This is a genomic window from Mycolicibacterium arcueilense (assembly GCF_058536225.1).
Genome location: NZ_JBZTYL010000009.1, coordinates 1 through 111226 on the forward strand (window position 1 = coordinate 1; position 111226 = coordinate 111226).

Annotated in this window: 112 protein-coding genes and 1 pseudogene; 69 read left to right on the plus strand and 44 right to left on the minus strand. The window is 66.7% G+C overall.

What is annotated here, in order from left to right; translation table 11 throughout:
• Positions 1–63 precede the first annotated feature (63 nt).
• Positions 64–894, minus strand: coding sequence for an alpha/beta fold hydrolase (locus AC4LGL_RS14560; RefSeq protein WP_491839377.1), 831 nt, complete (start codon positions 892–894; stop codon positions 64–66).
• 62 nt (positions 895–956) lie between these two features.
• Between AC4LGL_RS14560 and AC4LGL_RS14565 the strand changes: the two genes are divergently transcribed.
• Complete coding sequence (locus AC4LGL_RS14565; RefSeq protein ID WP_491839378.1) at positions 957–1562, plus strand: TetR/AcrR family transcriptional regulator; 606 nt, start codon at positions 957–959, stop codon at positions 1560–1562.
• 190 nt (positions 1563–1752) lie between these two features.
• Here AC4LGL_RS14565 and AC4LGL_RS14570 read toward each other — a convergent pair whose 3' ends face one another.
• Positions 1753–2943 (minus strand): lipid-transfer protein, encoded by a 1191-nt coding sequence (locus AC4LGL_RS14570; RefSeq protein ID WP_418010023.1) that lies wholly within the window; start codon positions 2941–2943, stop codon positions 1753–1755.
• 15 nt (positions 2944–2958) lie between these two features.
• On the minus strand, positions 2959–3342 hold the full coding sequence (locus AC4LGL_RS14575; protein WP_491839379.1) for a hypothetical protein: 384 nt from the start codon (positions 3340–3342) through the stop codon (positions 2959–2961).
• A 75-nt stretch (positions 3343–3417) separates the two neighbouring features.
• Between AC4LGL_RS14575 and AC4LGL_RS14580 the strand changes: the two genes are divergently transcribed.
• A complete protein-coding gene (locus tag AC4LGL_RS14580) occupies positions 3418–3555 on the plus strand; it encodes a hypothetical protein (RefSeq protein WP_088305604.1) in 138 nt (45 codons plus the stop codon).
• A gap of 30 nt (positions 3556–3585) precedes the next feature.
• On the plus strand, positions 3586–4638 hold the full coding sequence (locus AC4LGL_RS14585; RefSeq protein WP_491839380.1) for an NAD(P)H-dependent amine dehydrogenase family protein: 1053 nt from the start codon (positions 3586–3588) through the stop codon (positions 4636–4638).
• A gap of 3 nt (positions 4639–4641) precedes the next feature.
• On the opposite strand, the gene AC4LGL_RS14590 is transcribed toward AC4LGL_RS14585, so the two are convergent.
• Positions 4642–5697: a zinc-binding dehydrogenase gene (locus AC4LGL_RS14590; protein ID WP_491839381.1), complete on the minus strand. Its 1056-nt coding sequence runs from the start codon at positions 5695–5697 to the stop codon at positions 4642–4644.
• A gap of 65 nt (positions 5698–5762) precedes the next feature.
• On the opposite strand from AC4LGL_RS14590, the gene AC4LGL_RS14595 reads away from it, so the two are divergent.
• Together AC4LGL_RS14595 and AC4LGL_RS14600 are read left to right on the plus strand one after the other, a co-directional pair.
• The gene (locus AC4LGL_RS14595; protein ID WP_491839382.1) at positions 5763–6617 is read left to right on the plus strand and encodes a class II glutamine amidotransferase; all 855 of its coding nucleotides are present in this window, start codon (positions 5763–5765) and stop codon (positions 6615–6617) included.
• 35 nt (positions 6618–6652) lie between these two features.
• Positions 6653–7510, plus strand: coding sequence for a patatin-like phospholipase family protein (locus AC4LGL_RS14600; protein WP_491839383.1), 858 nt, complete (start codon positions 6653–6655; stop codon positions 7508–7510).
• A gap of 1 nt (position 7511) precedes the next feature.
• On the opposite strand, the gene AC4LGL_RS14605 is transcribed toward AC4LGL_RS14600, so the two are convergent.
• The gene (locus AC4LGL_RS14605; protein ID WP_491839384.1) at positions 7512–8465 is read right to left on the minus strand and encodes a patatin-like phospholipase family protein; all 954 of its coding nucleotides are present in this window, start codon (positions 8463–8465) and stop codon (positions 7512–7514) included.
• A 305-nt stretch (positions 8466–8770) separates the two neighbouring features.
• Between AC4LGL_RS14605 and AC4LGL_RS14610 the strand changes: the two genes are divergently transcribed.
• Both AC4LGL_RS14610 and AC4LGL_RS14615 read left to right on the plus strand, forming a co-directional pair.
• On the plus strand, positions 8771–9613 hold the full coding sequence (locus AC4LGL_RS14610; RefSeq protein WP_491839385.1) for a Glu/Leu/Phe/Val family dehydrogenase: 843 nt from the start codon (positions 8771–8773) through the stop codon (positions 9611–9613).
• On the plus strand, positions 9580–10059 hold the full coding sequence (locus tag AC4LGL_RS14615; protein ID WP_491839386.1) for a Glu/Leu/Phe/Val family dehydrogenase: 480 nt from the start codon (positions 9580–9582) through the stop codon (positions 10057–10059). The genes AC4LGL_RS14610 and AC4LGL_RS14615 overlap by 34 nt, the downstream gene beginning before the upstream one ends.
• A gap of 6 nt (positions 10060–10065) precedes the next feature.
• Here the strand turns inward: AC4LGL_RS14615 and AC4LGL_RS14620 are convergent, their stop codons facing one another.
• Both AC4LGL_RS14620 and AC4LGL_RS14625 read right to left on the minus strand, forming a co-directional pair.
• Complete coding sequence (locus tag AC4LGL_RS14620; protein ID WP_491839387.1) at positions 10066–11418, minus strand: sulfatase-like hydrolase/transferase; 1353 nt, start codon at positions 11416–11418, stop codon at positions 10066–10068.
• A 9-nt stretch (positions 11419–11427) separates the two neighbouring features.
• Positions 11428–13017 (minus strand): SulP family inorganic anion transporter, encoded by a 1590-nt coding sequence (locus AC4LGL_RS14625; RefSeq protein WP_491839388.1) that lies wholly within the window; start codon positions 13015–13017, stop codon positions 11428–11430.
• Positions 13018–13047: 30 nt separating this feature from the next.
• On the opposite strand from AC4LGL_RS14625, the gene AC4LGL_RS14630 reads away from it, so the two are divergent.
• Complete coding sequence (locus AC4LGL_RS14630; protein ID WP_491839389.1) at positions 13048–14754, plus strand: SulP family inorganic anion transporter; 1707 nt, start codon at positions 13048–13050, stop codon at positions 14752–14754.
• Between the two features lie 6 nt (positions 14755–14760).
• On the opposite strand, the gene lpqV is transcribed toward AC4LGL_RS14630, so the two are convergent.
• Positions 14761–15219 (minus strand): lipoprotein LpqV, encoded by a 459-nt coding sequence (gene lpqV / locus AC4LGL_RS14635; RefSeq protein WP_491839390.1) that lies wholly within the window; start codon positions 15217–15219, stop codon positions 14761–14763.
• A 118-nt stretch (positions 15220–15337) separates the two neighbouring features.
• Between lpqV and AC4LGL_RS14640 the strand changes: the two genes are divergently transcribed.
• Positions 15338–15853, plus strand: a complete 516-nt coding sequence (locus AC4LGL_RS14640) for a cysteine dioxygenase (RefSeq protein WP_055116783.1) — start codon at positions 15338–15340, stop codon at positions 15851–15853.
• Between the two features lie 5 nt (positions 15854–15858).
• Positions 15859–16227, plus strand: a complete 369-nt coding sequence (locus AC4LGL_RS14645) for a rhodanese-like domain-containing protein (protein ID WP_491839391.1) — start codon at positions 15859–15861, stop codon at positions 16225–16227.
• A gap of 11 nt (positions 16228–16238) precedes the next feature.
• Here the strand turns inward: AC4LGL_RS14645 and AC4LGL_RS14650 are convergent, their stop codons facing one another.
• From AC4LGL_RS14650 to AC4LGL_RS14660, 3 genes are read right to left on the minus strand one after another with little or no spacing between them, the layout of a single operon-like run.
• Positions 16239–17939, minus strand: coding sequence for an alpha/beta hydrolase (locus tag AC4LGL_RS14650; RefSeq protein WP_491839392.1), 1701 nt, complete (start codon positions 17937–17939; stop codon positions 16239–16241).
• Between the two features lie 9 nt (positions 17940–17948).
• Entirely contained in the window at positions 17949–18725 is a 777-nt protein-coding gene (locus tag AC4LGL_RS14655) for an enoyl-CoA hydratase (protein ID WP_491839393.1), read from the minus strand.
• A complete protein-coding gene (locus AC4LGL_RS14660; protein WP_491839394.1) occupies positions 18722–19768 on the minus strand; it encodes an enoyl-CoA hydratase/isomerase family protein in 1047 nt (348 codons plus the stop codon). The genes AC4LGL_RS14655 and AC4LGL_RS14660 overlap by 4 nt, the downstream gene beginning before the upstream one ends.
• 175 nt (positions 19769–19943) lie before the next feature.
• On the opposite strand from AC4LGL_RS14660, the gene AC4LGL_RS14665 reads away from it, so the two are divergent.
• Positions 19944–20792, plus strand: coding sequence for a Bax inhibitor-1/YccA family protein (locus tag AC4LGL_RS14665; RefSeq protein WP_418021668.1), 849 nt, complete (start codon positions 19944–19946; stop codon positions 20790–20792).
• Between the two features lie 226 nt (positions 20793–21018).
• Positions 21019–21870: a putative endonuclease domain-containing protein gene (locus AC4LGL_RS14670; protein WP_491839465.1), complete on the plus strand. Its 852-nt coding sequence runs from the start codon at positions 21019–21021 to the stop codon at positions 21868–21870.
• A gap of 53 nt (positions 21871–21923) precedes the next feature.
• On the opposite strand, the gene AC4LGL_RS14675 is transcribed toward AC4LGL_RS14670, so the two are convergent.
• Both AC4LGL_RS14675 and AC4LGL_RS14680 read right to left on the minus strand, forming a co-directional pair.
• Positions 21924–23141 carry an acetyl-CoA C-acetyltransferase gene (locus AC4LGL_RS14675; RefSeq protein WP_055116771.1) on the minus strand — a complete coding sequence of 406 codons (1218 nt, stop codon included), beginning with the start codon at positions 23139–23141 and terminating at the stop codon, positions 21924–21926.
• Between the two features lie 42 nt (positions 23142–23183).
• A complete protein-coding gene (locus tag AC4LGL_RS14680; RefSeq protein WP_491839395.1) occupies positions 23184–24131 on the minus strand; it encodes an SGNH/GDSL hydrolase family protein in 948 nt (315 codons plus the stop codon).
• Between the two features lie 192 nt (positions 24132–24323).
• Between AC4LGL_RS14680 and AC4LGL_RS14685 the strand changes: the two genes are divergently transcribed.
• From AC4LGL_RS14685 to AC4LGL_RS14705, 5 genes are all read left to right on the plus strand, one after another.
• Complete coding sequence (locus AC4LGL_RS14685; protein ID WP_491839396.1) at positions 24324–25361, plus strand: alpha/beta hydrolase; 1038 nt, start codon at positions 24324–24326, stop codon at positions 25359–25361.
• Positions 25362–25390: 29 nt separating this feature from the next.
• Positions 25391–26785 carry a cystathionine beta-synthase gene (locus AC4LGL_RS14690; RefSeq protein WP_491839397.1) on the plus strand — a complete coding sequence of 465 codons (1395 nt, stop codon included), beginning with the start codon at positions 25391–25393 and terminating at the stop codon, positions 26783–26785.
• Between the two features lie 268 nt (positions 26786–27053).
• The gene (locus tag AC4LGL_RS14695) at positions 27054–28172 is read left to right on the plus strand and encodes a DUF2189 domain-containing protein (RefSeq protein ID WP_491839398.1); all 1119 of its coding nucleotides are present in this window, start codon (positions 27054–27056) and stop codon (positions 28170–28172) included.
• Between the two features lie 141 nt (positions 28173–28313).
• Positions 28314–28820 carry an NINE protein gene (locus tag AC4LGL_RS14700; protein ID WP_491839399.1) on the plus strand — a complete coding sequence of 169 codons (507 nt, stop codon included), beginning with the start codon at positions 28314–28316 and terminating at the stop codon, positions 28818–28820.
• Positions 28821–28845: 25 nt separating this feature from the next.
• Positions 28846–30003 (plus strand): cystathionine gamma-synthase, encoded by a 1158-nt coding sequence (locus AC4LGL_RS14705; RefSeq protein WP_055116764.1) that lies wholly within the window; start codon positions 28846–28848, stop codon positions 30001–30003.
• A 9-nt stretch (positions 30004–30012) separates the two neighbouring features.
• On the opposite strand, the gene AC4LGL_RS14710 is transcribed toward AC4LGL_RS14705, so the two are convergent.
• The 3 genes from AC4LGL_RS14710 to AC4LGL_RS14720 all read right to left on the minus strand — a co-directional run bounded on the left by AC4LGL_RS14710 (position 30013) and on the right by AC4LGL_RS14720 (position 31890).
• Positions 30013–30684 (minus strand): GOLPH3/VPS74 family protein, encoded by a 672-nt coding sequence (locus AC4LGL_RS14710; protein ID WP_491839400.1) that lies wholly within the window; start codon positions 30682–30684, stop codon positions 30013–30015.
• A 47-nt stretch (positions 30685–30731) separates the two neighbouring features.
• Positions 30732–31226, minus strand: a complete 495-nt coding sequence (greA, locus tag AC4LGL_RS14715) for a transcription elongation factor GreA (protein ID WP_491839401.1) — start codon at positions 31224–31226, stop codon at positions 30732–30734.
• 241 nt (positions 31227–31467) lie between these two features.
• Positions 31468–31890: a DUF4307 domain-containing protein gene (locus AC4LGL_RS14720; protein WP_055116761.1), complete on the minus strand. Its 423-nt coding sequence runs from the start codon at positions 31888–31890 to the stop codon at positions 31468–31470.
• Between the two features lie 111 nt (positions 31891–32001).
• Between AC4LGL_RS14720 and mca the strand changes: the two genes are divergently transcribed.
• From mca to AC4LGL_RS14740, 4 genes are read left to right on the plus strand one after another with little or no spacing between them, the layout of a single operon-like run.
• Positions 32002–32868 (plus strand): mycothiol conjugate amidase Mca, encoded by an 867-nt coding sequence (gene mca, locus AC4LGL_RS14725; protein WP_491839402.1) that lies wholly within the window; start codon positions 32002–32004, stop codon positions 32866–32868.
• On the plus strand, positions 32865–33170 hold the full coding sequence (locus AC4LGL_RS14730) for a hypothetical protein (protein WP_491839403.1): 306 nt from the start codon (positions 32865–32867) through the stop codon (positions 33168–33170). The genes mca and AC4LGL_RS14730 overlap by 4 nt, the downstream gene beginning before the upstream one ends.
• Positions 33130–35160, plus strand: a complete 2031-nt coding sequence (locus AC4LGL_RS14735; protein ID WP_491839404.1) for a thioredoxin domain-containing protein — start codon at positions 33130–33132, stop codon at positions 35158–35160. The genes AC4LGL_RS14730 and AC4LGL_RS14735 overlap by 41 nt, the downstream gene beginning before the upstream one ends.
• 10 nt (positions 35161–35170) lie before the next feature.
• Positions 35171–35545, plus strand: coding sequence for a nuclear transport factor 2 family protein (locus tag AC4LGL_RS14740; RefSeq protein WP_491839405.1), 375 nt, complete (start codon positions 35171–35173; stop codon positions 35543–35545).
• Positions 35546–35597: 52 nt separating this feature from the next.
• On the opposite strand, the gene trhA is transcribed toward AC4LGL_RS14740, so the two are convergent.
• Entirely contained in the window at positions 35598–36341 is a 744-nt protein-coding gene (gene trhA / locus AC4LGL_RS14745) for a PAQR family membrane homeostasis protein TrhA (RefSeq protein WP_491839406.1), read from the minus strand.
• A 56-nt stretch (positions 36342–36397) separates the two neighbouring features.
• Between trhA and AC4LGL_RS14750 the strand changes: the two genes are divergently transcribed.
• The 6 genes from AC4LGL_RS14750 (at position 36398) to AC4LGL_RS14775 (ending at position 41842) form a co-directional block, all read left to right on the plus strand.
• Positions 36398–37189 (plus strand): (2Z,6E)-farnesyl diphosphate synthase, encoded by a 792-nt coding sequence (locus AC4LGL_RS14750; protein WP_055116753.1) that lies wholly within the window; start codon positions 36398–36400, stop codon positions 37187–37189.
• Positions 37190–37204: 15 nt separating this feature from the next.
• Complete coding sequence (locus tag AC4LGL_RS14755) at positions 37205–38566, plus strand: hypothetical protein (protein WP_491839407.1); 1362 nt, start codon at positions 37205–37207, stop codon at positions 38564–38566.
• 125 nt (positions 38567–38691) lie between these two features.
• A complete protein-coding gene (locus tag AC4LGL_RS14760; protein ID WP_491839466.1) occupies positions 38692–39117 on the plus strand; it encodes a hypothetical protein in 426 nt (141 codons plus the stop codon).
• 117 nt (positions 39118–39234) lie between these two features.
• Positions 39235–39648: a hypothetical protein gene (locus tag AC4LGL_RS14765; RefSeq protein ID WP_491839408.1), complete on the plus strand. Its 414-nt coding sequence runs from the start codon at positions 39235–39237 to the stop codon at positions 39646–39648.
• Between the two features lie 65 nt (positions 39649–39713).
• On the plus strand, positions 39714–40286 hold the full coding sequence (locus AC4LGL_RS14770) for a hypothetical protein (RefSeq protein WP_491839409.1): 573 nt from the start codon (positions 39714–39716) through the stop codon (positions 40284–40286).
• A gap of 98 nt (positions 40287–40384) precedes the next feature.
• Entirely contained in the window at positions 40385–41842 is a 1458-nt protein-coding gene (locus tag AC4LGL_RS14775; protein ID WP_491839410.1) for an NAD(P)/FAD-dependent oxidoreductase, read from the plus strand.
• On the opposite strand, the gene coaA is transcribed toward AC4LGL_RS14775, so the two are convergent.
• On the minus strand, positions 41839–42777 hold the full coding sequence (gene coaA / locus AC4LGL_RS14780; RefSeq protein ID WP_491839411.1) for a type I pantothenate kinase: 939 nt from the start codon (positions 42775–42777) through the stop codon (positions 41839–41841). The two genes, AC4LGL_RS14775 and coaA, sit on opposite strands and share 4 nt — an antisense overlap.
• A 30-nt stretch (positions 42778–42807) precedes the next feature.
• On the opposite strand from coaA, the gene AC4LGL_RS14785 reads away from it, so the two are divergent.
• The 13 genes from AC4LGL_RS14785 (at position 42808) to AC4LGL_RS14845 (ending at position 55220) form a co-directional block, all read left to right on the plus strand.
• The gene (locus tag AC4LGL_RS14785; protein WP_491839412.1) at positions 42808–44049 is read left to right on the plus strand and encodes a DUF885 domain-containing protein; all 1242 of its coding nucleotides are present in this window, start codon (positions 42808–42810) and stop codon (positions 44047–44049) included.
• Positions 44050–44248: 199 nt separating this feature from the next.
• Complete coding sequence (locus tag AC4LGL_RS14790) at positions 44249–44662, plus strand: hypothetical protein (protein ID WP_491839413.1); 414 nt, start codon at positions 44249–44251, stop codon at positions 44660–44662.
• Positions 44663–44965: 303 nt separating this feature from the next.
• The gene (locus tag AC4LGL_RS14795) at positions 44966–45289 is read left to right on the plus strand and encodes a hypothetical protein (RefSeq protein ID WP_491839414.1); all 324 of its coding nucleotides are present in this window, start codon (positions 44966–44968) and stop codon (positions 45287–45289) included.
• Positions 45290–45359: 70 nt separating this feature from the next.
• Positions 45360–45920, plus strand: a complete 561-nt coding sequence (locus AC4LGL_RS14800; protein WP_491839415.1) for a hypothetical protein — start codon at positions 45360–45362, stop codon at positions 45918–45920.
• Between the two features lie 24 nt (positions 45921–45944).
• A complete protein-coding gene (locus AC4LGL_RS14805; protein WP_064882849.1) occupies positions 45945–47408 on the plus strand; it encodes a glycine hydroxymethyltransferase in 1464 nt (487 codons plus the stop codon).
• A 68-nt stretch (positions 47409–47476) separates the two neighbouring features.
• Positions 47477–48304 carry an acyl-ACP desaturase gene (locus AC4LGL_RS14810; protein ID WP_491839416.1) on the plus strand — a complete coding sequence of 276 codons (828 nt, stop codon included), beginning with the start codon at positions 47477–47479 and terminating at the stop codon, positions 48302–48304.
• Positions 48305–48504: 200 nt separating this feature from the next.
• Entirely contained in the window at positions 48505–49818 is a 1314-nt protein-coding gene (phoH2, locus tag AC4LGL_RS14815; protein ID WP_064882852.1) for an RNA 5'-3' helicase PhoH2, read from the plus strand.
• 78 nt (positions 49819–49896) lie between these two features.
• Positions 49897–50781 carry a polysaccharide deacetylase family protein gene (locus tag AC4LGL_RS14820; RefSeq protein WP_491839417.1) on the plus strand — a complete coding sequence of 295 codons (885 nt, stop codon included), beginning with the start codon at positions 49897–49899 and terminating at the stop codon, positions 50779–50781.
• 70 nt (positions 50782–50851) lie between these two features.
• Positions 50852–51832 carry an Acg family FMN-binding oxidoreductase gene (locus AC4LGL_RS14825; protein ID WP_055116711.1) on the plus strand — a complete coding sequence of 327 codons (981 nt, stop codon included), beginning with the start codon at positions 50852–50854 and terminating at the stop codon, positions 51830–51832.
• A 9-nt stretch (positions 51833–51841) separates the two neighbouring features.
• On the plus strand, positions 51842–52288 hold the full coding sequence (locus AC4LGL_RS14830) for a universal stress protein (protein ID WP_157923437.1): 447 nt from the start codon (positions 51842–51844) through the stop codon (positions 52286–52288).
• Positions 52289–52298: 10 nt separating this feature from the next.
• Positions 52299–52940 carry a hypoxia response regulator transcription factor DosR/DevR gene (gene dosR / locus AC4LGL_RS14835; protein ID WP_491839418.1) on the plus strand — a complete coding sequence of 214 codons (642 nt, stop codon included), beginning with the start codon at positions 52299–52301 and terminating at the stop codon, positions 52938–52940.
• 78 nt (positions 52941–53018) lie between these two features.
• On the plus strand, positions 53019–53453 hold the full coding sequence (locus tag AC4LGL_RS14840) for a pyridoxamine 5'-phosphate oxidase family protein (RefSeq protein WP_055116705.1): 435 nt from the start codon (positions 53019–53021) through the stop codon (positions 53451–53453).
• A 42-nt stretch (positions 53454–53495) separates the two neighbouring features.
• The gene (locus AC4LGL_RS14845; RefSeq protein ID WP_491839419.1) at positions 53496–55220 is read left to right on the plus strand and encodes a GAF domain-containing sensor histidine kinase; all 1725 of its coding nucleotides are present in this window, start codon (positions 53496–53498) and stop codon (positions 55218–55220) included.
• 61 nt (positions 55221–55281) lie between these two features.
• Here AC4LGL_RS14845 and AC4LGL_RS14850 read toward each other — a convergent pair whose 3' ends face one another.
• Together AC4LGL_RS14850 and glpX are read right to left on the minus strand one after the other, a co-directional pair.
• Positions 55282–56697, minus strand: coding sequence for a class II fumarate hydratase (locus AC4LGL_RS14850; protein WP_491839420.1), 1416 nt, complete (start codon positions 56695–56697; stop codon positions 55282–55284).
• Positions 56698–56715: 18 nt separating this feature from the next.
• Entirely contained in the window at positions 56716–57744 is a 1029-nt protein-coding gene (gene glpX / locus AC4LGL_RS14855) for a class II fructose-bisphosphatase (protein ID WP_166906048.1), read from the minus strand.
• A 55-nt stretch (positions 57745–57799) separates the two neighbouring features.
• On the opposite strand from glpX, the gene AC4LGL_RS14860 reads away from it, so the two are divergent.
• Together AC4LGL_RS14860 and AC4LGL_RS14865 are read left to right on the plus strand one after the other, a co-directional pair.
• Positions 57800–58438 (plus strand): DUF4245 domain-containing protein, encoded by a 639-nt coding sequence (locus tag AC4LGL_RS14860; protein ID WP_491839421.1) that lies wholly within the window; start codon positions 57800–57802, stop codon positions 58436–58438.
• Positions 58439–58449: 11 nt separating this feature from the next.
• Complete coding sequence (locus AC4LGL_RS14865; RefSeq protein ID WP_491839422.1) at positions 58450–59262, plus strand: dienelactone hydrolase family protein; 813 nt, start codon at positions 58450–58452, stop codon at positions 59260–59262.
• Here AC4LGL_RS14865 and AC4LGL_RS14870 read toward each other — a convergent pair.
• From AC4LGL_RS14870 to AC4LGL_RS14885, 4 genes are all read right to left on the minus strand, one after another.
• Complete coding sequence (locus AC4LGL_RS14870) at positions 59240–60451, minus strand: AI-2E family transporter (RefSeq protein WP_491839423.1); 1212 nt, start codon at positions 60449–60451, stop codon at positions 59240–59242. The genes AC4LGL_RS14865 and AC4LGL_RS14870 overlap by 23 nt on opposite strands.
• 64 nt (positions 60452–60515) lie before the next feature.
• Entirely contained in the window at positions 60516–61361 is an 846-nt protein-coding gene (locus AC4LGL_RS14875) for an SDR family NAD(P)-dependent oxidoreductase (protein WP_491839424.1), read from the minus strand.
• A complete protein-coding gene (locus AC4LGL_RS14880) occupies positions 61358–62131 on the minus strand; it encodes an SDR family NAD(P)-dependent oxidoreductase (RefSeq protein WP_491839425.1) in 774 nt (257 codons plus the stop codon). Before AC4LGL_RS14880 ends, AC4LGL_RS14875 begins: the two co-directional genes overlap by 4 nt.
• The gene (locus AC4LGL_RS14885; protein ID WP_491839426.1) at positions 62128–63219 is read right to left on the minus strand and encodes a cholesterol dehydrogenase/isomerase; all 1092 of its coding nucleotides are present in this window, start codon (positions 63217–63219) and stop codon (positions 62128–62130) included. The genes AC4LGL_RS14880 and AC4LGL_RS14885 overlap by 4 nt, the downstream gene beginning before the upstream one ends.
• A gap of 397 nt (positions 63220–63616) precedes the next feature.
• Here AC4LGL_RS14885 and AC4LGL_RS14890 point away from each other — a divergent pair, with 397 nt between their 5' ends.
• Positions 63617–63892 (plus strand): hypothetical protein, encoded by a 276-nt coding sequence (locus AC4LGL_RS14890; protein ID WP_236732109.1) that lies wholly within the window; start codon positions 63617–63619, stop codon positions 63890–63892.
• Between the two features lie 12 nt (positions 63893–63904).
• Here the strand turns inward: AC4LGL_RS14890 and AC4LGL_RS14895 are convergent, their stop codons facing one another.
• Positions 63905–65104, minus strand: coding sequence for a cytochrome P450 (locus AC4LGL_RS14895; RefSeq protein ID WP_491839427.1), 1200 nt, complete (start codon positions 65102–65104; stop codon positions 63905–63907).
• Between the two features lie 165 nt (positions 65105–65269).
• Between AC4LGL_RS14895 and AC4LGL_RS14900 the strand changes: the two genes are divergently transcribed.
• Positions 65270–65824: a TetR/AcrR family transcriptional regulator gene (locus tag AC4LGL_RS14900; protein WP_491839428.1), complete on the plus strand. Its 555-nt coding sequence runs from the start codon at positions 65270–65272 to the stop codon at positions 65822–65824.
• Here AC4LGL_RS14900 and AC4LGL_RS14905 read toward each other — a convergent pair.
• From AC4LGL_RS14905 to AC4LGL_RS14920, 4 genes and pseudogenes are all read right to left on the minus strand, one after another.
• Positions 65821–66708 (minus strand): annotated as a pseudogene (locus AC4LGL_RS14905) (formylglycine-generating enzyme family protein); the annotation flags it as partial. The gene AC4LGL_RS14900 and the pseudogene AC4LGL_RS14905 overlap by 4 nt on opposite strands.
• Before the next feature lie 75 nt (positions 66709–66783).
• Positions 66784–67677, minus strand: a complete 894-nt coding sequence (locus AC4LGL_RS14910) for an HAD family hydrolase (protein ID WP_491839429.1) — start codon at positions 67675–67677, stop codon at positions 66784–66786.
• Positions 67678–67681: 4 nt separating this feature from the next.
• On the minus strand, positions 67682–69226 hold the full coding sequence (locus tag AC4LGL_RS14915) for an arylsulfatase (RefSeq protein WP_491839430.1): 1545 nt from the start codon (positions 69224–69226) through the stop codon (positions 67682–67684).
• 140 nt (positions 69227–69366) lie between these two features.
• Positions 69367–70917, minus strand: coding sequence for an arylsulfatase (locus AC4LGL_RS14920; RefSeq protein WP_491839431.1), 1551 nt, complete (start codon positions 70915–70917; stop codon positions 69367–69369).
• Positions 70918–71055: 138 nt separating this feature from the next.
• Between AC4LGL_RS14920 and AC4LGL_RS14925 the strand changes: the two genes are divergently transcribed.
• Genes AC4LGL_RS14925 through AC4LGL_RS14940 form a run of 4 tightly spaced genes read left to right on the plus strand, consistent with a single transcriptional unit; the run spans position 71056 to position 73476 of the window.
• Positions 71056–72147 (plus strand): tellurite resistance/C4-dicarboxylate transporter family protein, encoded by a 1092-nt coding sequence (locus AC4LGL_RS14925; protein ID WP_491839432.1) that lies wholly within the window; start codon positions 71056–71058, stop codon positions 72145–72147.
• A gap of 1 nt (position 72148) precedes the next feature.
• A complete protein-coding gene (locus AC4LGL_RS14930) occupies positions 72149–72424 on the plus strand; it encodes a dsRBD fold-containing protein (RefSeq protein ID WP_491839433.1) in 276 nt (91 codons plus the stop codon).
• A gap of 46 nt (positions 72425–72470) precedes the next feature.
• Positions 72471–73154 carry an AzlC family ABC transporter permease gene (locus AC4LGL_RS14935; RefSeq protein ID WP_491839434.1) on the plus strand — a complete coding sequence of 228 codons (684 nt, stop codon included), beginning with the start codon at positions 72471–72473 and terminating at the stop codon, positions 73152–73154.
• Positions 73147–73476 (plus strand): branched-chain amino acid transport AzlD family protein, encoded by a 330-nt coding sequence (locus AC4LGL_RS14940; protein ID WP_491839435.1) that lies wholly within the window; start codon positions 73147–73149, stop codon positions 73474–73476. The genes AC4LGL_RS14935 and AC4LGL_RS14940 overlap by 8 nt, the downstream gene beginning before the upstream one ends.
• Before the next feature lie 19 nt (positions 73477–73495).
• Here AC4LGL_RS14940 and AC4LGL_RS14945 read toward each other — a convergent pair whose 3' ends face one another.
• The 4 genes from AC4LGL_RS14945 to AC4LGL_RS14960 form a co-directional block, all read right to left on the minus strand.
• Positions 73496–74590: a 3-beta-hydroxysteroid dehydrogenase gene (locus tag AC4LGL_RS14945; RefSeq protein WP_491839436.1), complete on the minus strand. Its 1095-nt coding sequence runs from the start codon at positions 74588–74590 to the stop codon at positions 73496–73498.
• A gap of 63 nt (positions 74591–74653) precedes the next feature.
• Positions 74654–74866, minus strand: a complete 213-nt coding sequence (locus tag AC4LGL_RS14950; protein ID WP_055120573.1) for an exodeoxyribonuclease VII small subunit — start codon at positions 74864–74866, stop codon at positions 74654–74656.
• Positions 74867–74910: 44 nt separating this feature from the next.
• Positions 74911–76221 (minus strand): exodeoxyribonuclease VII large subunit, encoded by a 1311-nt coding sequence (gene xseA / locus AC4LGL_RS14955; RefSeq protein WP_491839437.1) that lies wholly within the window; start codon positions 76219–76221, stop codon positions 74911–74913.
• On the minus strand, positions 76218–76799 hold the full coding sequence (locus AC4LGL_RS14960) for a lipid droplet-associated protein (RefSeq protein ID WP_491839438.1): 582 nt from the start codon (positions 76797–76799) through the stop codon (positions 76218–76220). Before AC4LGL_RS14960 ends, xseA begins: the two co-directional genes overlap by 4 nt.
• 62 nt (positions 76800–76861) lie before the next feature.
• Between AC4LGL_RS14960 and AC4LGL_RS14965 the strand changes: the two genes are divergently transcribed.
• Positions 76862–77875 (plus strand): 4-hydroxy-3-methylbut-2-enyl diphosphate reductase, encoded by a 1014-nt coding sequence (locus AC4LGL_RS14965; protein WP_055116664.1) that lies wholly within the window; start codon positions 76862–76864, stop codon positions 77873–77875.
• A 23-nt stretch (positions 77876–77898) separates the two neighbouring features.
• Here the strand turns inward: AC4LGL_RS14965 and AC4LGL_RS14970 are convergent, their stop codons facing one another.
• A complete protein-coding gene (locus AC4LGL_RS14970) occupies positions 77899–79098 on the minus strand; it encodes a DUF6542 domain-containing protein (protein ID WP_491839439.1) in 1200 nt (399 codons plus the stop codon).
• 84 nt (positions 79099–79182) lie between these two features.
• Between AC4LGL_RS14970 and ychF the strand changes: the two genes are divergently transcribed.
• From ychF to AC4LGL_RS14995, 5 genes are all read left to right on the plus strand, one after another.
• Positions 79183–80265 carry a redox-regulated ATPase YchF gene (gene ychF, locus AC4LGL_RS14975; protein WP_491839440.1) on the plus strand — a complete coding sequence of 361 codons (1083 nt, stop codon included), beginning with the start codon at positions 79183–79185 and terminating at the stop codon, positions 80263–80265.
• 37 nt (positions 80266–80302) lie between these two features.
• Positions 80303–80863 carry a hypothetical protein gene (locus AC4LGL_RS14980; RefSeq protein WP_491839441.1) on the plus strand — a complete coding sequence of 187 codons (561 nt, stop codon included), beginning with the start codon at positions 80303–80305 and terminating at the stop codon, positions 80861–80863.
• Positions 80847–81011, plus strand: coding sequence for a DUF2716 domain-containing protein (locus tag AC4LGL_RS14985; protein WP_491839467.1), 165 nt, complete (start codon positions 80847–80849; stop codon positions 81009–81011). Before AC4LGL_RS14980 ends, AC4LGL_RS14985 begins: the two co-directional genes overlap by 17 nt.
• A gap of 134 nt (positions 81012–81145) precedes the next feature.
• The gene (locus AC4LGL_RS14990) at positions 81146–81364 is read left to right on the plus strand and encodes a type II toxin-antitoxin system VapB family antitoxin (protein WP_491839442.1); all 219 of its coding nucleotides are present in this window, start codon (positions 81146–81148) and stop codon (positions 81362–81364) included.
• Positions 81361–81774: a PIN domain-containing protein gene (locus tag AC4LGL_RS14995; RefSeq protein ID WP_491839443.1), complete on the plus strand. Its 414-nt coding sequence runs from the start codon at positions 81361–81363 to the stop codon at positions 81772–81774. Before AC4LGL_RS14990 ends, AC4LGL_RS14995 begins: the two co-directional genes overlap by 4 nt.
• 35 nt (positions 81775–81809) lie before the next feature.
• On the opposite strand, the gene AC4LGL_RS15000 is transcribed toward AC4LGL_RS14995, so the two are convergent.
• The 3 genes from AC4LGL_RS15000 to AC4LGL_RS15010 are packed head-to-tail and all read right to left on the minus strand — an operon-like array spanning position 81810 to position 83275.
• Positions 81810–82193, minus strand: a complete 384-nt coding sequence (locus AC4LGL_RS15000) for a VOC family protein (protein ID WP_491839444.1) — start codon at positions 82191–82193, stop codon at positions 81810–81812.
• 52 nt (positions 82194–82245) lie between these two features.
• Positions 82246–82656, minus strand: coding sequence for an NAD(+)--rifampin ADP-ribosyltransferase (arr, locus tag AC4LGL_RS15005; protein ID WP_491839445.1), 411 nt, complete (start codon positions 82654–82656; stop codon positions 82246–82248).
• Positions 82657–82696: 40 nt separating this feature from the next.
• Positions 82697–83275 carry a P-loop nucleotide/nucleoside kinase family protein gene (locus tag AC4LGL_RS15010; protein ID WP_491839446.1) on the minus strand — a complete coding sequence of 193 codons (579 nt, stop codon included), beginning with the start codon at positions 83273–83275 and terminating at the stop codon, positions 82697–82699.
• 107 nt (positions 83276–83382) lie between these two features.
• Between AC4LGL_RS15010 and AC4LGL_RS15015 the strand changes: the two genes are divergently transcribed.
• Positions 83383–83781, plus strand: coding sequence for a VOC family protein (locus AC4LGL_RS15015; protein WP_491839447.1), 399 nt, complete (start codon positions 83383–83385; stop codon positions 83779–83781).
• Between the two features lie 28 nt (positions 83782–83809).
• Positions 83810–84556 (plus strand): class I SAM-dependent methyltransferase, encoded by a 747-nt coding sequence (locus AC4LGL_RS15020; protein ID WP_491839448.1) that lies wholly within the window; start codon positions 83810–83812, stop codon positions 84554–84556.
• Positions 84557–84581: 25 nt separating this feature from the next.
• Here AC4LGL_RS15020 and AC4LGL_RS15025 read toward each other — a convergent pair whose 3' ends face one another.
• Together AC4LGL_RS15025 and AC4LGL_RS15030 are read right to left on the minus strand one after the other, a co-directional pair.
• Complete coding sequence (locus AC4LGL_RS15025) at positions 84582–86006, minus strand: aldehyde dehydrogenase family protein (protein WP_491839449.1); 1425 nt, start codon at positions 86004–86006, stop codon at positions 84582–84584.
• A gap of 219 nt (positions 86007–86225) precedes the next feature.
• Positions 86226–86906 carry a guanylate cyclase gene (locus AC4LGL_RS15030; RefSeq protein WP_491839468.1) on the minus strand — a complete coding sequence of 227 codons (681 nt, stop codon included), beginning with the start codon at positions 86904–86906 and terminating at the stop codon, positions 86226–86228.
• 41 nt (positions 86907–86947) lie between these two features.
• Here AC4LGL_RS15030 and AC4LGL_RS15035 point away from each other — a divergent pair, with 41 nt between their 5' ends.
• Positions 86948–87118: a hypothetical protein gene (locus AC4LGL_RS15035; protein ID WP_491839450.1), complete on the plus strand. Its 171-nt coding sequence runs from the start codon at positions 86948–86950 to the stop codon at positions 87116–87118.
• Positions 87119–87121: 3 nt separating this feature from the next.
• On the opposite strand, the gene AC4LGL_RS15040 is transcribed toward AC4LGL_RS15035, so the two are convergent.
• Entirely contained in the window at positions 87122–88786 is a 1665-nt protein-coding gene (locus AC4LGL_RS15040; RefSeq protein WP_491839451.1) for an FAD-binding protein, read from the minus strand.
• Between the two features lie 128 nt (positions 88787–88914).
• Between AC4LGL_RS15040 and AC4LGL_RS15045 the strand changes: the two genes are divergently transcribed.
• The 4 genes from AC4LGL_RS15045 to AC4LGL_RS15060 all read left to right on the plus strand — a co-directional run bounded on the left by AC4LGL_RS15045 (position 88915) and on the right by AC4LGL_RS15060 (position 98129).
• Entirely contained in the window at positions 88915–91686 is a 2772-nt protein-coding gene (locus AC4LGL_RS15045) for a helix-turn-helix transcriptional regulator (RefSeq protein WP_491839452.1), read from the plus strand.
• 104 nt (positions 91687–91790) lie between these two features.
• Positions 91791–92423 carry a sigma-70 family RNA polymerase sigma factor gene (locus tag AC4LGL_RS15050; RefSeq protein WP_491839453.1) on the plus strand — a complete coding sequence of 211 codons (633 nt, stop codon included), beginning with the start codon at positions 91791–91793 and terminating at the stop codon, positions 92421–92423.
• On the plus strand, positions 92420–95248 hold the full coding sequence (locus tag AC4LGL_RS15055) for a LuxR C-terminal-related transcriptional regulator (protein ID WP_491839454.1): 2829 nt from the start codon (positions 92420–92422) through the stop codon (positions 95246–95248). The genes AC4LGL_RS15050 and AC4LGL_RS15055 overlap by 4 nt, the downstream gene beginning before the upstream one ends.
• A 40-nt stretch (positions 95249–95288) precedes the next feature.
• A complete protein-coding gene (locus AC4LGL_RS15060; protein ID WP_491839455.1) occupies positions 95289–98129 on the plus strand; it encodes an AAA family ATPase in 2841 nt (946 codons plus the stop codon).
• On the opposite strand, the gene AC4LGL_RS15065 is transcribed toward AC4LGL_RS15060, so the two are convergent.
• Complete coding sequence (locus AC4LGL_RS15065; protein ID WP_491839456.1) at positions 98087–101023, minus strand: aminotransferase; 2937 nt, start codon at positions 101021–101023, stop codon at positions 98087–98089. The genes AC4LGL_RS15060 and AC4LGL_RS15065 overlap by 43 nt on opposite strands.
• Entirely contained in the window at positions 101020–101892 is an 873-nt protein-coding gene (locus tag AC4LGL_RS15070) for an alpha/beta fold hydrolase (RefSeq protein ID WP_436971762.1), read from the minus strand. Before AC4LGL_RS15070 ends, AC4LGL_RS15065 begins: the two co-directional genes overlap by 4 nt.
• Before the next feature lie 99 nt (positions 101893–101991).
• Here AC4LGL_RS15070 and AC4LGL_RS15075 point away from each other — a divergent pair, with 99 nt between their 5' ends.
• The 5 genes from AC4LGL_RS15075 (at position 101992) to AC4LGL_RS15095 (ending at position 106389) form a co-directional block, all read left to right on the plus strand.
• Entirely contained in the window at positions 101992–102633 is a 642-nt protein-coding gene (locus tag AC4LGL_RS15075) for a TetR/AcrR family transcriptional regulator (RefSeq protein ID WP_491839457.1), read from the plus strand.
• A gap of 130 nt (positions 102634–102763) precedes the next feature.
• A complete protein-coding gene (locus tag AC4LGL_RS15080; RefSeq protein ID WP_491839458.1) occupies positions 102764–103441 on the plus strand; it encodes an Rv1363c family protein in 678 nt (225 codons plus the stop codon).
• Positions 103438–104241: an Rv1363c family protein gene (locus tag AC4LGL_RS15085; protein WP_491839459.1), complete on the plus strand. Its 804-nt coding sequence runs from the start codon at positions 103438–103440 to the stop codon at positions 104239–104241. Before AC4LGL_RS15080 ends, AC4LGL_RS15085 begins: the two co-directional genes overlap by 4 nt.
• Positions 104238–105143, plus strand: a complete 906-nt coding sequence (locus AC4LGL_RS15090; RefSeq protein ID WP_491839469.1) for an alpha/beta fold hydrolase — start codon at positions 104238–104240, stop codon at positions 105141–105143. Before AC4LGL_RS15085 ends, AC4LGL_RS15090 begins: the two co-directional genes overlap by 4 nt.
• Before the next feature lie 25 nt (positions 105144–105168).
• Positions 105169–106389, plus strand: a complete 1221-nt coding sequence (locus tag AC4LGL_RS15095; RefSeq protein WP_491839470.1) for a WS/DGAT domain-containing protein — start codon at positions 105169–105171, stop codon at positions 106387–106389.
• A gap of 5 nt (positions 106390–106394) precedes the next feature.
• On the opposite strand, the gene AC4LGL_RS15100 is transcribed toward AC4LGL_RS15095, so the two are convergent.
• On the minus strand, positions 106395–106994 hold the full coding sequence (locus AC4LGL_RS15100; RefSeq protein WP_491839460.1) for a TetR/AcrR family transcriptional regulator: 600 nt from the start codon (positions 106992–106994) through the stop codon (positions 106395–106397).
• A gap of 24 nt (positions 106995–107018) precedes the next feature.
• Here AC4LGL_RS15100 and AC4LGL_RS15105 point away from each other — a divergent pair, with 24 nt between their 5' ends.
• The 3 genes from AC4LGL_RS15105 (at position 107019) to AC4LGL_RS15115 (ending at position 110227) form a co-directional block, all read left to right on the plus strand.
• Entirely contained in the window at positions 107019–107792 is a 774-nt protein-coding gene (locus AC4LGL_RS15105; RefSeq protein ID WP_491839461.1) for an SDR family NAD(P)-dependent oxidoreductase, read from the plus strand.
• A 22-nt stretch (positions 107793–107814) separates the two neighbouring features.
• Complete coding sequence (locus AC4LGL_RS15110; RefSeq protein ID WP_491839462.1) at positions 107815–108336, plus strand: DoxX family protein; 522 nt, start codon at positions 107815–107817, stop codon at positions 108334–108336.
• 136 nt (positions 108337–108472) lie between these two features.
• Complete coding sequence (locus AC4LGL_RS15115; RefSeq protein WP_491839463.1) at positions 108473–110227, plus strand: DUF3556 domain-containing protein; 1755 nt, start codon at positions 108473–108475, stop codon at positions 110225–110227.
• 36 nt (positions 110228–110263) lie between these two features.
• Here AC4LGL_RS15115 and AC4LGL_RS15120 read toward each other — a convergent pair whose 3' ends face one another.
• Positions 110264–111055, minus strand: a complete 792-nt coding sequence (locus AC4LGL_RS15120) for a FadR/GntR family transcriptional regulator (RefSeq protein WP_491839464.1) — start codon at positions 111053–111055, stop codon at positions 110264–110266.
• Positions 111056–111226: the final 171 nt, after the last annotated feature.

Below are 111226 nucleotides of genomic sequence, written 5' to 3' on the forward strand. Positions count from 1 at the left end.
GCTCGGCAATCAGCTTCACCCGATCAGACCACTACCGGTCGTAGGCTCGCTGATCAGTTCCCATTAGGCGCGCACGGCGATGGTCGACAGCAGATCGGCGAGCCGGTCCGGTCGGTCGACCATCGAGAACGTGCGGGCGCCGTCGATGACCTCGAGGCGGGCCCCCGGGATGATCTTGGCGAGGCGTTCACCGTCGCCGAGTTCGAAGAACACGTCGTCGGCCGACCATGCGATGAGCGTCGGCTTGTCGAATTCGGGCAGCCGTGCGGCCACCTCGATGGTGACCTCGGTGCGCAACGAGCGGGTGAACTGCCGGAGGTCCTCGGCGATCGCCGGATTCGACAGCGCGGTACGCACCCACTCGTGGGTGAGCGCGTCGATGTTCGAATGCGCCAGCCCGGCGTATGCCCGCTTGCGCACGGCCGGGATCCGCACGGCCTGGGTGCCGACCCGGAACAGTGCCTTGGATTTCGCCGCCGCAATGAGCGGTTTGAGGATCGGCGGCGGAAAGTGTTCGAACGCATCGCAACTCGTCAGCACGAGGGCGCCGATCCGCTCCGGATGATGCACGGCGACCAGTTGGGTGACCACGCCGCCGGTGTCATTGGCGACCAGTACGACGTCGTCGAGATCCAGTGCGGCCAGGGTGTCGGCGACGATGTTCGCCACACCGCGGATGCTCCGGTCGGCGCCCGGCCGCAGCGGTTCGGGATGCGCGCCGAGCGGCCAGGTCGGGACGATACAGCGGAGGCCCTGCGAGGCCAGGCGTGCGCTCACCTGCCGCCACAGCTGACCGCCCATCATGTACCCGTGCACGAAGACCACCGGCCTACCGTCCTTCGGGCCGAATTCCTCGTAATGGATGGTTCCGGCGTTAATCTCAATGGTCGACATGGATGACTCCCAGCTCGATACACATTTACAAACAGCGTGTCCGTAACTTACCAACAGGGTGTATGGAAAACAAGAGACGTACCCAGGAAGAGCGCTCCGCGGCGACCCGCGAGGCGCTGATCGCTGCCGCCAGGAGACTGTGGGGCGAACGTGGGTATGCCGAGGTGGGCACGCCGGAGATCGCCACTGCCGCCGGGGTTACCCGTGGCGCGATGTACCACCAATTCGCTGACAAGGCAGCACTTTTCCTCGCGGTGGTGGAGGTGGTGGAGCAGGATGTGATGGGTCGGCTGGCAGTCGAGGTGGCCGCATCGGGTGCGACGACGCCGGCCGATGCGATCCGGGCCGCGGTCGACGGCTGGCTGGAGGTGTCCGGTGATCCCGAGGTGCGGCAATTGGTCCTGCTCGACGCCCCGAGTGTGCTCGGTTGGGCAGGCTTCCGCGACGTCGCCCAGCGCTACAGCCTCGGAATGACCGAGCAGCTCCTTGCCGAGGCGATCAAGGCGGGCCAGCTCGCGAAACAGCCGGTGCGGGCGCTGGCTCATGTGCTGATCGGTGCGCTCGACGAGGCGGCCATGGCCATCGCCACCGCTGAGGATCCGAAGAAGGCCCGCCGCGAGATCAGGCAGGTGTTACGCCGCCTGGTCGATGCGATGTTGTCGGGCTAGTTTTCCCCGCGCTGCCGGCTTTGTCACGCCAGAGTGGCTGTCGGCTTCGGGAGCCACTCTGGCGTGACAGAGGGGAGTCGGGCCGCTCTGAATTGTCACGCTAGCGTGACGCTCGAGCTCGAGAGCCACTCCAGCGTGACAAACCGCGACCGGCGCGGAGACCCGGCGCGGGGAAGCGCCCGGGGAAGGGTTAGCGCTCGGCGCGCTGGTAGGCCGTCACGACGGCCGCGCCGCCGAGGCCGATGTTGTGCTGCAGGGCGGCGGTGACGCCGTCGACCTGACGCTTGTCCGCAGTGCCGCGCAACTGCCAGGTCAGCTCGGAGCACTGGGCCAGGCCGGTCGCGCCCAGTGGGTGGCCCTTGGAGATCAGCCCGCCGGACGGGTTGACCACCCAGCGACCGCCGTAGGTGGTGTCGTTGTTGTCGATCAGCCGCGGGGCCTCGCCCTCACCGCACAGGCCCAGGGCTTCGTACAGGAGCAGCTCGTTGGCGGAGAAGCAGTCGTGCAGCTCGATGACCTGGAAGTCCTCGGGTCCGAGGCCGGACTGTGCGTAGACCTGTTGGGCCGCTTGAACGTTCATGTCGTAGCCGATGATGTTGGCGGCGCTGCCATCGAAGGTCGAGGCGAAGTCGGTGGTCATCGCCTGCCCGACGATCTCGACGGCCTGCGAGGCCAGTCCGTGCTTGTCGACGAACGCCTCACTGGCCACGATCGCCGCACCCGACCCGTCAGAGGTGGGGGAGCACTGAAGCTTGGTCAGCGGATCGGAGATCATCTTGGCGCCCAGGATGTCGTCGAGGGTGTATTCGTCCTGGAACTGTGCATACGGGTTGTTCACCGAATGCTTGTGGTTCTTGTAGCCGATCTTCGCGAAATGCTCGGCCGTGGTGCCGTACTTTTTCATGTGCTCGCGGCCGGCCGCGCCGAACATCCACGGTGCGACGGGGAAGGCGAACTCGTCGATCTCGGCCAGCGCCTTGACGTGCTTGCCCAGCGGAGACTCGCGGTCCTGTGCACCCGCCTGAAGTGAACCGGGCTGCATCTTCTCGAAGCCCAGCGCCATGGTGCAATCGGCCAGGCCACCGCGAATCGCCTGTGCGGCAAGGTAAAGCGCGGTCGAGCCAGTGGAACAGTTGTTGTTGACGTTGACGATCGGGATGCCGGTCATGCCGAGCTCGTAGAGCGCGCGCTGGCCCGAGGTGGAGTCACCCGAGCAGTACCCGACGTAGCCCTGCTGCACCTGGTCGTAGGAGATGCCGGCATCCTCGAGCGCCTTCGTGCCCGACTCGCGCGCCATATCGGGGTAATCCCAACCTTCACGCCGGCCGGGCTTCTCGAACTTCGTCATCCCCACACCGACGACAAACACTTTGTTAGCCATGCAACGGAACATACTTCATGGCGAAACGCGGTCAACCGTCTTCAACTGGAGTTGCCGCAGCCGCACCACCAGCGCCGCGCCGGCCAGCACAGAGAACAACCCGAGCTGCCACCAGTTCGCCGGGTTGCCGCCGTCGCGGTCCAGGAAATGATTGACCGCGTGCAGGGTGTTGGCCACCAGGAAACCCGTCAGCACCACGGCGATCACATCGCGCCACCACAGCGCGAACAGCATCGTCACCGCGATCCCGATCTGGAAGACGCCGGCATCGTGCAGGAAGTGGACGTGGTTGGGCCAGTTCGCCCACTGGGCGAACGACGCCGGGTCGATGCGCATCCACACCCCGGTCACCAGCATGCTCAACGCCGCGAGGACCACGACGACCTGAATGAATTTCATCTGCATATCCATCAGACGGCACAGCCCGCCGGGATGTGACAGTCACGTTTGGCCGGGCTGTCTCGTCCACGGAACATGACCTACCTCGCGGACCATTCCCTGCTGCTGACCGTGCCGGCATTTCTCCCCGCGGTCCTGGTGGTGCTCGTCGTCTCGTACGTCGCGCGGCGGGAACGTACTTCCGCTGACGACGAGGGTGGTGTAGACCAGTAGAACGTGTTCTAGTTTCGCCGAGGAGGGGTCTTGACGCTCAAAGTCGTGCAGTGGGCAACCGGTGGCGTCGGCGTGGCCGCCATCAAGGGCGTGCTGGAACACCCTGACCTGAAGTTGGTCGGTTGTTGGGTGCACTCGGACGCCAAGAACGGCAAGGACGTCGGCGAGCTCATCGGCACCGATCCGATCGGGGTCACCGCGACCAACAGCGCCGAAGAGATCCTGGCACTCGACGCGGACGCGGTGATCTACTCGCCGCTGATCCCCAACCCCGACGAGGTCGCCGCGCTGCTGCGTTCGGGCAAGAACGTGATCACCCCGGTCGGCTGGCTGTACCCGAGCGAGAAGCAGGCCGCACCGATGCGGGCCGCGGCACTGGAAGGCAATGCCACGCTGCACGGCACCGGCATCGCGCCCGGCGGGATCAGCGAGAAGTTCCCGCTGGTGTTCTCCGCGATGGCGACCGGAGTGAACTTCGTTCGCGCCGAAGAGTTCTCCGACCTGCGCACCTATGACGCGCCCGACGTGGTGCGCCATGTCATGGGATTCGGCGGTACCCCCGACACTGCTCTGAGCGGGCCGATGCAGAAGATGCTCGACGGCGGCTTCATCCAGGCCGTCAAGATGGTCGTCGACCACATCGGGTTCAAGATCGATCCACGGATCCGCGCCACGCAGGAGATCGCCGTGGCCACCGCACCCATCGACTCGCCGATCGGCGTGATCGAACCCGGCCAGGTGGCCGGCCGCAAGTTCCACTGGGAGGCCCTCGTCGACGGCGAACCCGTCGTGCGGGTCACCGTGAACTGGCTGATGGGGGAGGAAAACCTCGACCCCGCATGGAATTTCGGTCCGGCCGGACAGCGCTACGAGATGGAGGTCCGCGGCAACCCGGACTTCACGGTCATCATCAAGGGGTTCCAGTCCGAGGCCGGTGAGGAGGGCCCCGAGTCCGGGGTCGTCGCGACTGCCGCGCACTGCGTCAACTCGGTGCCTGCGGTGTGTGCCGCCAAACCTGGTTTGGTGACCTACCCGGATCTGCCGCTGATCAGCGGGAAGGCCGCGCCCACGCTCGCCGGCTGAAGCTCAGGGCCGCACCAGGATCCGGATCGGATTGCCCTCCTGGCGCTCCAGCTTGTCGATGCCGAGGGCAATATCCTCCAGCGACACGATCTCGCTGATCGAGCGGGATAGGTCGAGGCGGCCGAGTGACACCAGCGTCGCCAACGTGGAGATGTCGACGTTCTGATAGCCCAGGTGGCCGAGCACCTGTTTCTGGGTCAGGCCGAACAACGACGTCGGACCGATTGTCGGCTCCTGGGCACTCATCCCGACCGCGACCAGTCGACCGCCGACGGTCAGTTGGCTCAGCGCCTGCTCGAACGTCGACTTGAGTCCCACGGCGTCGAACGCCACGTCCAGACCCCGGCCGCCGGTGACGTCGGCGATCTTCTCGCCCAGCCGCTCGTCGGCGGCGTCGAACGCGTAATCGGCGCCGAGTTCCAGCGCGCGCTCCAGCACCTCGGGCTTGATGTCGATGGCCACCACCGGCACCGCGCCCACCAACCGCGCCAGCTGCGCGATGTGCGTACCGACACCACCCAGTCCCCACACCCCGACTGACTCGCCGATCCCGACCTTGCCGGTGCGCACCACCGCGCCATACGGCGTCGACACCGCGTCGGCGAGGATCGCGGCCTGCTCCAGCGGCACGTTGTCCGGAACCCGCGTCAGCCCGACCGCCTGCGCCAGCGTGTATTCGGCCCACGCCCCGTCATAAGCGAAGGCCATCAACCGGATTCGCATGCAATTGGCGATATCGCCGCGCCCGCAGTTCGGACATTCCATGCAGGGCCGGCCCGCCGCCACGATGACGCGGTCGCCCTCGGCCCAACCGGTCACGCCGGGGCCGAGGCGGGCGATGGTGCCCGACGCCTCGTGGCCCTGCGTCACCACCGGGGCCTGCGCGGGGAAGGTGCCGTTGATCAGGCTCAGGTCGGAATGGCAGATCCCGCAGAACGCCACCTTGACCAGAACCTCGCCCGGCCCCGGTTCCGGGATCGGAACATCCTCCACCACAACTCTTTTGGTGTCGGCGTAGAAGCGCTCGGCCCGCATGGTCGGCCCAAGATCGGATGTCATGGCGTCCCCTTCTTCTGCCCGGCTACTATCGGAAATCATGGCACTTCATCGGGTGGGCTGAGGGCATGTGCCGATTGTTCGGTCTGCACGCCGGGCGCCGGCTCGTGCCGGCCACCTTCTGGCTGCTGGACGCGCCAGACAACCTTGCCGAGCAGAGCAGGCGCAACCCCGACGGGACCGGCCTGGGCGTATTCGGGGCCGACGGCATCGCAACCCTGCACAAGGAGCCCGTCGCGGCCTGGCGGGATTCCGAATTCACCACGGAGGCACACGATGTCACCGCTACGACGTTCATCGCGCACGTCCGTTACGCATCGACCGGGGCGCTCGACGTGGCCAATACCCATCCCTTTCTCCAGGATGGCCGGATCTTCGCGCACAACGGCGTCGTCGAGGGCTTGCCGGCCCTCGACGAGCGGTTGAAAGAACTCGGTGCCGCAGACCTGGTCAAGGGCCAGACCGACTCCGAACGCGTCTTCGCGCTCATCACCGCGGCCGTCCGGGCGAATGACGGTGACGTCGGCGCGGGCGTCGTCGAGGCCATCGGGTGGCTGGCCGACAACGTGCCGATCTACGCCGTCAATCTCCTGCTCAGCACGGCCACCGACATGTGGGCCCTGCGCTACCCGGACACCCACGACCTGTACGTGCTCGACCGCAGACACCCGGACAAAAGGCGCCTGCGCCTGCGCAGCCGGCGGATCCGCGCCGAATCCGAGCAACTGACCTCCCAGCCGTCAGTGGTGTTCGCCAGCGAACCGATGGACGGCGAGGACTGGCAGCTCATCACCCCCGGTGAGCTGGTGCACGTCGACGCGGACCTCAAGATCAACCGTCAGCAGGCATTTCCGGGCCCGCCGCGCCACCTGCTGCACCGCGACGACCTGTCCGCGAAGGCGGCCGCGTCGCAGCACGCGTAGCTGCCCCTCGAGGAGCCCTGGCACACTCGACTGTCGTGACTTCCAAACGCGCACTGGTCCTCGCCGGTGGCGGTATCGCAGGCATCGCCTGGGAAACCGGCATCCTGCAGGGCATCGCCGACGAATCCCCCGAAACAGCCGATGCGCTGCTGGCCGCCGACGTGCTGGTCGGAACGTCGGCGGGTTCGACGGTGTCCGCGCAGATCGGCAGCGGGCTGCCTCTGGAGGCGCTTTTCGAGCGCCAGGTCGGCGCCGAATCGGCCGAACTCGATCCCGGCGTGAGCATCGAGACAGTCACCGACCTGTTCGTCAAGGCGGTGTTGACCCCCAACACCACCAAGGCGCAGAAGCTGCAGCAGATCGGCGCCGTGGCACTGAGCGCCGCGACGGTGGATCCGGCGGTGCGGCGCAAGGTCATCGAAGCGCGTCTGCCGTCGCATGACTGGCCCTCTCGGGTGCTGCGGATCTCGGCCGTCGACATCGACACCGGCGAACTGGTGACGCTGGACCGGGACTCGGGTGTGTCGCTGGTCGACGCGGTGGAGGCCAGTTGCGCGGTGCCCGCGGTGTGGCCGATCGTGTCGATCGCCGGCCGCCGGTTCATGGACGGCGGCATCGGCAGTGCGGTCAACATGGTGCTGGCCGCCGACTGCGACACCGTGGTGGCCCTGGTGCCGCAGGGCCGCTCGACACCTTCGCCCTTCGGGACCGGCGCCGCGCAGGAGATTGACGGCTTCGACGGCCGGTCGCTCGGCATCTTCGCCGACGACGAGTCCCTGGTCGCCTTCGGGGAGAACCCGCTGGACCCCGCCTGTCGGGTGCCCTCGGCGCAGGCTGGACGGACACAGGGACGGCGGGTGGCGGCTGAGGTCGCGAAGTTCCTGAAAGGCTGACTCAGACGTCGAGCGCGCGGGCGGCCAGCTGCCGGCCGATGTCGATGACCTCGGCGGCGCGGTGGAAGTCGAGGCTACGACAGACCGTGCGTGGCACCTCGATCAGCAGATCGGGCGGATAGGCCGCGAGCGTGTGGCGTGCCAGCGCGGCCTGCGCGATATCGATGGTGCGGTTCATCACCTCGAAGCTGCCCAGCCGGGGAACCTCGGGCACATCGGGTTCCTCGGGCTCGTCCGGCTCGGTACCGGCTTCCGCCTGTTCCCCTTCCGGTTCAGCCGATGCGCTCGAGCGACTCGGCACCACGGTGTCCATCAATGCCGTGGTGCTTCGCAGCATCCTGTTGAGCCATTCAGTGGTGGACCGGGACTTGGAGCCGGAATCTGGCTCAGGGTCGGGCTCCGCGCCCGCGGACTCGCTGCCGGCGAGGCTGACCGCGATGGTGAGATCGGCGTTGACAGCGGCGATCGGTGCCATCGGTAGCGGGTCGAGGATGCCGCCGTCACCGAGCAGACGACCGTCGAGAACGTGCGGGGCGATCACCCCCGGGATGGCGATCGATGCCCGGATCGCCTCGTCGACCGGGCCTCTCTGCAGCCAAACCGATTTGCCGGCGATCAGATCGGTCGCGACCGATGTATAGGGGATGGGTAGGTCTTCGATGGTCACCTCGCCGAGGATGTCGCGCACGGCGTCGAGGATCTTTCCGGCGCGCAGGATGCCGGCCGCGCTGATCGACGGGTCGAGCAGCCGCAACACCGCTCGCTGTGTCAGAGTCCGTGCCCAGTCGGCGAAATCGTCGAGCTTGCCGGCCGCGTGCAGCCCGCCCACCAGCGCACCCATCGATGACCCGGACACCCCGACGACCTCGTAACCGCGGTCGGACAGTTCGTTGATCACTCCGATGTGCGCATAGCCACGAGCTCCGCCACTACCGAGGGCCAGAGCAACACGCATACCTCCATTCTGAAGCACCTGAGAGGCATGGTCACCAACCCGACCCGGATCGGCGGCCCCGCTACCAAGAGTCTTAGAACATGGTTTGAGACGAGTTCTGGATGCGGCGTGCGCAGGCGATGCCAATTAACATCGATACGAGGACATTTCGGCCCGGCCGCCTGTGCCGTCCGTGTGGTAGGCGGCGATCTACGGCTGCCATGGTTGCACAGTCAGGCATTCAAAAATGTGCAGATCGGCACTGCTGGGCCAGCCCCCGGATGCCTACCGTTCTGGCATCAGGTCAACCGACAACAGGAGAAGGCGTGACGACGATCGAACACACCGCGGCCGACCCCGCCCAGCTGGCCACCCCCGGAAATCCGTTTGACGACGCGCGTGCTCAGTTACACGACGCTGTCACGATCCTCGGCTACGACACCGGGACGTACGAGCTGCTGGCCAACCCGCGGCGTGAGCTCACCGTGGCCGTACCGCTGCATCGGGACTCCGGTGAGATGGAGCTCCTCATCGGACATCGGGTGCAACACAACGTCTCTCGCGGACCGGCGAAAGGCGGATTGCGCTATTCCCCCGATGTGACACTCGACGAAGTCCGGGCCCTGGCGATGTGGATGACGTGGAAGTGTGCGCTGCTCGATGTGCCCTACGGCGGCGCGAAAGGCGGTATCCGCATCGATCCGCGTCAGTACAGCCGCTCGGAACTGGAGCGGGTCACCCGTCGCTACACCAGTGAGATCAGTCCGCTGATCGGGCCGGATCATGACATCCCCGCGCCCGATGTCGGCACCGACGAGCAGACCATGGCCTGGATGATGGACACCTATTCCGTCCAGAAGGGGCACACCGTGCTCGGTGTCAGCACCGGAAAGCCGGTGAGCCTCGGCGGTTCTCTGGGCCGCGCCACGGCGACGTCGCGCGGGGTCGTTCATGTCGCGCTGGCTGCGCTGCGGTCCCGAGGCATCCGCGTCGACGGCGCCACCGCCGCGGTACAGGGCTTCGGGAAGGTCGGCCGGCACGCAGCGCGTTTCCTGGCGGATGCGGGGATGCGCGTGGTCGCCGTATCCGACCAGTACGGCGCCGTCAAGCGGATTCCGGCCTCGACATCGGGACCTTGGCGAGTCATGTCGACGCCACCGGTTCGGTGATCGGCTTTGCGGATGCGGATGCGACCAGCAACGAGGATCTGCTCGGCGCCGACGTCGACCTGCTGGTTCCGGCGGCGATCGAAGGGGTGATCCACGCGGGTAACGCAGCGCAGATCAAGGCCTCCATCGTGGTCGAAGGCGCCAACGGCCCGACGACACCCGAGGCCGACCGCCTACTCAATGAGGCTGGAACACTGGTGGTTCCGGATATCCTGGCCAACGCCGGCGGCGTCATCGTGTCGTATTTTGAGTGGGTGCAAGCCAATCAGGCCTATTGGTGGGGTGCCGACGAAGTCGAGGCCCGGCTGGCCGAACGCATGCTGACCGCTTGGGAGCACGTCAGCGCCCATGCCGAGAAACTGCGCCTACCGCTGCGAGCGGCTGCGACCTGCCTGGCCGTCGAACGCGTTGCCGAGGCCGGACAACTCCGCGGCCTCTACCCGTAGCGGCAATCACGGTGCAGTTGGCACGTAGTCGAGAGCCGCGCCCGCGGGCACCGGCGGCTCGATACGGGTCGACTCGAGATACCGCTCGACAATGTCGTTCAGGTGGTAGGCAGCCCAGGTATGTAGGTGGGGCAGCGGGATCGGCTCGCGCTCATGTGGGTCGGTCAACAGATTCGTCAACCGTGGGGTTGCGAGCGGCGTGGGGGGATCGAATATGTGAGTCTGTGCCACGAGGCTCAGTTTGAAGTTCCGCCACTTCGCGCCGTACAGCGTCGGTCCCATCCAGTACGGGAAACCATCGCGGTTGGAGTGCGGTTGCTGTCCGGTGAGCCAATCGATTTGGTCGACGCCGTCGACGATCCGGTCCGTCGGCTCCGAGGTGCCGGCGGCCCTCACAATGGTGGTGAACCAGTCGCAGACATGCATGATGTCGTCGCTCGCTGTGCCTGCAGGGATCTGACCAGGCCAGCGTGCGATGCACGGGGTGCGTAGGTTCCCTTCTCCGCCTGCGAAATACGATCCTCGCCAGTAGCCTGGGCTCCCTCGCCACAGCAGAGCATCCTCGGGACCATTGTCACCGGCGAAGACCACCAGGGTGTTGTCGTCGACGCCGAGTTCACCGAGTAGATCCAGCAGGCGGCCGAAATCGGAATCGAGCTCGACCAGGGCGTCCGCCCACTCACCGTGACCGGACACACCCTCGAACTCCTTCCGGGGAATCACCGGCAGGTGCATCAACGAGTGATTGAAGTACACAAAGAACGGTTGCCCGTCGTCGACGTTATGACGGATGAACGCTTCGGCACGGTCCAGGTATGTAAGGTCGCAGTCTCGGCGCACATCAAGAGTCAACTGTTCGCCCTCCGTGACGTCGGCGTCACCCGCGGTGATCTCGAGCATCCGACTGACCATGTCGCGCTCGGGGTCGTAGAGCGGGTCGGTCGGCCAGAGCGCCTCGTCATAGGTGCGAGGCGGCCCGACCCATTCCTGAAACCCCTTTTCCGTGGGCCAACGTCCCGGACCTTCGCCGACGTGCCATTTGCCGTAGGCGGCGCAGGCGTAGCCGGCATCGCTCAACACGTCACCGAGCGTGCGTTCCCAGGCGACCAACCCCCAGCCGCCCGCTTTTCCCAGCGGCACGGAATGGGTTCCGGACCGTATCGCGTGGCGACCGGTGAGTAACGCCGACCGCGTCGGCGTGCACTGAGACTCGGGGGCGTAGTTCGTCAAACGGAAGCCCTGTTGGGCGAACGCATCTATGCGTGGCGTCGTGGCACCGCGGAACGGTCCGCCGCTGAAACAGCTCAGCTCACCGAAACCGAGGTTGTCGACGTGGAAGAACACAACATTTGGCGGCATGGAACTCTCCTATCCGGCGTCGTCGACGGTGTCGTGGTAGCGGCCCTGCGCTTCGACGTCCTGCCACCATGGCCAGCGCTTCGCCATCTGGTGCAGGTCATCGCGCAAGCCCACGTAGCGGACCTCCACGCCGACGAGTTCGGTTTCCAGGTCCCGTAATCCGTCCAAGATCGTGGATGTCAGCCACGGCAACCGGGACAGATCGAGCACGATGACATCCGGCCGCAGATCGCACGCGTCGACCTGTGCGACAACCTCATCGATGTTGGCCCGCAAATTGGCTGTGTACAGGCCGAGCTCGAACCGAAGAGTCAGAGGCTCCCCGGAGATCTGTACCACGTGCGCTCGATTGGCCTCCCGCAGTACGAAATACAGGGTGAGCAACACGCCGACGGCGACGGCAGGCAGGAGTCCGACGGTCAGGCCGAACACTCCGACGATCGCGGCCAGGCTGAACTCCAGCTTGTCGAACCGGTATAACCGCTGCAGGGCGCCGATATCGATGAGACCCAGCACGGCGACCAGCACCATCGCTCCGAGCGTGGCCTGCGGCAGCTCCGAGAGCACCGGTGCCAGGAATACTGCGGCCAGCACGGCCAGCCCGGCCGTCACCAGGCCACAGACCTGTGACCTGGCGCCGGTGCGTAGGTTCATCCCGGTCTGGGAGAACCCACCGGCCGGCGGCAGCGTGTGGAAGAACGAACTCACCAGGGCGGCAATACCGTTGGCGGATAGTTCGCGGTCGGCATCGATCTGTGGTTCGTCAGGGCGGCGGACACCGCGGGCAACCGCGACGGTTTCCAGGAAGGCCATCATGGCGATGGCCAGCGCGCCGGGGATCAGGTGCCCGATGTGGTCGAGCGCGGGCAGCGCCGGCATCGGGATACCGTGCGGTACCTCGGGGATCAATGCCACGCCCATCGACGGCAGGCCGCCGAACGCGGCCAGCGCGATTCCGATGGCCACCACGATCAGTGGACCGGGTACCAGCGGCGCGAACTTCCCGATCAACAGCAGCACGGTGATGGTGACGACGGCCAGCAGCACTGTGGGCAGGTTCGCCTGCCCGATCTGGCGCAGCGCCGACCACAGGATGTGGAAGAAGCCGGTGGCGTGCGGATTATCTTCCACACCAATGAGTTTGGGTAGCTGGGCGGCGGCAACCGTCAGGCCGACGCCGGCCTTGAGTCCCAGTAGCGTCGCCTCGTTGACGTTCTCGATGATCGCGCCGAGTCGCAACACCCGCGCGGCCAGCAGGAACACGCCGACCAACAGTGTCAGCGTGATCAGATGCGACGGCGCGTCCGGCGAACCGGCCGCGATCCCCGCGCCGATCATGGTCGACGCGCTCAGCGTGGCGATGGTCGACGTGGTGGTGACGCTCGTGGTCCGCGACCCGCCGATGAACGCGTACACCACCAACGGCAACATGCACGTGTACAGGCCGAACTGCACCGGCATGTGGGCCACGGTGGCGTAGGCCATGGCCTGCGGAATGATCACGGCTCCGGCGGCCAGTCCGGCCACCACGTCGGCGCGCAGCCATTCGCGCTGATACGGAAGGATTCCCGGCACGCGCACATCCGCAGTATCGCCCACGGTGGACTCATTCGTGGGAGGGTTGAACCCGTGGGTGCGCCAACCTTCGCTCGGAAACTGGGCCGTCCCAAGCCCCGTGACGTCATCGCGGGCCTGGTAACAGGTCTGTTCTCCATTCCGGAAGGCATGGCCTACGCCAGCATCGGCGGTTTCAACCCCGTCACCGGCATCTACGCGGGTGTCATGCCCGGCATCGTCGGGTCACTGTTCGCCCGCACGGTGCTGATGGTGACGACGTTGACCAGCGCGATCGCCCTGACGTCGCGCAGCGTCCTCAAAGAGGCCGGGCTCGACCCAGCAGTCCCGGCAAATGTCGCTGCACTGGCCCTCGTGGTCGGCGTCGTGATGCTGCTGTTCGGTCTCCTGCGATTCGGCTCGATCATGAACTTCGTCTCCAACGCCGTGATGACGGGCTTCTCCACCGGAATTGCCCTTCAGATCATCGCCGGCGTCCTCGGCGACTCGACGGGGTACAAGCCGCAGAGCGGCAACACCATCGGCAAGTTCATCGACTCGCTCGCGCACATCGGCCTATGGCACCCGGCGGCGCTTGGCGTAGCGCTGGGCACCGTGGCGGTGTGGGCGGTGTTCCACTTCATCAAGCCGCTCGAATCCTTCGCGACGTTGCTCGCGCTCGTGGTGGTCACCGCGGTGGTGGCCGTCGCGCACATCGACGTCGAAACCGTCGGCGACATCGCGTCGATCGCGAATGCGCTTCCGCCCGTGACCGTTCCGAACTTCGCCGCCATGCCAGAACTGATCGTCGGCGGCGTGGCAGTGGCGCTCGTCGCGCTGGCCCAGGCCGCCGGAATCTCGGCGGCAGTGCCCAACCCGGACGGCAGCCGCACCAACATGAACGGGGACTTCCTGGCCCAGGGCGCGGCGAACGTGGCGGGCGGCATGTTCGGCGCGCTGCCTGCCGGCGGCTCACTCTCGCGCACCGGGGTGGCGACGTCGGCGGGCGCCCAGACCCGGTGGGCCGGCATCTTCGCCGGGTTGTGGCTTGCGGTGCTGGTGCTGGTCGCCGGTTCGGCCGCCGAGATCATCCCGATGCCGGTGATCGGCGGGCTGATCCTGGTGATCGGCGCCGAACTGGTGGTCGGCCGGCTGCCCGACATCAAGCTGGTGCTGCGGGTCGCGCCATTGTCCGCGGTGGCGATGCTGGTGACATTCGCGGCCACCACACAGCTGCCACTGCACACCGCGATCCTGATCGGCGTGATCACCTCGCTGGTGCTCTACTGCGCCAAAGCCGCCGAGAGCGCGCAGCTGATGGCGCTGACCCCGGACCCGGACGGTGGCTGGCAGCAGGCACCGGTCCCCGAGCAGTGCGCGAGCAACGACGTCACCGTGCTGCACTACGCCGGGGTCGGGCTCTTCGCCGAGGTGGCCCGCATCGACGAAACCTGGCCGCGCGCCGAGGGCACCACCAATGCCGTCGTGGTGCTCAGCCTGCGATCGCTGCCCGATGTGCCGTCGTCGGTGACGATCAAGGCACTGCGTCGGTGGGCAGGCCAGCTGACCGCCAACAACGGCAGGCTGATCATCGCCGGCGTCAACCCAGGGACCGCGGAGGTATTGCTGCGCGGTGGGCTGGACGACCTCCTTGGCACCGACGGCGTCGTTCCGGCATCCGACCGGATCTTCGGGGCGCTCGACATCGCCGTCGAGCGCGGCCGGGCCTGGGTGGCTGCCCAGGGTGGTCCGGGGGATTTACCGCAGCGTGATTCGAACTGACGGCGCTTAGCTGCAGAGCTCGTCGGCCGCTGCCTGCGCCGCGACGATCACCGCGGCCTGACGGCCCGGCTCCAGCTCGGGCCACGCCACGTTGTAGGTGCCGGGACCAGGTGCGGCTCCCGGAGCCTGCAGGCTTGCCAGGTAGGGCTCGATCTGTGCCTTGAGGTCCCCGCCCTTGCCCTCCATCCAGATCTTGGCGGCGTGACAGGCCTGGAAATACTCCTCTTCGGTGGACTGGGCGTCGGCGCCGACCGCCGTCGTGACCCCGCCCGGGGACGTCGCGATCTCGCCGGGCTTGACCTTCGGGGCCGCTGCCTCGGTGGTTGCGGTGGCTTGCGACGACGGTGCCGCCGACTCCCCGGACTTGTCCTTGTCGGCCTCTGTCGAGCATCCGATGAGCAGGCTCAGACCGGCGGCTGCGACGGTTCCGGCGGTCAAGCGGGTGGTCCACGTGTAACGGCGCATCCCGCCAATCTATGCAACACTGGCGGCCATGACGGAAGGGACCGGATTCCAGGAGTGTTGTCGGGCTCGCTAGCGCGCCCGTCTGCCCTGTTCCGCCGTCATTCTTGGAGTTTCTCTGATGCTGTCCACGCTCGCGCCCGTTCCTGCCGTCTCGGCGCCCACCCGGCTGCGATTGCCCGACCTGCTGCACACCACCGACCGCGCCGCCGACGATGTGCTGTCCGGCCGCTACGACCGGCTGCTGCGCGGGCTGCCGAAGGACGACCGCTGGTACACCCGCTTGTCCGGTGACGACGAAGTCGAAGTCTGGCTGATCAGCTGGGTGCCCGACAAGTCGACCGAAATGCACGACCACGGTGGCTCACTGGGGGCATTGACCGTGGTGTCCGGTGCGCTGCGCGAAACCCGCTGGGACGGTGAGCTGCTCCGGAAACGACGACTCACGGCCGGCGATCAGGCGGCGTTCCCGCTGGGTTGGGTGCATGACGTGGTGCATGCGCCTGCGGCGATCTCCGGACCGACGCTGAGCGTGCACGCCTACTCGCCGCCGCTCACAGCGATGTCCTACTACGAGGTGACGCCGCAAAACACGTTGCGCCGCAACCGTACCGAGCTCACCGACGCCCCGGAGTGACTGCCATGAGCCGCATCGACACCGTGCTGGAGCAGGCCCGTACCCGCCTGCACCGGCTGCCCGCCGCCGACCTTCCCGAGGCGCTCGACGCCGGTGCCATCCTGGTCGACATCCGTCCGGCCGCCCAGCGTGCCGCCGAGGGGTCGGTACCCGGGGCGCTGATCATCGAACGCAACGTGCTCGAGTGGCGCTGCGACCCGACCAGTGACGCGCGGATCCCGGAGGCCGTCGACGACGACGTCTACTGGGTGATCCTGTGCTCGGAGGGCTACACGTCAAGCCTGGCCGCGGCCGCGCTCGTCGACCTCGGACTGCATCGTTCGACCGACCTCATCGGCGGCTATCACGCATTGGTCGCCGCCGGCCAGGTGTAAACGCCCGGTGCTCAGGCGTTCTCGTTGCTGCTCAGCATGGGCCGCAATTTTGCCGTCATCTCCGGTGTCCACCCCGGGGGCTGCAGGATCGCGGCCCAGGCGTCGGCCACATTCTGGACGTACACGTGCCCGTGCCCGTCGGGAACGTCGACCGCCACTGCCATGTCCGCCGAGACCTGAAGGAACGTCACCACCGGAATCCATTCCATCCGGCGGGACACGTCGTACCCGCGGGGTTCACGCAGCCAGTCCGGCTTGGCGAACAGCAGGTCGGGCGTCCACCACGAGATCGGGTCGGAAGCGTGTTGCAGGTACACCGCGCGGGGATGACCCCACGGTGCGTCGGGCCGGTTCAGATTCTCGGCCTTCGCCACGAACCGGGCGTTCTCGCCGTTGTCGTAGATCGGCAACCATTCCGGTGATCCGGCGTCGCGGTCACGGGTCAGCGTCGTCCAGATCGTGTTCTTGAACGTCGGGCCGGAGAACAACGCGCCGTCGGTGCGGGCTACAAGATTGTTCAGCGAGAGGAACGGTGCCTCACCACCGAACGATCCCAGGCTCTCCCCGAACACCACCAGCTTGGGGCGCTTGTTCTCGGGCATCGCCCGAACCAGGGCGTCGACCGCCTCGAACAACGCCTGCCCGGCCTGCCGCGCGTTCTCCTGGTCGACCAGGAACGACAACCAACTCGGCAGGAACGAGTACTGCATCGACACGATCGCGGTGTTGCCGTTGTACATGTACTCCAGGGCAGAGGCCTCGGCCTCGTTGATCCAGCCCGTGCCCGTCGTGGTCGCCACCGCGACCACGGCGCGGTCCAGGCCGCCGGTGCGCTGCAACTCTCGGGCCGCCAGGGCCGCGGTGGCCTTGATGCCGTCAGCGGAATGCAGACCCGCATAGGCGCGGATCGGTTCGATCGCGGGTTTGCCGGTGAACCGCGAAAGCTGTTGCACCGTAGGGCCGGCCGAGACGAATACCCGGCCCTGATGGCCGAGCGACTCCCAATCGGCCAAGGACTGCGGACCGCCCGAGCGCAGGGGCGACATCGGAGCGGCGAAGTCGGGATCGCTCTCGTCGTTGACGGCCGCGAACGTCCGGTTGATGGTGTCCATCGCCACCCGGGCCACGACACCGTTCAGGAGCGCGATGGTCAGCGCAAGCAGAAACGCCACCACGACGACGGCCGAAACCCGCGGCGGCAGAAAGCGATCCAGCTTGAGGTCCAGGAACCGCACGAGCTTACGGATCAATTGCCCGATCTCGACGAACGCGAACAGGACCACCAGCGACAGCACCGCGGTCAGCGGGTGATCCCAGAACTTCAGCCGGTCCACCCCCATGAAGTCGCGGACCTCGTCCTGCCAGACGTGGAAGTACACGATCATCAGGATCTGCCCGACGACGCCGACGGCGAGCAAGGCCAGCCAGGCCCACTTGGGGGCCTTCGGGCTGGTTTCCTTGGATCGCATGTAGCGGACCAGCCACACCCCGAAGACGCCGAGGCCGTAGCCGGTTGCGCCGGCGCCGCCGCTGACCAGACCTTGGAACAGCGGCCCGCGGGGCAGCAGCGACGGGGTGAGCGAGAACCAGACGAACACCAGGCCCACCGCGGTGCCGAAGAACGTGTAGTGGCGCAGCCACCACACAGGCTTATCTGCGTCCCCTGACTGGACTTCGGGTGCGTCGGCCTCGGGTTCGGCGGTCTCGGTCACCCGTCGACTTTAGCGATGGGTGAAGTTGGCGGCGCGCTTCTCCGAGAACGCTGCCATGCCTTCCTTCTGGTCTGCGGTGGCGAAGGCCGAGTGGAACAGCCTGCGCTCGTAGAGCAGTCCCTCGGCCAGGGAGGACTCGAAGGCCCGGTTGACCGCTTCCTTGGCCATCCGCGACGCCGACAGCGACATGCCGGCGATGGTCGCTGCCACGGCCAGGGCCTCGTCGATCAGCGAGTCCGCGGGCACCAGGCGCGACACCAGGCCGGCGCGTTCGGCTTCCACGGCGTCGATGGTGCGGCCGGTCAGGATCAGGTCCATCGCCTTGGCCTTGCCGATCGCCCGCGTGAGCCGCTGCGAACCACCCATGCCCGGCAGCACGCCCAGCTTGATCTCGGGCTGACCGAACTTCGCCGAATCCGCGGCGATCAGGATGTCGCACATCATCGCCAGCTCGCAGCCGCCGCCCAGCGCGTAGCCGGCGACCGCGGCGATCGTCGGGGTGCGGGTGTCGGCGAACTTCGACCACAGCTCGAAGAAGTCTGCCGAGTACACGTCGGCGAACGACAGCTCGGCCATCTCCTTGATGTCGGCGCCCGCCGCGAACGCCTTCTCGTTGCCGGTGACGATGATGGCGCCGACGCTGGGATCGCGATCGAGTTCGGCTGCGGCCGTGGTTACTTCGGTCATCACCTGGGTGTTGAGCGCGTTGAGCGCCTTCGGCCGGTTCAGCGTGATGGTCGCGACCCGGTCGGTGCGGGTCACCAGGATCGTCTCGAACTCACTCATTGGTTGTCCTCCTGGAAGGTCAGATCGGGATCGGCCGGAACGAAGTACGCGTCGACGTCGGCGGCGGTGACCGCCTCGAGCGAGGCAGGGGACCATTGCGGGTTGCGGTCCTTGTCGACGAGCTGGGCGCGGATGCCCTCGACGAAGTCATGCGATTTCACCGATGCGCACGAGGTTCGGTACTCCTGCTGCAGCACGTCCTCCAGTGTCGCCAGCTTGGCGGCCCGGCGCACCGCTTCCAGCGTCACCGACAGCGCGATGGGGGAGCGGGTGGCGATGAGTTTCGCGGCATCTTCGGCGGCGGTGCCGTGCGTCTGCAGGGCGGCGATGATGTCGGCCACGGTGGCGCCGGCGTAGCACTCGTCGATCCAGCTGCGCTGCTCGACGAGTTGGCTGGCGGGCTGTTCCACGGCGTAGTCGGCGAGGGCCTTCTCCACGCCATCGCTGACCACGGCTGCGGTGAACTCGGCTACCTGGTCGTGCGGCACATAGTGATCGGCGAAGCCCATGGCGATCGCGTCGGCCCCGGAGAACGGGGCTCCGGTTAGCGCGGCGTGCAGTCCGAGTCCTCCGGGGGCGCGGGAGAGCAGGTAGGTACCGCCCACGTCGGGAATGAAGCCGATGCCGACCTCGGGCATCGCCATCTTGGTGGTGTCAGTGGCGACGCGGACGTTGCCGTGGGAGGCGACGCCAACGCCCCCGCCCATCACGATGCCGTCCATCACCGCCACATAAGGCTTCGGGTAACGGCCGATATAGGCGTTGAGCAGGTATTCGTCGTACCAGAACTTTCGTGCGGCCTCGCCGCCCTCACGGGCGCTGTGATAGAGCGCCACCACGTCACCGCCCGCGCACAGGCCGCGTTCGCCGGCGCCGGTCAGCAGAACGGTGTGAACCGCATCGTCGTTCTCCCACGCGTGCAGTGCCTCGGAGATGCCCGCGACCATCGCATCGTTGAGCGAGTTGATCGCCTTGGGCCGGTTCAGCGTGAGGATCCCGACGCCGTTGCGGACACTTACTAGGACGTCCTCGTTTTCTGTCACGAGATGCAATCTAGTTCGGCCCCCCAGTTGTGGTGCGCTACGGGTAGGGTTTGCCCCAAGATCAAACCTGTCAGTTTCCTGGGAGTCATTTCGTCTCCACGGGAACCCGCCCGGAACATTGATCGTTGAGCTACTAGTTCGTACTCGAACACATCTCATCAGAGAGGACCCGACGGTGCGCGAAACCAGCAACCCGGTATTCCGCAGCCTGCCCAAGACGCAGGGCGGATACGCACAATTCGGTACCGGAGCCAGCGGCTTCGGTGCACAGCAGGTGCATGCGCAGCCCTACGCGCAGGAGTACCTGGAGCAGCCGCAGACCGGCGTTTCCCGCCCGCTGACCATCGATGACGTCGTCACCAAGACCGGCATCACGCTGGCCGTCGTGTCGGCTGTCGCGGTGGTGTCGTACTTCCTCGTGGCCGGAAACACGGCCCTGATGATGCCGTTCACCCTGATCGGCGGCCTCGGCGGTCTGGTGATGGTCTTGATCGCCACCTTCGGCCGCAAGCAGGACAACCCGGCCATCGTGCTGACCTACGCCGCGCTGGAGGGCCTGTTCCTCGGCGCAGCGTCGTTCCTGTTCGCCAACCTGGTCTCCAACGGTGGGCCCACCATGATCTTCCAGGCCGTGGTGGCCTCGATCGGTGTGTTCATCGGCATGCTCGTGGTCTACAAGACCGGTGCCATCCGCGTGACGCCCAAGTTCACCCGGATGATCGTCGCCGCGATGTTCGGTGTTCTTGCGCTGATTCTGGTGAACTTCGCGCTCGCGATGTTCGGTGTCGGCGGCGGTGAAGGCCTGGGCCTGCGTTCCGGCGGCGGCCTGTCCATCGCGTTCTCGCTGTTCGTCATCGCCCTGGCGGCGTTCAGCTTCCTGATCGACTTCGACGCGGCCGACCAGATGATCCGCGCCGGTGCTCCGGAGAAGGCCGCATGGGGCATCGCCCTTGGCCTGACCGTCACCCTGGTCTGGCTGTACATCGAGATCCTCCGGTTGCTGTCGTACTTCAACAACGACTAGCAACCCTGCCCCGAGAAAGGCGTCCGCGATTGCGGGCGCCTTTTTCTTTTGCGTGGGTAGGCGCTGACTCTGCGTTGAGGGCGTTGGCTTCTCGCACTTTTGCGCCGTGGACGCAGAGTCGATTCGTGGGTTATCCCCACAGCGAGGTTCATGCACAGGGTCGGGCCATGGCGTGGCCTGGGCTGAGCCGGCTGTCAGCAGCTCAAACCAGCCTGGCGTCATGGACATCGGCAACGAACCCTTCGTCGGCAGCGAGGCTCTGGCAGGCGGCGAACTGAACCGCCATGAATTGCGCCGCTACTACCGGTCGCTGATGCCAAACGTGTACCTGGACAAACGGATCGCTCCGAATCTGCGCCGCCGAACGCAAGCAGCTTGGCTGTGGTCACATCGAGCAGCGGTGGTCGCGGGTCTCTCGGCATCCGCCTGGCATCGGGCCAAGTGGGTCGACGACGACGTTCCAGTCGAGTTGATCTGGTCGAATGCGCGGGCGCCGAAACGGGTGATCACCCGTGCCGACCTGCTGCTGCCGGGGGAGTCGCAACGGCTCGACGGGCTGAATGTGACCACACCGGAGCGGACCGCCTTCGACATCGGCCGGCGCGGGCCCCTGAGGGAGGCGGTGGCTCGGCTCGACGCGCTGGGCAATGCGACGGGGCTGAAAGCAGCTGATGTGTTGGCACTGGCGGATTGTCATGCCCATGTGCGTGGTCTACGTCAGCTCGAGACGGCTCTTGAACTCTATGACCCTGGGGCACAGTCCCCGAAAGAAACCTGGCTTCGACTCATGGTCATCGATGAGGGATATCCGCGACCGCGGACACAGGTGCCGGTACCAGGCCGGAATGGCCAGCCGCGGTACTACCTGGACATGGGTTGGGAGGAGTACATGCTCGCGGTCGAATACGACGGCGTGCAGCGTGCCGATGCGCTGGGCTACGACATCGTCCGTCATGAATACATCAGCCAGGCTGGCTGGACCACGATTCGAGTGGCAGCAGGCCATCGTCGGCCGGAAATCATGTGGCGCCTGCAACGCGCTTGGGATCAGGTTGCGCCGCCATTGGCTCTGCGGTGAGGGCGCGAGCTACTCGCACTTTTGCGCCCTCAGCGCAGAGCCAAAGCTGAAAACTAGGAGAGGCGCTCCACAACCATCGCCATACCCTGGCCGCCACCGACACACATCGACTCGATGCCGAAGGTCTTGTCGTGGGTGGCCAGGTTGTTCAGCAGCGTGGCGGTGATGCGGGCACCGGTCATGCCGAACGGGTGGCCCAGCGCGATCGCGCCGCCCGAGACGTTCAGTTTGTCCTCGTCGATGCCGAGCTCACGAGCCGAACCGAGCACCTGCACGGCGAACGCCTCGTTGATCTCGACCAGGTCGATGTCGGAGATCTTCTTGCCGGCCTTGGCCAGCGCCTTCTTGATGGCCTCGATCGGGCCGAGGCCCATGATCTCCGGCGACAGGCCGGACACCCCGGTGGAGACGATGCGGGCTAGCGGGGTCAGGCCCAGCTCCTTGGCCTTGGTGTCGCTCATGATGACGACTGCGGCGGCGCCGTCGTTCAGCGGACACGCATTGCCCGCGGTGATGGTGCCGTTGGGTCGGAAGACCGGCTTGAGCTGGCTGATCTTCTCGTAGGTGGTGCCGGCGCGCGGGCCGTCATCGGTGGAAACCACGGTGCCGTCGGGGAGCGTCACGGGAACGATCTCCCGCTCGAAGAAGCCGCTCTTGATGGCCTCCTCCGCGCGGTTCTGCGAACGCACGCCCCAGTGATCCTGGTCCTCACGGCTGATGCCGGTGAAGGTGGCGACGTTCTCGGCGGTCTGGCCCATGGCGATGTAGACGTCCGGGATCAGGCCGTCTTCGCGCGGGTCATGCCACTTGATGTCCCCCTCGGCCTGCGTGAGCGTGCGGGCCTGGGCCTCTTCGAACAGTGCGTTCTTCGAGTTCGGGGCGCCGTCGGCGGCACCGACGCCGAAGCGCGACACCGTCTCCACACCCGCGGAGATGAACACGTCACCCTCGCCGGCCTTGATGGCGTGGAAGGCCATCCGGGTGGTCTGCAGCGACGACGAGCAGTACCGGTTGACGGTGGTGCCAGGCAGGAAGTCGTAACCGAGCTCGACGGCCACGGCGCGAGCGATGTTGTAGCCGGCCTCACCGGCGGGCTGGGCGCAGCCCATCATCAGGTCGTCGATGTCGCGGGGGTCCAGCGAGGGCACCTTGTCCAGGACGGCCTTCACCATCTGAGCGGCGAGGTCGTCGGGGCGCATGGTGGCCAGCGACCCCTTGACGGCGCGGCCGATAGGCGAGCGGGCGGTGGCAACGATGACGGCTTCAGGCATGACGGCTCCTGCTAATCGAATGGCTTAGAAACTCAGTTGAAACTAGCCCGCGGGCACCACGATGGGTGCGGGCACCCCGGTTGAGCGGCGCCAAAGCCTGCTGACACCGCCCAGGCGGGTCAACAGTGTCCTCGTGTCGGCGGCTCCCGATTCCAGTGCCTCGTCGCCGTCCCAGTCGCCGAGAGCAGTGCATACCGCCGGCAGCAACTGCTTGGCGGCCAGTGCGTACCCAGCTGCCGACGGATGGAACATGTCGTCGGAGAACAGCAGGTCAGGGGCCTTGTGGAAGTCCCGGGACAGAAGGTCCGAGAACGGCACGGGTATGCCGCCGGCCGCTCGGACGGCGCCGGCCTGGGCGCGGGCCAAGCGCAGGCCGAGGTTGCGGGCGACGGTGCGCAACGGTTGCGGGATGGCGGTGATCACCCCGAAGTCGGGACAGGTGCCGACCACGACTACGGCTCCGGCCGCCTGCAGCCGGCGCACCGCGTCGCCGACCCGGCGGGCCGATGGACCGATGCCGTTGGGCTTGGTGATGTCGTTGGCGCCGATCATGATCACGGCGGCATCCGGCGGTGGGCCCGCCACGAACATGGCATCGATCTGGCCGGACAGCCCCTTCGAGGTGGCGCCGACGATTGCCTTGGTGCTCAAGCGGATCCGCTTGTCGAACTGCTTCGCCACGCCGCGGGCGATCAGCACCCCGGGTACCTCGTCGGCCACCCGGCAGCCGTATCCGGTGGCGGTGGAGTCACCGAAGATCATCAGGTGCAGGTCGAAGGGGACTCCGCGTTCCCACTTCTCGACGGGCCCGCCGCCGGGGAGGTACACGCCGTCGGCGCGGGGTGGGACGTCCCAGGACTTGGGAATGACCTGACGCGCCTTGTTGGCCTGCCCGCTCAACAGGTTGCGTGCTCCGATATAGGCCGATCCCGTAGAAGCCAGCGTCGCCGCAGCGGCGAGGGCGATGGTCGACCGACGCGGTGTGCCCACGAGATCAGTTTAGGCGGACGAGACAGGTTGTCCGCGTGGCGGCGCAGCGTGGCGATCACAGTGCTGTATCAAGTCCGGTATCAATTCAGTTTATTTGACTGTTGAACTGTTTACGGATGTCAAGCTAAGTTACCCGGGTTGTCTGAGTGACGAAGCTCACCTAGCACTACAAAGACGTAGGAAGTGGTGACGATGACTGCACCGAGCAAGGTATCCAGGTCGCATCATGCTGGCATAAGCCCAGCTAGGACCCACCGCGGGCGTAGGTTCCCGGTCAGTGACGGCGCGCCCGTCGAGGTGGTCGAGGACGGACCGAGCCTGGCCGGCCGATTGGCTTCGCTGGCGGCCACGCTGACAATCAAGCCGACCTTGGCGATTGGTAGCCATGTACCGCATTTGCCGTGGCCATTCGGGCTCGTCAATTTCGCCGCCCGACTGATCCGGCCGGTGCCCGGGACCATCAAGGCCACCATCGCGCTGCCGCACTGCACCGCGCAGCTGGTGCGGGCCGACGGCGTACTTCCCGCCGACGGAAAGCGCAGCGTCATCCTGTACCTGCACGGCGGTGCGTTCCTCGCCTGCGGGGCCAACACGCACTCGGGGATCGTCACGGCACTGTCGGAATACGCCGACAGCCCGGTGCTCGTGGTCGATTACCGGATGGTCCCCAAGCACTCGGTGGGCACCGCGATCGAGGACTGTTACGACGCCTATCAGTGGCTGCGGCTACGCGGATACGAGCCGGACCAGATCGTCCTGGCCGGCGACTCGGCGGGCGGCTACCTGTCGCTGGCGCTGGCCGAGCGCCTGGTCGACGAGGGTGAGATGCCTGCCGCGTTGGTGACCATGTCCCCGCTGTTCGAGATCGACAACGAGTCACGGGCCAACCACCCGAACATCCACACCGACGCGATGTTCCCCGCCAAGGCGTTCGACGCCCTCGTGGAGCTCATCGAGCGCGCCGCCGGACGCAAGGGCGAGGAAGTCTACGAACCCCTCGACCACATCGAGCCCGGTCTGCCGCGCACGCTGATCCACGCGTCTGGCTCGGAGGCTCTGCTCAGCGACGCGCGAAAGGCCGCGCACATGCTGGCCGCCGCAGGGGTTCCCGTCGAGCTGCGGATCTGGCCCGGTCAGATGCACGTTTTCCAGCTCGCGTCGCCGATGGTGTCCGAAGCGAAGCGCTCGTTGCGTCAAATCGGCGAATACATTCGAGAGGCCACCTGGTAAGCGTTTCGCGGGCCTGAGACCATTGACGTATGCGCATCGCCAGGCACATCAGTGAGCTCATCGGCAATACCCCGCTGGTACAGCTGAACTCAGTTGTCCCCGAAGGCTCGGGCAAGGTCCTGGCCAAGATCGAGTACCTGAACCCCGGCGGCAGCTCCAAGGACCGCATCGCGGCCAAGATGATCGACGCCGCCGAGGCCAGCGGCGAGCTCAAGCCCGGCGGCACCATCGTCGAACCGACGTCCGGCAACACCGGCGTCGGCCTGGCTCTGGTGGCCCAGACCCGCGGCTACAAGTGCATCTTCGTCTGCCCTGACAAGGTCAGCGAGGACAAGCAGAATGTGTTGCGCGCCTATGGCGCCGAGGTTGTGGTGTGCCCGACGGCGGTGCCGCCGGACCATCCGGACAGCTACTACAGCGTCTCCAACCGCCTCGTCGAGGAGATCGACGGCGCCTGGAAGCCCGACCAGTACTCCAACCCGATGGGGCCGGAGAGCCACTACGAGACGACCGGTCCGGAGATCTGGGCCGACACCGACGGCACCGTGACGCACTTCGTGGCCGGGGTCGGTACCGGCGGCACAATCACCGGCACGGGCCGCTACCTCAAAGAGGTGTCGGACGGCAAGGTTCAGGTGATCGGTGCCGATCCGGAGGGCTCGGTGTACTCCGGCGGGACCGGGCGGCCGTACCTGGTGGAAGGCGTGGGTGAGGACTTCTGGCCGTCCGCCTACGATCCGTCGGTTCCCGACGGGATCATCGCCGTCTCCGACAACGACTCGTTCGACATGACCCGACGGCTGGCCCGCGAAGAGGCGCTGCTGGTCGGTGGATCCTGCGGCATGGCAGTCGTCGCCGCACTCGAGGTGGCCCGCACGGCCGGTCCCGACTCGGTCGTCGTGGTGCTGCTGCCCGACGGCGGACGCGGTTACCTCTCAAAGATTTTCAACGACGCGTGGATGTCTTCGTACGGATTCCTCCGCAACCGGCTCGACGGTTCGATCGAGCAGTCGACGGTCGGCGATGTCCTTCGCGGCAAATCCGGGGCGCTGCCCGACCTGGTGCACACGCACCCCTCGGAGACGGTGCGCGACGCGATCGGCATCCTGCGCGAATACGGCGTCTCGCAGATGCCGGTGGTCGGTGCCGAACCTCCTGTGATGGCGGGCGAGGTGGCCGGCAGCGTGTCCGAGCGGGAACTGCTGTCCGCGGTGTTCGAGGGCCGGGCGAAGCTGGCCGACGCAGTGGCCGACCACATGGGCCCGCCGTTGCCGTTGATCGGTGCGGGGGAGTTGGTCTCCACGGCGGCGAAATCTCTGCGGGACTGCGACGCGGTGATGGTCGTCGAGGAGGGCAAGCCTGTCGGCGTGCTCACTCGCCACGATCTGCTCGGGTTCCTCTCCGAGGGCGGCGGCCGACACTAGTCAGGGCAAAGCGCGTATCTGCGCGTGGAATGCCTTGTCTTCAGCGACTTCTCAGTTAGGGTGGGTTCGCCCCGGGCTAGCAAACTCAGACACCATCACTGCCCGCGGTGGAGACCGGCCCACTGTGCCCGGCGAATACGCTCGTGTTGTCCTGTCAAAGGGCGTTGACGGTGCGTAATCTGCCTGTGGAGCAGTCTGTCTGTATAGGTGCTGGCAGAACGTAGCGTCCGCCCGCGGCGCGCTATCCGAGATGAGGAGAGCTTTCGACGTGACCGATCAACCGCCCCCGCCCGGGAATTACCCGCCGCCGCCGGAGGGGGGCTATCCGCCTCCGCCCCAGCACGGCGGTTTCGCGCCGCCGCCTCCGCCGCAGGGTGGTAGTTATCCACCGCCGCCTCCCCCGCAGGGCGGTGGCTACCCGCCCCCGCCGCCGCCTCATCAGGGTGGCTATCCGCCTCCCCCGCAAAGCGGTGGCTACCCGCCGCCTCCGCCGCAGGGCGGTGGCTATCCACCGCCTCCCGGCGGCTACCCGCCTCCTGGCGGTTACCCATCCCCGGGCGGTTACCCGCCGCCCGGTTACGGTGCTCCCGGCTACCCGCCTGCGGGCGGGCCTGGATTCGGTGGCGCGCCGTACAGCATCGGTGACGCCTTCTCGTGGGCCTGGAACAAGTTCCTCAAGCATCCGGCTGAACTGATCGTGCCGACGCTGCTGTACGGCCTGATTGCAGGCGTCGTCTACGGCATCTTCTACGGCATCGCCTATGCGATCGCGCCGGACTCGACCAGTAGGTACGAGTCCTATCAGGACGGCTTCAGCTACTCGGCTTCGAGCGACTTGGGGACCGGGGGCAGCATCGTCATGTTCATCGGCTCGATCGTGCTGTTGGTGGTCGGTGGCTGGATCGCAGCGGGGTATACCGCCGGAATGCTCGACATCGCCAATGGCCAACCGGTGACGATCGGTTCGTTCTTCAAGCCGCGCAACGTCGGCAACGTCATCCTCGCGACGGTGATCGTCGGTGTGATCTCGTTCCTGGCCAACCTGGTGCTGTTCGCGCCCACGTTCCTGATCGGCGCGTGGATCTTTGTGTTCATGCTGTTGTCGTTCGTCGTATCGGTGGTCCTTGCCACCCTGTTTCTGTTCACCACGGTCGCGGCGGTGGACCGCAATCTCAGCGGCGTCGATGCGGTCAAGGCGAGCTTCGACCTCGCGAAGGCCAATTTCGGCACGGTGCTGCTGACGGCACTCGTCATGGGAGTCATCGCCTTCATCGGCATGATTCCCTGTGGGCTCGGCCTCATCGTGGCGGTGCCGTTGATCCTCCTCATCGAGGTGTACGCCTGGCGTCGGCTCAGCGGTGGCCCGGTGGCACCCCTGACCCCATAGGCAGAACCGACCTCAGCGCCCGCGGCGCGTACGGCAGAAATGCCTGCGCCGTGGGCGCTGTGTTCCGTGACATCATTTCAGCTAGCCTGCCGCCGCCGGATCCACAGCGGAGTTCGGTGTATTCGAGAAAGTCGGGGCCCAATGTCGACACCAAATCAGCCCGGAGACATGTACTCCGGAGACATGTACGGAACGCCGCCCCCGGCGGTGCCGCCGCAATTCCCGCCGCCGCAGGGCGTTCCGCAGTTCGGCGGTTATCCGACTCAAGGCCCACCCGCAGGCTATCCGCCACAGGGTTTCCCGGCCGGCTACCCCGGGCAGCAGCAGCCCTACGGCGGCTATTCCGCCGACCCGTCGGCGCCGTTCGGTCGCGACCCGCAGACCGGGGAGCCGCTGTCAGACAAATCGGCCGTCACCGCCGGTCTGTTGCAGCTGTTTTTCGGCGGCTTCGGTGTCGGGCGTTTCTACATCGGCTCCACCACTATCGGCGCGATCCAACTGGGGCTGACGATTCTCGGCATACTCACGGCGATTCTTTTCGTCGGGGTCTTCCTCCTCGCCGGCGTCGGGATCTGGGCTCTGGTGGATGCGGTCATGATGTTCAGCCGGTCAGTTCCTGACCAGTACGGACGAAAGCTGCGAAACTGAGCGGCCGCGATAGGCTCGACACGTTATGAGTGAACAGCGCAGGTGGCACGGTCTGGCCACAAAAGCCATCCACGCCGGTTACCGACCCGACCCGGGCACCGGAGCCGTCAACACCCCGATCTACGCCAGCTCGACCTTCGCCCAGGACGGCGTCGGCGGGCTGCGCGGCGGATTCGAGTACGCCCGCACCGGCAACCCGACCCGGCAGGCTCTGGAAGCGGCACTGGCGGCCGTCGAGGAAGCCGCCTACGGGCGGGCCTTCGCCTCGGGTATGGCCGCCACGGACTGTGCGCTGCGCGCGGTGCTGCGGCCGGGCGACCACGTGGTGATTCCCGACGATGCCTACGGCGGCACGTTCCGCCTCATCGACAAGGTGTTCTCGCAGTGGAACGTCACTCACACCCCGGTCCCGCTCAGCGATCTGGACGCCGTGCGTTCGGCCCTCACCCCGCGGACCCGGCTGATCTGGGTCGAGACGCCCACCAACCCGCTGCTGAGCGTGGCCGACATCCCGGGGATCGTCCAGATCGCGTCGTCCTCCGGGGTCAAGGTGTTGGTGGACAACACGTTTGCCTCGCCTGCGCTGCAGCAGCCGCTGTTGCTCGGCGCCGACATCGTGCTCCATTCGACCACCAAGTACATCGGTGGGCACTCGGATGTGGTGGGCGGTGCGCTGCTGACCAACGACGAGGAACTCGACGCGGCATTCGCATTCCTGCAGAACGGTGCCGGTGCGGTGCCGGGGCCTTTCGACGCGTACCTGACCATGCGCGGGCTCAAGACGCTGGTGCTGCGCATGCGTCAGCACAGTGAAAACGCTGCGCTGATAGCCGAATTCCTCGACGGGCACCCCGCTGTCGAGACCGTGCTCTACCCAGGTCTGGCCAGTCACCCGAACCACGATGTGGCGGCGCGGCAGATGTCGGGCTTCGGCGGCATGGTGAGCCTGCAGCTCCGGGGTGGGCCCCGGGCGGCACGTGAATTGTGCTCGCGTACTGAGCTTTTCATTCTCGCCGAGTCGCTCGGCGGGGTGGAGTCGTTGATCGAGTACCCAGGGGCCATGACGCATGCGTCGACCGCAGGCTCGCAGCTCGAGGTCCCTGACAACCTGGTGCGGCTGTCGGTGGGTATCGAGCATGCCGCCGACCTGCTGGCCGACCTGGAGCAGGCCCTCGGTAAGTAGCGCCGCGCGCTAGGCCATCAGGGCCGGACGTAACGCCGACGTCGTCACTGCCAGATTCATCTCCGGCAGTGCCGACGCGGTCTCGTCCACCCAGATGCCCGTTGCGATTTCGGTGGACCGGGCATGCACCCAGCGCCAGCCCCGGTCGTTGAGGCTGAGAATCGCGCCCAGGCCGTCGACCGCATGCAACAGGCAGATGATCGCGGCGATCGCGGGTACCGGGTTGTGCCCGTCGAACAACGCCGCCAGCAGCGCTGCCCGGGCCTGGCTGACCCGCTCCCGGCTGGTCAACGGCCAGCAGTACACCGACTTGCCCGGAAAGCCCTTACCGGGCATGCGGACTCGGCGGACCAGCCCGATCCGTTCGAGATGCTGTTCCAGGTTGGCTTGGGAGTGCCTGCTGAGCTTGGCCAGTGCGGTCTCGGCCGGAAGCGGCCGGCGTTGCAGTAGTTCGAACGCCGGATCGCCGACCGGATCGGCGGGCCAGTCACCGGCCAATGCGATCAGGCGGCCGGCCTCGATCGGTTCGCCTGCCATGGCAGGACGGATCCGGCAGGCATACGCCAGATCCAGCAGGACTGCCGCGCTGAGTACTTTCTCCCTGCGATGCCGATCAAGTGCGGGCTGCGCGGCTGCGTTGTCCAGCAACAGCAAGAACAGGTCTTCGGCGATTTGCGCCATTTCCCCGACTGTACTGTTTCCCCGTGTTCCCCCCGCCCCTCGACCCGTCAGTCGTGATAGGGCTCGGCGCTGACCAGGGTGACCTTGACGGTGTTGCCGTTCGGCACGGTGTAGGTGCGCGACTCGCCGACCTTGGCATCGAGCAGTGCACTGCCCAGCGGTGAGTTGGGGGAGTACACCTCGAGCTTGCCGTCGCTGATGCCCTCCTGGCGGGTGGCGATCAGGAACGTCTCGGTGTCCTTCTTGTCGTCGTCGTAGTACACCTTGACGACCGAACCGGGCAGCGCGACACCGGACTGCTTGGGTGCCTCACCGACCTTGGCGTTGTTGAGCAGCTCCTGCAGCTGGCGGATGCGGGCCTCCTGCTGGCCCTGCTCCTCGCGGGCGGCGTGGTAGCCACCGTTCTCGCGCAGGTCGCCCTCTTCGCGACGGTCGTTGATCTCGGCGGCGATCACCGGCCGGTTGGCGATCAGCTGATCCAGCTCCGCCTTCAACCGGTCGAATGCGTCCTGAGTGAGCCAGGTGACCTGTGTATCGGTCATGTTCTTGTGCTCCTTCTGTCTTGCTTGCCCTCGCGGCGCTCTTGCGCCTTCCTCGCGTACGAAGTCCGTCGTTTCCGGGCCGGGGCATGCGCATGTATTGCCGCGGACGTAAGCACCTAACTGAGTGCTAATGCAGCAATACACGGCCCCAGCGAGGAACCGTGTATCGCACAATCGTACCACCGAGTAGCCGACGAATCTTCACGTAATGGCTGTTCGACGTTTGTTGCGAGCGTCAAATTCAGGGCGCTACCAGGTAGGACGGCACATCCGTCCCGCAACCGTAGACGTCGCCCATCACGGGGGGTCGACTCGATTTCACTTCGGCAGTCACCTGCACCACCCGCTGATCGGACGGACCCACCAGGATTTCGCGTCGCCCGGTTTCGCTCCCGTCGATCGAACGGGCCCGGACGATGCAGACCACAGGCGTCGACGGGTCAGGCCGGGTCACCCCGATCGTCACCGAAACGGTCTGGTTGTCGATCAGTTCGTAGGCCGAGAGCTCGCCTTTCACCTCGCCCGTGCCCAACCGCTGGAAGGCCACGACCGCCAGGATCACACCGGCCACGACCACCACGCCGACCAGCGCGAACGTGATCCATCGCCGGGTCCGGCGGGACAATTGGCGGGATCCGTAGCGGGCGGCGGGGCGTTCGATCATCAGAACTGGAACTATAGGGCCAGACGAATCCGTCACCGCAGCCCAGGGAGCGGGCTGAAGGTTTGGGTACAGGGATTAGGTAAGAGGACGCCGTAGTTAGATGAAAGCGAAATGAGCGAACTGCGGTTGATGGCGGTGCATGCCCACCCGGACGACGAGTCCAGCAAGGGTGCGGCTACCACCGCGCGCTATGCAGCCGAAGGTGTGCGCGTCATGGTCGTGACGCTCACCGGCGGCGAGCGCGGAGACATACTCAATCCGGCGATGGACCTCCCCGAGGTACACGGCCGGATCACCGAGGTGCGCCGTGACGAGATGGCCAAGGCCGCCGAGATCCTCGGCGTCGAACACCACTGGCTGGGATTCGTCGACTCGGGCCTGCCCGAGGGCGATCCGTTGCCGCCGCTGCCGGACGACTGTTTCGCGCGTGTGCCGCTGGCCGAGCCGGTCAGCCGCCTGGTCCGGGTGATCCGGGAGTTCCAACCGCACGTGCTGACCACCTATGACGAGAACGGTGGCTACCCCCATCCAGACCACATCCGCTGCCACGAGGTCTCGGTGGCGGCCTATGAGGCGGCCGCCGACTACCGGCTGTACCCGGAGGCCGGGGCTCCGTGGAACGTCTCGAAGCTGTACTACAACCACGGCTTCCTGCGTGAGCGCATGCAGCTGCTGCAGGACGAGTTCGCCAAGTATGGTCGGCAGGGTCCCTTCGGCAAATGGCTGGAACACTGGGACCCGGACCACGACCCGTTCGCCAACCGGGTGACCACCCGTGTTGAATGCTCGGAGTACTTCAGTCAGCGCGACGACGCGCTGCGCGCGCACGCGACCCAGATCGACCCGAAAGGCGATTTCTTCCATGCGCCGATCGAGTGGCAGCAGCGGCTCTGGCCGACTGAGGAGTTCGAGTTGGCGCGGTCGCGTGTGCCGGTGAATCTGCCGGAAGACGACCTGTTCACCGGGATTGAGAAATGATCGACACTTTGACCGCAGTGATCACACTGCTCGCCGACGAGCCGCGAAATACCGGGCCGGAGTTCGGTAAGGCAACTCCGCTCGGCTTGCTCGTCACGGTCGCGCTGCTGATCGGCACCTTCGCGCTGGTGTGGTCGATGAACCGTCACCTGCGCAAGCTGCCCGAGTCCTTCGACCGGGAACATCCCGAGCCCGACCAGGCCGCCGACGAGGGCACTGCCGACGGTGCCGGTGACGGCGAGGCGGTCGAGAACGTCGCCGATGACCATCAGAGTCAGCCCCGTGAGCCGGGTAGCGGGTAACACGCTCGGCGGGTCCACCAGCCCGTACCTTCGCCAGCACGCCGACAACCCGGTGCACTGGCGAGAGTGGACGCCCGAGGCGCTCGCAGAAGCGGCCTCGCGGGACGTCCCCATCCTGCTGTCCATCGGATATGCGGCCTGCCACTGGTGCCATGTGATGGCGCATGAATCGTTCGAAGATGCCGATGTAGCCGCCGTGCTCAACGACGGGTTCGTCTGCATCAAGGTCGACCGCGAGGAACGTCCCGATCTGGACGCGGTCTACATGAACGCGACCGTCGCCTTGACCGGGCAGGGCGGCTGGCCCATGACCTGCTTCCTCACCCCGGACGGTCGGCCGTTCTTCTGCGGCACCTACTACCCGAAGCTCGGATTCCTGCAACTGTTGGACGCCGTCGCCGAAACCTGGCGGGACCGGCGCGACGAGGTCGAGCGCGCCTCCGATCAGATCGCCACCGAACTGCGCTCGATGTCGGCCGGGTTGCCAGGCGGTGGGTCGCCGGTCGGACCCGAATTGTGCAATCACGCGGTGGCCGCCGTGCTGAACGACGAGGACGTGGCGCACGGCGGCTTTGGCGGTGCGCCCAAGTTCCCGCCCGCGGCGTTGTTGGAAGGGTTGCTGCGCCACCACGAACGCACGGGTTCGTTGGCGGCGTTGGCGGCTGTCGAGCGTACGTGTGCGGCCATGGCCCGCGGTGGCATCTACGACCAGCTGGCCGGGGGATTCGCCCGCTACAGTGTCGACCCGCACTGGGTGGTGCCGCACTTCGAGAAGATGCTGTACGACAATGCGCTGCTGTTGCGGGCCTATGCGCATCTGGCCCGGCGGACCGGGGATCCGTTGGCGCGCAGGGTGACTGCGGAGACGGCCGGGTTCCTCATCGCGGACCTGGGTGCCGGTGCCATGTTCACCTCCTCGCTGGACGCCGACGCCGGTGGGCGCGAAGGGCTGACCTATGTGTGGACACCGGCCGAACTGCGCTCCGTCCTGGGTGAGGACGACGGAGCTTGGGCCGCTTCCCTTTTCGGGGTCACCGCGCACGGCACGTTCGAGCACGGTGCTTCGGTGCTGCAACTGCACCGCGATCCCGACGACACTGCCCGCTTCGAGTCGGTGCGCGCGAAGCTGTCGGCGGCCCGCGCCCTGCGGCCCCAGCCGGCCCGCGACGACAAGGTGGTGACCGCCTGGAACGGCCTGGCCATCACCGCGCTGGCAGAAGCCTCGGTGGCGCTCGAAAGTCCCGAACTGCTTTCTGCGGCAGTAGAATGTGGACGCCGGCTGCTGGAGCTGCACGTGGTGGACGGGCGGCTACGCCGGGCCAGTCTGGGTGGCAGGGTCGGCGAGAGTGCGGCGATCCTGGAGGATCACGCGGCGCTGGCCACCGCATTGCTGACGCTGTACCAGCTCACCGGGTTCGGGCTGAACGAGGCCGTGCGGCTCTTGGATGTCGCGCTCGAACATTTCGCGGACCCCGATCAGCCGGGCCGCTGGTTCGACACCGCCGACGACGCCGAGCAACTCATGGTGCGTCCCGCCGACCCGATCGACGGCGCCACACCGTCGGGCGCGTCGCTGATCGCCGAGGCCCTGCAGGCGGCGGGATACCTGACCGGCTCGCAGCGCTATGTCGATGCGGCGCAGGCGACTTTGTCGTCGGCCACGCCGATCCTGGCCCGCGCGGCCCGCTCGGGCGGGCATTGGCTGGCGGTGGCCGAAGCCCAGGTACGCGGGCCGATCCAGATCGCGGTGGCCGGGGATCCGTCGTCGCCTCTGCTGGAGGCTGCGCGCCGGTTGGCGCCCGGTGGGGCGCTGGTTGTCGGCGGTGCTGTCGATTCTTCGGAGCTGCTCAAGGGACGCGACCGGGTGGACGGCGCCGACGCCGCGTACGTGTGCCGCGGGACGGTCTGTGACCTGCCCGTCACGGCGGTCGGCGACCTGGCTGTCTCGCTGGGCGGTCAACCGCCGGACGGCGGAAGTGGCGCCGTGTAGCCTCGCGGCCATGAGCCACGATGCCGCAGCCCTGGAGTCCTTCGTCAAGCGTTACCTCGACACGGTCGCGGGCGGTTCCGCCGCCGAGGTCGCCGCGCTGTACGCCGACGACGCGACGCTGGAGGATCCGGTGGGCAGCGGCGAGGTGCACATCGGGCGTCAGGCGATCGAGGGCTTCTACAAGAACCTGACCGCGGCGGGCGCCGAGATCACGACCGAGCTGCTCAAGTTCCGCCCGGGCGGGCACGAGGCGGCCTTCCTGTTCGCGATCGTCGTCGGGGGAGCGATGCGCATCGAACCCATGGAGGTCATGACGTTCGACGCCGAGGGCAAGATCACCGGCATGAAGGCCTACTGGTCGGCGGCCGACATCACGCAGCTCTGACAGATTTGCGGAGCCCCGCACCGCTTCGGTGGTGCGGGGCTTTTTCGTGGCCTCAGAAGACGGCGAACCACATGGCGATGTAGTGGCAGATCGCCGCTACCGCCGTGCAGGCGTGGAAGAACTCGTGATGGCCGAACGTCGTCGGCCACGGGTTGGGCCACTTGAGCGCGTAGAGCACGCCGCCGATGCTGTAGAGCGCACCGCCGACGATCAGCAGCACCACTGCGGCCACGCCGGCACCGTTCATGATCGGCCCGATGAACCAGGCCGCGACCCAGCCCAACAGGATGTAGAGGGGCACGCCCAGCCAGCGTGGTGCCGACGGCCAGAACATCTTGAGCAGCACACCGGCGATCGCTCCACCCCAGACGATCCAGAACAGCACCATGCCTTTGGATTCGGGCAGGGCCAGCAGTGCGAACGGGGTGTAGCTGCCCGCGATGAAGATGAAGATCATCGAGTGGTCGGCGCGCTTCATCCATTTGCGTGCGCTCGCGGATTTCCAGTTCACCCGGTGATAGGTGCCGCTGACGGTGAACATCGCCACGATAGTGAAGGTGTAGAGCAGGGTCGCAAGGCCCGCGCGGGTGGACTCCACCGACCACGACACCGACACCAGAGCTGCCCCGGCGATGAACGCGACGATGGCCGAGTAGACGTGGATCCAGCCCCGTGCCCGCGGCTTGCCGAGGAACTGGGCGACGCCTTCGGCGACGGCCTCGGGCAGATCTTCTGCGGGCCGGTTCAGGGCGGCCGCAGAGCGGTAGGGCTTGGTGCTACCGGTCGGCGCAGTCATGTCACCTCCATTGAGAACCGTGGTGTACCCCGACGTTCACAGTAGTCTGGACTCTCGTGGACATCATTCCCCCGCGGCTCAAGGAACCGGCCTATCGGCTCTACGAGATGCGGTTGCGTCAGGAACTGGCGCAGTCCAGATCCGAACTGCCCCGCCACATCGCGGTGTTGTGCGACGGCAACCGCCGTTGGGCGCGTGACGCAGGTTACGACGATGTCAGCATCGGCTACCGGATGGGCGCGGCCAAGATCGCCGAGATGTTGCGCTGGTGCCAGGCCGCGGGCATCGAGATGACGACGGTCTACCTATTGTCGACCGAAAACCTGCAGCGCGATCCCGACGAGCTGTCCGCCCTGCTCGAGATCATCACCGACGTGGTCGAGGAGATCTGCGCCCCGACGAACACCTGGACCGTGCGTACCGTCGGTGACCTGGAGTTGTTGGGGGAGGAACCGGCCCGCCGACTGCGTGAGGCCGTCGAATCGACCAACGGCAGGGGCGGCAAGTTCCACGTGAACGTCGCCGTCGCCTACGGCGGCCGCCAGGAGATCGTCGACGCCGTGCGCTCGCTGTTGTCGAAGGAACTGGCCAACGGTGCCACCGCCGAGCAACTCGTCGAAGCCGTCACGGTCGACGGGATCTCGGAGAACCTTTACACCTCAGGCCAACCCGACCCGGACCTCGTCATCCGCACCTCGGGTGAGCAACGGCTCAGCGGATTCCTGTTGTGGCAGAGCGCATATTCGGAGATGTGGTTCACCGAGGCGTACTGGCCCGCCTTCCGGCGCGTCGACTTCCTGCGTGCTCTGCGCGATTACACGGCCAGGCATCGCCGCTTCGGCAAGTAGTGCCAAACTGAACATATGGCTGCGCTGTCGGCAGTGGTCTTCACGCTCAGCTGGTGGCTGGGTCTCTACCTGCTCGCCCGTGATCCGCGTAAGCCCGTCCTCGTCCTCGCGGCGATCGGGCTGACCAGCTTCGCGGTGGTCGTCGCGCTGGACGCGGTCCGGTTGGTCACCGGCTCGGAAGTGCTCAGCCGTATCGAGATTTACCTGGTGGCGCTGCCGGGTATCGCCTGGTTCGCGGTCATGGTGGAACTGGCCCGCCCGGCCGATACCTTCCGGTCCCGTGCCGGTGAGATCGCCGCGATCTTCGCCGTCGCGGTGCTGGCCCTCGCCGGTGCGGGCCTCGCGGGCAGCGTCGACGGGCCGTTGCGGACCGGCCACTGGGTGATGTTCGCGGTGATCTCGCTGTCCTCGCTGGGCGCCATGGTCAAGGCCGTGCTCGGCGGCGCCAAGCCCGGGTCGGTGGTGGGGTTCATCATCGTCGCGACGCTGTTCTTCGCCCTCGGCAACGCGATCCTGGTGATCCCGCTGGGCCTGGTGCCGAGCTGGCTCGCGCTGGCGTCGACCGGATTCGACGTCGCCCTGCTCGGTGTCGCGGTCGCGATCTGGGATGCCTTCGACGAGGGCCAGGCGCTACGCGCGGACATGCGCCGCTCGATCATCGGCACGTTGGTGATCGCGGTCCCGTTCGCCGTCCAGGCCCTGGTCGGCATGGTCGTGCTCGACGCCGGGACCGGCCGCACCGTCATGACCATCCTGCTGTTCACGAGCCTGGCGGTCGCGGTCGCGGTGGAGGTGCTGGCCGATCCGCTGGCCGGGCTGCTCGACCGGCTCGCCTTCTCCCGGTCTCCGGATCTGCGCGCCGATCGTGAAGCGCTGCGCCAGACCGAAGCCGCGCTCCCGCTGCGATCTCCCCACCCGTTGGGCGGTATCGACGACGACGCCTTCGCCCGGCTCACCCGGCGCGCACTCGGCCATTACGGCGATCTGTCCAAGCTGGTCGCCAGCCCGCTGACGTCACTGCCCGCCATCGACGACCGGCTGGCTCAACGCGGGGCACCGGATCAGCCGCTGGAACGCGCCAACGAACTCAAGGCGCTGCTGGCCGATCGCATCGCCGCACTCAAGCCGCGGGGGAGCGGCGACTTCGGCACCACCGAGCAGTGGCGCCACTACAACTCGCTCTACTTCCCGTACGTCGTCGGCGTCCGCGCCTATGCGCAGAACGCCACCGCCGCCGGGCTGGACCCGGTGGCCCGGCAGGCCTGGCAGTGGTTGGTCACCGAAGTGCCGCAGCGGTCCCTGCACAACTGGCAGAACGCGGCGGCCCGCGTGATCGCCGCGGATCTGCGCGGCGATCTGGTCACTGCCAACGACTGACACCTGCACCGCGCTGACCTGGGCTTGGCAGTGCTTGGCAGTGTTTGGCGTCGATCTGGCAGCGGTTGGTGAGCAGTGTCGGAGGTGTTCCACCAATCGACACCCTCATCGCCGAGGAGCCCGAGATGACCGCCACGCTGCACCAACCATTGGCCGACTCCACACCCGGAGCGGTTTCGAAAGATTCCCTTCTGCGATTCGCCTTGCGCGCCGATGCCACCGTCTGCGCCGGCGTCGGCCTGATGGTGTCGATGGCTGCCGATCAGCTGGCCCGCATCGCGGGTCTGTCGGCCACCGCGGGATGGCTCGTCGGCGCCGGCCTGGTCGGCTACGGCGCGCTGCTGTACGTCCTCGCCGCCATCCCGCGCGTCCGGCGGGTGGGCATCGGCGTCCTCGCCGGCAACGTGGCGTTCGCGATCATCACGGTCGTCGCCATCGTGGCGGGCTGGTTGGCGTTGACCGGCACCGGAATCGAACTGGTTCTCGGATTCGTCGGTGCCACCGCAGTACTGGCCTGGCTGCAATACCGCGGAGTGCGCCGTCTGGCGTGACTCCCTCCCGAGCCGGTGCGGGGTGCCTGCCGGAAGAGGTTACGGCGCGTATCCCCGCACCGTGCTCCACCGCTCGAACCGAATGCATCACCAGGAAATCACCAGAGAAGGAGAATCATGTCCGCCATCACCTCCGCCGGATACGCAGGCACCACGAAGGCAACCGATTCGCTGCTGCGGCTGGCCATGCGGCTCGACGCAGTCCTCGTCGGTATCAGCGGGATCGCTCTGCTGGCCGCGGCCGGGTATTTCGCCGATCTCACCGGGCTGCCGAAATCCGTCGAGTACGGCGTCGGCATCTTCTCGGTCGTCTACGGCATCGCGGTGTTCGCCCTGGCCGGCATCGAGCGGGTGCGTCCCGCAGGCATCGGCACCGTGATCGCCAACGCGGCATGCACCGTGATCGCCCTGATCGCCGTGTTCACGATGGCACTGACCACCGCAGGCGTCGTGGTCGTGATCGGCGCCGGCCTCTACACGCTGGCGATGGCCGAACTGCAGTACGTCGGGGTCCGGCGGATCCCGGCCTGACCGTTTGCCGCGGACAGCGTCCAGAGCCCAGGCTCTGGGCGCTGTCTGTGACCGATAATGGCCGGGTGGAATTGCAGTGGGGGACCGAGCACACCGCGCGGCTGCGATCGGTACAGGTCGGCTGGGACGGCACCGAAGTGGGTGCACCGTGTTTCCCGCCGGATTGGGATACCGCACCCGACGACCTCGATCTGCTGCGCATCGCCACCGGGTTCGGTGCCTGTGCCACAGGCGAATACGGATATCAGCGCCCGTCGGCCGACCATGAATACTCGTTCTTCGTCGAACAACTGCCGGAATCGGGCGAGTTCGGTTTCACCGACCAGCACCGCACCCTGCTGGCGCAGATGAGTTGGGAACTGTCCGATCCCTATTTCGGCGAGGAGGTGCCCGGTTGTGATCCCAAGCGGCCGTACGGCGACTTCACCTTCTACCAGTTGGAGATGGCGCTGCACCTCGGGCTGATCCCGCCGAAGAAGCCGGAAGGGGAGGATCCGATGACGCCCGAGCTGGTCACCGCGATGACCGAACTGCACCAACGCATGCAGCCCGCCCTTCAGGTGTTCCTGTACCACTTCTCGATCGCCGACGGCGAGCGGTTCGTAGGCAACGACTGGGGTGGCTGGGAACGCGCCTGAGCGGTCCGGCCGACGAAACTCGGGTAGCGCACTACTCATGGCGTGGCGACCGCATGCGCCCACACTGAGCTCAAACGGCGCTACCCGGGAGATTCGCGATGCCAGAAGATTGTGACGTCTGCATTGTCGGTGCCGGCCTGTGCGGCATGAACGCGCTGTTCGTGGCCAGCACGTACCTCAGACCCGATCAGAAGATCATCCTGATCGACCGTCGTCCCCGGGTCGGTGGAATGTGGGTGGACACGTATCCGTATGTGCGGCTGCACCAACCCCATCCGATGTTCACTGCCGGCAACATCAAATGGACCCTTGACCGTGAGCCCTCCTATCTGGCCACCAAACCCGAGGTGCTCGATCACTTCAGCTACTGCCTGCACCAGATCAGACAACGAGTACGGGTCGAGGAACACTACGGCTGGGATTTCCAGTCCGCGGATACCAGCGATGGTGCCGTACAGGTCTCCTGCCGCGACGGGGACGGAGAACTGCGCACCATCCGGACCGCCCGATTGATCAAGGCCTACGGCGTGCGGGTGATGCCGAACGAAGCGCTTGAGCTGTCCAGTGAGCGGGTGCGGTCGGTGTCGCCGGACTCGTGTGATGTCCGCTCGGGGGAGATCCACGACAGCAATACCCCGGTGTGGGTGATCGGCAGCGGCAAGACCGCCATGGACACCGCGCACGCGCTGATCACGTCGAGCCCGGGACGCGAAGTGAACATGGTGGCGGGCTCGGGCACCTTCTTCGCCAGCCGGGATCGGTTCTTTCCAGCCGGTGCCCGGCGCTGGGCCGGTGGGACCTCGTTGACCAAGATGGCCATCGAGATGACCCGGCTCTTCGATGGCACCAACGAGGACGAGGTTGCGCGCTGGTTCCGCTCGGCCTACGGCACCTGCCCGACACAGCAAGCCGATCATTACGTTGCCGGCGTCCTGTCAGAGGCCGAGAACACCACCATCTCGGCGGGTCTGAACGATGTGGTGATGGACCATCTCGTCGACGTCGTCGACAGCAACGGTACCGCCGATCTGGTGTTCCGCACCGGGGCCAGAAAAGCCGTTACGCCGGGCAGTTGGATCGTGAACTGCACCGGGTATCTCACCAAAGGCGAGCATCCTTACGAGCCGTATGTTTCCGGCGACGGTTCCGTTTTGTCGATCCAACTGCGTTCCGCCACTGTCCATTTGACGTCATTCGCGGCCTACTTCGCGACGCACCTCATGTTTTTGGGCAAGTTGAACACGGTGCCGCTCTATGAGCTCGATCTGCAGGACCTGGCGCAGAAGTCGAAAAAATCGTTGGTGTACGCGATGTTCACCCTGGCCCAGCACAACCTGAGCCTGATTTCGGATGCGGTGCCGGTCAGTGTGTTCCGTGAGTGCGGCCTGGACTTCAACCGCTGGTATCCGATGCCGCGCCAACTCTCGGCCACCGCCCGCTTCATGGCGACCCATCACCGGGACCGTGAGCATCTGCGTCGCACCCTGGACACCGTGCGGGAGCGCTTCGACGTGCGCTGCGGGCCGCTGGTCGCAACGCCGGCCGGGACCGGCTAGAGCTTCCGCAGTCGCAGCCGGTTGATCGAATGGTCGGCGTCCTTGCGCAGCACCAGGGTGGCGCGCGGCCGGGTCGGCAGGATGTTCTCGATCAGGTTGGGCCGGTTGATGGAATGCCAGATGTCGCGGGCCGCGAACACCGCCTGCTCGTCGGTCAGGGTCGAGTAGTGGTGGAAGTGCGATGCCGGGTCGGCGAACGCCGTCGAGCGCATCGTCAGGAACCGCGAGATGTACCACTTCTCGATGTCCTCGATGCGCGCGTCGACGTATACCGAGAAGTCGAACAGGTCCGAGATCATCAGGGCCGGACCGGTCTGCAGGACGTTGAGGCCTTCGAGGATGAGGATGTCCGGATGCCGGACCACCTGCTTCTCACCGGGCACGATGTCGTAGAGCAGGTGTGAGTACACCGGCGCGCAGACCTCGTCGGCGCCGGATTTCACCGCGGTGACGAACCGCATCAAGGCACGTCGATCGTAGCTTTCCGGGAAACCTTTGCGGTGCATGAGGTTCCGCCGGTGAAGCTCTTTGTTCGGGTAGAGGAACCCGTCGGTCGTCACCAGGTCCACGCGGGGGTGGTGACCCCAGCGGGCCAACAGGGCCTGCAGCACACGGGCAGTGGTCGACTTCCCGACCGCGACACTGCCGGCGACGCCGATGACGAACGGCACCGGTCGGTCCGGATTCTGCTGTGGCTCACCGAGGAACTCCGCCGTCGCGGCGAACAGCCGCTGGCGGGCGGCGACCTGAAGATGGATCAACCGGGCCAGCGGCAGGTAGACCTCTTCGACCTCGAGGATGTCGAGTTTCTCGCCCATACCGCGCAGGCGCAGCAGTTCGTCCTCGGTGAGTTTCAGCGGTGTCGACATGCGCAGTGCACGCCATTGACTTCGGTCGAACTCCACATAGGGGCTCGGCTCGCTCGGCCGCGGCATCCGATCAGTCTTACATCTACGGTTGGGGGCATGGCTAACGGGATCGAGAAAAAGACGGGCTCCGGAACCGGCACAGTGACGGACTCGGCCACTCTCATTCGCGAGTATCTGCTCCTCGGACTGCGTTTCGACCGGGTCGAGGAGGGTTACGTCGATTCCTTCACCGGTGACCCCCAGCTGCGTCGTGCGGTCGAGAACGAGCCTGCGCCCGACCCGGCCGACCTCGCTCGTCAGGCGGACCGGCTGCTGGCCCAGATCCCCGACGACCTCGACCGCGACCGCGCCGAATACATTGCCGCGCACCTGAGGGCGCTCAACTGTGCGGGCCGCAAGTTCGCCGGTGAGCAGGTCGGATTCGTCGACGAGGTGCAGGCCTATTTCGACGTACGGATCAGCAAGGGCGATCCGGAGAAATACGGGCAGGCCCACGTCAAACTCGACGAGGCCCTCGGTGGCACCGGCCCACTGGCCGAGCGGATCCAGGCGCATCGCACGGGAGACGAGATCCCTCCGGCGCGGCTGGAGGAGTGCATCCACGCGTTCTCGTCGGCCCTGCGTGACAAGGTGCGCGCCGCGTACCCGTTGCCCGAGGCCGAGACCATCACCTACGAGGTGGTCACCGACAAGCCGTGGTCGGGGTTCAACTACTACCTGGGCGACTACAAGTCCACCGTCGCGGTCAATGCCGATCTGAAACAACAGATGGCCAACCTGCCCCGACTGGTGGCCCACGAGTCCTACCCGGGTCATCACACCGAGCACTGCCGCAAAGAATCAGGACTAGTGGCCGGTCAAAATCAACTCGAACAGACGATCTTCCTCGTCAACACCCCGCAATGCCTGATGGCCGAGGGCCTGGCAGATCTGGCATTGCATGCCATCGTCGGGCCGGGTTGGGGCGCGTGGGCGGCCGATATCTACGCCGACCTGGGCCTTCGGTTCGACGGGGAGCGTGCCGAGTCGATCTCGGAGGCGGTGGCCGGGTTGGCCGACGTGCGCCAGGACGCTGCGCTGATGCTGCACGACGAGCATCGCGACGTCGACGAGGTGGTGGAGTTCCTCAAGCGCTGGCTGCTGGTCGACGACGATCGGGCCAGGCAGTCGCTGCGGTTCCTGTCCTCGCCGCTGTGGCGGGCCTACACCAGCACCTACATCGAGGGGTACAGGTTGCTGCGCGGGTGGCTGGACGACCGGCCCGCCGGCGTGACGTTGACGGAGCGCTTCGGCCGGCTGCTCGATGAGCCGCTGATCCCGTCGACCTTGCGGACTTAGTCTCGCTTGGCAGCAAATTCCTCGGACCGATCTCAATGCCTCGACCGTGGTTCGTGGGGCCTTTGCCGGACGTGTTCTGGATTGCGTTGCCTCGCCGGTATGACGGTGGTCTCAAGTGCTTGATTACCTTAGTTACCAGTCAGTAACATTGTTGCCATAGGGCCTGGTGGCAGTACCGGGTCGGGCAAAGGAAATGACCATGGCAGCAACAAGGGAAAGACTGGACAAGATCAAGCGCACGGCCGGCGTGATCGTGGCGGCCGGCGCGGTGGCGTTTGCCGGAATCCTCGGTTCGGGCGCGGTGGCCAACGCCGCCGGACCCGTCACGAAGGTCGGCAGCGATCCGGTGGCCCCGGTCAGCCCAGGGGGTAAAAAGACTCCCTTCACCAAGGTCGGCAGCGATCCCGTGACATCCGTCATCTCGGGCATTGCCGACGCCGCCACCTCTGGTGGCTCTGGTGTCGAGATCCCGCCCCTCGTCAGCCCGTGGCCCGGCGGCGCGTGGGCCGGTCACGACTGGAGCAAGGGGTACCCGGGTGGCGGCCTCGCCAATGGCAAGGGCGGTGGCGCTGCCATCCACGGCAAGGCCGGCGGCGCCTGGAATCACCGCTGACAACCGCGAAACCAGGCGAACCGATGGGTCCGCCTGGTTTTCTGCGCGGTGCCAGTCATCAGCGCCGTAGCTCGAAATTTGCTGAGGGCAACCTCGGATGTTCCGTGCCTGCGCCCGCTGACGTGTTGTACCTGCGCTGGGTGTGTTCACAAAAGCACAGTTGAATAGACAAATACTGACCTTGATTCGCTGATTTGCAGGCTCTGGGTTCTCGCATCCCGATGCCTTGATCGGGCTCGCGGGCCGGGCGTAAAATATTTGCTGAGCATCGTGCGACGTACCGGGCGGCAGCAAGGGGTCGACATGACTACAACGGGCACGAAATCGAACCGGGTCAAGCGCATGGCCGGTGTAGTCGTGGCCGGATCGATGGCCTTGGCCGGGCTGCTCGCCGGACCTGCGATGGTGGCGAATGCCGATCCCGTCGTGGTGTTGAACGGCGAGACGGTGGCCCCGCCGAAGCCTCCTCCTCTCGTGAGCCCGTGGCCCGGTGGAGCGTGGGCCGGCTGGGACTGGAGCAAGGGGTGGCCCGGCGGCGCCTGGGCCGGTCACGACTGGAGCAAGGGGTGGCCCGGCGGCGGTTATGCGAACGGCAAGGCCGGCGGCGCATGGAACCACACCAAGTAGTGATCTGACCACGGACGCCTCCTTGGATGAGCTGCTCATCGCGCCGGTATTGCGGGCTTAGGCTCGGAGGGTGTCTGAGTTTCGGCTCTATGTCCCCGCGTTGGCCATGCCGCTCAACATGCTCCTGCTGGCGTGGATGGTGATCGGCCGGGGACTGTTTGTACAGCTCGGGTGGATGGTGGTGTTCGGCGTCCTCGCCGCACCGTGGCTGGCACTGTGCCTGGTATTCACGAGCAGGTTGATGCGTAAGCAGCCGGGCGGGGAGCTCACCTCCGGGCAGGCCTGGGCCCAGGTAATCCTGTGGGCGTCGATGTTCGTGTTCGGGCTCGCCTGTGTCGACGGCGGAGACAGCCCCGGCGCATTCCCCTCGGTCCTGATGAAGGTGATCGGCGACGGACCGCACATGGAAACCGTCAGCAACCTGCTGTGGGCCGGATCGGTGATCGTCGGGATCGCCGCCTGGTTCGTGTTGCTCACCAAGCTCACCCGCGGCATCGCTGTCCCGCCGCCGGCTCAACCGCCCTATCCCTACCCCGGATACCCGCCGGCCTATTCCTACCCCGGATACCCGCCGGCCTATCCCCACCCCGGTTACCCGCCGGGCCAAACCGGCCCGGGACCTTCGAGCTGACCCGCTCCGACTAGGCTGAATGCCATGGCAGCAGACCCGTCCTCCACCTTGCCCGCGGCTTCCGGCGCCGATTACGCCGACACTTCAAGCGCCGCGTACCAGGCCGCATTGCAGGTCATCGAGTCCGTCGAGCCCCGGGTCGCCGCAGCCACCCGCAAAGAGCTTGCCGATCAACGGGATTCGCTCAAGCTGATCGCCAGTGAGAACTACGCCTCCCCGGCGGTACTGCTCACCATGGGCACCTGGTTCTCCGACAAGTACGCCGAGGGCACCGTCGGCCACCGCTTCTACGCGGGCTGCCAGAACGTCGACACCGTCGAGGCCCTGGCCGCCGAGCATGCCCGTGAACTGTTCGGCGCCCCGTACGCCTACGTCCAGCCGCACTCGGGCATCGATGCCAATCTGGTTGCCTACTGGGCCATCCTGGCCACCAAGGTGGAGGCCCCCGGCCTGGCCGAACTCGGCGCCAAGCACGTCAACGACCTGTCCGAGGCGGACTGGGAGACCCTGCGCAACAAGCTGGGCAACCAGCGTCTGCTGGGCATGTCCCTGGATGCCGGTGGGCACCTGACCCACGGTTTCCGACCCAACATCTCCGGCAAGATGTTCCATCAGCACAGCTACGGGACCAACCCGGAGACGGGTTTCCTGGACTACGACGCCGTGGCCGCCGCTGCCCGCGAGTTCAAGCCGCTGGTGCTGGTCGCCGGCTACTCGGCGTACCCGCGCCGGGTGAACTTCGCCAAGATGCGCGAGATCGCCGACGAGGTCGGCGCCACGCTGATGGTCGACATGGCGCACTTCGCCGGCCTGGTGGCGGGCAAGGTGTTCACCGGTGACGAGAACCCGGTGCCGCACGCCCACGTCACCACGACCACCACCCACAAGTCGCTGCGCGGTCCGCGCGGCGGCATGGTGCTGGCCACCGAGGAATTCGCCCCGGCCGTCGACAAGGGCTGCCCGATGGTGCTCGGCGGGCCGCTGAGCCACGTCATGGCGGCCAAGGCCGTCGCGCTGGCCGAGGCACGCCAGCCGGCGTTCCAGACCTACGCCCAGCAGGTCGCCGACAACGCCCAGGCGCTGGCCGACGGCTTCGTGAAGCGCGATGCGGGCCTGGTCACCGGCGGCACTGACAACCACCTCGTGCTGCTCGATGTTCGTTCGTTCGGCCTGACCGGCCGCCAGGCCGAGTCCGCCCTGCTCGACGCCGGTGTCGTCACCAACCGCAACGCCATCCCGGCCGACCCGAACGGCGCCTGGTACACCAGCGGCGTCCGGCTGGGCACCCCGGCTCTGACCAGCCGCGGATTCGGCGCTGACGACTTCGACCGGGTGGCCGAGCTGATCGTCGACGTGCTGTCCAACACGCAGGCCGAGGGCACTTCGAAAGCCAAGTACAAGCTGGCCGACGGCACCGCCGAGCGCGTGCATGCGGCCTCGGCCGAACTGCTCGACGCCAACCCGCTGTACCCGGGCCTCACCCTCTGAGCCGGCGCGGGCGACATCACATGTGGCCTGAGTTTTAGAAACCTGTAAACCTCGGTTACAGTTACCTCATGGCACAGAAACCTGTCGCTAATGCGCTGACCTTGGAGCTTGAGCCCGTTGTCGAGGCCGAGCTGCGTCGCCACCTGGATACCGAGGATCTCTGGTACGCACACGATTACGTGCCGTTCGACCAGGGCGAGAACTTCGCCTTCCTCGGTGGCCAGGACTGGGATCCCTCGCAGGTGACGCTGCCCAAGACCGTCACCGACGCCCTGGAGATCCTGCTGATCACCAAGGACAACCTGTCGGGCTATCACCGTGAGCTCGTCGAGCACTTCATCCTCGAGGACAAGTGGGGCCGCTTCCTGGGCCGCTGGACCGCCGAGGAGCACCTGCACGCCGTCGCGCTGCGCAACTACCTCGTCGTCACCCGCGAGATCGACCCGACGGCCAACGAGGACGTCCGCGTCGAGCATGTGATGAAGGGTTACCGCGCCGACAGCTACAGCCAGATCGAGACGCTGGTGTTCATGGCGTTCTTCGAGCGCGCCCACGCGGTGTACACCCGCAACCTGCGGGCCCAGATCGCCGAGCCGGTGCTGGGTTCGATGGTCGACCGCATCGTCCTCGACGAGGAGCGCCACGAGCTGTTCTTTGCCAACCTCGTGTCGCACCTGCTGGGCACCCATCGCGACGAGACCGTGGCGGCCATCGCCGCGCGCGCCCGTGAGCTCGATGTGATCGGCGCGGACATCGACGCCTACCAGGACAAGGTGGCGGTGGTGGCCGAGGCCGGCATCTTCGACAAGGCCGCGCTGGCCCAGGTCATCTCCGACCGGATCACCGCGTGGGGACTGGCCGACGAGGCAACGCTCCAGGAGTTCATCAAGGCGTAACTCGCCGGGCGTTATTCACGCGGCGCGCCAGCCAGCAACCCCGCCACGGCGGGAGTAGCGTCGAATCCGATGGCTAGCGACATGCTCTGCTGTCCGGACGGTACCGATCGGTTTGATCACGAGAGGACCGGCTCCGGTCCTGGTGCCGCAGTGTCCACCGAGCAACTCGTGTGGGGCCGCGCGGGTTCTAGGAGCGCCACGTGACTGATCTGCCTGTCCGTACCTATGTGCTCGACACATCCGTGTTGCTGTCCGATCCCTGGGCATGCACCCGGTTCGCCGAGCATGAAGTGGTGGTCCCGCTGGTCGTGATCAGCGAGCTGGAGGCCAAACGGCATCACCACGAGCTGGGCTGGTTCGCCCGGCAGGCGCTGCGGATGTTCGACGATCTGCGGCTTGAGCACGGGAGGCTGGATCAGCCGATTCCCGTTGGGGCGCAAGGTGGCACGCTACAGGTCGAGTTGAACCACATCGACCAGTCCGTCTTGCCTTCGGGCTTCCGTACGGAAACCAACGACACCCGGATCCTGGCCTGCGCTGCGAATCTCGCTGCCGAAGGCAAGCATGTCACGCTGGTGAGCAAGGACATCCCGCTGCGCGTCAAGGCCGGCGCGGTGGGCCTGGCCGCCGACGAGTACCACGCCCAGGATGTCGTGGTGTCCGGTTGGACGGGCATGACCGAGTTCGACGTCGCGGCCGAGGACATCGACACGTTGTTCTCCGACGGCGAGATCGATCTGGCCGATGCTCGGGACCTGCCCTGCCACACCGGAATTCGGTTGCTGGGTGGTAGCTCGTCGGCGCTCGGCCGGGTCAACGCCGAGAAGCGGGTGCAGCTGGTGCGTGGTGACCGCGAAGTGTTCGGCCTCCGGGGAAGGTCAGCCGAACAACGCGTCGCCCTCGATCTGCTGCTCGACGAATCCGTCGGCATCGTGTCGCTCGGTGGCAAAGCCGGCACCGGCAAATCCGCGCTGGCCCTGTGCGCCGGTCTGGAAGCGGTGCTGGAGCGCAGAACCCAGCGCAAGGTGGTGGTGTTCCGTCCGCTCTACGCCGTCGGCGGCCAGGACCTCGGCTACCTGCCGGGCAGCGAGAGCGAGAAGATGGGGCCATGGGCGCAAGCCGTCTTCGACACCCTCGAAGGGCTCGCCAGCCCGGCGGTGCTCGAAGAGGTGCTCTCCCGCGGCATGCTCGAAGTGCTTCCGCTGACCCATATTCGGGGCCGTTCACTGCACGACTCGTTCGTGATCGTCGACGAGGCCCAGTCGTTGGAGCGCAACGTGCTGCTGACCGTGCTGTCGCGGCTGGGTGCCGGTTCGCGGGTGGTGCTCACCCACGACGTGGCCCAGCGCGACAACCTGCGGGTGGGCCGCCACGACGGCGTCGCGGCTGTCATCGAGAAGCTCAAGGGGCACCCGCTGTTCGCCCACATCACGCTGCAGCGCAGCGAGCGGTCGCCGATCGCCGCGCTGGTCACCGAGATGCTGGAGGAGTTCAGCCCGGGCGCGCTGCCCTGAGTCGGAGTGATTTGGGTGCGTTCGGTAACGCCAGGCGTTACCGAACGCACCCAAATCGCCAGCCGGTAGGCTGCCGGGGTGGCGAGGCTCCCCAACAGTCAGGCATGGCGGTGGACTGTGGTCGGCGTGGTCGCCGCCGTCGTGGTCCTGGTGGTGGGGGTGCTCACCGGGCACATCCGCCGCGACGACCCCGATGACGTGGATTGCGCGACGGAGCGGTGCATCGCGCTGACGTTCGACGACGGGCCCGGCCCATACACCGACCGGCTCCTGCAGATCCTCAAGGACAACGACGCCAAGGCGACGTTCTTCGAGATCGGCAACAAGGTCGCCGCCAACCCCGAGGGTGCCAAACGGGTGGTTGAGGCCGGCATGGAGTTGGGCAGCCACACCTGGGAACACCCCAACATGACGACCATCCCGCCCGAGGAGATCCCGGCCCAGTTCAGCAAGGCCAGTGACGCGATCGAGGCCGCGACGGGCCAGCGGCCCAAGCTCGTGCGCACCGCGGGCGGGCTGGTCAACGACCAGGTGCTCGCCGAGGCCGGCAAGCAGGGGCTGGCCGACATCAACTGGGACGTCATTCCGTTCGACTGGGCCAACGACGCCAACATCGCCGCGACCCGCTACATGCTGATGACGCAGATCAGGCCCAACAATGTGGTGCTGTTTCATGACACCTACTCGTCCACCGTGGACCTGGTGGAGCAGTTCATCCCGGTCCTCAAGGCCAACGGCTACCACCTGGTGACTGTGAGCCACATGCTCGGTGAGCGCGAGCCGGGCACCAGTTACGGCAGCCGGGAGAACGGCCCGCCCGTACCGCCGGCCGAGGCGCTCAAGGACGTTCCGCCGGAGGAGATCCCGTTGCTGCCTGCGACGCCGTCGCCTCCGCCGATGCCGAACTTCCCGATCACCGACATCCCCGGTGCGAATTCGGGGGGCCCCAACAACGGGGCGTGAGACGTACATCGCGCCGGTTTGAGGACCAAAGACCCTAACCGGCGGGCCCGGGCGCGACGAGGCTTGAAGCATGCCCGAGACGATGTTCGATTCTGCGACCCTCACCCGTGCGGTGCAGCTGGCATCACGTGCGCCGTCATTGCACAACACCCAACCGTGGCGGCTGGTCGTCGACGGCAGTGGGGTGCACCTGCACCTGGACCCGAGTCGCGTGGTGACCGCGACCGATCGATCGGCGCGTGAGGCGGTCATCAGTTGCGGGGTGCTGCTGGATCATCTGCGGGTGGCGATGGCCGCGGCCGGATGGGCCACCAGTGTCGACCGCTTCCCGAATCCGAATGACCCCGATCATCTGGCGACGCTGCAGTTCTCGCCGATGGACTTCGTCACCGATGCGCATCGTCGGCGGGCCGACGCGATCCTGGCCCGGCGAACCGACCGGCTGCCGATGGCCGGGTATGCGGACTGGGATTCCTTCGAGAGACTCTTGAGGTTGCGGTTGCCCGACGGCCCGGTGCACTTGGACGTGCTGGCCGAGGAGATGCGCGCCGACGTGGCAGAGGCGGCGGCGCTGACCGAGACGCTGCGCCTCTACGATTCCGCCTATCATTCCGAACTTGCCTGGTGGACAACACCGTTCGCGACCGAGGACGGTATCCCGCCGAGCGCCCTGGTCTCGGCTGCGGAAAGCGAGCGGGTCGCGGTGGCGCGGACCTTCCCGGTCACCGCGCACAGCGATCGCCGCCCCTCCGTCCACGACGACTCGGCCACCCTGGTGGTGCTGTCCACCGACGGGTACAGCCGGGCAGACGCCCTCGACGCCGGCGAGGCACTCTCGGTTCTGCTGCTGGAATGCACGTTGTCGGGTCTGAGCACCTGCCCCGTGAGCCACGTGACCGAGTTGCACGCCAGCCGCGACATCATCGGCACGCTGATCGGCCGTGACGCCTGCCCTCAGTTGCTGGTCCGCATCGGCATCGCCCCGACACTCACCGATGCACCACCGCCGACACCGCGCCGCACCGTCGACACCTTCGTGACCTTCGAATAGGAGATGACCATGACCGACACCCTGATCGCCCCCGCCGCCGCAGCTACCGCCACTGGTGCGGCCGTCGTGGTCGAAGCCGACGGCCGCACCGCGAGCAACGACGCGCTGCACGCCGCGATCGAGGAGGCCGTGGGACGCGGTGCGCCGTTGCGGGTGCTGACCACCTGGGGCGCCCGGCACCGCGAGATGTACGACGCGACCGCCGTCGCCGAGCGTGACCGGTTGTCGGCGGCACAGCTCGAGCGCCGCCTGGCCCGCGCGCTGAAACGATCCCCGGACCTCGATGTGCAGAGCATCGACGGCTACGCCGGCGTCGCGGAATACCTGACGGCACATCCGGAATCGGCGCAACTGCTCGTGCTCGGTGCCGATCACCCCGATTCCGCCGGGTTGCAGGCGGCGTTGGCGCACTCGGGTTGCGCGGTGCTCACTTGCGATCGGCGCCATCGGTTGTGAGACTCGGGGAATGATCAGAGTCTTTCTGGTCGACGACCATGAGGTGGTCCGCCGCGGGCTGATCGACCTGCTCAGCGCCGACCCTGAGCTCGACGTGATCGGTGAGGCCGATTCGGTGGCGCAGGCCCTGGCCCGGGTGCCGGCGCTGAAGCCCGACGTCGCGGTGCTCGACGTCCGGCTGCCCGACGGCAACGGCATCGAACTCTGCCGGGACCTGTTGTCGCGCATGCCCGATCTGCGCTGCCTGATGTTGACGTCGTTCACCTCCGACGAGGCCATGCTGGACGCCATCCTGGCCGGCGCCAGTGGCTATGTCGTCAAGGACATCAAGGGGATGGAACTGGCCCAGGCGATCAAGGACGTCGGGGCCGGGAAGTCGCTGCTGGACAATCGCGCCGCCACGGCGCTGATGGCGAAACTGCGCGGCGACGCCGAGCGGTCCGACCCGTTGGCCGGGCTGACCCAGCAGGAGCGCGTGCTGCTCGACCTGCTGGGGGAGGGGCTGACCAATCGGCAGATCGCGGCCCGGATGTTCCTTGCCGAGAAGACCGTCAAGAACTACGTGTCGCGGTTGCTGGCCAAGCTGGGCATGGAACGTCGCACCCAGGCCGCGGTATTCGCTTCCAACCTGGAACGTCGTAATCATCAGTGATGCCAGGGCCTTTGGTCACTGACGGATAGGGCCTTTGCCCATGGCGCCGCGCTCTACACCCGCAATAGCGTCGTCGCTATGGAAACCGGAATATCAACGCGCAGTGAGCCGGTCGAGATTCTGTCCGAGCGTGAGAGTTGGGAGCTGTTGGGCAGTGCGTCGCTCGGCCGCCTCGTCACCGCGGTCGACGACGAGGCGCACGTCTTCCCGGTCAACTTCGTGGTGCAGAACCGAACCATCCTGTTCCGCACCGCGGCGGGGACGAAACTGATCAGTGCGGCGATCAACAACCATGTGGTGTTCGAAGCCGACGACCACAACGCAGCCGAAGGCTGGAGCGTGATCGTGCGCGGCGTGGCACGCACCCTGCGCACCGACGATGAACTCGACGAGGCCGAACGGGCGCAGTTACTGCCATGGACGGCGACGGCGAAGACGCACTATGTCCGGGTCTCACCCGTCCGGGTCACCGGTCGCAGGTTTCGGTTCGGACCTGAGCCGGCCGCGCGGTGACGAGTTGGACGAGCTTGGTGCCCCACGGCCGGTAGTGCCAGCATGGTGGACGTGACTGGGCATGGTGCGCACCCCGACGATGAACAGCGAACTCCACAGTTGCGGGACACCCTCTCGCAGCTGCGACTGCGCGAACTGCTCACCGAGGTCCAGGACCGGGTCGAGCAGATCATCACCGGCCGCGACCGCATCGACGGCCTGGTGGAGGCCATGCTCGCGGTGACCTCGGGCCTGGACCTCGAGGTCACGCTCAGCACCATCGTGCGCACGGCGATCGAGTTGGTCGACGCCCGCTATGGCGCACTGGGCGTACGTGGCGACGACCACGAGCTGACCGAGTTCGTGTATCAGGGCATCGACGACGAAACCCGGGCCGTGATCGGTCATCTGCCCGAGGGGCGTGGCGTGCTCGGCGTGCTGATCGACGATCCGAAACCGATCCGGCTCAACGACATTCACGAACACCCGGCGTCGGTGGGATTTCCGCCCAACCATCCGCCGATGCGGACCTTTCTCGGCGTCCCGGTGCGCATCCGTGACGAGGTGTTCGGCAACCTCTACCTCACCGACAAGACCAACGGGCAGCCGTTCAGCGAGGACGACGAGGTGCTGGTGGAGGCCCTGGCCGCGGCAGCCGGAGTCGCGGTGGAGAATGCCCGGCTCTACCAGCTGTCCCGTGACCGTCAGGCCTGGATCGCGGCCACCCGCGATATCGGGACCGAACTACTCGGCGGCACCGATCCGGCCAGGGTGTTCCGGATGGTGGCCGACGAGGCGCTCAACCTGACCGGTGCCGACCGCATCGTCGTCGCGGTGCCCGGCAGCGAGGTTCCCGCCGATGAGGCCGACACCCTCGTGGTGGCCGCGACGGCAGGGCGTCCGACCACGATCGACTCGATCCCGGTGGGCCCGCACGCAGCGGAGGCGGCGGTGGGTGCGGCGTTCCACGATGGCACGCCGCACCGGCTGGACCGCCTCGAGCTGGACGGCGCGGGTGGCCCGGCGCTGGTGTTGCCGCTGCGTGCCACCGACACCGTGGCGGGCGTGCTGGTGGCCGTGCGGGCCGACGGTGCCCAGAGTTTCACCGCCGAGCAACTGGACATGGCCGCAGCGTTCGCCGACCAGGCCGCGGTGGCCTGGCAACTGGCCAGCTCCCAGCGCAACGTGCGCGAGCTGGAGATCCTGGCCGATCGCGACCGCATCGCCCGGGACCTGCACGACCACGTCATCCAGCGCCTGTTCGCGGTCGGACTGTCCTTGCAGGGCACGATCCCGCGCGCGCATTCTCCGGAGGTGCAGCAGCGGCTCACCGACACCGTCGACGATCTGCAGGCGGTCATCCAGGAGATCCGGACCGCGATCTTCGACCTGCACGGTGCCCACGCCGGTACGACGCGGCTGCGGCAGCGGCTCGACGACGTAATCGCCCAGTTCGCCGACGCGCCGATACACATCAGCACACGGTTCGTCGGCCCACTGTCGGTGGTCGATGCGACCCTGGCCGACCATGCCGAGGCGGTGCTGCGCGAGGCGATCAGCAATGCGGTACGTCACTCGGGGGCAAGTGAACTCGCGGTTCTCGTCGAGGTGGCCGACGACCTGTCCATCGAGGTGTCGGACAACGGCTGCGGGATCGCCGCCGAGATCACCGAGAGCGGCCTGGGGAATCTGCGGGCCCGGGCGTTGAGTGCCGACGGCCGGTTCACCATCACCGACGGGCCCGACGGTGGGACCGTGTTGCGTTGGGCCGCACCGCTTCCTGAGTAACGTTCAAACGAAAGCGCCCCGAAACCTGGTGGTCTCGGGGCGCCTCGGCAGAAAGCGAGGGCTACTCGCCTTCCTTCACCTTCGCCATGGCCAGGACATCGAGGCGCTTGTCCAGCTCGGCCTCCGACAGCTTGTCGCCGATCAGGCCGCGGTCGATCACCGTCTGGCGGATGGTCTTCTTCTCCTTGAGCGCCTGCTTGGCGACCTTGGCGGCCTCCTCGTAGCCGATCGCCGAGTTCAGCGGCGTCACGATCGAGGGGGAGGACTCGGCCAGGGTGCGCAGGTGCTCCTCGTTGGCCACCAGGCCGTCGATGCACTTCTCTGCGAACAGCCGAGACACGTTGGACAGCAAGGTGAACGATTCGAGCACGTTGCGCGCCATCATCGGGATGTAGACGTTGAGCTCGAAGGCACCGGACAGGCCGCCGACGGTGACGGCGGCGTCGTTGCCGATGACCTGCGCGGCCACCTGGGTAACCGCCTCGGGCAGAACCGGATTGACCTTGCCCGGCATGATCGAGCTACCCGGCTGCAGGTCCGGCAGCTGGATCTCGCCCAGGCCGGTCAGCGGGCCGGACCCCATCCAGCGCACGTCGTTGGCGATCTTGGTCAGCGAGGCGGCGATGGTCTTGAGGGCACCCGATGCCTCGACCAGCCCGTCGCGGGCCGCCTGGGCCTCGAACGAGTCGGCGGCGGTACGCAATTCGGCCAGGCCGGTCTGGTTCACCAGCACCTCGACCACCTTGGGGCCGAAGCCGTCGGGGGCGTTGAGCCCGGTGCCCACGGCGGTGCCGCCGATGGCGAGCTCACCGAGGCGGGGCAGCGTGGCCTTGACCCGCTCGATACCGGCCTCGATCTGGCGGGCGTAGCCACCGAACTCCTGGCCCAGGGTGACGGGCACCGCGTCCATCAGGTGGGTCCGGCCCGACTTGACCACGGTCTTCCACTGCCTGGCCTTGGCGGCCAGCGACTCGTGGAGCACCTCGAGCGCCGGAATCAGATGGCGCACAGCGGCTTCGGTAGCCGCAATGTGGGTGGCCGTCGGGAACGTGTCATTGGAACTCTGCGACATGTTGACGTGATCGTTGGGGTGGACCTCAACCCCGTTGCGGGCGGCGATCGAGGCGATCACCTCGTTGGCGTTCATGTTGGAGCTGGTGCCCGAACCGGTCTGGAACACGTCGATCGGGAACTGGTCGTCGTGCAGGCCGTCGGCGATCTCGCCGGCCGCGGCGATGATGGCGTCGGCCTTGTCGGCGGCGAGCAGGCCCAGGTCCTTGTTGACCTGCGCGCAGGCCGCCTTCAGCAGGCCCAGCGCGCGGATCTGGGTGCGCTCCAGCCCGCGGAAGGAGATCGGGAAGTTCTCCACGGCGCGCTGGGTCTGCGCCCGCCACAGGGCGTTGACCGGCACCCGGACCTCGCCCATGGTGTCGTGCTCGATGCGGTACTCGACAGCTCCGTCGGTATCGGTGCTCATGTTGCCCTTTCTGGCGAGTTACGGGAGCGGGTAGGCGGCGGTCTTGTCGCCGGTGAAGTCGATGGCGGAATATTCGTTGAGTTTGGTCAGCCGGTGGTAGGCCTCGATCATGCGGACGGTGCCGGACTTGGACCGCATCACGATGGACTGGGTGGTGCACCCGCCCGGGTAGTACTGCACGCCCTTGAGTAGGTCACCGTCGGTGACGCCGGTGGCGCAGAAGAAGACGTTGTCACCCGAGACCAGGTCGTCGGTCGACAGCACCTGGTCCAGGTCGTAGCCGGCGTCGAGTGCCTTCTGTCGTTCGGCGTCGTCGGTGGGGGCCAGCTGGGCCTGGATCGCGCCGCCCATGCAACGGATCGCCGCCGCGGCGATGATGCCTTCGGGGGTGCCGCCGATGCCGGCCAGGATGTCGGTGCCGGAGTTGGGGCGGCAGGCCGAGATGGCGCCTGCGACGTCGCCGTCGGTGATCAGCCGGATGCGCGCACCGGCGGCGCGGGCATCCTCGATCAGCTGGGCGTGGCGCGGCCGGTCCAGGATGCACACGGTCAGATCGCTCACCGAGGCGCCGCGCACCTTGGCCACCCGCCGGATGTTCTCGCCGATGGGAGCGGTGATGTCGATGGCGTCGGCGCACTCGGGGCCGACGGCGATCTTGTTCATGTAGAACACCGCGGACGGGTCGAACATCGCACCGCGCTCGGCGACGGCGAGCACCGAGATGGCGTTGGGCATGCCCTTGCTCATCAGCGTGGTGCCGTCGACCGGGTCGACGGCGAAGTCGCACTCCGGCCCGTCGCCGTTGCCGACCTCTTCACCGTTGAAGAGCATCGGGGCTTCGTCTTTCTCGCCCTCGCCGATGACCACGACACCGCGCATCGACACCGAGTTGACCAGCTCACGCATGGCGTCGACAGCGGCCCCGTCGCCGCCTTCCTTGTCGCCGCGGCCTACCCAGCGGCCTGCCGCCATGGCGCCGGCCTCGGTCACCCGGACGAGCTCGAGGGCAAGGTTGCGATCCGGGGCTTCCCCCCGCGTGGGACTCATGGCCCAGATTGTCCCAGAACGTGGTCAGCGTTTGGGAGCTGGGATACTGGCGAGCATGTCCTCCGAGCCGACGTCTCAGCCAACCCCGGTCCCGAAGCCGGAAAAGTCGCGGTTGCTGCAGGACGGCCGGGACATGTTCTGGTCGATGGCGCCGCTGGTGGTGGCCTGCATCGTGCTGGCCGGGATGCTGGGGATGTGCTCGTTTCAGGCGGGTGGGCCCGGGGCCGGTCCGGCCCCCGAATTCGATGCTCCGGCCGCGCTGCAGGCCGACGCCGACACATTGAAGATCCCGATCCGGCTGCCTCAGCTGCCCGAGGGCTGGCAGCCCAACTCCGGCAGTCGCCATGGCATCGACGGCGGCCTGACGTTGCCGGACGGTCAACATGGCCGCGCGGTGTCATCGCGCATCGGCTACCTCGCTCCCAACGGCAAGTACTTGAGTCTGACCCAGAGCAATGCCGACGAGGCCGCCCTGGTGGCCTCGATCAAGCCGGATTCGTATGCGTCCGGCACCCAGGACGTCGACGGGGTGACCTGGGTGGTCTACGAGAGCAGTGACCCGGAACCGGTGTGGACGACGAAGCTGAGCGGACCGGCTCAGGTCGCGATCACCGGCGCCGGTGGTACCGATGAGTACCGTACGCTGGCGAGTGCGACGCAGAAGCAGTCGCCGCTGCCGATCAAGAGGCCGTGACGCACTAACGGATGGAGCCCGTGTTGTCGTCGCCAGTTGCAGATCTCACCGGGTGGACCGCCACCCCCTTCACCGCCGCCGATCAGACCTACGACGTCTACCGCAAGGGCGAAGGCCCCGGCGTGGTCCTGATTCCCGAGATTCCCGGTCTGCATCCCGGCGTGCTCGCGCTGGGCAACCATCTGGTGGACAACGGCTTCACGGTGGCCGCACCGTCACTGTTCGGCACCCCCGGTGCCGCTGCGGTCCGCCCCGGCGCCATCGCGGTCACGGTGAAAGCGTGTGTGACACGGGAGTTTTCGGCATTCGCGACGAACGCCGACCGGCCCGTCGCGCATTACCTCCGGGCGCTGGCCCGCGATCTCAACGCCAGCACCCCGGGTAAGGGAGTCGGCATCATCGGACAGTGCTTCACGGGCGGCTTCGCGCTCGCCGCCGCCGTCGACGACAGCGTGCTGGCGCCGGTGCTGAGCCAACCGTCGGTGCCGGTCGCCCTGACCGCGGCGCAGAAACGCGATCCGGGGATGTCGGAGGCCGAGCTCAAGATCGTCGAACAGCGCGTTGCCAATGACGGACTGTGCGCGCTGGCCCTTCGGTTCAGCCAGGACAAACTGGTGCCGGGGGAGCGGTTCGCCACCCTCAAGGCCCGCCTGGGTGACGCGTTCGAGGTGATCGAGATCAATTCGAAAAAGGGCAATCCCGACGGTCTGTCCGCGTCGGCCCACTCGGTGCTGACCGATCAGGTCCGTGAGGTCGACGGGCATCCCGCGTACGAGGCGCGTAAGCGGGTGGTGGCCTTCCTCACGGAGCGGCTGGCTTCGTAGCGTCTGCTTCGGCTTTTGGATCGGATTCGGCTCGGGGTGCGTCGTGCTTGCCCCCGAGCCGCTTCTGGATCCACTCCCAGATGCGTCGCCACGGCCGCTGACCCGGCTCGTCGGGCTCGGTGGTCTCCAGCTCGACGCCCTTGAAGACTGCCAGGTAGACGCTGACCGTGGTGACGATGATGATCATCAGCACCGGCCCGATCACCAGGCCGAAGAATCCGAACATCGAGATGCCGGCGAACACCGCCAGCAGCATCAGTGCCGGATCCAAGCGGGCGGCCTTGGGCACCAGCCAGGGGCGCAGCACATTGTCGATGTTGGTGACCACCAGTAGGTGGAACACCACCACGAAGATGCCGCCGATGATGTTGCCGAAGAACATCATTCCGATGCCGAACGGAATGGTCACGATGCCGCCACCGAGCGGGATCACCGACAGGGCGGTCAGCAGGATCGCGAAGACGAAGAACCCGTTGTGGAAGCCGGCGATGTAGATCGAGATGGCCCCGGCCACGCCCTGGCAGAACGCGATCACGAACTGTCCCTTGACGGTTCCCTTCACCATGGCCCCGGTCTTGGCCAGGTACAGGTCGGTGATCTCCTCGCCGAGCGGGTTCAGCCGGCGGATCAGCGTGGCCATCTCGGCGTTGTTGACCAGCATCGAGATGAACACGTACAGGAAGATGATCGATGCCGTGATCGCGCCGACCATGCCGCCGACCGCGCCCTGCAGAATGCCGAGCAGCCACTCGCCGAGGTGCTGAGAAAGCTTGACCACCGTGTCGCGCAAGGAATCCGCCGTCAGGTGGATGTCCAGGAACGGTACCCGGCCCAGCAGTGAGTTGACCAGTTGCAGGGTCCGGTCGCCCAGGGTGCTGACATCGGTGTCGGCGATCCAGGTGCTGACCGTGTTGACGAGCTGGGTCACCTGCACGATGGCCATGAAAACCACGAGTGCCACCGGGATGATCACCATGAGGATGGCGACCAGCAGCGTGAGCGTGGCAGAGAGGCCGGTGCCGAATCGGCGCTGAAACCGTTGGTAGAGCGGGGTGAACAGATAAGCGCCGACGGCAGCCATCACGATCAGGACGAAGAAGCCACGCAGGAAGTACGCGCCGAGCAGCACTGCCAGCACCGTGACGACCGCCAGCGCTCGCTTCTGGGTGAGGGTGAACTCGTCTTTCATCGGGTCCCTTCCCGCCGTTGGGCTGACCCTATCGCCACGCTGGCGTGACGGTCGGCATTGAGCGTCACTCTGGCGTGACGCTCGAGCCCTCAGTCGAGCGGTGCGCGGCCTGACTGGCCCGCTGGGAGGCGACGAAGCGCATCGAGAGTCGCTGCATCAGGCCCGGTGCCACCCGCGCGAACAGCCATGAGGCCTGGGCGCGACGGGGTTTGACCAGGATGGCCTTGTTGCGCGCGATCGCACGCAGGGTGTCGGCGGCGAGCCGGTCGGCGTCGTAGGCGGTTTTGACGCCCTGGCCCTGCAGGAAGTAGTCGCGTCCGACGAAGCCGCCGACCGCGCCCTTGTCCAGGATCGGCGTCTCCACCGCCGCCGGGCACACTGCCAGCACGCCCACGCCGTGAGCGGCCGCTTCCGATCGCAGCGCCATCGACAGCCCGACGACGGCGTGCTTGGTCATCACATAACTCGTGAGCTGGCCCGCCGCAGCCAGACCTGCCATCGAGGCGGTGTTGACGATGTGGCCGCGGCCCTGCCGGATCATCTGTGGATACGCCGCGGCGACGCCATGGACGACGCCGCGCACGTTGATGTCGATGATGGCGTTCCACTGGTCCAACGTCAGGAGTTCGGTGTCGCCGCCCCAGACGATGCCTGCGTTGTTGAACATCAGGTCGAGCCGACCGGCCCGGTCCACCACGCCGTCGACCGCGGCCTGCACGGCGGCCGCATCAGTGACGTCCAGACGTGCCGACCGGGCGCCGAGCGGAGCCGCAGTGCGGGCTGCGGCGTCCTCGTCGATGTCGGTGCAGAGCACCTCGGCGCCCGCGCCGGCCAGCGCGCGGCACAGCGCCGCACCGATTCCGGATCCGGCGCCGGTGACCAGCGCCTGCTTGCCGGCCAGAGAGGTCACGCCTGGGCCAGCTTCATGACGTGTCCGAGGATGTCCGGGTAGCGCTTGAGGTGCGCGCCGCCGTTGAGATCGAGTACTTCGCCGGTCAGCCACGACGCCTGCGGTGAACACAGGAACACCACGGCGGCCGCGATGTCCTCGGGGGTTCCGCTGCGGCCCAGTGCGGTGTTCTCGACGTACTCCTCGACGACGCCGGGGATCATCGCCGCGGGATCGGTCAGCGGCGTCTTCACAAATCCCGGCGCGATCGCGTTGACCCGGATGCCGCGTGGTCCCATTTCCAGCGCGGCCACCTGCGTCAGCATCGACAATCCGGCCTTGGCCGCGCAGTAGGCGCTCATGCCGGCCGCGGGCTGGCGCCCGTTCAGCGATGAAATCGACACCAGGACACCACCTTCGGGCAGGTTACGGCCGGCGTGCTTGGCGACGATGAACCCGCCGTTGAGGCAGACGTCGACGACCGAGCGGAAGTCCTCGGCTGCCAGGTCGGTGATCAGCCCGACGTTGCTGAATCCCGCGCAGTTGAGCACGATGTCAATAGATCCGGCCCGGGTAACGTCGGCGAACAGCTTCTCCACCGAGCTCTCGTCGGTGACGTCGGCGTAGTGGCTCGTGTGCGGCGCGCCGAGTTGAGTGGCCCGGGCTGCGGCTCCGTCAGCGTCACGGTCGGCCACCACGATGCGGCAGCCGTCGGCGGCCAGGGCCTGGGTGCTGGCCCAGCCGATCCCCGATGCTCCGCCGATGACGATCGCGACGCGTTCCGTGGTCATGCTTGACTCCCGTCTGTGCGCTCGTCGGGGCGATGATCGCCCCACTTCTTGTCGATGGCGTTCCAGGGGTCGGCCAATGTGCCCGGATAGTCCTTGTACGCGGACTTCGACCGCAGGAACGCGCGGATCAGGGGAGCGGCCAGGCCAATCGGAAAACGCTTCAGGCCGGCATTCGCCCTGGTGTCGGCGAGTAGCTGCGGCCACGAGTGATGCTGGAATCCGAGCGCCTCCTGCGAACGGCTGGTGTCCATCCAGTCGGTGGCGAACCAGGCGGCGTCATCGTCGGGATTGCCGGGACGGCCGATCGGCAGGCCACCCTTGATTCCCATCGCGGCAGCCGCCTGCGAACCGACCGCGGACTGGATGTGCCGGTGCGTCTCGGCGTCGCCGCCGATCAGCAGCACCTCGTGGTTGGCGGTCTCGGTCGGGACTGTGGTGGCCGCGACGAAGGCGGCCGCGACATCGCGCACATCGACGGTCTGCAGTCGCCCGTCGGCGGGCAGCACGCTCTCGAACGAGATGAGGTCGACGTCGATGCCGAGGCTGAACTCGGAGCTCATGACCCCACCGAGACGCAGGATCAGCCAGTCCAACTTCGAGGCCCGGACCAGGGCCTCGGCCTCCACCTTGTGCGCGCCGTAGATGTCGGACGGGTTTACCGGGGTGTCGGGGGTCAGCACATCGTCGATGTGGTGCGGATTGCGGGCGCCGTAGACCGCGATGCTTGAGGCCTGGACGAATCGGGGCGGGGTCGGCTGGGCCTGGGCGGCCCGCAGCAGCGATGCGGTGGCCTCGACGTTCACCTTGCGGGCCAGCCCGCGACGCATGTAGCAGAACGGCGGGATGATGGCGGCGAGGTGGATGATCGCCGCCGGCGCGACCGCCGCCACCAGTGCGTCGACGGCCGCGGCGTCGGTCAGATCGGCCCAGCGCACGTCGACAGATGAGGGGAGCGCGGCGGCAGCCTTACGGTTCGCCGGCACGTCGAGATCGGTCGCGACCATCGTGCGTCCGCCGGCGGCCAGCGTCTTCACCACGGCTGAGCCCACCAAACCGAACGCGCCGGTAACCAAAACAGCGTCGGACATAGGCCTCCTCGCTAGAACGTGTTGCAACACTAGCGAACGCAGGTGTGGTGTGTGTCACCGCGATCCGGAACTCCATCGCGCGTTCACCGGCAGGCGTTCGCCCGGGGTTGCTCAGCAACCGGTGACCCTCCGTTGTGCTGGGAGAGCGCGAGGTCGGCGAATGTTGCTGCCGTTGCCTCAAAAGCATCGGCCAGTGGCACTTTGCGACGTTAAGTGTGACCGGAGACACGCTGGCCATCTCAGTGTGACGCATTTGCCCGAACGGTCGTCGTCGCCGGATTTGGAAATTTGCCCGAGGGGTATGCAAGGTGTGGCTGTACGTATCGACGAAAGTGAGCCAATCGCAGGCGTTTGTGATGTACTCGGTTGCACGCGTCAGTAATTGGGGAGGTGTGGGATGTCCGAAGATGTCGTGACGGGGGTTAACGACAGCGACTCTGGCGAAATTGCCGAAGAGGTTGCTGTGGGTTCCTCGGTGGTCGTTTATCCGGGAACTGACGACGAATTGCACGGCACCGTCGTCGAAGATTTCGCCGACTTGGCCGGGACCGCGGTTGAGGTCGCCGGCGAGCGAATTGTCGAACCGGCGCGCCGGTGGGCAGTCAACCTCGACGACGGCGGTCTGGTGTTCGTCGACGACGACAGCATTGCGCTCGCCGCGCAGGCTGCCTGAGTTCCAGGCAGTTCACCGCAGGCTCAGCGGAAGCTGACGTAACCGCCGCACCAACAGGCTGGGTTGCCATTCGGCAGCCCCGGCTGGACTGATGGTGTCGGTGATGCCGAGCAGAGCCGAGATCACGATGCGGGCTTCGAGACGGGCCAGTGCGGCCCCGAGACAGAAGTGCCCGCCCTTGCCGAATGCCAAGTGAGTCTTGATATTCGGCCTATCCAGCCGGAATTCGTTCGGAACGTCGAACACCGCCTCATCCCGGTTGGCTGCACCCCACAGCAGCAGTAGGTGGCTGTCCGCCGGCAGCGTTACGCCCGCCAGTTCGGCATCGGCCAGTACATGCCGGTAGTGGCCGCGGAACGGGGATTCGAACCGCAACACCTCCTCCAGGAACGGCGCGATCATCGCAGTATCCTGGCGCAATTTCCCTGCCAGTTCGGGCTGACGGCTCAGTATCCCGACGGCGCTGCCGATCAACGACGCCGTCGATTCGCCTCCCGCGCCCACCAGTTGGATCAGCATGAACACCGCCGTGTCGCGGGACACGCGCTCGGCCGCACAGTAGGTCGCCAGGTCGCCCAGCAGATTCTCGCCTGGATTTGCCGATGCTTCGTCAAACCGTTCGGTCAGGTAGCCGCCGAGTTCGACGGCTGCGATCCCCGATGCGGTCAGCTGCTCGGCGTCGACGAGCCCGTCCAGGAGTTGGGTGCTGGCATAGGCCCACGCCACGAGTCGGTCCACGTCTTCGGCCGGCAAGCCCAGCAGTTGCGCGACGACCACCATGGGCAGCCGGTCTGCCACGGCCGACATCCACTCGAACTCCCCGGCGGCCTCGGTGAGCAGGTCCGCAGCCGTGGCCGCGATGAAGGGCGCGAGCTCCGAGATCCGCCTGGCCGCCATCCGTGGCAGCACCAATTTGCGGTGGGCGGCATGAGCCGGATCGTCTGCGGTGGCCAGTACGTGGATGGGACCGCCCGGCTCGCCCATGCCGAAGGCGCTGACGGTGCCGTCGGCCTGGGACCACATGGTGGCGGTGAGGTTCGACGAGAAGTCGTGCGTGCGGGCGGTGGCCTCGAGGACGGCGTCGAACGAGCTCACCACGAAGAACGGTGAATCGCCGACCTGTGCCACCGGTGCGTGTGCCCGTAGGCGGTCATAGAGCGGATACGGATCCTGCAGGCAAGCGGGCTCGAACAGTTCGTGTGCCAGGAGCATTTGGCCAGGTTGGCTGGCTGTTCGAGGCCCGTCAACGATGCCGGCACATGTTGATATTCGCCGCCGGGTTGCCGGTTGCGGGGGCGTCTCAATCGCGGGCGGTGATCTGCGCTTCTCGTGAGATCTTCGAGGCATTTTGTCGCATCATGCGATAAATTGGGCATCATGTCTCCCAGGCGTGAAGACTGGTTGGTCGGGGGCGACCGACGTGTCGAGGCTGCCGAACGGATCTATGCCGCCGCGGCCGAGATGGCTGCCCGCGACGGACTGGATGCTCTGGATATCGATGCGTTGGCGGCGCGGGTCCACTGCTCACGCGCGACGGTGTACCGGCATGCCGGGGGTAAGACGCAGATTCGCGACGCCGTGCTGGCCAGGTTGGCCGTATCGATCGTGGGGGAGGTGCGTCGTGCAGTCGACGGCCTGACCGGAGCGGAACGGGTGTTGGTCGCCGTTACCGTTGCGCTGCAACGCATCCGGGCCGACCCAATGTTCGGCCTGCTGCTCAGCTCACTGCGGAGCGAGGGAGGAATGGCGGACCTGGCGCAATCGCCGGTCCTTGCCGCATTCGCCACCGAACTGACCGGACTCGGCGAGGACGACCCGGCGGCCGCGGCGTGGATCGTGCGGCTGGTGTTGTCGTTGTTGGTCTGGCCGGGAGCCGACGAGGCGGCCGAGCAAGAGATGTTGAGGCGCTTCGTGGCGCCGGCGTTCGGCTAGGGCGCTTTGACGCACCGAAAACCGATGTGGCTCATGCCGGTATCCACCATCTGGGGTCGCCGGGCGGCCGGCCGGTAGCGCATGCAGTAGCTGTCGGCGCACAGGAATGAGCCCCCCTTGATCACCTTGCGCCCGATCTGGAACTGGGGCTGGTCAGGGTCATAGGTATCTGCGGCGCAGCACGGCGTGGTGGCCCGGTCCGCGCCGTACCAGTCGCTGGTCCACTCCCAGACGTTGCCTGCCATGTCGAACAGGCCGTAGCCGTTGGGCTCGAAGCTTCCGACCGGTTTCGTTGTGCCATAACCGGTGTCGGGTAGGTACGGGAATTCGCCGTGCCAGTAGTTCGCGAGGCGCTGCCCGGGTTGCTCGGGCTGGTCGCCCCACGTGTATGCCGCACCGACGATTCCGCCGCGGGCCGCGGTTTCCCACTCGGCCTCGCTCGGCAGTTCCAGGCCGGCCCAGTCCGCGTAGGCCGCAGCGTCGTCAAAGGCGATGTGCACCACGGGGTGCTGCTCGCGGCCTTTCAGTGACGAGCGTGGTCCGCGTGGGTGGTTCCAGCACGCACCCGGCGTCCATGCCCACCATTGGCTGATGTGTCGCAGATCCACCGGCCCCGCAGTGCGCCGGAACACCATCGAGCCGGGGACGAGGTTCTCGGGTGGGGCACCCGGGAAATCGTCGGGGTTCACCGGACGTTCGGCGACTGTGATGTAGCCGGTGGCCGAAACGAACTGCGCGAATTCGCTATTCGTCACCTGGTGGCGCTGGATCCAAAACCCCGCGGTCGCAACCTCGCGTGCCGGTGCCTCTTCGGGGTAATGCGCGTCGGAGCCGAGGATCGTCGTCTGCGCCGGAACCCACACCAGATCGGCCGATGTCATGCGTCGACTCTGCGGTGAGGGCGAAGGGTACTCGCACTTTCGCGCCCTGGACGCAGAGTCGACGACCTTGGTGCGGAGTCAGTCAAAGACCGTCGTCCAATCTTTGCGCATGCTCGCCACCGTCCAGCCGCGGTCGGCGGCGAGCCCCAGCGCCTTCTCGGCCCCTGCCGTGTAATCGAATTCGCGGTCGGCATCATCGTGGCGCACCACCATGCTCAACGACGGACCCGCGCCGCCGGCGGTGTACTCCAGCATCTGGATATCGCCGTTGGAGTTGCCGACCGCGAAGATCGGCCGACGCCCGATGCGCCCCCAGATCCGCACCGCCTTGACCGGTCCATCGTTCAGGAACTCGGGGGTGGCTGTCGTCCTGAGTTGACCGTCGACGAAATCCAACCCCACCGAACTGCCGATCACGCGCTCAGGCGGGACGCCGTACATCGATACCGTCACCGGACGCATGAAATCGCGGCCGCCACCGGAGACAATGTAGTTGGTGAAGCCGTTGGCCTCCAGGTAACGCAGCAACTCGACCATCGGCAGATAGCCGCACGTGGTGTACGGACGCCCCAGCGTCGGGTGCTGCGCCTCGGCGAAGAACGCCTTGATCCGGTCGGCGTGGTCCTCGACAGTCAGTCCGGCATAGGCCGAAAGTATGCCGCCGGCAAGGATTTTGAGAGCAGAGTCATCGCCGTTGTAGTGCTTGGTGACGGCATCGCCGAACCAGGCCAGGTCGCCGGCAGCCGCAGCCTGGTACGGCTGTGTGGCTGCCAGCGCCGGGTCGGCCGCGGCTTGCTCGGCCAGTCGGCGCACCAGGAAGTCCAGCTGGATGTACGCCGGCTTCTCACACCACAGCGTGCCGTCGTTGTCGAACACGGCGACGCGCTCCTCAGGAGCCACCTGCTCGGTGACGCGCCCCACGAAGTCGACGATCGCCGACTTCGTGGGCCCGTCGTTCCAGGATTTCAACACCTGGTCAGCCGCCCATGCGTTCGAGGAAGTTGTGGAGTTGATCGACTGCGTTGCTGATGGTGAACGAGGCCGGTTCGCGGCGCGGTGGGAATTCCTTGAAGGTCTCTAGGAACTGGGTGACCAATGCGTTGGCCATGAGGGCGAGGTAGTCGTGTTCGAACCACCAATCCCAATAGGTGTTGGAGGTGATGTCGGCGCGCTCGTAGGGGTCGGTGCGCAGGTTGTACAGCTTCGGCGCGCGCAGGACAGTGAACGGTTCGAACCAGATCTGCAGCGTGCCCTGGCAGCGCTGCTCCATGAACACCACTTTCCAGTTGTCGATGCGCACCCCGAGTACGTCGCAGTCGTCGGAGAAGTAGATCAACCCGCGGCGAGGGCTCTTGTCGACCTCGCCAGTGAGGTACGGCAACAAGTTGAAGCCGTCGATGTGAACCTTGTACTTTGTGTCCCCGGCCTTGTAGCCCTTCTTGAGCTTCTCGACGATGTCGGCGTCGCCGGCCGCGGCCAGGAAGGTCGGCAGCCAGTCGTGATGCTGGACGATCTCGTTGGAGACGCTGCCGGCTTCGATCTTGCCGGGCCAGCGGATCAGCTCCGGGATGCGAAACGCGCCTTCCCAGTTGGTGTTCTTCTCACTGCGGAACGGCGTGGTCGCACCATCGGGCCAGGTATTGGCGTGCGGACCGTTGTCAGTCGAGTAGATGACGATGGTGTCCTCGGCCAGGCCCAACTCGTCGAGCGCATCCAGCAGCTGACCGACATTGCGGTCGTGGTCGACCATCGTGTCGTGGTAACCGGACTGCCAGCGCCCGGCCTGTCCCACGCTTTCGGGCTTGGTGTGGGTGCGGAAATGCATGTGGGTGGTGTTCATCCAGACGAAGAACGGCTTGTCCGCTTCCTTCTGGCGTTTGATGAAATTGATGCAGGCCTCGGTGGTTTCGTCGTCGATGGTCTCCATGCGTTTCTTGGACAGCGGTCCGGTGTCCTCGATGCGTTGCTTGCCTACCGGGCCGAAGCGGTCGTCGACCTCGTCGGATTCCTCCTCGGTCGCCCAGGAATGGACCACCCCGCGAGGCAGCATCTTCCTGCGCAAATTGGGGGCCTCTTCTTCGGTCGGGTAGTCGGGGTGCTCCGGCTCCTCTTCGGCGTTGAGGTGGTACAGGTTGCCGAAGAACTCGTCGAAGCCGTGATTGGTCGGCAGATACTGGTTGAGGTCACCGAGATGGTTCTTGCCGAACTGACCGGTGGCGTAGCCGAGCGGTTTCAGCAGCGATGCGATCGTTGGGTCTTCGGGGGACATTCCGACGTCCACTCCGGGCATGCCGACCTTGGACAGGCCTGTGCGATACACACTTTGGCCGGTGATGAATGACGATCGGCCGGCCGTACAGCTCTGCTCGCCGTAGGAATCGGTGAACAGCATGCCTTCTTTGGCGATGCGGTCGATGTTGGGTGTTCGATAGCCCATCAGTCCCATGCTGTAGCAGGACAGATTGCTGATCCCGATGTCGTCGCCCCAGATGACCAGGATGTTGGGTTGGTTGTTCGGCATGTGCCAGGCCTCGCTTTCGTATCGGATGCTGTTGTCGCGCCTGCTACCTGTCCCCTCGACCCAGTCCTGACGTTATGTGCCCACAGCGCATCGGAGGACGGACTTGCCCGTCTCTCAGGGAAAACACAACTCCTGCTTGGTCAGTCCTTGGCCAGGAACGCGTGCAGCTTCTCGACCGCGTGGTCGATGCTGAAACTGGCCGGTGGGTGCCGCGGCTTGAACTCCTCGAACGTTTCGAGGAATTTCGTCGCCATCGCCGTCGCGTAGAACACGAAGTAGTCGTGGCGCAGCATCCACTCGTAGTACGTGTTCGACGTGATGTCGGCGTACTCGTAGGGGTCGGTGCGCAGGTTGAACAGCTTCGGCACGCGCAAAGGCGTGAACGGTTCGGCCCAGATCCGCAGTGTGCCCTGGCAGCGCTGCTCGGCGAACACGATCTTCCAGTTCTCAAACCGCATCGCCACCAGATCGCCGTCGTCGGAGAAGTAGAAGAACCCGCGTCGAGGGCTCTCCTCGACCTCGCCGGTCAGGTACGGCAACAGGTTGTACCCGTCGACGTGGACCTTGTACTCAGTCTCGCCGTCGGCCCCGGCTTTGTGCCCCTTCTTCAGCTTCTCGCTGATGTCGGGGTCACCCGCGGCCGCGAGCAGGGTGGGCAGCCAGTCGTGGTGCTGGACGATCTCGTTGGAAACCGTGCCCGCCTTGATCTTTCCGGGCCACCGGATCAGCTCCGGCACCCGGAAGGCGCCCTCCCAGTTGGTGTCCTTCTCACTGCGGAACGGGGTGGTGCCGGCATCGGGCCAGGTGTTGCGGTGCGGGCCGTTGTCGGTGGAGTAGATGACGATGGTGTCGTCGGCGATCCCGAGCTCGTCGAGCACGTTGAGCACCGTGCCGACATTACGGTCGTGGTCGATCATCGTGTCGTGGTACGGCGATTGCCACAACCCGGCCTGCCCACGGCTTTCCGGCTTGGTGTGGGTGTAGAGGTGCATGTGGGTGAAGTTGCACCACACGAAGAACGGGTTGCCCTCGCCGTGCTGGCGCTTGATGTAGTCGACGGTCGCATCGGCGATGTCCTCGTCGATGGTTTCCATGCGCTTGGTGTTCAGCGGACCGGTGTCCTCGATGGTCTGCTTTCCGACCGCCCCGTACTTCGGGTCATCGGGTTCGGTCGACACCGTGTCGGTGGCCTTGCACTTCAAGACGCCACGGGGTTTGGCCAGGTTGTACAGCCGCGGGTAGCGGTCCTCGTGCGGATAGTCGAAGTTCTCCGGCTCTTCTTCGGCATTGAGGTGGTACAGGTTGCCGAAGAATTCGTCGAAGCCGTGCACAGTGGGCAGGTACTTGTTGAGGTCACCGAAGTGGTTCTTGCCGAACTGGCCGGTGGCGTAGCCCATCGGTTTGAGCAGCTCGGCGATCGTCGGATCTTCGGCGGCCCAGCCGATGTCGGCTCCGGGTATGCCGACCTTGCTCATTCCGGTGCGGTAGACGCTTTGTCCACTGATGAAGGCCGCCCTACCGGCGGTGCAACTTTGCTCACCGTAGGAGTCGGTGAATCGCATGCCCTCATTGGCAAGGCGGTCGATGTTCGGTGTGCGGTAGCCCATCAGCCCGTCGCTGTAGCAACTGAGGTTGCTGATGCCGATGTCGTCGCCCCAGATCACGAGAATGTTCGGCTTGCCGTTCGGCATGTTGGCTCCTCGCCTCGACAGATCCACCCCGACCCGATTCCGACCTTAGGCGCTCTGTGGCGTGCTCGCCGCGGCTTCGTCCGCCTGTCGCCGGATATTTACGCATTCGTCCCGCGTTGCGGTGGTAAGACCAAAGCCATGAGTGAGCCGACAGTCCGCGAGGCAGTGCGCACCCTGCACCCCGGTTACTTCGCGCTCGTCATGGGCACCGGAATCATGTCCATCGCAATGACATACCACCGTGCGCATGCGATTTCGGTGGTGCTGTTGTGGATCGCGGGCATCGCCTACGTGGTCCTGGTGACGCTGACGGTCATCCGTATCGTCGCCTCCCGCCGTGAGTTCATGGCCGACCTGACCGATCCGAGCCGCGGTTTCGCCATGTTCACGTTCGTCGCCGCGACCTGCGTTGTCGGCACCCGATTGGCCGCCGACGGCCATTACGGGTTGGCGTTCACGCTCTTGGCGATCGGCTGGGTCGCCTGGATGGTGCTGGGCTATGTGGTGCCGTGGACAGCGGTTCTCGGTCAAGCCGTCCGGCCGGTGCTGCAGAGCGCCAACGGCACCTGGTTCATCTGGGTGGTGGCCAGCCAGTCCATCGCGGTGCTGGCCGCGGCATTGCAGCCCGAAATAGCCGTGGGCCGTTCGGAATTGGCGTTGCTGGCGGTGTTCTCCTGGTCGGTCGGGATATTTCTCTACGGTGCAGCGGGCATCTTCGTGGCCGTCCGGATGCTGGTGTACCCGCTGCTGCCCACCGATCTCACGCCGCCGTACTGGGTGGCGATGGGTGCCACCGCCATCACCGTGGTGGCCGGAGCCCGGATCGTGGAGATGGCGGATGCACCCATGGTCGCGGCCACGCGCGGCCTGATCGCGGGAACGTCGGTCTTCTTCTGGGCCTTCGGTACCTGGCTCATCCCACCGCTGATCGCGGCCGGTATCTGGCGCCACTGGGTCCATCGCATTCCGTTGCGCTACGACGCCACCCTGTGGAGCGTGGTCTTCCCGCTCGGCATGTACGGCGTCGGTGGCCACTACCTCGGGCAGGCCGATCAGCTGCCGATCGTGGAGCGCATCGGATACATCGAGAGCTGGATCGCGCTGGCGGTGTGGGCGCTGGTATTCGTGGCGATGCTCCGCCACATCGTCCTCACTCTCTGGCTGGATCGCGATGCCAGCTCTGGCGTGGACGCCGTATCCGGCGCACCCTTGGAGGTGGAGGGTGATTGACATGTACGACAAGGATCTGACCAACAAATGGCTCGTCGAGATCGCGTTCTCCGAGGACGAGGTCCACACCCACGCGTCGGCCCGGGCACAGGTGCGCGATGACACCATGTCCACCACCGGGGACGCCTACCGCAACCCGAAAGACCCCGGCGCACCGATGATCGGCGAGGAGATCGCTGCGGCCCGTGCCCTCATCGCCTTGGGCAGCGATCTCCTGCATGCCGCATCGGCACGCATCGAGCAGTCCACGCACCACCCCGTGCATCTGTACCGCTGAACCGGGCTGGCCGGGCGTCCGCACCGGGTGCGGCACACTCTTCGGCATGTCCGACCACTCTTTGCGCGGGGTCATGTCGGTGACCGCGCCGATCGGCCTGGCGTTCATTCCGCTGGGCATGGCTCTGGGGCTGCTGGTGGTCCACGCGGGCCTGGATTGGTGGTGGGCGCCGGCCTTCGCCGCGGTGATCTACGCCGGATCCCTGGAATTCCTGATGGTGGGGCTGGCGGCAACGGCGGCACCTGTGGGCGCGGTCGCACTGACCACGTTCATCGTGAACAGTCGGCACGCGTTCTACGCGCTGTCGTTCCCGCTGGACCGCGTCAAGAGTCCGGTGGGCAAGCTCTACAGCACCTACGCGCTGTCGGATGAGGCGTACGCGGTGGCGGTGAGCCCGGCTGCCGAGCACTGGACGAGTCGGCCGATTCTGATGATGCAGGCGGCGTTGCAGGCGCTCTGGGTCACCGGTGCCGCGCTGGGGGGATTGATCGGTTCGGCGCTGCCGGTCGAACGATTGCAGGGGCTGGATTTCGCCCTGACGGCGCTGTTCGTCGTGCTGGCCATCGATGCGTACCGGCAGCGGCCCGACCGGCTGACCGCATTGACGGCCGTGGGCTGTGCAGTGGTTGCCTGGCTGTTGGTGCCCGGCCAACTGCTCGTCTGCGCGTTCGCCGGCTTCACAGTGGTGCTGCTGGCCCGACTCGGCGTCGAACGGCGCCGCCATGCCTGACGACACCGGTCACATCGCGCTGCTGGTGGCTGTCGCGGCCGGTATCACCTGGGCGTTGCGCGCGCTGCCGTTCGCGGTTCTCGCGCCGATGCGGCACAGCACCGTGGTGCGCTACCTCAGTACGCACATGCCGCTCGGGGTGATGGCCATGCTGGCGATCTATACCTTGCGCGGCCACACCGATGGCAGTATTCGGCAAGTGCTGTGGTTGGGCATCGCGGTGGCTTCGACGGCGGCCCTGCACTGGGTGCGCGGCAGCGCGCTGTTGTCGATCCTGGCCGGTACGACGATCTATGTCGTGCTGATGTCGTTGTGGGCGTGAGGGATTCGCGCGGTCGGGCTCAGCGAGCGACCGCTGCGGCCGGCTCCTTCTTCGCCGACTCCATCTGGCGGAACATGTCGACGTAATAGGGCGTGCACTCTGCCATTGCCTGTTCGGTGGTGAACAACGGCTCGTAGCCCAGGTCGCGCTTGGCCTTCGCGATGGAGAAGTAGTTGTTGAGGTAAAGCCGTTCCACCGCAAGGGGTTCGATCAACGGCTCCGGCAGGGCGAACTTGAAGTGCAGCCACTGCCAGGCCATCATCACCTTGTGCACCAGGCGCCCTGACACATAGAACGTCGGCAGCGGGCGGCCGCACGCCGCGAGGACGGGGCGGGCGAACTCGAACATGTTGATGGGCTCGCCGTCGTTGATGAAGTAGGCCTGGCCGGGTGCGGTGCCGTCGGGGACCAGGTGCTGGCCGGCCAGGATGAACCCGTGGATCAGGTTGTGCACGTAGGAGTTGTCCAGCTTGATGTTCTTGTTGCCGACCAGGACCTTGACGTGTCCGGCGAGCACGTTCTCGAACACTTTGCGGAACATGGTCTGATCGCCGCGGCCCCAGATGCCGCTGGGCCGGATCGCGCAGGTGAGCATGCCGTGCTCGCCGTTCTGTGCCAGCACGAACTTCTCTGCCACGACCTTGGTCTCGGTGTAGAGGTCGTTGAACCGGGCGGTGTACGGCATGGTCTCGTCGCCGTTGACGATGTCTTGTCCGCCCATCACCACGCTGTTGGACGCGGTGTAGACGAAGCGCTTGACGCCGGCCTCCTGGGCCGCGTGTACGAGGTTCTTGGTGCCCTCGACGTTGACGGCGAAGCTGCGCTGCCGGTACTCCTCGGTGACCGAGGCGCCGCCCATCAGGTCGATGATGGCCGCGGTGTGAATGACGGTGTCGATGTCCTTGACGGCCGCGGCCACGGTCTGCTTGTCGCAGATGTCGCCCTCGATGACCTCAAGGCCGGCGTGGTCGGCCAGCGGTGACGGCGCGCGGTCGAAGGAGCGCACCACGTATCCGCGGTCGAGCAGCTCGGTCACCAGATTGGCGCCGACGAAGCCGGAGCCTCCGGTCACCAGGACGCGGCCGAGTTCAGTGGTCAAAGATGCGTCACCCATGACGGGCAGCTTAACTGAAACAGGTTCCAGTTTCGAGCGCGATCGGCAAAAATAGTTGCTGGATCAATCTTCTTCGGCCTCGCGTGCAGCCAGCGCCTGCTCGACGCGCTGGCGGGCTCCGGCTAAGTGTTCCTCGCACCGTTGTGCCAGCTTCTCGCCTCGCTCCCAGAGGTTGAGCGAAGCATCGAGGTCGAGCCCACCCTGCTCTAACTGCTGCACGACGGCGATCAGCTCATCGCGGGCCTCTTCATAGCCCAACTCACTAATAGGCTTAATACTCACGATGCTCACACCTTCTGTTCACTGCCGTCACTGCCGGCCTATTCACTGCCGTCACTGACGGCTGCAGCCTCATTGCCGTCGCTGACGGCGGCAGCCTCATTGCCGTCGCTGACGGCGGCAGCCTCATTGCCGTCGCTGACGGCGGTGATCACTCCGTCCGACACCCGGACCCGCAGACGGGTGCCTTCCGGTGCGTCCGACACCGAACGCAGCACCGTCGGCTCACCCGACGCCGGGACCGTCTGCACCACCGCATATCCGCGGGCCAGCGTCGCTGCCGGGCCGAGCGCGGTCAGCCGCGCAGACAGATGGCCGATGGTATCGGTCTCCGCGGCGATCAGCCGGGTGATGTCGCGTTGGGCGGTGGCCCGGGCCCGCGAGATCTCGTCGGACCGTGCGGTGAGCCCCGCCAGGGGCTGCGCGAGCACCGGGCGGCTGCGCAACTGCTCCAGGTGATGCTGCTCGCGGTGCACCCAGTTACGGAGCGCGCGGGCGCTGCGCCGGTGCAGATCCGTGATCAGCGCCTGTTCGGCGGCGGCGTCGGGAACGATCCGCTTGGCCGCGTCGGTCGGGGTGGCCGCGCGGAGGTCGGCGACGAGATCGGACAGGGGAGCGTCGGGCTCGTGGCCGATCGCGCTGACCACCGGGGTGCGGCAGGCGACGATGGCGCGGCACAGCGTCTCGTCGGAGAACGGCAGCAGGTCCTCGACGCTGCCGCCGCCGCGCGCGAGGACGATGACGTCGACGTCGGGATCGGCGTCCAGCGCCGCCAGCGCGTCCACGATCTGGGGAACGGCATTGGGTCCCTGGACGATCGTGTTGCGGATCGCGAAACGCACCGCGGGCCAGCGGGTGGTGGCGACCGTCGTCACGTCCCGTTCGGCGGCTGACGCGCGTCCGGTGATCAGGCCGATGGTGTTGGGCAGGAACGGGATCGGCCGTTTGAGGCGGGGGTCGAACAGTCCTTCGGCCTCCAGCAGCCGACGCAACCGCTCGATCCGGGCCAGCAGCTCACCGATACCGACCGCACGAATCTCGCTGACCCGCAACGAGAATGTGCCCCGACCGGTGTAGAAGTTGGGCTTGCCGCAGATGATCACCTGGGTGCCCTCGGACAGCTTGACCGGCGCATTGCGCACCAGATCGCGCGGGCACGTCAGGGTCAGGGACATGTCCGCGGCCGGATCCCGCAGCACCATGAAGACGGTTTTGGAGTCCGGCCGGATCTTGAGCTCGGTCAGCTGCCCTTCGACCCACACCGTGCCGAGTCGGTCGATCCATTTGGCGACGCGGGTCGCCACGGCCCGCACCGGCCAGGGGTTCTCCGGTGACTGGCCCGGTTCGGTCACTTCGCGGTCGCGCGGGTGATCCTGTTGGCGAGCAACGTGACGAACGGTGCGCGGGCCCGGCCGGCCTCCTCATAGGCCAGCAGCGCTTCGAGGTCGGCCACGCGCAACGACGTCAACCGGGCCCGAAGCTGAGCCAGCGTCAGCGCGTCGTAGCCGAGCTCGCCCGCGATGTCAGGCGCCGCCCCTGTGCCGGCGGCACGTGCGGACTTGCCGTTCGTCCCAGCTGCGGCCTCGGGCTCCCCGGTGCTGTACAGCGCGAACCGCCCCTCGGTACGCCGGTCGCCGTCGGTGGCCTCTGCGTCGTCTACCGTCGCGCCGTCGAGGTCGGAGTCGAGATCCTCGTCGAAGGTGGCCCACTCGGGCTGCTCGTCCTTGGGCGGAAACAGCTGTTCGAGCGTTTCATCGCCCTTGACCACCAGCTCGGCAAGGTTCTGCTGGACGTGCATGACGATGTTGGCCGCCTGGCTGGCCACCGTCATGGGGTACGTCAGGATGGTTTGGGGCAGCTTGCGAGTTTCCTCGATCGCGGTCGCAGCCGCGCCCACCAGCAGCCGGACCCCGTACGGTGCAGTTCCCATGTGCACAGACTAGCCACAGCCACGGCTGGCTCCGTTGCATTGTCGCCCCGTACCCTGGAGCCATGCCGCCGACAATCAACATGGGTATCCCGGGTGCCACGAGCTCGGTGAGGTCAGGCGGCGGTTCGCAAGCCTCTGGCAAGCGAGTCCTGCTGGCCGAACCGCGCGGATACTGTGCCGGGGTCGACCGCGCCGTCGAGACCGTCGAGCGCGCCCTGGAGAAGCACGGCGCACCCGTCTATGTGCGCCACGAGATCGTGCACAACGTGCACGTCGTCGAAACGCTGGCCAAGGCCGGCGCGGTGTTCGTCGACGAGACCGACGAGGTGCCCGAAGGGGCGATCGTGGTGTTCTCGGCACACGGCGTCGCGCCGACCGTGCACGTCGAGGCCGCCGCCCGCAATCTCCGGACGATCGACGCCACCTGCCCGCTGGTCACCAAGGTGCACAACGAGGCCAAGCGGTTCGCCCGCGACGACTACGACATCCTGCTCGTCGGTCACACCGGCCATGAGGAGGTCGTCGGCACCGCGGGTGAGGCACCCGACCACGTCCAGGTCGTCGACAATCCGGACGCGGTGGACCAGGTGACAGTGCGTGACCCGAACAAGGTCATCTGGCTGTCGCAGACCACGCTGAGCGTCGACGAGACCATGGAGACGGTGCGCCGGCTCCGTGAGAAGTTCCCGACGTTGCAGGATCCGCCGAGCGACGACATCTGCTACGCGACGCAGAACCGTCAGGTTGCCGTCAAGGCGATGGCGCCCGAGTGTGAGCTCGTGATCGTGGTCGGCTCGCGTAACTCGTCGAACTCGGTGCGGCTGGTCGAGGTGGCCCTCGGCGCCGGATCCGACGCCGCCCACTTGGTCGACTACGCCGAAGACATCGACCCGACCTGGCTGGAGGGCGTCACCACGGTGGGCGTCACCTCCGGTGCATCGGTGCCCGAGGTGCTCGTGCGCGGTGTGCTCGAGCGGCTCGCCGAATATGGTTACGGCACTGTGCAGCCCGTGACCACCGCCAACGAGACGTTGGTGTTCGCGTTGCCGCGTGAGATCCGCCCGCCGCGCGCCTGATCCCGGACCCGGCTGACCCGCCTTCAGTCGTCGTATTCCCAGGAGTGACGTCCTCGGGCTGCCGTGCCCTTCGTCGAGCGCGGTCGCGTCCGGTGTCCTACGCGGTGATCCTCGTCGTCGGCACCGCGGTACCGCACCCGCGACACCGGGTGGTGCGTCGAACGGCCCGAACCGTTGGGCTGATTCGGCTGCTCGAATGATTCCTCGAACGGCTGATAGTCGTCGAATCGGCGACGCTGCCGCTGCGGGCGCTCACGCGGGGCCTCGAATGCGCCGGCCTCGCGCCGCTCGGGCGGTGGTTGCTTGCGCGGTTCACGCGGCTGGGTGCGCACCCGCCGGCGCGGCTCACCCGCCCCGGGCTCGGCCGAACGTGGGGGCCTGGGGCGCCGTGGCCGCTCGGGAATCGCACCGTCGGGTTGGTTGCCGAGATCGCCGACGGCCGCACGGTCGGGGCGGGGGCGAGGCGGCGCCGTGCGTTTGGTGGGCCTGCGCTCGCCTCGGGGGCGCCCGGCGCCTGCTCCGGCCGCCGCTGCAGCCCCTGCGCCGGATTCGGCACCGGCGGGACGTCGCCGTGGCGGTCGTTCGGAGGGACGACGTCGCGGCGGGACATCAGCGGCGGGATCATGCTCGGCGGTCCGGTCCCGGCGCGTAGACGCCGTGGCGGGTTTGCGGAGAACCAGCCCGGAAAGTTTTGTTGTGACGGATGACACAATTCCCGAGACGGGCGTCGCCATGGCTGTTTTCGGCGTTGCGGAGCCGGCCGCTTCGTCGGCGCCGGCGTCCTTGCGTGATGTCAGGCCGACATACCACCGGCCGAGGCCGATCAGCAGCACTGTGGCCGAGAGGAACAGCATCAGCGGGAAGCGTTCGATCAGGGGATATCCGCAGTTGATGGCCAAGTCTTTGGCGCCCTGCAGCTCGCCCCCGTGGAACAGGAAATAGGACCCGGGCACGGCGACGAACAGGATCAGTGGGGGCTGGATCACCGCGGTGAACAGACCGGCCTGCTGAACGGCCAGAACGGCCGCGATGCACCCGAGGGAATAACAGATCGCGAAGACCGAACTGAGCTCCCGGTTGCCTGCACCGGCATCGAAGGCAAAGCCGATCGCGGTAGCCGTGACCGCCAAAAGGACAGCTCCCCACCACGGCACACCGGCGAATCGCGGGTGTACAGAGCGATGGTCAGCCGGCACTGCCGACTGTGCGCGCTGTCCTGACACACGTTGACCGTACCGGCTCTGTCTGGCCGCGTGCTGCCAGCTCGCGCTGGCGTGCCGGTCACACGGGCCTAGACTCTCTTCTCTGTGAGCCTGAACCTGGGAATCGTCGGTTTGCCGAACGTCGGAAAATCGACTCTGTTCAATGCCCTGACGCGTAACGACGTGTTGGCGGCCAACTACCCGTTTGCGACCATCGAGCCCAATGAGGGCGTGGTGCCGTTGCCCGACCCTCGGCTCGACAAGCTCGCCGAGATCTTCGGCTCGGAGAAGACCGTGCCGGCCCCGGTGACGTTCGTCGACATCGCCGGCATCGTCAAGGGCGCGTCCGAAGGTGCGGGCCTCGGCAACAAGTTCCTCGCCAACATCCGTGAGTGCGATGCCATCTGTCAGGTGGTGCGGGTGTTCGCCGACGACGACGTGGTGCACGTCGACGGGCGGGTGGACCCGCGCTCGGACATCGAGGTGATCGAGACCGAGCTGATCCTGGCCGACATGCAGACGCTGGAGAAGGCGGTGCCGCGCCTGGAGAAGGAAGCCCGCAACAACAAGGAACGCAAGCCGGTGCTGGACGCGGCGGTCGCGGCGCAGGAAGTTTTTAATGACGGCAAGACTCTTTTTTCCGTGTCCTCGTCGGCCCAGGACTGGTCGATCCTGCGCGAGCTGAACCTGATGACGACCAAGCCGTTCCTGTACGTGTTCAACGCCGACGAGTCGGTGCTCACCGATGCCGAGAAGCAGGCCGAGCTGCGGGCACTGGTGGCCCCGGCCGACGCGGTGTTCCTGGACGCCAAGATCGAATCAGAGCTGATCGAGCTCGACGACGAGTCCGCCCAAGAGCTGCTGGAGTCGATCGGGCAGACCGAGCGTGGCCTGGATGCGTTGGCCCGCGCCGGTTTCCACACCCTGCGACTGCAGACGTATCTGACGGCGGGGCCGAAGGAATCGCGCGCCTGGACCATCCACCAGGGCGACACCGCGCCCAAGGCCGCCGGCGTGATCCACACCGACTTCGAGAAGGGCTTCATCAAGGCCGAGGTGGTCTCGTTCGACGATCTCGTCGAGGCCGGGTCGATGGCCGCGGCCAAGGCCGCCGGCAAGGTCCGTATGGAAGGCAAGGACTACGTGATGGTCGACGGGGACGTCGTGGAGTTCCGCTTCAACGTGTAGCGCGGCGTCGTCAGGTGCTACGCATACCGTCTTTGGCATGAGTGAGTGGGAAGCATTCGTCTGCTGCACCTGCTATCGCGACGGCCGAGCCACGGAGCCGCCATGCTCGCACGATGAATTGATGATCAACCACCACGGCATCGTGACGCTGAAGCGAAGTAAGAATCCGGGTCAAGACCCAGATGACCTGTGGAACTGGCGCGTCGGCGACCGCGACGATCTCACGGGACGCGCCTGTGTTCACCCGTGGATGCATCTCGTCGATGAGATCTTCTATTGGCCCGGTAGCTTCTCTCATTCCGCTAGCTATCCCACAGTCGAGCGCTTGGTAGGCGGCTCCGACTATCCCAACCTCAATGAGGCGATTCACTCACCACCGCAGTGCGAATACGCATCCGGTGGTATATGGCTCACCGCAGCTCAAGCCGCCGACACACTTGCGGAGTTGACGAGCCTCCGCGCGAAGTCGTCGCGCGATCTCGATGTTGCCGACGTGCATTTCCTGGAGGTTTTGGCGCGGCTCTTGATCGCGGCGACGGGAACTGGCAATCCCATCATCAACCACTACAACGGCGTCGGTGATGACTCGGGTTGGTGAACTGCCGCGGCAGGTCATTTCGAATGTCATTCCGGCCATACCCGTGTATCCCGACGGTGATTACTACGTGCACATGACCTCGGACCTTCGCTGGGGAACGTTCGGACACCCTGGCAGCAGACCCAGACGATCTGGGGTGACGAACTGATCGCCAGTCTCAGCACTGAACTCCTCACTTGGCTCCCGCGACATCGGCAGAGCCCGGCCTAAAGCTGCGCGCCGCGACGACAGCGACCAGCCGCGCTATATAATCATTCATATAGCGAGCTAGGGGAGTGCATCATGGCTGTCACCAGCGTGGACCTTGATCCGGAACTGATAGAGCGTGCCAGGGCTCTCACGGGCGAGCGATCGAACCGAGCCGTTCTGGATCTTGCATTACGCCGGCTCATCGCGTCGAAACAGAAGGGCGCAATGATCGACGGCATCGCGGGATTGGCCGACCTCGCCACCGAGTTGGGTGCGCCCGTGATCTCGCCGGACGTGACCGAGACCTCGTGACGGACTACCTCGTCGACAACTCGGTCTGGGCAAGGTTGGCCATCGGAGACGAGGCAATCGCTGCGCGACTGCGGCGCATCGAGCGAGCGCCTGCCGACTTGTTCGTCACATGTCCGCCGCAGGTACTCGAGTTCTGCCACAGCGCTCGCACGCCCGAGGAGCACGCGCACTATCGCGAGCAGATCTCGCTCGGCTTCCCGCTCGAGCGGGCGCCCGACGAATCGATGGTGCTCGAAATTCAAAGCGCCCTATGGAATTCAGGCCTCGTTCGGGCGGCCGGTTCACTCGACATCCTCATTGCCGGATATGCCATTCTGAATGATGCGACTGTGCTGGCCGCAGACCACGACTTCGACCACATCGCCAGGGTCGTCGAGTTACGCCACGAGTACATCGCACCTTCGTCGTGACGTTGTTTGGCGCTGAAACGTCGTGCAGTCGCGCTTCAACGGGTAGGGGCGGCTCTGTCGAAGTGCTGCACCAGGCAGAACTCATGCCCCTCGGGATCCAGCATGTTCAGCACAACCCCCTCGTCGTAGTCGTGCCGGACGCCGGAGAAGCGTCCACCCAGCTCCTCGACCTGAAGACGTCCGGCGTCGATGTCATCGACCTCGACGTCCAGGTGGATGCGTACCTTTCCGGCTTTCGGTTCGGCTACGCGCTGGAAGGTGAGGCGGGGAAACCGTCCCGCGCGCGAGCCCACAGTCGCCCAGGCCGGATCATCTCCGTGTTCGCTCGACGCTGCAATGCCGAGCACTGCGGCCCAAAAGGTCGACATCCGAATGGGATCGGCGCAATCGATGGTTACTCCGGACCAACGGTTGGCCATCGTCTCTCCCGGTGTTCTCGGCACGGATTTCCGCGTTTACGTTTTGTCGGTCCTAGTTGATGATCTCGCCGCGGCCCTCGGTATGGATCGCGGCGAGTCGGTCCCGCCACATCTGAAGGGCTTCGGGTGTCAATCGGGTCCAGTCGATGACCTCGCCGACGATGCGGAGCGGCTCCCTGGTCCGGTAGGACCGGGTGGGATTGCCGGGGAACTTCTTGTCGGTGACGTTGGGATCGTTCTCGAACTCCCCGGTCGGTTCCACGGCGTAGACCCGCGGGATCCCGTCGCCCGCAGCGAGTTCGGCAGCGAGGCCTGCGCCGTCGCGCAACGCGGTGAAGTAGATGTGGTTCATCACGATTTCGGGCCGGTAGTTGGAACGGAACCCGGCGGTGAGGTGATCGCCCACCCGCAGGTCGGCCTTGGTGCCGTGAAAGAACGGCCCGTCATCCGAAACCTCGTCCATCTCGACAGGTTACAAACAAGCCAGGGATGCCGAACGCTCTTCACATTCGGGGCTCGGCCTGCGGATCGAACGCGGCTTCGCGTGCACTGTGAACCGCGGTGACGACGGCCGCGGCCGCGGCCTCCACTCCCGACGCAGTATCGACGCGAAGAACTTCGCGGTCCCACGGCTCGTAGATCCGGTCCTCGACCTGTTGCCACGTCGGCACGGTCAATCCATCGATGTCTGAGGTCCGGGTATCGACGCGTCTGCGGTGCAGGCTCCGATCACTGCAGATCACCTCGACGTCAAGAAGTGTGGCTCGCGCGGTCCGTGCAGCCTCAGCCCAGGCTCGTCTGGTGATGCCGAGCGGATTCACGCTGTCGGCCACGACGTCGTGCCCCGCGATCAGGAAATCGGAAGCGATCGCATAGGCGATCCGATAGCCGGCATCGGGGACCGCGTCCCAACCGCCGGCCCGGTCGATGAATCCCGACGCCGTCATGGCCGCTTCGATCGTGTCGAGGCGAATATGCACTGCGCCGATCTCAGCGCTCACGCGCTGTGCCACCGTGGTCTTGCCGACGCCAGGGAGTCCCGACAGCACGACGAGAACCGGTGTGCGCTTCCGGGTGGTCACGGCACCTGATGCTACGTCCGGTTTGTCGGAGTGCGTGTCTAGCATGCTGCGGTACCGGCCGCCGAGCGGTCCGGTGCAGTGACGGTGAACCCTCAGGAGTTGTTGACATGAAGTTTCTTTCGACCCGCATCATCACGGCCGACGTCCAGCGGCTCGCGTCGTTCTACGAGTTGGTCACCGGGGTCAGGGCGGTCTGGGGCAACGAACTCTTCGCCGAGATACCGACGCCGGTCGGCACGCTGGCGATCGGCAGCGAGAAGACCGTTCCGCTGTTCGGGCAGGGTTCTGCCGAGCCTGCGGCCAACCGAAGTGCGATCTTCGAGTTCATCGTCGACGACGTGGATGCCGAGTACGCGCGGTTGGCCGGTCAGTTGGACGACGTCGTCACCGAGCCCACGACCATGCCGTGGGGTAACCGCGCGCTGATGTTCCGGGATCCCGACGGCAATCTCGTCAACCTGTTCACGCCGGTCACCGATGCCGCACGCGCCAAATTCGGGCTGTGACTCGGCGATGCCGACGTAGCATTTCGAGGTGAGCTTCGAGGTTCCGCCGGACGCCTATGCGCGATTCATGGGCCGCTACGCCGAGCCTCTTGCGAAGGTCTTTGCGGCGTTTTCCGGGGTGAGCGCCGGCGACAACGTACTCGACGTGGGATGTGGGCCGGGTGCGCTGACAGCGCATCTGCTGTCGGTCGGAGCCCGGGTCGCGGCGATCGATCCCTCACCGCCGTTCATCGACGCGCTCCGTGCGCGCTTCCCGGATGTCGACGTGCGCCAGGGTACGGCAGAAGAATTGCCCTATGGCACGGCTGCCTTCGATGCCGCCCTCGCCCAGTTGGTTGTGCACTTCATGACAGATCCGGTAGTCGGCATCGGGCAGATGGCCCGCGTCACGCGGCGTGGCGGAATCGTCGCAGCATGCGTGTGGGACGGGCCGACCGGTGCACTGGCACCCTTCTGGGAGGCCGTTCACCTGATCAATCCTGACGTTGAGGATGAAGCACTACTTTCCGGTGCTCACCGAGGGCATCTGACCGAGATATTCGAAGCCGCCGGGCTGCGTGATGTGGAAGAGCGTCCGATTGCCGCCGATGTGGTGCATCCGACGTTCGAGGAGTGGTGGGAGCCATACACATTCGGTGTCGGCCCGGCTGGTGACTATGTTCAGGGCCTCGACGACGCCGGTCGTGCGCATCTCGAATCGGTGGCTCGCGAACATCTCGGCAGTGGCTCCTTCACCGTCACCGCCACCGCGTGGGCCGCGCGCGGGACAGTCTGACCGGAGCCGGTGACGCTCTAATCGGTCAGAACAGCTTGCGCGCCAGCTTCCAGGCCTGGTCGCTGTAGGGCGGGTACAGCATCTTGGACAGGTCGGGCCGCGTGGGCTTGGTGAGCACCGTCTTGGCATGGCTGAACTCCTGGAAGCCCCAACGCCCGTGGTAGGCACCCATCCCGGAGTTGCCCACGCCGCCGAACGGCAGCCGGGTGGTCGACGCCTGGAATGCCACATGATTGATGAGCATTCCGCCTGCCGACACCTCGGACACCACACGATTGCGGACCGCGCGGGATCGGCTGAAGAGGTACGCGGCAAGTGGTTTCGGCCGGGAGTTCACGAAATCGATGGCGTCGTCAACGGAATCGACGGTCACCACCGGCAGGATCGGCCCGAAGATCTCCTCGGTCATCAGCGGTTCTGAAGGGGAGGGATTGAGCACCACGGTCGGCTCGACCGTGAGCGACGAGTGGTCGAGCCCGCCTCCGAAGACGATCTCCCCGCGGGTATCGATCAGATACTCACTCAGCCGCTCAAGATGATCGAGGTTCAAGACCCGCATGCCTTTTGACTGGTTCACCTGCTGACGGACCCAGCCATCACACAGTCGGTCGACGAATCGCTCGGCGACGTCGCGGTGAGCGAGCACATAGTCAGGGGCGACGCACACCTGGCCGGAGTTGATGAGCTTGGTCCACGCGATCCGGGCGGCGGCGACATCGACGTCGCAGTCGTCGGCGAGGATCACCGGGCTCTTGCCGCCCAATTCCAGAGTGACGGGTGTCAGATGTCGTGCTGCCGCGGCCAGAATCTTGCGGCCGGTCTCGGCGCCACCGGTGAACAAGATGCGGTCGAATTCCTGCTCGAGCAACAGCTCACTGGTCGAGCGTGCGCCTTCGACCACGGCCACGGCATCGTGATCGAGATAGCGCGGCACAAGGTCGGCCAGCAGTCGTGATGTTCGCGGTGCGAACTCAGAAGGCTTGATCAGCACGGTGTTTCCGGCCGAGATGGCACCGATGGCGGGGCCGAGCGTCAGCAGGTAGGGCAGGTTCCACGTCCCGATGATCAGGACGGTTCCGTAGGGTTCGTACTCGACCCAGCCCCGCCCGGGCCACTGGGGCAGTTCGAGCATCCTCCGGTCGCGGCGCATCCAACGCTTGACATGCTTTGCGGCGTAACGGGCTTCGGCCACCGTGCCTGCGATATCGGTCAACCAGGATTCGAAGGGCGCCCGACCGAGATCTGCCGACAGCGCTTCGATGATCTCCGTCTCGTTGTCGATCATCAGGTCCGCGAGCCGATGCAGCTGATCTGCTCGCCAGTGCGCCGATCGCGTCCGGTCGCTACGGAAGGTCGCTCGCAGGGTCTTGATGATTCGACTGATGTCGACCTCGGTCGCCTCGTCATCGACCGCTGCGTCGTTGCCGTTCCTGGATGTTGTTCCCGTCATCGCTGCCCCCGGTGAGTGAATATGTATTCACATATATTCTCGACGGTGTGTTCTATTTCCATCATCAGACCTGATAGAGACCCGTATCTATCAAGAATGGACATTAACATAATGCCGCGTGCGGGGGAACCGTGTGCAGGCCGGGCGCCACTCTTGACCGATTGATCCGGGCGGGCTCGTTGATCCGAGGAATCGACTACCCGTCGGGCCATGTCGGTCTCAGTCGACGATTACCGAGACTTCGTCACCCAGTCGGTAGCCCACGGCCAGGGGCAATTGATCGCCGCTCCAGAACGAGCCGGGATCGAACCAGTTGTAATGCTTCTCGGTGGTCAGCAGGCCCATCTCCTCGTAGGCGATGGCCACGGTTTCGGCGCAGTAGGCGGTCTCCAGCCCGACCTGGCGGCTGCGCGCCTTCTTGCGGTCGGCTGACTCGCGAACCTTCTTGTGCACAAAGGGAATTCCGCGGGTGAAGTCGCTGACGATCGGTACCCGCCCGCGCAGCCAGCGTCCGGTCAGTCGCGCGGTGGTGGGGAAGGCGGTGCCGTTCATCCGGGCGATCACCTTGAGCAGCTGGTCTTCCTGCTCGCGCGACGCGAAGGGGGTGAGCTGACGCAACCAGCAGCGTTGCCCGTAGCTGTGCGCCCATCGTTCGACGACTTCGCGGGCATCGTTGAGTTGCACCCCGCGGTGGTTGGTGCCGGTCCATACGTCGAGCATCTTGTCGCCGAGTTCGGCGTGCCAGATCAGCGGAGGCAGGTCATCGATGGCCACCGTCATCCCGACGTGGTTGACCGGGCTGTTGGTGAGGGTCTGGATCGCCCGGTCTGGTCCGGAGCCGCCGCGGAACAGCCAGATGTCACCGGTCCGAGTCTCCTCGAGCGCCTTGGTCAACGACACGGTGTTCGCTTTCACATGCGCAGCTTATGCACACTGGGTGCATGCGAAGCATGTGGAAGTGGGCGGGACTGGCCGGTGTCGCCGGGGTCGTGGCGGGCGGCGTCATGGTGGCGCGTGATCAGCGCCGCCGAAATGCCTACACCCCGCAGGATATTCGCGAGCGTCTGCACCAGCGATTGGCCGAGGCCGAGCACGGCGAGCCGAAGCGCTGAGTCCTACTGCATCAACTCGGCAATGTCGGTAGGGATCGGTGCGACCGGCTCGCGGCGCACGCCGTGGTGCGGTGACCACACCAGGTTCACCTGCAGCGCCGGGTCGAGATCGGGGTAGTCGGAACGGATGTGACAGCCCCGGGTCTCGCGTCGTTCCAGCGCGCACTCGAGCGTGGCACGGGCAGAAAGCACTGCAGACCGGAGGTCGAAGGCGTGTGCCAGGTCCGCGAAGCCGCTGATGTCGGTGTGCACACCCACGTCGGCCATGCGTGCCTCGATCTCCCCGAGCGCTGCCAATCCGGAGAGCAGGCCGGCCTCGTCTCGGACCACTCCGGCGTGCTCGGTCATCAGGTTGCGGACCACACGCTGCAACCCGCGGATGTTCTCGCTGCCATCGGCGGCCAGCAGTCGGTCGACTCGCGCCTCAGCTTCACGGACCGCCGCCAGTGACCGACGCTGGGCGGTGAGCCGCGCCGAGTAGTCGGCTGCGGCTTGCCCGGTCAGCCGGCCGTAGACCATCACCGCGATCAAGGAGTTTCCGTCCAGCAGGCCTGCGCCGTGCAAGCCGGTGGTGGCTTCGCCGGTGACGAACAGCCCGTCGATCTCGGTGCCGTGGTCCTGGGGCCGGTCAGCGATCCCGCCCAACGAGTAGTGCGCGATCGGGGCCACCTCGATCGGGTCCCGGGTGACGTCGCGCCCCTGGAGCTCCAACACGGTCTGGTAGACCTGCGGCAGTCGGGTCATGACCTTCTCGGCAGGCAGATGCGACAGGTCCAGCCAGACCCCGCCGGTCCGGGTGCCGCGCCCCGCCTTGATCTCGGCGTAGGACGCCATCGCGACCCGGTCCCGACCGGCGCGCTCCAGGTGCTCGGGGTCGTAGCGGGTCATGAACCGTTCGCCGACGGTGTTCAGTAGTAAACCGCCCTCTTCGCACACCGAATCGCTGATCAGCGTCCCTGCCACGTTCTCGGGACCGAGTAAGCCGAACGGCCGGAACTGCACCAGCTCGGCGTCCCGCAACCGGGCGCCCGCCTCGACGGCGAGGCGAAACGAGTCGCCGGTGTTCTCGTCCCGGCGGGCCGATGTCCGGCGCCAGATCCGGGTGTGGCCACCTGTCGCCAGGACGACCGCGTCGGCGTGCACGAGATACCGTGCGCCGTCGACGAGATCGAAGCCGTAGGCGCCGAAGACCGCTCCGTCGTTCACCAGGATCTGAGTCACATAAACCGTCGGGAGGGTCGGGATCCCGAGCCGGACCGCGTGTTCGCGCAGGACGCGTTGCACCTCGCCGGCGTCGGCCTTGCGCCGGTACGGGTGGGTCCCGGCGGCCCGGCCTGCGTCGGGTCGCTCGACGCGCATGCCGAAGCGCTCCAGGTCATGGATGCCTTGGGTGGCGCCCTGGGCGACCCGCTGCACGGTGCGAGGATCGGCCAGTAGGCGGCTTTCCAGCAGAGTGTCGGCCGCGTGTTGTTCCCAGCCGTCGGCGGTGTCCAGCGCCGCGTTGATCCCACTGAGGGTCAGACCGGTGTGATCGTCATCCGGTGTGTGCTTGCCCACTGCCGTGACCGCCACCCCGGCCTCGGCGAGTTCGATGGCCACTCGCAGCCCGGCGGCCCCGACCCCCACCACCAGGACAGATGTGGCGAGCTGATGTTCGCGGGGTGACATGGAATCTCCTGGGGCAGACGGCCGGTTATAAGTACCGACCGGGCGGCGTCACGGTTTGTGACAATCCCGGTAGATTTCTCGCCAGCCGTGCACACCCGTGCCGCCCAGCCCTGCCAGGAGCCGTACGCATGAGTGCCAGCCCGTTGCCCAACCTGGTTGGCAGGCAACGCGAGTGCACCCAGCTGACCGAGCTGCTCAGCGGTCTGCGCCGCGGTGAGTCCGGGGTAGCGGTGATCCGGGGCGAGGCCGGTATCGGGAAATCGGTGCTTTTGGAGTACGTGGCGGCCCAGGCCGCGGGGATGACCGTGACCACCGCCCGCGGGATCGAGGCGGACATGGAGCTGGCCTATGCCGGCCTGCACCAACTCTGCGCATCGTTTCTCAGCACGATCGATGCGCTGCCCGAGCCGCAGCGGGATGCGCTGCGGGTCGCCTTCGGATTGGCGGCGGGGGACCCGCCGGATCGGTTCCTGGTCGGCTTGGCGGTGTTGACCCTGCTCACCCGGGCCTCGGAGGCCAAGCCCGTACTGGTCATCGTCGACGACGCCCAGTGGCTCGATCAGGTGTCGGTGCTGACGTTGGAGTTCGTGGCACGCCGGCTGCTGGCCGAGGCGGTCGCGATGGTGTACTCCGTGCGCGATCCGGAGGGCCACGCGGTGCTCAGGAATCTACCCGAGCTGCGGCTCGGCGGGCTGGATCCAGCGGCGGCGAGCGAGCTGTTGGAGGGCGCCGTGGAGGGGCGGCTGGAGGAGCGGGTACGGGATCGGCTGGTAGCCGAGACCTCCGGCAATCCGCTGGCACTGCTCGAGCTCTACCGCGGCCGCAGTGCCGCCGAGCTCGCCTACGGCGTCGAGACGGGGACCGCGACAATTCGTGAATCGGTGTCGAGCCGCGTCGAACAGGACTTCGCCGACCGCATCCAGATGCTGCCTGCGCAGACCCGAACGCTGCTGTTGATCGCGGCAGCAGAGCCGATCGGGGAGGCGCGGCTACTGGTGCGCGCGGCGGACGCGATGAACATCGCGCCCGATGCCGCGCCCGCGAAGGCGGCCGGTCTGATCGAATTCGGTGAGTCCGTCCGGTTCCGCCACCCGCTGGTGCGCTCGGCGGTGTACCGGCACGCCGATCCCGAGCAGCGCCGGGCCGTGCACCGGGCGCTGGCGGCCGTCACCGACCCGGTACTCGATCCGGACCGGTGTGCCTGGCACGCGGCAGAGGCGGCCGACGGGCCCGACGAGGAGGTTGCGGCGGGTTTGGACCACGCGGCAGGCCGGGCGCGGCAGCGCGGTGGCATGGCGGCCGAGGCGGTTCTGCTGGAACGCGCCACCGAGTTGACCCCGGACCTCTGGCGGCGCGGGCGACGGGCGCTCGCCGCCGCCGAGGCCCATTTCTCGGCCGCCTCCCCGGATCGTGCCACCGAGTTGGCGACCATGGCCAGCTTGTGCCCACTCGACCCGCTGGACCAGGCCCGGCTGGCGCGTCTGCGGGCCCGAATCCTGTTCGGCCGCAGTCGTAGTGACGAAGCTGCGCCGTTGCTGCTCGACGCCGCCGCGCAATTCGCGGCCGCTGGCTCACCGCTGGCCCGCGAGACGTACCTGGAGGCGATCAGCGCAACGGTCTTCGCCGGCCGGGTCCACGGCGCGGCCGGTGCCAAGGCCGCGGCAGTCGCCGCCCGGGCTTCCGGCGCTCCGCCGTCGAACTCCGCGGCCGCGGACCTGTTGCTCGACGGTGTTGCCACCCTGTTGGCCGACGGTTATGAGACCGGCGTGCCTGCGTTGCGCCGGGCCTTCGAGCCCTTCGCGCAGGAGGAACTGCACAGCCGCGAGGCGACGATGCGATGGCTGCTGCTGGTGCCGGTCGCGCTGGAATCGTTCATCCACTACGGGTGGGATCTGCCCGCGTGGGACTCCTTCGCCACCCGTGCCGTGCGGCTCGCGCGTGACATCGGTGCGCTCGGGGTGTTGCCGCCGGCGCTGATCTACCTGGGCGGCGTCTACATCCACCATGGCGACTTCGCCACGGCGGCCCGCATGATCGACGAGGCCGACGCGATCTCCGCGGCGACCGGACAAACCCCTCACGCCTATGCCTCGCTGGTGCTGGCCGCATGGCGCGGTGAGGAAGAGGGCGCCGCGGGCCCGATCGCCGAGGCCAAAGCCCGTGCTGCCCAACACGGCGAGGTCTCCCTGCTAGGGGTCGCCGGCTACATCCAGGGATTGCTCTACAACGGCCTGGCCCGATACGACGAGGCACTCGCGGTCGCCCAGGCGGGCATCGAGCACGACGGCTACAACTTCACCGGCTTGTCGTTGGTCGAGCATGTCGAAGCTGCGGTGCGGTGCGGTGAGCTCGAGGCGGCTCGGTCATCGCTGGACCGTCTGGTCGAACTGACCCGCGCGGCCGGTTCCGGCTGGGCCCGCGGCATCAGCGCGCGCAGCCGCGCCCTGCTCACCGACGGTGACGAGGCGGACGCGCTGTACAGCACGGCCATCGAGGAACTTGCCCGCGACCGCGTGGTGGTCGAGGTGGCACGCACCCACCTGCTGTACGGCGAATGGTTGCGCCGGAACCGTCGGCGGGCACTGGCGCGGGAGCACCTCCGCACCGCACACCAGATGTTCGATGGCATGGGAGCCACGGCGTTCGCCGAACGGGCGCGGCGCGAACTGCTGGCCACCGGTGAGCACGTGCGAAGCCGGGAAACCGGGCCGACGACCAGTCTGACCCCGCAGGAGGCACAGATCGCCGCGTTGGCCGCCGCTGGAATGACCAACCCGAAGATCGGCGCGGAACTCTTCCTCAGCCCACACACCGTGGAATGGCACCTGCGCAAGGTGTACGCGAAGCTCGGCATCAGCTCCCGCCGCGAGCTGCCGGGTGCCCTGGCGCCGTCGGCCTAGCCCCGGTACGTAGCGGGCCCGCGTAGTCCGTGGTGCACACCCCACGGACTCGACCACGCAGTTCCGTGGCGCGACGGAGGCCCCGTGGCATCCAGGGTGGAGGTATGTCGACACCGGATGAACTGGACCTGGCTCTCGACATCTTTCTCACACATCGCACGCGGCTGTTCGGTATCGCCTACCGAGTCACCGGCGAGGTGTGTGGTGCCGAAGACCTGGTCCAGGAGGCCTGGCTGCGGTGGCAGCGCACCGATCGCACGATTGTGGAAAACCCGGCCGCATTTCTGACCACCACCACGACCAACCTCGCGATCAACGTCATCCAGTCGGCCCGGTACCGCCACGAGGCACCGACCGCGTCGCCGTTGGACTACCTGGTCGACACCGTCGACGACGAGCCCGTGTCGCGGACCGAACAGACCGCTCTGGTCGAGGAGCTGCTGGCCCTGCTGATGGTGAGGTTGACGTCGGCGGAGCTGGCCGCCTACGTGCTGCGCAAAGGCTTTGAATACGCCTACGTCGACATCGCAGCGCTCCTGCGGACGAGTGTGGCGAACACGCGGCAACTGGTCCGCCGGGCCCAGACCCGGCTCGTTACCGGTGAGCGTGCCTCAGCGGTCCTGATCGCCACGCACCGCCGGCTTGCCAACGCGTTCTTGCGGGCCGCGCGCACCGGCGACCGCCGAGATCTGGAGCGGCTCCTCACCGGCGAGTACGCCGGCTCACGGGCCGCATGAGGGCCGAAACCTCAGGCCGGTTGGCCTGGACCGTCGAGACACCTCGCGTCGAGGAGATGGAGCGGCTCGACGGAACCCGGGGACGGCTTGTCGGCCGGCGATGGGAGCGCACCACTCTCGACGACATGGTCACGGCGGTGGCGGGCGGTCGCAGTGCAGCACTGGTGCTGCGGGGCGAGGCAGGTATCGGCAAAACCGCGTTGCTCGACTACGTGGGCGACCATGCGCCCGGTTGCCAGGTGGTGCGCATCGCGGGGATCGAGGCGGAGGCGGAGCTGGCTTTCGGCGGGCTGCACCGGCTGTGCGAGCCGTTTCGGGAACATTTCGACCGGCTGCCTGTCCCACAGCGGTCGGCGCTCGAAACGGCGTTCGGGCTCAGCGCGGGCACTCCCGCGGACCGGTTCCTCGTCGGCCTGGCAGTCCTGAGCCTGTTGGCGGAGGCGGCGGCGCGGCAACCCGTGGTGTGTCTGATCGACGATGCGCAATGGTTGGATCGGATTTCCGCTCAGATCTTGTCGTTCGTCGGTCGCCGGCTGCTGGCCGAGCGGGTGGTCCTGCTCTTCGCGGTACGTGAGCCCGTCGTGGGGGATGCCCTGACGGATCTACCCGCGCTGCGGATCGAGGGCCTGGGCGATCACGACGCCCGGACTCTGCTGGCACGGGGCTGCCCGGGCCGCGTCGACGACCGGGTGCTCGATCGTATTCTGGCCGAGTCCCAGGGGAATCCGCTTGCACTCCTGGAACTTCCACGTGAGGTGACTGCTGCGCAGCTGGCCGTGGCTGCCGACGGGCTCGACGACCATTCGCTGGCCGGCCAGATCGAGCAGGGCTTCCGGCGCCGCCTTGGTTCGTTGTCATCCGAGGCCCAGCTTCTGGTGTTGCTCGCCGCGGCTGATCCGGTGGGAGACGTGGCGCTGCTGCGGCGCGCGGCCACACAGTTGGATATCGACATCGTCGCCGCGGGCGCCGAAGCACAGGCCGGGGACCTGCTCACGGTCGGCACCATGGTCCGATTCCGGCATCCACTGGTCCGTTCGGCGGCCTACCGGTCGGCGACGACATCGCAGCGGCGGCATGTGCACCGGGCGTTGGCGGAGGCGACCGACCCCGAACACGACCCCGATCGACGCACGTGGCACTTGGCAAGTGCCGCAGGGCACCCGGATGAGGAGGTGGCCTCCGCACTCGAGCTGGCCGCCGCCCGCGCCCGCGCCCGCGGGGGTGCTGCCGCGGCGGCGGCATTCCTCGACCGGGCCGCAGAGCTGACCCCTCATCCGCATCGACGTGGCTCCCGCGCGTTGGCCGCTGCGCAGGCCAAGAGTGAAGCAGGTGAGTTCGGTGAGGCTCTCGAACTGCTCGACGACCTCGCGACGCTGCCGTTGAACAAGCGTGAGCATGCCCTGGCCGAACTGGTGCGCGGACGAAGTCTCTTCGCCTTCCGCAGTGCCAGCGCGGGCCTGCCCTCACTGCTCGCTGCTGCCAAACAACTTGAGCCAGTTGACCGCGGTCTCGCGACCGAGACCTACCGCGACGCGTTCTACGCCGCCCTCACCGCCGGCAGATTGCCTGACGAGGTCGGCGTGGAGCAGGTGGCGGCTGCGATCCTGGCGATGCGGCGGCCCACGGACCCGGCTTGCTCAGACCTGCTCCTGGAAGGCGTTTCCCGGATCACGGTTGCGGGTTACGCACAGGGGGCGCCGCTGGTTCATCGTGCCCTCGCGGCCTATCGAACAGGCCGCTTCTCCCCAGCGGACGGGCTGGGCTGGCTGCCCTTGGCGTGCCGATTGGCGCACAACACTTGGGAATTCGACGCCTGGTCCACGCTGTCGGCCAGGCTGGTCGAGCTTGCTGTGGACGCCGGCGCACTTGCCGTCCTGCCGTCGGCGCTGCTGCTGCGGCTGTCGAACCGCGTCTATGCAGGTGACCTGGCCGCTTCCGACGCGCTGGTCGCTCAGGCCGCAACGTTGGGCGAGGTCACCGGAAGCAGCTTTTTCGCGCACTACGGCGCCGTGGTCGTCGAACCCTGGCGCGGTGACGAGACACGCACGCGGCAGGCCATCGACCTGATCACCTCCGACCCGTTGCTGCGCGGCGAGGGAAAGGCGCTGACGGCGACGGAATGGGCGGCCGCGGTGCTGTACAACGGGCTCGGCCGGTATGACGAGGCCCTCGCTGCGGCCCGCCGCGGATCCGCCTACCCGCAGGAGCTTGGACTCTCAACCTGGTCGATGGTCGAGCTGGTCGAGGCGGCAGCAAGATTGAGCCTTCCGGCCGAGGCGGCCGAAGCGGTGCGACACATCGAAGACATGGCTGCGGTGAGTGGTACCGATTGGGTGCGCGGCACAGCGGCCTATGTCGGCGCGCTGGTGACAGACGGCCCGGTCGCCGAGCAACGCTATCGCGATGCGATCGAGCTTCTCGAGCGTACGGGCGTCCGAATGCTCACCGCACGGGCCTATCTGGTGTACGGCGAGTGGCTGCGGAGCGAACAGCGACGGGGCGAAGCGCGGCAACATCTCCGCCAGGCATACACCCTGCTGAGCGACTTGGGCGCCGACGGGTTCGCCGAGCGGGCCCGCCGGGAACTCGCCGCCGCGGGGGCAGCGACTTCGGCCAGGCCAACGGGCCGGCGGGCGGTCGACGCCGCATCGCTCACCGCGCAGGAGATGCAGATCGCCCGGCTCGCCGCCGACGGACTGACCAATTCGGAGATCGGCGCGCAACTGTTCATCAGCGCTCACACCGTCGAGTGGCACCTACGAAAAGTGTTCGGCAAGTTGGGTATTCGCTCCCGCCGGCACATCGCGGCGAAGCTGGGGAAGTAGAGGCTGTCACAAAATCGGCTGCTATTCGGTCGATATGTGTATGTGGCGGAAACCTTTTCACGATGCGGGCGCGCGTGTCCTGATCGGACGCGATGCCGAATGCCGGGTTCTGGAGGATCTGGTCACGGGAATGCGGAGCGGAGGCAGGGTGCTGGTGCTGCGCGGACAGCGCGGCGTCGGGAAGACCGAACTGCTGAACCACCTTCTCAAGCGGGTCGGGCACTACCGATCGGTACGGGTGACCGGAGTGTCGTTGGATATGGACCTCGACTTCGCCGGTCTACAGCAGTTGTGCCGACCGCTGCTCGGCCACCTCGCCGGGCTGCCGGAAGACCAACGCGATGCACTGGTGGTGGTTCTGGGACTCGGATCCGGTGCGCCGCCGACCGAAAAATTGGTGCAGTCAGCGGTTTTGAATTTGCTGACCGCCGCCTGCCGCGATGAACCGCTGGTCTGGGTTCTCGACGACGCACATTGGCTGGACCCTGCGACGCTGGCGGTTCTGGCCGCTGTGGCGAGGCGGTTGACCACCGAACGGGCCGGGCTGGTGTTCGCGACCCGTGACCTCGGGGTAGACGTGCTGAGCGGATTGCCCGAACGCATGATCGGTCCGTTGTCGGATGAGCATGCGCGAGACCTGCTGGGCACGGTGATGATGACCCGACTCGACCCGCGCGTCAGCGATCGGATCATCGCCGAGACCCGGGGTAATCCGCTTGCGTTGGTTTCACTTCCGCATGATTGTGCCGCCGCAGAACTTGCCGGGGCGCTGCGCGGCGGTGACACCCCTTCGGGGGTCAAAAGAATCGAGCTCGACTATGTCGAGTTGATTCGCGCGCTGCCCGAAACGACTCGGCAGCTGCTCCTCGCCGCTGCGGCCGAGCCCGTCGGTGATGCCGCTGTGTTGGGTCGCGTCGCGGACCGGCTTGGGATCACTGCCGACATGCTGGCGCCCGCGGTGGTCGCCCGAGTGATCGAAATCGACTCCGATGTGCGGTTTCTGCACCCCCTGGCCCGGTCGGCCGCTTACCACGCTGCCGACCCGTCCGCACGCCGCGAGATGCACCGTGTACTGGCCGAAGTCACCGATGTCGAGATCGATCCGGACCGCCGGATCTGGCATATCGCCAACGCCGTGACGTGGCCCGACGATGAGGTGGCAGCGCAACTGGAAGTCGCTGCCGGTCATGCGCACGCGCAGATCGGTATGGCCGTTGCCGCAACATTTCTCGAGCGGGCCGCGGTCCTGACATCGGTTCCGGACCTTCGCTGTGACCGCGCGCTGGCCGCAGCGCGGGCCAAGCTCGATGCCGGCGCCTTTTCCGATGCCGACACGTTGCTCGGCATGGCAGGCCTCGCACCGATGACCGGCCTGCAGCGGGCACGAGCCGCGCGGTTGTCCGCGCAGATGGAGTTCGCCAAGCGGCGCAGCGGCGACGGCGCGGCGGCTTCGTTGAGTGAGATCGCATCCCGGATGAGTGATGCTGCAGTCGAATTCGAGCACTTCGACGCTGAAGTGAGCCTTGAGACGCATCTCGAAGCTCTCGCTGCGGCGATGTACGCAGGCCGGCTCGGAGATATCCCGGCCGTGGCGCGGACGGCCGAGACCGCGCGGTGCGGTATCGAACGCCTATCCACCGGTTCTGGGCCGGTGGGCACCGTGTTGCGGGGCATGACGGCTCAGATCACCGGTGTTCCGTATGCCGGGGAGGGATTGCCGGCGGCGGTGGAGAGGCTGGGCGCGCATCGTCTCGATGCCGATTCCCCGGCGTCGCGGTGGATGGTGCCCGCGCTGCCTCTCATCCAACAGTCCACGGCCTATGAACTATGGGATGACGGGTTGGTGCACCGGCTCTCCACGGCGGCGGTGCGACGAGTCCGGGCGTCCGACGCGTTGGCGCTGCTTCCGGAGACCCTGGCCTACCGGGCCGTCGTGCACATGTTGGCCGGCGAGCTCGTTGCCGCCGAAGCCCTTCTGACGGAGGCTGATTCGACCTTTCTGTCGACCCGCTACTACTCACCGCTGCGCTATCACTCTCTTGCGCTGGATGCGTGGAAGGGTGATCCGGAAGATCTCGATGCGCTCAAGGCTGGTGCCGAGGCGGCATCGGCCTCTGGGGAAGGCCGGGTGCTGGGCCTGGCCCGATATGCGACCGCCGTGCTCTGCAATGGTCTGGGCCGCTATGAGGAGGCGTTCGTCGCGGCCCGGCAGGCTGCCGAGTATGTGGACCTCGGACTGTACGGCTGGTATCTGGTCGAACTGATCGAGGCGGCGACCCGCATCGGCAACATCGACGCTGCGCAGGAGGCCTGCGGGCGCCTTACCGAGCGTTTATCGGTTCGCGACACGGATTGGGCTCTGGGGACTTTGGCGAGTGCACGGGCTCTGGTGGCCGACGATGGAGATGCCGAGGCTCACTACCGTGAAGCGATCGACCGGTTGGGGCGTACCCGCATCAGGGTCCACCTGGCCCGGGCCCATCTGCGCTACGGAGAATGGCTGCGCCGCCGGAAGCGCCGGTCGGCAGCCAAGGAGCAGCTCGCCATCGCGCACGAGATGTTCTGTGCCTTTGGTGCTCGGGCTTTTGCTGATCGTGCCGGGCGCGAGTTGATCGCGAAGGGGGAGCGGGCCGGCCGGCGGCCGGTCGCCGGCGGCGATGTCCTGACGGCTCAGGAGGCACAGATCGCGCGGCTCGCAGCAGCCGGACTGACCAACGCTGCAATCGGAGAGCAGCTGTTCATCAGCACCCATACCGTCGAGTGGCACCTGCGGAAAGTGTTCGTCAAGCTCTCGGTTACCTCTCGTCGGCAACTTCGGGGCTTGTCGGACAGCCTCGCTCACCACCCTTCGGTGAGGACCCGGTCCAGCGCATCGACGTAGAAGTCGGCTGCGTCGGTGTCGATGCACAACGGCGGCTTGGTTTTCAGGATGTTCTGGTGGTCGCCGGTCGGTTGGATGATCACGCCGAGTTCGAGCATCCGGTCACAGATCAGGGCCGTTTCCTCGGTGGCCGGCTCGAGTGTGTCGGGATCGCGGATCATCTCGACGCCCAAATACAGGCCGACACCATGGACGGTGCCGATGATCGGATGCCGAGTGGTGAGTTCTTCCAGTCGCGCCTTCAGATGAGTGCCCACGCGGGACGCGTTGCCTTGCAGGTCTTCGTCGTTCAGCACGTCGAGCACTGTCATTCCGATCGCGCACGACAGCGGACTTCCGCCGGTGGAGGAGAAGAAGTAGCCCTGGCTGCGGAAGGCCTCGGCGATCGCGCGGCTGGTGACCACCGCCCCCAGCGGATAGCCATTGCCGACCGATTTCGCCATCGACACAATGTCGGGGACCACGCCCTGCTGGTCGAAGCCCCAAAACCATTCGCCCAGACGGCCGTAGCCGACCTGCACTTCGTCCGCGACCGCGTAGCCGCCCGCTCCGCGCACGGCCGCGTAGACCTGCGGCAGGTATCCGTCGGGTAGGGCCATCCCGCCGGCGTTGCCGTAGACCGTCTCGCAGATGAACGCGGCCGGGGCGCGCCCCTCGGCGATCAACTGGTCGATCTGGGCCACCGCATCCACCGCGTATCGCCCGACCTCGCTGCCGCGGTACTTGCCGCGGAAGCTGTTGGGCGATTCGACGGTGTGCACCCAATCCGGCCGGGTGGTAAGCGCATTCGGGTTGTCCGCGGTGGAGGTCGACACGGCGTCGGTGCCGTACGTCCAGCCGTGGTACGCCTCGCGCATGGCCACCACATCGGGGCGCCCGGCCGCCGCGGTCGCCAACCGTAGCGCCAGGTCGCTGGCCTCAGATCCGGAGTTGACCAGGAATACCGTGTCGAGCGGATCGGGCAAGAGCCCGGCAAGGCGTTCGCTGAATTCGACGACGGAGGCATAGTTGAACCGCGAGTTGGTGTTCAGCTTGCGCAGCTGCCGGGCGGCTGCCGCCGCGACCCGAGGGTGCGCGTGGCCTAGGACCGTGACGTTGTTGACCATGTCCAGATAGCAGCGTCCGCTGGTGGACATCAGGAAGTGTCGCCAGCCGCGTTCGATCCGCGGCGGCCGGCGGTAGTAGTGCTCCTGTACGGGTGCGAACGCCCGGTCGCGCCGGGTCATCAGATCGGGCTCGGCATCTTCGATGGGTAGGACCGGTAATCCGAGCAGCGGGCGCGGATCTCGGCACAGTGCCAGCCAGCCGGGAGCAAGTGCGGGTGTGGTCAGGCGCGGCGCCACCGGCGCGCCGACCGGCCGCAGGGCGAGTTCGACACGTCGGCCCGGTTCGGCCACGCCCAACCCGTCTCCCGAACCGGCGCTCACTCCGGTCAAAGTCAGCTCGAAGCCGGTGCCGCGCAACGTCACTGCAGAGGCTGAGCGATCGACGATCTCACCGCTGAAAGGCATTACCAGCGGGGTGGATTCAGCGGCCCACACGCTTATTCCGGTCGGCACCACGGCCGGTTCGTCCTGGCTCAACGCGGGGGCCTGCGAGATCCGCGGTTGTCCGTACCGGCTCACCACCAGGGCGGCGCCGTTGGCCAGTGCGGCCCTGGCCAATTCGTCTTCGGCGTCGGGTTTCACCCAGCCGCCGGCCCTGAAGGCGCCATCCAGATCATCGGAGGTCGCGGACAGGTCCAGCGTCACCACCGGCCCCGGCACGGTGAGCATCGGCCGGTCAACGGGCACCGGCGCGGGCGGTGCGGCCAGGCCGAGATCGGCTTTGATCAGTGCCGTCATCACATCCATCGGCACCGAGGTGGCGGACTCGAACATCTGCCACTCGCCGTCGGATTGCTCGGTGAGGTAGTCGTTGTCCGGGTCGAAACCGGCCTGATGTGCTCCGCTGACGATCAGCACCGCGGTGCGCAGAACCAGCAACGGCCACAACGCTTCTGCCTCGGCAACACTCAAGGGCCGGATGGCATGGAAGGCCCGGATGCCGGGCAGCACGGCCATCGGGTCGGCGCCCGGATGTTGCAGTACCGAGGACAGCGTGATGGCCAGTTCGCTCACGGCCCAACTGTCGGCCAGGTCGCCGAGATCGATGATGCCGTCGGGGTGCACGGCACCGCCCACACCGCGGGAGACCACGACATTGGCGTCGGTCAGGTCCATGTGCACGGCCTGCCGGGGCAGCGCGTCGGCCAGTGGTGCGATGCGTGCCCAGGCCTCATCGGCCACGGTCTCCAGTCGGGAACGTGCGGCAGCGTCGTCGACGTGGGCCGCCAGGCGGGCCACCACCTCGGCACCGTAACGCAGGTCCCACTGCAGGATCCGGTCCAGGCCGGGGTGGCTGAAACCGGCCAAGGCTCGGCTGACCCGCCCGGCCAGTGCGCCCAGTTCGGCGACCGTGGCCGGCGGCAGGTAGCCGGACTCGATGAGGGTTCCGCCGGGCAGGTGTCGCAGCAGCCGCACGTAGGTCGTGTCGCCGGTCCGGTTCAGGCCCAGACCGGTTACCGCAGTGAGCTTTTCGCCACGTTGGTTGGGCAATGACTGCGCCACCCGCACGCCAGGTTCGGCTGCTGCGATCAGATCCGCGGCCAACTCCTGAGCGGTCAGCTCGATCTCGTTGAATGCGGGGTTCGCGATCTTCAGCACCGCGGTGACCGCGTCGCCGTCACCCACCAGGAAGTTCTTGTCCTGTTGGCTGCCCAGCGATTTCACGCTTGCCCGTAGGCCGAAGTGGGTGGCCAGGATGTCGCGGGCGGACGATTCACCGACGTGGGGTGCGGGCAGCTCAGGCTGGCGCAGAAAGTTGAAGCCGACGGTGTCGCGGTCGGCGCTCACCGCCCGACGAACTCCACGACGACCTCGGTGAATGCGTCGTTGTCGTCCCCGGCGGCGGTGTGCCCCGCATCGGACAACTCGACGAACTCTGCGGCAGGCACCTTCTCCAGAAAGTCCTGCACGCCTTCGGGGCTGACCACATCGGAGAGCTTGCCGCGGATCAGCAGGATCGGGATGGTCAGGTTCATCGCGGCTGATTCCAGCTTGTCCACCCGGGCGAACGGATCGTCTTCGGGTTTGGTGAGGAAGGCCGGATCCCAGTGCCAATACCAGCGCCCGTCGCGCTGCCGCAGGTTCTTCTTCAGCCCCTCCGGGCTGCGCGGCTTCGTGCGGTGGGGCAGGTAGGCGGAGACCGCTTCGGCAGCCTGTTCGAGGGAGTCGAAACCGTCCACGTTGGTGAACATGAAGTCGCGGATACGTGCGCTACCGCTCTTCTCGAACCGGGGCACCACATCGACCAGCACGAGTTTGGTCACGAGCTCCGGGCCGGCCTCGTGGGACGCCAGGATGCTGGTGAGCCCGCCCATGCTGGCGCCGATCAGTACCACTGGGCGGCCGACTTGATACAGCACGTGCTGCACGTCGGAGCTCAGCGCTTCCACCGAATAGTTCGCGCTGGGGGAGCGGTCGCTGTCGCCGTGGCCACGCGCGTCGAGCGCGATCACGTGCAAGCCGTCGTCGGCCAGGATCTGCCCGGTGTTCTTCCAGGAGTACCGGTTCTGCCCGCCGCCGTGAAGTAGCAGAACCGTAGGTCGGCCAGCAGCGGACGCGGCGTCGCGGTTCCATTCGTCGCCGACCAGATTCAGGTCGTCGACGCCCCGGAACGTGACGATGCGTGACTCACTGTGCGCGGTTTTCCCGGTGCTCACGGACATTCCTCTCGGCAGGCCCCGGAAGTCACGTTACCCAGGGGCATTTTCGTCGCATCTGCGACCCGTGCAAGCGGCCCGTTTCTAGAATCGTCAATCGTGCGGATTGATCCAGGTATCGAGCCGGATGACGCGGCGCGCGACGCCGCCGAACGCCGCGCGATCATCAGGGCCGCCTTCACCTGCCTGGCCGAGCCCCACACCGGTGCTGTGCCGATCGCGGCGGTGCTGGCTCGCGCCGGGCTGTCCACCCGGGCTTTCTATCGCCACTTCGAATCCAAGGACGCGTTGTTCCTGGCGATGCAGCAGAGCGCGGGCAGGGCGTTGGGCCGCAGGCTCGACGAGATCGCCGACGACACCGATGGTGCGCCCGCGGATCAGCTCGAGCAGTGGATCAGGGTGTCGTTCGACGTGATACACGAGGCGCGAACGCGCGGGCAGGCGTTGGTGCTGGATCTGGAGGAGGTTCGCTCGGCCAAGGGCTACCTCTCCGGGCAGGAACAGTGGCGGATCGACCGCGAACGGTCGCTGGCGGCTCTCCTGCGCCGCGGCCTGGACGACGCGTCGTTTCCGCTGACCAGGCCGGAGCGGGATGCCGCGGCCATCCGCGCAGTGGTCAGCCATGAGTTGTCCCGGCTGGGAGCCGACGGCGATTGGGACGGTGCGTGCGCCGCCGCGGTGGACTTTGCGCTGCGCGCAGTAGGGGCGCGCATCACGTGCAGAGAGCCCGGTAGCACGTAGGGGCGGCCGCTCGCGAGGCGTATCCCGGACTGCCGGTACCGCTGATGACGGTGTGACCGGTGCCACGTACGTTGGACCGCACGCGTGCTGTCGCACGCGCGATACCGCAGTGCCACCGAGGAGCAGATGTATGGCAGACGACAGCGCCGACGCCGAGTCGGTCGAGCCGACCGAGGCTGAGGAGCCGAGCCAATCCGCCCCACAACCCGACGCCGCGGCTGCCGAAGAAACTGAAGAAACCGAAGAGGCCGACGAGGACGCCGACGGCGAGGCCGCGGAGGAAGAGTCGGACGAGGCCGAGCACGCGGCCCCCGAACGACGCCGGTTCCTCCGCTCGCAGACTGCGGCGGTTCTCGGTGGGGTGCTCGTCGTCGCGCTCGTGGCGCTGACCGGTTGGCTCGGCTATGACTACTACCAGGTCCATCAGGAACAGCAGCGACGTGACATGTTCATGGAAACTGCCCGCCAAGGCGCGACGAACCTGACAAGCATCGACTGGGAGCACGCCGACGACGATGTCCAGCGAGTGCTCGACTCATCGACCGGCCGGTTCTACGACGACTTCGAGAAACGTTCGAAGTCCTTCCTGGACGTGGTCAAGCAGATCAAGTCGAAGTCGGTGGGCACTGTTACCGCATCGGCGCTGGACTCCTACTCGGAAGACAAGGCGGACGTGCTCATGTCCGTGACCATTCGGTCCACGAATGCGGGCGTGCCCGAGCAGGATCCCCAGGTGTGGCGAATGGTGTTGACAGTGCAGGATGTTGAGGGCAAGGCAAAGGTTTCCAACGTGGAGTTCATCCAGTGAGCGGCCGACACAAGATGCCGCCGGCGGGGCGTCGTAAGGCCGCAGCCGAATCCGCAGAGAGCGCCGAGCCCGTAGCTGCCGAGACCGTAGCCGCCGAGCCGGTCAGCCTTGAGAAGACGAGCCCCGGGTCGGACAGCGCCGAGGAGGCGGCAGTCGCGGAGACTCCAGTGGAAGCGGCAGTCGAGGAATCGGTCGAGCCTGCCGACGAGTCCGTCGTTGCCGACGAACCGGATGAGCCCGCCGGCGAAGTGGACAAAGCCGAAGAAGCCGACGAGGCGGTGGAGCCCGCCGAAGAGGCCGGATCATCCCGCGCCCGCGCCCGCGCTCAGGTCAGCCTGCCTGTCGTGCTGGCGGTCATCGCGTTGGTGTTGGCGACGGCCTCCGGGGTGCTGCGCTGGCTCACGGTGTCGCAGAACGAAAGTGACACGGCCCGGGTCGAATCGGTTCAGGCCGCCAAGGACATCACCGCCCAGATGCTGTCGTATGAGACCGAAACCGTCGACCAGCAGCTCACTGCGGCGCGCGACCGGATGACCGGTGAATTTCGCGGTACCTACACAGCGATGATCAACGAGGTGATCCCGGCCGCGCACGCGCAGCGGATCGCGGCGGTCGCCGACGTACTGGAGGCGGGGACGGTGACCGCGAAACCCGACCGCGTCGAGTTGGTGCTGTTCGTCAATCAGAGCGTCCAGGTCGGTGACGATATGCCGAAGAAGCACCCGTCGGTGGCACGGGTGACGATGGTCAAAGACGGTGGCCAATGGCTGATGTCCGAGTACGAGCCGGTGCCGCTGTGACCGAGCCGCGCTGGATTGATGTCGCCACCCCGGCAGTACAACTGCGGGCGTTGGTGTGGGGGCCCGATGACGGCCCGGTGGCGTTGTGTCTACACGGGTTTCCCGACACCGCCTATGGTTGGCGCAAAGTCGCCCCGATCTTGGCGGAGGCCGGCTGGAAAGTGGTGGCGCCGTTCATGCGCGGCTACGTGCCCTCGTCGATTCCCGCCGACGGCAGCTATCACGTCGCCGCGCTGATGGACGACGCGCTGAACCTCTTGCAGGCCGCCGGACCGACGGGGCGCGATGTGATCATCGGCCACGACTGGGGCGCCATGGCGGCAGCGGGAGTGGCCGCGCTGCCGGACAACCCGTTCACCCGAGCGGTGATCATGTCGGTACCGCCGATGGCCTCGTTCCAGCCACTGGGCCGGGTGCCCGACGCGGGCAAGCTGATGGCCCAGCTGCCGCGTCAGGCACTGCGCAGCTGGTACATGATGTACTTCCAATTGCCTTGGCTGCCTGAGCGGTCCGCGTCCTGGGTGGTGCCGCGGTTGTGGAAGGCGTGGTCGCCCGGATACGACGCGGCCGAGGACCTGCGCCACGTCGACGCCGCGATCGGGGCCCCGGACCGCTGGCGCGCCGCGCTGGGCTACTACCGGGCCACGATCCGGATGAGCAAACCGCCGGCGCGGTACGCCGAGCTGCACAAGCACTTGGCGTTGCCGCCGGTGCTGCCGTCGCTGTACCTGCACGGTACCGATGACGGCTGTGCCGCACCGGATTACATCCGGTGGGTGCGCGAGGTGCTGCCCGCCGGCAGCGACACCCATGTCGTCGAATCCGGTGGTCACTTCCTGCAACTCGATCAGCCCGACGCCACAGCCGCTCGCATCCTGGACTTCGTCGGACGTGCCGGTTAACCGACTCACTGCGGTCGATGCGCAGATGTTCTGGATGTCGTCCAGGATGCCCAACGACACGTTCCTGCTGTACGGATTCGACGGTGTACCCGTCGATCTGTCCGGGGCACTCGCCGAATTGGTTGCCAATGCCCGTACCAGCCCGGACCTCTCACAGCGGATCGATGACAGCGCACGGCTGCACTACCCGGCCTGGGTACCAGCCCCGGTCGACGAATTCCGGTTCGTGGTACACGATCTCGATCAGCCGACCTGGCTGGGTTGTCTGGCCGCCGTGAGCGAACTGGTGGATGCTCAACTCGATGCGCTGCTGGCGCCGTGGCGGCTGCATGTCTTCCCCGGAGTCGAGGGGATACCCGGTGTCGTCGGTACCGGCACCGTTGCGGTCCTGCAGATCACGCACGCCCTCGGGGGTGGTGGACGAACCTGCGGTCCGGCGGCGCTGATGTTCGGTCGCCAGGGAGCGGTGGCACCGGTGGTGCCGGTGTACGGCCACCCGGCGATGCTCCCGTGGCGGAGCATCGAAGCGGCCCGGGCGCACCGGCAATTGATGGCCGACACCGAGGCCGGGCGGGTGCCGCCGGCCGCGACACCGCGCCTTCCCCTCCGGACCAACGACCGCCCGACGGGTGTACGCAGTATGCGGACAGTGGTCCGCGGTCGCGCGCAGCTCTCGGGCGCCACCGTGACGGTCTGTGCTCTGGCCGGAATCTCCGAAGCCCTGGCCGGGCAGCTCCGTGAGCTCGGGACGGATCCGGCCACTCTCGGTGCCGAGGTGACCATGGCGAAATCCGGTCCACGCCAGGCCTACAACCATTTCGGCACGGTCGGCGTGGGCCTGCATCCGTCGTTGCCGCTGTCGCAGCGCCGCGCCGAGATCGCTGCTGAACTGGCGGCACGGCGCGAACGCGCCGCACACCCGGCGATGCGTGCCTCGGAACGTGCCTTCGCCGCCACCCCGGCCCCGCTTCTGCGGTGGGGGATCGGCCAGTTCAATCCCGACGCACGTTCGGCGACGGTCACCGGGAACACCGTGGTGTCCAGCGTGAACTGCGGCGCCGCGGATTTCGGTTTCGGCGGTAAGCCGGTACGGCTGGCTGCGGCGTTTCCCGGACTGTCGCCGATGGTGGGGCTCACTCACTGCGTCACGGGCGTGGGCGACACCATCTCGATCAGTGTGTTCGGGGCAGCGTCGGCGATCGGGGACGTCGACGGGTATATCGAGCGGCTCGAAGCGGCGTTGTGATCGGCCTAGCGACGCAGCATCGCGATGCCGACATCCAGCGCGGACTCGAGGTAGCTCAGGTCGCCGGAGGCCAGCATCACGCTGACCCCACCCTGGATCCCGGCCAGTAGTGCGGCGCCCACCTTTTCGGCATCCAGGTCGGCGGCCATCTTGCCCTGCGACTGCATGTGCCGGATGCCTGCTGAGATCTCGTCATGCCATTGCCGCAGCAAGGCTTTGGTGACCGCCTGGGCGCCGGGAGTGGTGCGGCCGATCTCCGACATCAGCAGACTCAGCGGGCAGCTCTGCCCTTGACGCCGGTACCGATCCACGACGGCGTCGCGCCAGCGTTGCCAGGCGGCCCATGAAGTGAGCTCGCCGAGGTAGGGTTGCTGATCCTCCAGCACCATCTGGGCTTCGCGTTCGGCCACCGCGAGCAGCAGTTGGTCCTTGCCGTCGGGAAAGTAGTGGAACAACTGGCTCTTGGACGTCTGGGTGTGGGCGCGGATATCGTCCAGCGTGGTGGCGGCCACCCCGTGGCTGCGGATCACCGACGCGGCGCCCTCGATGATGCGGCGTCGGGTGGCCTCGCCCTTGGCGGTCAGTTTCTGGACTTGCAGGTCCATTTTTAGCGGCCTATACCTGGACTCATGAGTCCAAACACTACGCGCCTGCAAGGCCGCACAGCACTTGTCACAGGATCCACCGGCGGCCTGGGTGTCGCCATCGCCAAGGCCCTCGCCGAGCAGGGCGCGTTCGTCATCGTCAGTGGCCGCAACAAGGAACGCGGCGACTCCGTCGTCGCCGAGATCCGTGCCGCCGGAGGACGAGCCGAGTTCGTCGCCGCCGACCTCGGGGCCGGGGCGGGTGAGGTGCAGCGCCTGGCCCAGCAGGCGGGCGAGGTCGCTGCGGCTGCCGGCGGGCAGCTCGACATCCTCGTCAACAACGCGGGGGTCTGGGGGATGCCCGAATCTACCGGCGAGGTCTCCGAGCAGGCCCTGCTGGAGTCGTATCAGACGAACGTGATCGCCCCTTTCCTGCTGACCGGGGCGCTGGCGCCGGCCATGGCCGAGCGTGGCCACGGCACGGTGGTGAACGTCGGCTCGATCACCGGGCTGATCGGCGGGGACCGCTCGGCGCTGTACTCGTCGACCAAGGCGGCGGTGCACTCGCTGACCAAGTCGTGGGCGGTCGAGTACGGCCCGCGCGGGGTCCGGGTGAACGCGGTGGCACCCGGACCGATCGCGACCGAACGGGCCGCTGACGTGGCCGATGAGATCGGTCCGGTGCTGGCCCGCATCCCGTCGCGTCGGATGAGCACCCCCGAAGAGGTCGCGGCGGCCGTCGCTTTTCTGGCCGGTGACGACGCCGGCAACATCCACGGGGTGATCCTCAGTGTGGATGGGGGCTGGGCGGCGGCTTAACAGATGTCCTAGATTCTGTTACATGGCTTCCTCTGCTTACGACACTGCGATCCTGCTCCTGCGCGTGGTGCTCGGCCTGACCATGGCCGCACACGGCTACAACAAGTTCTTCGGTGGCGGGCGCATCCCCGGCACCGCGGGATGGTTCGACAGCATCGGCATGAAGCCGGGCATGTTCCACGCCCGCGTCGCCGCCAGTACCGAACTGGCGGCCGGGCTGGGGTTGGCTTTGGGCCTGCTGACGCCGGTGCCCGCGGCGGGCTTCGTGGCGCTGATGCTGGTGGCGGCCTGGACCGTGCACCGGCACAACGGCTTCTTCATCGTCAAGGAGGGTTGGGAGTACAACCTGATCCTCGCGGTGGCCGCGGTGGCGATCGCCGGCACCGGTGCGGGTCGCTACAGCCTCGATCACCTGCTGTTCTCCAACTGCAGCTTCTACCACCTGCTGCACGGCTGGTGTGGGTTGACGATCGCTATCGTTCTCGGCCTGGTCGGTGGCATCGGCCAGCTGGTGATCTTCTTCCGCCCGCCGGTGAAGTCTTAGCTCGTCATCAGGCGCGCCGACACTACGGTTTCTGACGCAATTCCGGCACTTCTCGTCACAAACCGTAGTTTCGGCGGTTCCGCTGACTGGCCAGAACGACTACCCCGGGACTAGAACACGTTCTAATCTGTCGGGCATGGGTTTTCTCAAACAGGAATCTCCCGAGATCGACTTCGAGCAGTGGAGCAAGGGCACTCGTGCGGAGAAGATCCGGCCGATGGCGCGGCACTGGGCCGAGGTGGGCTTCGGGACTCCGGTTGCGCTGCACCTGTTCTACGTCGTCAAGATCGCGGCCTACATCCTCGGTGCCTGGCTGATCGCGCTGACGACCACCGGAATCGACGGGTTCACCAACGTCGCGTCCTGGTACGCCGAGCCGATCGTCTACCAGAAGGTCGTGTTCTACACGATGCTGTTCGAGGTCATCGGCCTCGGCTGCGGCTTCGGCCCGCTCAACAACCGGTTCTTCCCGCCGATGGGGTCGATCCTGTACTGGTTGCGGCCCAAGACGATTCGGCTCCCACCGTGGCCTGACCGGGTCCCGCTGACCAAGGGTGACAGCCGCGGCTTCGTCGACATCGCCCTGTACGGCGCCCTACTCGTGATGCTGGTGGTGGCGTTGGCGTCGCAGGGCACCGGCCCCATCCCGGCACTCGGCAGTGAGATCGGCGTGCTGCCGGTCTGGCAGACCGCCGCGATCGTCGGTCTGCTCGCCGTGGCCGGTCTGCGCGACAAGGTGATCTTCCTGGCCGCCCGCGGCGAGGTGTACGGGTCCCTGGCGGTCTGCTTCCTGTTCAGCGGGGCCGACATCGTCATCGCCGCCAAGTTGGTGTGCATGGTGATCTGGCTCGGGGCGGCCACCTCCAAGCTCAACAAGCACTTCCCGTTCGTCATCTCCACGATGATGAGCAACAACCCGGTGTTCCGGCCGCGCTGGATCAAACGCAAGTTTTTCGAGCACTTCCCGGATGACCTCCGGCCGGGGCGGCCGTCACGCTTCGTGGCGCATTTCTCCACCGCCGTCGAAGGTCTGGTGCCGTTGGTGCTGTTCTTCTCCCACGGGGGCTGGCCGACGGCGATCGCCGCCTTCGTCATGCTGGTGTTCCACTTCGGCATCCTGAGCTCCATCCCGATGGGGGTGCCCCTGGAGTGGAACGTCTTCATGATGTTCTCGGTGCTGGCGCTGTTCGTCGGGCACGCCGGAGTGGGTCTGGGGGATCTGGGCAGCCCGTGGCCGATCGTGCTGTTCGTGGTGGTCGCAGGAACCGTGGTGCTGGGAAACCTGTTCCCGCGCAAGGTCTCGTTCCTGCCGGGTATGCGCTATTACGCCGGCAACTGGGACACCTCGCTGTGGTGCGTCAAACCGTCGGCTGCGGAGAAGATCGAGAAGAAGATCGTCGCGATCGCCAGCATGCCGGCCGCCCAGATGGAGCGGTACTACGGCAGCCCCGAGGTCGCCCAGATGTACCTGTACATGGGATATGCGTTCCGCGGCTTCAACTCTCACGGCCGGGCACTGTTCACCCTGGCGCACCGGGCGATGGCCGGGTGCAACGAGGACGACTATGTGTTGACCGATGGCGAGCGCATTGTCTCCACGGCCATCGGCTGGAACTTCGGTGACGGGCACATGAGCAATGAGCAACTCGTGGCGGCCCTGCAGAAGCGGTGCCACTTCGAGCCGGGGGAGGTGCGCATCGTGATGCTCGACGCGCAGCCGATCCAGCACCAGACCCAGCAGTACCGATTGGTCGACGCGGCCACCGGGGAATTCGAGCGGGGCTATGTGAAGGTGGCCGACATGGTGACCCGCCAGCCCTGGGACGACGAACTACCGGTCTACGACGTCGAATCGGCATCGACGGTGCGTTCAGATCGCGATTCGGGCTGATTGTCCGATTTGAGCGCACGCTCGGCGGAAATCGGCTCAGCGCATGACGTCGCGCACCTTGACGCTCTCGATGTCCTGCAGCATCAGGATGCGTGCGGTGTCGAGGTGCTTGCGCCAATGTGCTTCGGCGGCATCGCCGTCACCGGAGCGGATGATCTGGATCAGCTTGCGGTAGGACCGCATGAGCTTGTCGTAGTCGGTCTTGGACACCGGCCGGCGCTCTTTGAACAGGAAGGCGTGGTGGCGCACGGTGATTTCGTGCAGCATGCCGGCGATGATGCCCAGTGTGGCGTTGCCGGACAGCTCCACCACGCGGCGGTGAAAGTCGCCCGTGGTCGCGGCCAGCTGGTCCGACTGATGATCCTTGGGGATGTGCTCGTCGAGCATCTGCTCCAGTTCGGCGATCGCCGCCTCGTCGCCCTTCTCGGCGAGCAGGCGGGCGGCCATCGGCTCGATCGCGGCGCGTCCAACCAGGAGGTCGGCGATGTCGGCGCCGGAGAGTTCGAGCAGCAGACCCGCCGGGCGGGCGACGATCTCAGGGCCCGGAACCCGGACGCGGGCTCCGGTACGCGAGCCACGGCGGACCTCGACCAGGCGCTCGGATTCCAGCACCCGCACGGCCTCACGCAGTGTCGGCCTGCTGACCCCGAAATGCTCCATGAGCTCGGCTTCGTTGGGCAGGAAGTCGCCCTCTTTGAGCTGACCGTCGACGACCATGCGCCGTAGGGTGCCCGCGACGAGCTCGGCGGTCTTCGGGGAACGGACCGGTGCCTGCGGTGCGATCGCGTCGGGGCCGATCATCGGCGCCAGCGGTGTGGTTCGAGCCACCAGACACTCCCAGGTGAGACAACTTTTATGCTGGCCGGATGGTCAGCTGTACAACTCAGTAAACCATCTGTTCACCGTGGGAACGGTACATCGACGTCTACCAACCAGTAGGTTCGGCGATTTCGCGCGCCGTGGCAGCGCAGATCTATCAACTGCCGACCGCGGGTTGAT

Bases quoted from the DNA above. Each gene is read 5' to 3' on its own strand.
- AC4LGL_RS14690 (WP_491839397.1), top strand. From the start codon at position 25,391: ATGCGCATCGCCAGGCACATCAGTGAGCTCATCGGCAATACCCCGCTG.
- AC4LGL_RS14655 (WP_491839393.1), bottom strand. From the start codon at position 18,725: ATGAGTGAGTTCGAGACGATCCTGGTGACCCGCACCGACCGGGTCGCG.
- AC4LGL_RS15095 (WP_491839470.1), top strand. From the start codon at position 105,169: ATGTTCTGGATGTCGTCCAGGATGCCCAACGACACGTTCCTGCTGTAC.
- AC4LGL_RS14720 (WP_055116761.1), bottom strand. From the start codon at position 31,890: ATGATCGAACGCCCCGCCGCCCGCTACGGATCCCGCCAATTGTCCCGC.
- AC4LGL_RS14790 (WP_491839413.1), top strand. From the start codon at position 44,249: ATGGCAGCAACAAGGGAAAGACTGGACAAGATCAAGCGCACGGCCGGC.
- AC4LGL_RS15115 (WP_491839463.1), top strand. From the start codon at position 108,473: ATGGGTTTTCTCAAACAGGAATCTCCCGAGATCGACTTCGAGCAGTGG.
- AC4LGL_RS14605 (WP_491839384.1), bottom strand. From the start codon at position 8,465: ATGCGTGTTGCTCTGGCCCTCGGTAGTGGCGGAGCTCGTGGCTATGCG.
- arr (WP_491839445.1), bottom strand. From the start codon at position 82,656: ATGGACGAGGTTTCGGATGACGGGCCGTTCTTTCACGGCACCAAGGCC.
- AC4LGL_RS15045 (WP_491839452.1), top strand. From the start codon at position 88,915: ATGAGTGCCAGCCCGTTGCCCAACCTGGTTGGCAGGCAACGCGAGTGC.
- dosR (WP_491839418.1), top strand. From the start codon at position 52,299: ATGATCAGAGTCTTTCTGGTCGACGACCATGAGGTGGTCCGCCGCGGG.
- AC4LGL_RS15110 (WP_491839462.1), top strand. From the start codon at position 107,815: ATGGCTTCCTCTGCTTACGACACTGCGATCCTGCTCCTGCGCGTGGTG.
- AC4LGL_RS14705 (WP_055116764.1), top strand. From the start codon at position 28,846: ATGAGTGAACAGCGCAGGTGGCACGGTCTGGCCACAAAAGCCATCCAC.
- AC4LGL_RS14640 (WP_055116783.1), top strand. From the start codon at position 15,338: ATGCTGTCCACGCTCGCGCCCGTTCCTGCCGTCTCGGCGCCCACCCGG.
- AC4LGL_RS14675 (WP_055116771.1), bottom strand. From the start codon at position 23,141: ATGCCTGAAGCCGTCATCGTTGCCACCGCCCGCTCGCCTATCGGCCGC.
- trhA (WP_491839406.1), bottom strand. From the start codon at position 36,341: ATGACTGCGCCGACCGGTAGCACCAAGCCCTACCGCTCTGCGGCCGCC.
- AC4LGL_RS14645 (WP_491839391.1), top strand. From the start codon at position 15,859: ATGAGCCGCATCGACACCGTGCTGGAGCAGGCCCGTACCCGCCTGCAC.
- AC4LGL_RS15105 (WP_491839461.1), top strand. From the start codon at position 107,019: ATGAGTCCAAACACTACGCGCCTGCAAGGCCGCACAGCACTTGTCACA.
- AC4LGL_RS14935 (WP_491839434.1), top strand. From the start codon at position 72,471: ATGTCCGACCACTCTTTGCGCGGGGTCATGTCGGTGACCGCGCCGATC.
- AC4LGL_RS14830 (WP_157923437.1), top strand. From the start codon at position 51,842: ATGACCGACACCCTGATCGCCCCCGCCGCCGCAGCTACCGCCACTGGT.
- AC4LGL_RS15055 (WP_491839454.1), top strand. From the start codon at position 92,420: ATGAGGGCCGAAACCTCAGGCCGGTTGGCCTGGACCGTCGAGACACCT.
- AC4LGL_RS14925 (WP_491839432.1), top strand. From the start codon at position 71,056: ATGAGTGAGCCGACAGTCCGCGAGGCAGTGCGCACCCTGCACCCCGGT.
- AC4LGL_RS14765 (WP_491839408.1), top strand. From the start codon at position 39,235: ATGTCCGCCATCACCTCCGCCGGATACGCAGGCACCACGAAGGCAACC.
- AC4LGL_RS15000 (WP_491839444.1), bottom strand. From the start codon at position 82,193: ATGGCCAACCGTTGGTCCGGAGTAACCATCGATTGCGCCGATCCCATT.
- AC4LGL_RS14560 (WP_491839377.1), bottom strand. From the start codon at position 894: ATGTCGACCATTGAGATTAACGCCGGAACCATCCATTACGAGGAATTC.
- AC4LGL_RS14965 (WP_055116664.1), top strand. From the start codon at position 76,862: ATGCCGCCGACAATCAACATGGGTATCCCGGGTGCCACGAGCTCGGTG.
- AC4LGL_RS15040 (WP_491839451.1), bottom strand. From the start codon at position 88,786: ATGTCACCCCGCGAACATCAGCTCGCCACATCTGTCCTGGTGGTGGGG.
- coaA (WP_491839411.1), bottom strand. From the start codon at position 42,777: ATGCCGCGGCCGAGCGAGCCGAGCCCCTATGTGGAGTTCGACCGAAGT.
- AC4LGL_RS14570 (WP_418010023.1), bottom strand. From the start codon at position 2,943: ATGGCTAACAAAGTGTTTGTCGTCGGTGTGGGGATGACGAAGTTCGAG.
- greA (WP_491839401.1), bottom strand. From the start codon at position 31,226: ATGACCGATACACAGGTCACCTGGCTCACTCAGGACGCATTCGACCGG.
- AC4LGL_RS14940 (WP_491839435.1), top strand. From the start codon at position 73,147: ATGCCTGACGACACCGGTCACATCGCGCTGCTGGTGGCTGTCGCGGCC.
- glpX (WP_166906048.1), bottom strand. From the start codon at position 57,744: ATGAGTCCCACGCGGGGGGAAGCCCCGGATCGCAACCTTGCCCTCGAG.
- AC4LGL_RS14860 (WP_491839421.1), top strand. From the start codon at position 57,800: ATGTCCTCCGAGCCGACGTCTCAGCCAACCCCGGTCCCGAAGCCGGAA.
- AC4LGL_RS14825 (WP_055116711.1), top strand. From the start codon at position 50,852: ATGCCCGAGACGATGTTCGATTCTGCGACCCTCACCCGTGCGGTGCAG.
- AC4LGL_RS14915 (WP_491839430.1), bottom strand. From the start codon at position 69,226: ATGCCGAACAACCAACCCAACATCCTGGTCATCTGGGGCGACGACATC.
- AC4LGL_RS15050 (WP_491839453.1), top strand. From the start codon at position 91,791: ATGTCGACACCGGATGAACTGGACCTGGCTCTCGACATCTTTCTCACA.
- AC4LGL_RS14740 (WP_491839405.1), top strand. From the start codon at position 35,171: ATGAGCCACGATGCCGCAGCCCTGGAGTCCTTCGTCAAGCGTTACCTC.
- AC4LGL_RS14730 (WP_491839403.1), top strand. From the start codon at position 32,865: ATGATCGACACTTTGACCGCAGTGATCACACTGCTCGCCGACGAGCCG.
- AC4LGL_RS15035 (WP_491839450.1), top strand. From the start codon at position 86,948: ATGCGAAGCATGTGGAAGTGGGCGGGACTGGCCGGTGTCGCCGGGGTC.
- AC4LGL_RS14580 (WP_088305604.1), top strand. From the start codon at position 3,418: ATGACCTACCTCGCGGACCATTCCCTGCTGCTGACCGTGCCGGCATTT.
- AC4LGL_RS14985 (WP_491839467.1), top strand. From the start codon at position 80,847: ATGACTCGGGTTGGTGAACTGCCGCGGCAGGTCATTTCGAATGTCATT.
- AC4LGL_RS14785 (WP_491839412.1), top strand. From the start codon at position 42,808: ATGGCTAACGGGATCGAGAAAAAGACGGGCTCCGGAACCGGCACAGTG.
- AC4LGL_RS14810 (WP_491839416.1), top strand. From the start codon at position 47,477: ATGGCACAGAAACCTGTCGCTAATGCGCTGACCTTGGAGCTTGAGCCC.
- AC4LGL_RS14890 (WP_236732109.1), top strand. From the start codon at position 63,617: ATGTCCGAAGATGTCGTGACGGGGGTTAACGACAGCGACTCTGGCGAA.
- AC4LGL_RS15015 (WP_491839447.1), top strand. From the start codon at position 83,383: ATGAAGTTTCTTTCGACCCGCATCATCACGGCCGACGTCCAGCGGCTC.
- AC4LGL_RS14620 (WP_491839387.1), bottom strand. From the start codon at position 11,418: ATGCCGCCAAATGTTGTGTTCTTCCACGTCGACAACCTCGGTTTCGGT.
- AC4LGL_RS14885 (WP_491839426.1), bottom strand. From the start codon at position 63,219: ATGTCCGACGCTGTTTTGGTTACCGGCGCGTTCGGTTTGGTGGGCTCA.
- AC4LGL_RS14795 (WP_491839414.1), top strand. From the start codon at position 44,966: ATGACTACAACGGGCACGAAATCGAACCGGGTCAAGCGCATGGCCGGT.
- AC4LGL_RS14595 (WP_491839382.1), top strand. From the start codon at position 5,763: ATGTGCCGATTGTTCGGTCTGCACGCCGGGCGCCGGCTCGTGCCGGCC.
- AC4LGL_RS15025 (WP_491839449.1), bottom strand. From the start codon at position 86,006: ATGACGGGAACAACATCCAGGAACGGCAACGACGCAGCGGTCGATGAC.
- AC4LGL_RS14685 (WP_491839396.1), top strand. From the start codon at position 24,324: ATGACTGCACCGAGCAAGGTATCCAGGTCGCATCATGCTGGCATAAGC.
- AC4LGL_RS14845 (WP_491839419.1), top strand. From the start codon at position 53,496: ATGGTGGACGTGACTGGGCATGGTGCGCACCCCGACGATGAACAGCGA.
- AC4LGL_RS14735 (WP_491839404.1), top strand. From the start codon at position 33,130: ATGACCATCAGAGTCAGCCCCGTGAGCCGGGTAGCGGGTAACACGCTC.
- AC4LGL_RS14840 (WP_055116705.1), top strand. From the start codon at position 53,019: ATGGAAACCGGAATATCAACGCGCAGTGAGCCGGTCGAGATTCTGTCC.
- AC4LGL_RS14990 (WP_491839442.1), top strand. From the start codon at position 81,146: ATGGCTGTCACCAGCGTGGACCTTGATCCGGAACTGATAGAGCGTGCC.
- AC4LGL_RS15060 (WP_491839455.1), top strand. From the start codon at position 95,289: ATGTGGCGGAAACCTTTTCACGATGCGGGCGCGCGTGTCCTGATCGGA.
- AC4LGL_RS14945 (WP_491839436.1), bottom strand. From the start codon at position 74,590: ATGGGTGACGCATCTTTGACCACTGAACTCGGCCGCGTCCTGGTGACC.
- AC4LGL_RS14590 (WP_491839381.1), bottom strand. From the start codon at position 5,697: ATGACATCCGATCTTGGGCCGACCATGCGGGCCGAGCGCTTCTACGCC.
- lpqV (WP_491839390.1), bottom strand. From the start codon at position 15,219: ATGCGCCGTTACACGTGGACCACCCGCTTGACCGCCGGAACCGTCGCA.
- AC4LGL_RS14960 (WP_491839438.1), bottom strand. From the start codon at position 76,799: ATGGGAACTGCACCGTACGGGGTCCGGCTGCTGGTGGGCGCGGCTGCG.
- AC4LGL_RS14710 (WP_491839400.1), bottom strand. From the start codon at position 30,684: ATGGCGCAAATCGCCGAAGACCTGTTCTTGCTGTTGCTGGACAACGCA.
- AC4LGL_RS14980 (WP_491839441.1), top strand. From the start codon at position 80,303: ATGAGTGAGTGGGAAGCATTCGTCTGCTGCACCTGCTATCGCGACGGC.
- AC4LGL_RS15080 (WP_491839458.1), top strand. From the start codon at position 102,764: ATGGCAGACGACAGCGCCGACGCCGAGTCGGTCGAGCCGACCGAGGCT.
- AC4LGL_RS14575 (WP_491839379.1), bottom strand. From the start codon at position 3,342: ATGAAATTCATTCAGGTCGTCGTGGTCCTCGCGGCGTTGAGCATGCTG.
- AC4LGL_RS14930 (WP_491839433.1), top strand. From the start codon at position 72,149: ATGTACGACAAGGATCTGACCAACAAATGGCTCGTCGAGATCGCGTTC.
- AC4LGL_RS14900 (WP_491839428.1), top strand. From the start codon at position 65,270: ATGTCTCCCAGGCGTGAAGACTGGTTGGTCGGGGGCGACCGACGTGTC.
- AC4LGL_RS14775 (WP_491839410.1), top strand. From the start codon at position 40,385: ATGCCAGAAGATTGTGACGTCTGCATTGTCGGTGCCGGCCTGTGCGGC.
- AC4LGL_RS14805 (WP_064882849.1), top strand. From the start codon at position 45,945: ATGGCAGCAGACCCGTCCTCCACCTTGCCCGCGGCTTCCGGCGCCGAT.
- AC4LGL_RS14700 (WP_491839399.1), top strand. From the start codon at position 28,314: ATGTCGACACCAAATCAGCCCGGAGACATGTACTCCGGAGACATGTAC.
- AC4LGL_RS14870 (WP_491839423.1), bottom strand. From the start codon at position 60,451: ATGAAAGACGAGTTCACCCTCACCCAGAAGCGAGCGCTGGCGGTCGTC.
- AC4LGL_RS14760 (WP_491839466.1), top strand. From the start codon at position 38,692: ATGACCGCCACGCTGCACCAACCATTGGCCGACTCCACACCCGGAGCG.
- AC4LGL_RS14755 (WP_491839407.1), top strand. From the start codon at position 37,205: ATGGCTGCGCTGTCGGCAGTGGTCTTCACGCTCAGCTGGTGGCTGGGT.
- mca (WP_491839402.1), top strand. From the start codon at position 32,002: ATGAGCGAACTGCGGTTGATGGCGGTGCATGCCCACCCGGACGACGAG.
- AC4LGL_RS14850 (WP_491839420.1), bottom strand. From the start codon at position 56,697: ATGAGCACCGATACCGACGGAGCTGTCGAGTACCGCATCGAGCACGAC.
- AC4LGL_RS14920 (WP_491839431.1), bottom strand. From the start codon at position 70,917: ATGCCGAACGGCAAGCCGAACATTCTCGTGATCTGGGGCGACGACATC.
- AC4LGL_RS14865 (WP_491839422.1), top strand. From the start codon at position 58,450: ATGGAGCCCGTGTTGTCGTCGCCAGTTGCAGATCTCACCGGGTGGACC.
- AC4LGL_RS14565 (WP_491839378.1), top strand. From the start codon at position 957: ATGGAAAACAAGAGACGTACCCAGGAAGAGCGCTCCGCGGCGACCCGC.
- AC4LGL_RS14880 (WP_491839425.1), bottom strand. From the start codon at position 62,131: ATGACCACGGAACGCGTCGCGATCGTCATCGGCGGAGCATCGGGGATC.
- AC4LGL_RS14895 (WP_491839427.1), bottom strand. From the start codon at position 65,104: ATGCTCCTGGCACACGAACTGTTCGAGCCCGCTTGCCTGCAGGATCCG.
- AC4LGL_RS15100 (WP_491839460.1), bottom strand. From the start codon at position 106,994: ATGGACCTGCAAGTCCAGAAACTGACCGCCAAGGGCGAGGCCACCCGA.